We start from the raw sequence: 114741 nt of genomic DNA on the forward strand, positions 1-114741 counted from the left end.
GCGCTGGAGCTCGGCCTGATCAGCCTGCGCCGCCTCTCCGGCGTGCGCATCGCGCGTCCCAAGATCGCGGGCCTCGCGAGCCAGATCGGCCACGCCGTCTCGCTCGCGGTCTGGGGCACGCACGGTCCAACCGTGGTGCAGCTCGAAGAGCCGGCCCAGCCGGTGCACATCGTGATGCGCGTCGGCTCGGTGATGGCGCTGCTGGAGACCGCGACCGGCCGCGCGTTTGCGGCGTTCCTGCCGGAGAAGACGATCTGCGCCGCGCTCGATAGCGGCCTCGACCGCCATGGCGTCGGCTACAACCCGAAGCGCGCCGTGAAGGGGGCGAAGGTCGCCGACATGCTCGCCGAGGTGCGCAAGCACGGCCTTGCCCGTGCGCTCGGCGATCCCCTGCCCGGCGTCAACGCGTTCGCAGCGCCCGTGTTCGATCATTCCGGCCACGTCGCGCTGGTCGTCACCGCGATGGGCCCAGAAGGCACTTTTGATGCCCGCTGGGACAGCCCGATCGCGCACGCGCTGCGCGACTGCGCGGGGGGCATTTCGAAGCGGCTGGGTTACGGGTTGACGGTCGCGGCGGAGTGATAAGGAATACTCCTCGCCTCACGACGACTGTCATTCCCCGCGAAAGCGGGGAATCCAGTACGCCGCGGCGGATGCGGCGGGAGCGAGATCTTCAACGCCGGCCTCTGGAATACTGGATCGCCCGCCTTCGCGGGCGATGACAGCCAGTGTGGGGCGACTTTCCCAGCCCTACTTCTCCTTCACCGGCACCGTGTAGTTCAGGACGAGCCTTCCGCCATCCGGATAGATCGTCTGTCCGGTGATGTAGGAGGCATCGTCGCTGGCGAGGAACGCCACGACCGAGGCCACCTCGCTCGGCTCGCCGCCGCGGCCCGCCGGCGTGCGCGACAGCACGGTCTTGCGCGCGTCCTCGGACGTGTAGATCGCGGAGGCCACCATGTCGGTTAAGATCGTGCCCGGTCCGACCGCGACGACGCGGATGTTGTGCGGAGCGAGCGCGACGGCGGCAACCGAGGTCAGCTGCTTCATGCCGCCCTTCGACATCGCGTAGGTCGCAAGCGAAGGGATCGCCAGCAGCGCGTTCACCGAGGACATGTTGATGACGACCCCGCCGCCGCCTTGGGCGATCATTTGCCTCGCCGCCGCCTGCACGCCGAAGAAGGCGCCCTTCAGATTGATGCCGATGATTTCGTCGAATTCCTCTTCGGTGATGTCGAGGATGTCGCGGTTGCGGGCGACGCCGGCATTGTTGACCATGATGTCGAGCCGGCCGAACTCCTTCACCGCGGTCGCGACCAGCTGATCGACATCAGCACGCTTGGCGACATTGCCGACGACAGTGCGCAGCGCATCCGGCCGGCCGAGCTCGGCGGCCGTGGCGGCGAGCCCATCGGCATCGACGTCGGAGATGACGACCTTGACGCCGTCGTCCAAAAACCTCTTCGCGCAGGCCTTGCCGATGCCGCGCGCCGCGCCGGTGATGGCGGCGACCTTGCCGGATAGTTTCATGGGTTCACTCCTGGACTAAAGCGCGATGAGATGAGGACGAATCGTCATCGCGCTTTGGGTTATTGTTTGAGCATGATCTTGTCGGAAAACCGCTGCGCACTTTTCCGGATCATGCTTAGTGACGATCTCACGGACGCATTCACGCAAAGACGCGCGGGCGCAGCCCGGCATGAAACCAGGTGATCATGGAATAGATGTCGTAGACGGGCAATCCGACCTCAGCCTGAAGCGCGGCGGCATAAGGCGGCATGTTGGTGCATTCGAGCACGATGGCGCCGACATCCGGATGCTTGGCGACGAGCTCCTTGCCGGCCTCGACCACGTCGCGCTCGGCTTGTGCGATGTCCATGTCGTCCTTCTCGGCCTTGATCAGGACACGGAAGAACTCCTTGCCGTTCTCGGTGCCGACCAGCGGCGTGTCGAGCGGCACGCCGGCCCCTTCGAGATGGGCCGGCGTCAGGGTCGAGCCCGACACCGTGACGAGGCCGACACGCTTGCCCGGTGGTAGGGTCGCCTGCACCCACGGCACCTGCATCAGCGAGGAGGTCGCGACGGGAACGCCGACGGAAGCCGCGATCTCCTTCTGGAACAGCGAGAGGAAGCCGCAATTGGTGGTGATGGCCTCCGCCCCGAGCCGCACCAGATCCTTGGCAGCATCGATGAAGTCGGGCAAGAGGCCGGCCGCGCCCTTCAGCACCACCTTTTCCGGCGAGGCGCCGCTCACCACGCGATAGAGCACCGGGAATGGCCAGGTCGTGCCGTTGCCCATGTCGCCGGGAATGCGGGGAAAGCGCGCCTCCAGCATCAGAATGCCGAGCGGCGCGCCGTAGATGGCCTTGCCGCCACGGGCGATGCGGGAGGACGAGCTGGCTGAGGTGGTCATGGTGCGCTCTCAGAGGAAACGATCGGGCGCGAACGGCGCGAGTGGAATCTCCGGCGCCTTGCCGCTCACGAGCTGGGCGACCAGACGGCCGGTGCGGGCCGAGCCGACCAGGCCGACATGGCCGTGGCCGAAAGCATAGACGATGTCGCGAGAGGCGCGCGCATAGCCGATACAGGGACGTCCGTCCGGCATGCTCGGCCGATGGCCGAACCAGGTCTTGACGCGCGAGGCCGGAATGTCCTTCGGCAGTTTCGGGAACATGCTGACGAGGTGGTTGCGCAGAATCTCGGCGCGCTTCCAGTTCGGCGCGGCCTCGAGGCCGGCGATCTCGACCGTCCCCGCTGCACGCAGGCCCTTGTTGGTCCAGTTCACCACCAGCTTGGCGTCGGAGGCCATCATCGAGCTGCGCGGACCTGCTTCCGGATTCTCGATCATGACATGATAGCCGCGCTCGGTCTCGAGCGGGAGGGGATCGCCGACCGATGCGGTGAGCTGCTTCGAGCGGGCGCCGGCCGCGACCACCGCGGCATCACAAGCAATCTCGCCGGTCTCGGTAACGACAGCCACGAGCCTGCCGCCGCTGAGCTTCAGCCCGGTCGCCTTGGCGCGCACGTGCTTCGCGCCGCTCGCAATCGCATGATTGGCGAGGGCTGCAACGTAAGCGCCGGGATCGCGGCAGCGCCCGGCCTCCTCCACCACGACGCCAAAGGTGTAGCGCGGATGCAGATCCGGCTCGCGCTGGCGCATCTCGTCGGCATTGAGCTCCAGCCATTCGACGCCGACCTTCTTGCGCAGGCGCCAGCCGAGATCATTGTCGAAATTGCCGCGCGAGGTGAACACGTGCATCACGCCGTTGCGCTCGATCAGCTCGGGGACGCCGGCTTCTTCCGCGAGCTTCCTGTGCAGCAGAGGCGCGTCCTTCAGGAGGTCGCGCAGCGCGAACGCCGTGGTCTCGACCCGCGCCGCGGTCCAGCCCGAGAGCAGATACTTGATCAGCCAGGGCAACGCCTTCGGCAAGTAAGACCAGCGGATCGCGAGCGGGCCGAGCGGGTCCAGGAGATAGCCCGGCACCTTCTTCCAGACGCCCGGCTCCGCCGGCGGGATCACCGAATGCGACGACAGCCAGCCGGCATTGCCGTAGCTCGCCGCCTGTTCGCCGCCGGGCTCGCCGGGATCGATCAGCGTCACGCGATGGCCCTCGCGCAGCGCCTCGATCGCGCTGATCACGCCGACCGCGCCGGCTCCGATGATGGCGACGTGGCGGCCGTCCGGCATCGCCCTAAGCCTTCACTGCGGGCGTAAAATCCTTGCCGACCGAGATCGCCCTGGGATCGATGATGCAATGGAGAATCGACGGCTTGCCCGAAGCGAGCGCGCGCTCGAACGCGGGTGCGAACTCCTCGGTCCGCTCGACGCGCTCGCCATGGCCGCCGAACGCCTTGGCATACATCGCAAAGTCCGGGTTCTTGAGCTGGGTGCCGACGACGCGGCCGGGATAATCGCGCTCCTGGTGCATGCGGATGGTGCCGTATTGCGAATTGTCGATGATGATGACGATCAGCGGCGCGTCGTACTGCACGGCGGTTGCGAATTCCTGGCCGTTCATCAGGAAGCAGCCGTCGCCCGCAAACGCGACCACGACGCGATCCGGATATTGCCGCTTGGCCAGCACGCCCGCCGGCACGCCGTAACCCATCGAGCCTGAGGTCGGCGCGAGCTGCGCGGCAAAGCTGTGGAAGCGGTGATGGCGATGGATCCAGCCGGCATAATTGCCGGCGCCGTTGCAGACGATCGCGTCCTTTGGCAGGCGGTCGCGCAGCCAAGTCATCACCTCGCCGTACTGGAACCTGCCCGGCAGCTCGCGCGCCTTCCCGGTCCAGGCCAGATAATCGGCATGCGCCTTCGCGGCCTCGCCCTTCCAGGCCACCGCGCCTGAAGGTTTTAGCGTCTCGACGGCGGCGGCGAAGGCGGCCGGCGTCGCCTGGATCGCCAGTTCAGGCTGATAGATGCGGCCGAGCTCTTCGGAGCCCGGATGCACATGGATCAGCTTCTGCTTCGGATTGGGAATGTCGAGCAGCGTATAGGACGACGATGGCATCTCCGACATGCGGCCGCCGATCAGCAGGACGACGTCGGCATTGTCGATGCGCGCCTTCAGGCCCGGGCTCGGCCCGATGCCGAGGTCGCCGGCATAATGCGAATGATCGGCATCGATCAGCGAGGCCCGGCGGAACGAGGTCGCGACCGGCAGGTCGAACCGTTCGGCGAACCGCGCGATGCTCTTGGCCGCCTCATCGGTCCAGCGCGAGCCGCCGAGAATGACGAGTGGCGCCCTGGCGCCGGCCAGCATGGCGCCGAGCTTTTCGATATCGGCAGGCGCCGGCCAGCTCACGGCGGGCTCGATGCGCATGGCATCGGCAACGGCCGCGGTCTCGGTCAGCATGTTCTCCGGCAGCGCGATCACCACGGGACCGGGGCGGCCCTGCATGGCGATTCGGAAGGCGCGCGCGACCAGCTCCGGAATGCGGTCGGGGCGATCGATCTCGACCGCCCATTTCGCCATCGAGCCGAACACCGCCTTGTAGTCGAGCTCCTGGAACGCCTCGCGCTCGCGCATGCCGGTGTCGACCTGGCCGACGAACAGGATCATCGGCGTCGAATCCTGCATCGCGATGTGAACGCCGTGGCTGGCATTGGTGGCACCGGGGCCGCGGGTGACGAAGCAGACGCCCGGCCGCCCCGTGAGCTTGCCATAGGCCTCCGCCATCATCGCCGCACCGCCTTCGGCGCGGCAGATCACGACGTCGATCGGGCTGTCATGCAGCGCATCGAGCGCCGCCAGATAGCTCTCGCCCGGCACGCAGGTGACGCGCTCGACGCCTTGGGCGACGAGCTGATCGATCAGGATCTGGCCCCCGGTGCGGGTGTTGCGAATGGTCATGTCGGCTCCCTCAAGACTTCGGCGATACGCACGTGTTCGGGAACTGGCCTAAGACAGGCCGAGAGCGTGCGCAAGGTCGAAAGGCTTCTCGCAGCCTGCGCGGGCGTCATGCCCGTCCCTGCCGTTTGCACTACAGGCCCTACCGCGGCCATGATGGCGAGGTTCGGCATCTTCGTCTACGATCCCTCTGAATCACTGTTCGGGAGCACCGGAATGCAAACCATTGGCCTGATCGGCGGCATGAGCTGGGAGAGCACCGCGCTTTACTACAAGCTCATCAACGAGCGGGTCCGCGACCGCATCGGCAAGCTGCATTCGGCCCCGCTTCTGATGTACTCCTACGATTTCGAGGAGATCAAGCAGATGCAATACGCCGGCCGCTGGCAGGAGGCGGCGGCGAGCCTGGCGGAGGTCGCGCGGCTGCTCGAAAGTGCCGGCGCGCGGGCGATCGTGTTGTGCACGAACACGATGCATAAATTGGCGCCCGAGATCATATCCAGCGTGAGCGTTCCGTTCATCCACATCGGCGATGCGACGGCCGAGCGGATCCGGGGCAAGGGATATCGGCGCGTCGGGTTGCTCGGCACCAGGTTCACGATGGAGGAAGACTTCTACATCGACCGGTTGCGCGCGCACGGTCTCGACGTCTTGGTTCCTCCCGCGGACGAGCGCGCTGAGGTGAACCGCATCATCTACGACGAGCTGTGCCTCGGGCACGTCGCCGCGCCCTCGCGCCAGCGCTACCAGGAGGTGATGGCGGCGCTCGTCGCCGGCGGCGCCGAGTGCATCATCCTCGGCTGCACCGAGATCACCATGCTGGTCGGCCCGGACGACACCTCGGTCGAGACGTTCGACACCACCGCCATTCACGCGGAAACGGCCGCCGATTTCGCCATCGGGTGAATCGATCTCGTCAATTTCAGCCCCGCTATCCTCACCCGCTTCGCTTCTGCCGCGCGCTCGCCAGCAGCACCAGCATGAATGAGGCCGCCGTCATCAAGGTCGAGATCGCGGCGATGGTCGGATCGATCTCGTCGCGCAGCGCGGTGAACATGCGCTTGGTCAACGGCTGATACTGGCCACCGGAAATGAACAGCGCGACGATGGTCTCGTCCATCGCCGAGATGAAGGCGAAGATTCCGCCCGCAACCACGCTGGACTTGATCTGCGGCAGCGTCACCGCGAAGAAGCTGCGCAGGCGGTTCATGCCGAGGCTGCGCGCCACCATCTCCTGCGCGGGATCGAAACTCTGCAGGCCCGCGAGCACCGAGATGACGACATAGGGCAGGCCCAGCATCACGTTGGCCAGCACGAGGCCGGGCATGGTCGCGACCAGACCGACCTTGGCATAGACGAAGAAGATGCCGACGGCGGTGATGATGATCGGCACCACCAGCGGCAACAGCAGCGCCAAGTGGATCAGCCTCATGATGCGCAGCTTCGACTGGCTGATGGCATAGGCGGCGGCCACCCCGAACGGGGTCGCGATCACGACGGTGAGGAGGGCGACCGTCAACGTCACCTGCGTCGCCTGCATCCAGGCGGGATTTGAGAAATATTGCTGGTACCAGCGCAGCGAAAAGGACGGCGGCGGAAAGGTCAGAAAGCGCGCGCTGGAGAACGAGATCGGCGCGATGATCAGAACGGGGAGGATCAGATAGATCAGCACCAGCGCGCTGATCACGTAGAGGGCAATCCGTGCAGGCGAAGCGCGCATCATTTCTGCCCCAACACGCGGTCGAGCGAGATGAAGCGACTTACAATGAAGAAGATCACGAGCACACTGATGAGCAGCACGACGGCGACCGCGCTGGCCGCGCCGAACTGGTTGTAGAGCTCGACATTGCGGCTCACCAGCATCGACACCATCACGGTGCGGCCGCCGCCGAGCAGCTCCGGCGTAATGTAGAAGCCGAGGCAGAGCACGAACACCATGGTGCAGCCCGCGAGCACACCCGGCAGCGACAGCGGCAGGAACACGCGGAAAAACGTCAGCGACGGGCTCGCACCCAGGCTGGCGCCGGCCTGCATGAGATCGTTCGGTATCTTCTGCATGGTGGCGTAGAGCGGCAGCACCATGAAGGGCAGCAGGATGTGCACGGTCGCAACCACCGTGCCAAAGGTGTTGTGGACCAGCGCGAGCGGCTCGGAGATCACATCGAGATAGCGCAGGAACTGGTTGATCACGCCGGTGCGCTGCAGCAGCGCCAGCCAGGCATAGGCGCGGACCAGCACGCTGGTCCAGAACGGCAGCACGACCAGCGACAGGATGAGGATGCTCCACCCTTTCGGCACCGAATTGGCGAGGTAGGCCACGGGATAGCCGAGCAGCAGCGCGATCACCGTGACCGCGAGGCTGATCTCGAAGGTCAGCGCAAAGCTGCGCCAGTAGACGTCTTCGGTGAAGACGCGGCGATAATTCTCCAGTGTGAAGCCGTCATGGTAGATCGACTGCCAGGCCAGCCAGCCGACCGGCAGCACGATCAGAGCCAGGATCACCAGCAGCGCCGGCGACACCAGTGCCAGCATCAGGCCGTGCTCACGGCGCTGATGTTTTTGGGAGGGATCTGGCACTGAAGTCGTCAACGCTGCCTCGCTCACTTCTGCATGAAGGACGCCCAGCGCTTCTCGGCGGCTTCGCCGGCCGGCGAGGACCACCAGGCGTAGGACATCAGCGCCTGCTTGGCGGCGTTGGCCGGCTCGCTCGGCAATTGCGCGGCGCGCTCGGGTTTGATCACGCCCGTCTCGAAGGCCTTGGGGTTACCCGGGCCATAGTCGATGTGCAGCGGCAGATTGGCCTGGTGCACGGGATCAACGGCCTCGTTGAGGAATTTCACCGCGGTGGCGAGATTCGGCGCGCCCTTGAGGATGCAGAGCGAGGTACTCTGCAGGATGCCCTGGTTGTAAGTGAAGGTGACCTTCGCGCCTTCCTTGGCGACCGCGCTGACGCGACCGTTCCAGGCCATCTCCATGTCGACCTCGCCGTCATTGAGCAACTGCGCCGACTGCGCGCCCGAGGTCCACCACACCGTGATGTGCGGCTTGATCTCTTCCAGCTTCTTGAAGGCGCGGTCGACGTCGAGCGGATAGAGCTTGTCGGGCGCGACGCCATCGGCCATCAGCGCCGCCTCTAACGTTGCAAACGGATGGTTGCGCAGCGCGCGGCGGCCGGGGAATTTCTTCACGTCCCAGAAATCGGCCCAGCTGTTCGGCGCGTCCTTCGGGAATTTCTTCTGGCTGTAGGCAAGTACGCTCGAATAGAACTCGTAGGACACTGAATAGGGGCTGCGATAGGCCTCCGGCATCGCCGCGCCGTTTGGAATCTTCGAGAAGTCGAGCTTCTCCATCAGCCCCTGCTCGCCGCCGCGCAGGCAGTTGCCGGTCGGGGTGTCGACGACGTCCCAGATCGGCTTGCCGCTGCCGACCTGCGTCTTGATCGCGGGCCAGGCGTCCGGAATGGAGTCCTGGTTGATGGTGATGCCGAGCTTCTTGGCGGAGGGATCGAGGATCGCCACCGTCTGCGCCTGCTGATAGGCGCCGCCCTGCGAGACGAAGGTGATCTGCTCGGCGGCATCAGCCGCGCTGGTCAATCCGATTGCGCCCAGCAGCGCGCAGCCCAGTCCAAACTTCTGCTTCATCGTCATCCTCGCCTCCTCCAAATAGATCTCACCGACCGATCGCATCGAGAAACTGGTACCATCCGGCGACCATGCGCACGGCGGGCTCCCGCAGCGGATAGAATGGAATCGCCTTCATGCGTCGTGCGTCGAGCAGGCCGACGTCGGGCGTCTCGCCGCGCGCGAAGGCGGCGAGATAGCGGCCCATCAGGCTCGACATCGCAACTCCGGCGCCGTTGTAGCCGACCGAGAAGAGCGTGCGGTCGTCGAGCCGTCCGATATGCGGGACCGAGTCCAGCGTCATCGCAACCAGCCCTGACCATTTGTATGCGAGCGGGACATCGGCGAGATCGGGGAAGATGCCGACCATCGCCTTGCGCAAGGCGTCGAACGCGGCTTGCGAATCCTGCTTGCCGAAGGCGCCGCGGCCGCCGAAGATGACGCGGTTGTCGACCATGCGGAACCAGCGCATCATGCGCTTGGTCTCGGTGTAGGTGCGCCCGGTCGGCATCAGTTTTCCCGCGAGATTGCCGGGGAGCCGCTCGGTTGCGACCATGGCGCTGCGGAACGGAATCAGCGTGCGCTGCAGATGCACTGTGGCGCCGGTCAGATCCGAATAGCTGTTGGTGGCGATGATCGCCTGTTTTGCACGCACCGCGCCTTGCGGCGTCTCGGCGACGATGCCGCCGTTCTCGTGCCGGAGCTTGACGACCGGCGACTGCGCAAAAATCGGAACGCCGCGGCTTGCAACGCCGTTTGCGAGGCCGCGCAGATAGTTCAACGGATGTATCCCGCCCGAACCGGGATTGAGCACGCCGCCGACAAAGATGTCGGAGCCGGTCTCCTCGCGCACGCCGTTCCTGTCGAGGATGCGGACCGCGCCGGAGCCCATTTCGCGCGTCATCCAGTTGGCTTCGTCGATCGCAGCCTTCAGCGTCGTCTCGTTATGCGCGGCCTTGACCTGGCCGGTGCGCGTCAAATTCGCACTGGTGATGCCGAATTCCGACACCAGTTCCTCGACCATGTCGGTCGATTCATGCGCGATCTCGTACATGCGCCGTGCCATGGCGCGCCCGTGCGCGGCATCGATCTCGCGAAACGACAGGCGGAACTTTGCCGTGATCACCCCGCCATTGCGCCCACTCGCGCCCCAGCCGGGGCGGTTCGCTTCGAGCACGACGGGGCTGAGCCCGCTCTTGGCGATGTGGTGCGCGGCGGAGAGGCCGGTGTAGCCGGCGCCGATGATCACCACATCCGCCTTTTGCTCGCCCGACAGCACGGGAAACGCGCGCGCCGGCTCCGCCGTGGCTTCCCACAGTGAATTGACCGATGGCAGCGCGCGCCAGTCCCGTGTCATGCCACAGCTCTCCGTTACGCCGCCGGCCCGATGGCCGCGTCGGCAAGCGCCTTCAATGTCGGATAATGGAAGTCCGGCTTGGTCAGCGTCTCCACCGCCGGCGTGCCGCCGAAGCCGGCGATGCCCTGGCGACGCTCGATCCAGCACACCTTGTAGCCGAGCTTCCGCGCGATCCCGATGTCATGATACTGGCTCTGCGCGACGTGCAGGATGTCGGACTGCTTGTAGCCGAAGGCCGACTGGCGGCCCTTGTTGTAGGCGAAGAATTCCGGGTTCGGTTTTGCAACGCCGGTGTCGTCGGCGCAGACGGTGTCATCGAAGGGATTACCGAGCGCATGCGCGTAGCACGACAGCGCCACGCGGTCGGCATTGGTCATCGCCACCAGGCGGAACTTCGTGCGCAGGCGCTTCAGCGCCTCGACCGAGTCCGAGAACGGCCCCCAGCGCAGCACCGAGAGCTGGAACACGTCGCAGGACGCATCATCAACCGGCAGTCCGAGCTCGGTCGCGAGATGGCGATAGACGTGGAACATCACTTCGCTCGAGCGCTCGTAATGCTTGTCGCGGCCTCGCTTATAGGGCTCGAAGATCTGGTCATCACTGAGCTCGGCCGCCTTCTTGCCTCCGATCTTGCGGACCGCTTCAAGCACGCCGGTCTCGAAATCGATCAGGGTGCCGACGACGTCGAAGGTGAGCACCTTGAAATTGCTGAACGCGGCTTGTGTCGACATATCAGTTTCTTCTCTCGGGTTGGATGAGGCTTCAGTTTCAGTCCCGCACCCTGGGCACGACAATGGTGTCCTCGGGGTGGAGCGTGACGGTAAGGCTGCCGCCGAGCGGCGGAATGCGGTGATAGGCCTGGTGATAGCTCGGCTGGCGCAGGCTGAGCGCGATGCCGCCTTCGAGCGCGAGGAAAATGCGAAGGCTCTCGCCCTGATAGACGATGTCGGTGACGGTCCCGGTCAGCCGGTTACAGGCGGCATCCTGCGCGCCATCATCGATCAGCAGCTTCTCGCTGTGCACGGCCAGCATCAGGGCATCGCCATCGGGAATGGCGCGTGCGCTGCGCAGCAAGGCATTGCCGAGCGCAACGCTGGAGCCATCGACGCGGCGGACCGGCAGCATCGTGGCTTCGCCAATGAAGCTGGCGACGAAGGAATCGACGGGATGGTCATGCAGCCGCGCCGGCTCGTCGATCTGGACCAACCGACCGTCCTTCATGACGGCGACGCGGTCGCTCATGGTCAGCGCCTCGCGCTGGTCATGGGTGACATAGATGATGGTCGCGCCGATGCGCTTGTGCAACGCGCGCAGCTCGATCTGCATGGATTCGCGGAGCTGCTTGTCGAGCGCCGAGAGCGGCTCGTCCATCAGGATCAGGCGCGGCTCGAAGATCATGGCGCGCGCCAACGCCACGCGCTGGCGCTGACCGCCGGAGAGCTGCGCGATGCCGCGCTCTTCATAGCCGGCAAGCCCGACCATGCTGAGCGCTGCGCGCACCTTGTCCGGCCAGATGGATTTCGGCAGGCGTCGCGCGCGCAAGGGAAAGGCGACGTTCTCGCCGACGCTCATGTGCGGAAACAGCGCGTAGTTCTGGAACACCACGCCGATGTCGCGCTTGTGCGGCGGCATGTAGGTGACGTCACGGCCTCCGAATAGAATCGTGCCTGAGGTCGGCAGGATGAAGCCGCCCAAAATGCCGAGCAGCGTGGTCTTGCCGGAGCCGGACGGGCCAAGCAGTGAGACGAATTCACCGGCGCTGACATTGAGCGAAACGTCATCGAGGGCGCGAACGGCGCCATAGGCCTTGCTGGCGGACCTGATCTCGACGCTTTCCGCTCGCTTGTCCAACGATCGACCTCGCGATGTCCCTCAGCCGGCGTGCCTCACTGCGCGCCATAAGCCTGCTTTATAGACAGGGATTTGGAGCACTCACGGCCGAAGCGTGCGCTGCACCAAATCCTCGCTCTAAGGGCCTGTCTTTAGGCTGTCATGCTCATGACACCAGACTTGGCAAAATCCGGCAATTGCCAAATTCTCACCGCGCCCATAACATGACGTTATGCCAGAGCTCCGTCGCATGCTGCCGTCCGGCAACGCCCTGTTCGTCTTCGACGCGGCGGCGCGCAATGGCAGCTTCACGGCTGCGGCCGCCGAGCTGAACGTCACGCAGCCGGCGGTGAGCCGCATGCTCGGCCAGTTCGAGGAGCATCTCGGCGTCCGCCTGTTCGATCGCAAGGCGGGCCGCGCGGTGCTCACCGAGGAAGGCGAGCTGCTCTATCGCCGCGTGCTCGAAGGCTTCCGCAGCATCGAGAGCGGGCTCGTCGAGATCGAGCGGCGCCGCAAGGGCACCGAGACGGTGACGCTGTCGGTCTCCTCCGCCTTCACCACGCACTGGCTAATGCCGCGCATCGACAAGCTGCAGAAGCAGTTTCCGCAAGTCGATCTGCGTTTCCAGTTGATTTCCGGCGCGCTGCGCGGACCGGTGGAGAATGTCGATCTCGGCATGCGCTTCCGTGACCGCGACGAGCCGCCCTCCGGCGGCACGCTGGTGATGAAGGAAGTGATGCTGCCGATGTGCAGCCCCGGCTATCTCGGCGAGACCGATCCCGCCGAGGGCAACACCATCATCCGCCTCGCCGAGACACCGGGCGACTGGGCTGCGGATTACGCTTCCCTCCTCACCGGCCGCCGCGGCGCGGCCAAGGCGCTGAGCTTTACCGACTATGCCGTCGTGGTGCAGGCCGCGCTGCTCGGCCAGGGCATCGCGCTCGGCTGGCTGACGGTCGCCTCGCACTGGCTGCTCACCGGCGCGCTGGTGCCGGCCTCCGACCGGCTCAGCACCACGCGCCGCATCTGCGAATTCCTGCCGCCGCGCAACCGCCCGATGCGCCCGATCGCCGCCGAGATCCGCGACTGGATCATCGCGCAGATGAAAAGCGAGATCGCCGCGATCGACCGGCTCTATCCGAAGCTCGGCGCCATGGCGGCGTGCTATTGAGCCTGGAGCGAGCTTCACAAGAAGCCGTCATGCCCGGGCTTGTCCCGGGCATCCACGTTCGCCGTGCCACGTGGTAAGGCGTGGATGGCCGGGACAAGCCCGGCCATGACGCTGTGGAGGCGTCGCCCCCCTCCCTCCACGTCATTGCGAGCGTAGCGAAGCAATCCAGAGTCTTTCCGCGGAGGGATTCTGGGTTGCTTCGCTGCGCTCGCAATGACGACGTGGATAGAGTTGTGGCTCTACCGATGCTCGATCGCCCTGATGGCACCGCGCAACTCTGCGAGGCCGCGCAGGCGGCCGATCGCGGTGTAGCCGGGATTGGTGCGCTTGGTGGCGGCGAGATCGTCGAGCATGCGGTGGCCGTGGTCGGGACGGAACACGATTCGCTTGTCCGGAGCGCGCCGTGCGTTCTCCTTTAGCAGCGCCTTGAGCACCGCGATCATGTCGACGTCGCCGTCGAGATGGTCGGACTCGTAGAACGACAGCCCGTCCGCCTCGCGCTTGGTCGCGCGCAGATGGGCGAACGCGATGCGCGGGCCGAAACGCTCGGCCATTTCAGGCAGATTGTTCTCCGCGCGCACTCCGAGCGAGCCGGTGCAGAAGCAGATGCCGTTCGCCTTGGACGGCACCGCATCGAACAGCGCCTGATAATCGTCGGCCGACGAGGCGATGCGCGGCAGGCCGAACAGCGGCCGCGGCGGATCGTCCGGGTGCAGCGTCAAGGAGACACCGAGCTGCTCGGCGACCGGCGTCACGCGCGCGAGGAATTCCGCGAGATGCCGCCTCAGGATCTCAGGCGTGATGTCGCGATAGGTCTCCAGCCGGTCGCGGAATTGCGGGATGGTCATCGGCTCGGTGGTCGAACCCGGCAGCGCGCTGGCGATCACCATGACGAGATAGTCGATATCCGCCTGGCTCATCTGCTCGAACAGCTTTTTCGCGCGCGCCTGCTGCTCGGGGCTATACTCCTGCGCGGCCGCCGGGCGCTTCAGGATGTGCAGTTCAAATGCCGCAAAGCGGTCCTGGTCGAAGCGCATGGCACGGGCACCGTTCGGCAGCTCCCATTCCAGATCGGTGCGGCACCAGTCCACCACGGGCATGAAGTTGTAGCATATGATCTTGATGCCGCTGGCCGCCACCGCCTCCAGGCTCGCAATCCACGCCTCGATCGACTTGGTCGCTTTTCCGCCGAGGCGCTTGACGTCGTCGGGGATCGGAATCGATTCCACCACCGACCAGGTCAGCTGCGAGCGGCCGGGCTGGCCATTCTCGATGAAATTCTTGCGCTCCTCGACCGCCTTGCGCGTCCAGGCCTCCCCGATCGGCACCTGATGCAGCGCCGAGACGATCTGGCTCGCCCCGGCCTGCCTGACATCATCGAGCGAGACCGGATCATCCGGCCCGTACCAGCGCCATCCCTCCAGCATCATGTGCTGCCTCCCAAAGCGTTTTCGAGCGAAGTCGGTACGCGGTTCGCGTGAAGAAAACGCGTCAAAACAAAAGTCAGTTCGCGGTCAGCACGACCTTGACGCTCTGCGAGCGGTCCAGCGCCAGCCGCAGCGCATCAGGCGCGGTCGAGAGCGGCCGCTCGGCGGTGACCAGCGACAACACGTCGACGCTGCCGTTGCCGATCAGTTCCACCGCATTCATGAACTCGAAGCCGAAGCGGAACGAGCCGCGCAGGTCGATCTCCTTGGCCATCACCGCATTCGACGGCGTCGGGATCTGGCCGCCCGGCAGATTGCCGATCTGCACCACGACGCCGCCGCGCCTGACGATGCCGATCGCGCTGGCTAGGCCCGCAGCCGTGCCCGAGACCTCGAAGGCGACGTCATAGGGGCGCAACGCGGCCTGCGCCTTCAGCCCTTCCTCGCCGGCCGAGACATTCTCGACATGGGAGGCGCCGAGCTTGGTCGCAAAAGCCAGCGGCGCCGGCGCGATGTCGGCCACGGTGATGTCGGCCATGCCGGCGCGGTGCGCCGCGAGCATGGTCAGAAGCCCGATCGGGCCGGCGCCGAAGATGATGCCGCGCTTGCCCTCGATCTTGCCGGCGCGCGCGACCGCGTGCAGGCACACCGCGAGCGGCTCGGCCAGCGCCGCGGCCTGGTACGAGACGTGGTCCGGGATCTTCACGCACTGCGCCGGGATCGCATCGAAATAATTGGCGAAGCCGCCTTGCATGTGCGGCGTCTTCGAGGCCGATCCCATGAAATAGATGTTCTCGCACAAGTTCGGCCGGCCTTCGCGGCAGGCGACGCAATGGCCGCACCAGCGCGACGGGTTGACGGCGACGCGGTCGCCGACCTTCAGGTTCGCAGCGGCACCGGAGATCTCCACGACCTCGCCCGAGATCTCGTGTCCCAGCACCAGCGGCGACTTCACCACGAAGTCTCCGGTGCGGGCATGACGGAAATAGTGCATGTCCGAGCCGCAGATGCCGCCGGCACCGAAGCGGATGCGGACCATGCCCTGGCTAAGCTTGTCGAGCGGATGCTCGATCATGCGCAAATCTTCGGGGCCGAACAGGGTCGCGGCGAGAGCAGTCGAGGTCATTTGGAGAGTCCCATGTATTTTGGCAGCCAGAGGGTCAGTTCGGGAATGAAGGTGATCGCGATCAGCGCCAGCATCAGCGGCACCAGCCAGGGCAGGATTGCCACCGTCGTGCGCTCGACGGAGAGCTTTGCCACGCGGGCGAGCACGAACAGCACCATGCCGAGCGGCGGATGCAGCAGGCCGATCATCAGGTTCAGCGTCATGATCAGGCCGAAATGAATGGGGTCGATGCCGAGCTTGAGCACGATCGGCAGCAGGATCGGCACCAGGATGGTGATCGCCGCCGTGGTGTCGATGAAGCATCCCACGAACAGGATCAGGACATTGGCAAGCGCCAGGAACACCCATTTGTTCTGGGTGATGCTGAGCATCCAGTCCGACAGCATCTGCGCCGCCTGCGACACCGTGAGCAGCCAGGCGAAGATCGAGGCCGCCGTGACGATGAACAGCACTGAGGCCGTGGTCTCGATGGTGTCGAAAGTCGCCTTGGCGACGGTCTGGAACGTCATGGTGCGGTAGCGCACGAGGCCGAGGAACAGCGACCAGATCACCGCGGCAACCGCAGCTTCCGTCGGCGTGAACCAGCCGAGCGTCATGCCGCCGATCAGGATCACCGGCGCCATCAGCGCCATCACCGCCGAGAAATCGAAATACCAGTCGATCAGGAGCAGCGTGCCGAGGCCGATGACGACGGCGGTGTTGACCGAGAGACCGGCGAGGACCATCAGCCAGATCGCCATCGGGAATGACAGCACGATCAGGATCTCGAGGCCGGCCGAGCCGAGCTGCGGCCAGGAGAACGGGGTGTCGCTGCCCCATTTGTTCTTGTGCGCGAAATAGGTGACGGTCACCATCATGAACAGCGTCAGCACGACGCCGGGAATGACGCCGCCCAGGAACAGCGCGCCGATCGAGACGTTCGCCATCATGCCGTAGATCACGAAGGGCAGCGACGGCGGGATGATCGGCCCGAGCGTTGCCGAAGCCGCGGTGACGCCGACCGAGAACTCGGTGGAGTAGCCGTGGTCCTTCATCGCCTTGATCTCGATGGTGCCGAGACCGGCGGCATCCGCAATCGCGGTGCCGGACATGCCGGAGAAGATCACCGAGCCGATGATGTTGACGTGGCCGAGGCCGCCGCGCATCCACCCCACCAGCGCAACCGCGAATTTGTAGATGCGGCCGGTAACGCCGGCGATGTTCATGAGATTGCCGGCCAGGATGAAGAACGGCACGGCGAGCAGCGGGAAGCTCTCGACGCCGGCGATCATGCGCTGCGCCAGCGTGACATCTGGCGTCACGCCGCTGACCAGGATGTAGAGCAGCGACGACACCGCCATGGCGATCGCCACGGGAACGCCGAGCAGCATGAGAACGAGAAAGCCTCCGAGCAACAGCAGCATGGTTTTATCCTTCCGATCCGTCGTAGGCACCGGGACGTTCGAGGACCGAGTAACCCTGCCGCCAGTTCTGGATTGCCACCTGCACGGAGCGTGCGAGCATCAGCACGAACCCGAGCAACACGGCGTAATAGACATAGTCCTTGGGAAGATTGATGGTGGTCATCTGCTCGTCGCCGATGATCCTGATGTAGACCCAGACCAGCTTGATGGCGTAGCCAAAGAAGGCGATCCGGATCAGGTCGATCGCGGTCGACAGCACGCGCCCTACGGCATGCGGCAGGTAGCGATAGACGAGGTCGACCTGGATATGCCGCGACAGCCGTACGCACATCGACGAGCCGATGAAGACCACGCCGATCAGGCAATAGGTCGCGATCTCCTCGGTCCAGGCGTAGCTGTCGTTGAGCACGTAACGGGTGAAGAACTGCAGGAAGACGGCGAGCGCCATCACCCAGAAGATCGCGAGCGCCACCCAGTCCTCGAAGGCGTAGACGCCGAGATCGACCTTCGGCGTCGCCTCCTCCTCGAAGGTGTGCGCGATCTCGTTCGCGGTGATCTGCCGGTGGATTTCGGCGGTGGACATGTTACCTCTCTCCAAATCGTCGTTCCGGGGCGACGCGTCAGCGTCGAACCCGGAATGACGTCTTTGTTCTACTGTCTCACGCTTGCTCCGCTCATCATCCTGAGGAGCTTGCGAAGCAAGCGTCTCGAAGGATGCCCCCGGGCGACGCCTGGGCTTTCATGGTTCGAGACGCGCTTCGCGCTCCTCACCATGAGGGTCTTATGGCGGGGCAAGCGGCGGTCACTTCACCGCCTGGATCTTCTCCCAGTCGGCCTTGCGGTATCCGAACGTCTCGAACGCGACGTTCTTCAGCACGGTGTCGCGGAACTCGTTCTTGTCGACCTCGGTCACGGTCAGCCCCTTGTCCTTGAAGAAGGCGACCAGCTTGGCCTCGTTCTGCTTGATCTCGCCCGTTGCCTTGGCAGCGGCCTCCTGCGCCACATCGGTGAAGATCTTCTTGTCCTCGTCGCTGAGCTTCTTCCACAGCGCGCCGGCGATCACCGTGTTGAGATGGTCGACGATGTGGCCGGTCAGCACGATGTGCTTCTGCACCTCGTAGAACTTCTTAGCCTCGATCGTCGTCAGCGGATTTTCCTGCGCCTCGACGGTGCCGTTCTGGAGCGCGAGATAGACCTCGGCGAAGGCGATCGGCGCGGTGTTGGCGCCGCAGGCGCGCGGCATCGCTAGATAGGCCGGAACGTCGGGCACGCGGATCTTCAGGCCCTTCATGTCCGCGCAGGTCTTGATCGGCTTGTTGGACGAGGTCTGGCGCACGCCGTAATAGGTCACCGCGACGATGTGGTGGCCGCTCTTGTCCTCATAGCCCTTGGCGAGCTCCTTGAAGATATCGCTCTTGGTGTAGGCGAGCAGATGATCGGCATCGCGGAAGGTGTAGGGATAGTAGGTCACGCCGATCGGCGCGAAGCTCTTGGCCGCGAAGCTCGATCCGGAGATGATGATGTCGACCGAACCGAGCGAGAGGCCCTGGTTGATGTCGGTCTCCTTGCCGAGCTGCGAGGCCGGATAGACCTCAATCGCATAGCGGCCGTTGGTGCGCTTGCCGATCTCCTGCGCGGCCCAGACCGAGGCGGTGTGGAACGGCTCCGAGGGCTCGTAGACATGGGCCCATTTGAGCTTGGTCTGCGCCATGCTGGCGCTGGTCGCCGCCAACAGCGTGGCGGCGGACATCACTGCTGCAATCGTCATCTTCTTCAACATCGACTTTTCCTCCATCGTTCAAGTCTGCTTCTTGTTTGCCCGCCCCGAACCGGAACGGACCGCCCAATTTCATGGCCTCCGCGCGCCACCGCTCTTGGCCCGTTTCTTCGATGGTCGTTTTGATTTCGCCGGCTGAACCCCGGACGGCGCCGCCCGCTTCTGTGCAGCCGGCGCCCCTGCTGATGTCTCGGCACCAAAATTCTGTGCAAAGCGCTCCTGCGAATGCGCGAGGTGATCGCGCATGGCGTCATGGGCCGTCAGCGGCCGGCGCGCAGCGATGGCGTCGCGCACGGCCCGATGCTCGTCGAGCGCGGTTCGCCACGTGGTGGGGTTCTCGAAATAATGCGCTAGCTGCGCGAAATAGGGATTGAGGCGCTGGTCGAACAACTCGCCGACCACCCGCACCAGCACGGCATTGCCGAGACATCCTGCCACGGCGATATGGAAGGCGCGGTCATGAACCATCGAGGCTTCGCCAGGATGGTCGACATTCTCCATCGCGACGAGCGCGGCGTCGATGCGGTCGATGTCATCTTTGGTCGCCACGCGCGCGGCTTGCTCTGCGATGGCGCTTTCGAGGAATTCGCGGGCACGCAGCAGCTCGAACGGGCCTTCTATGACCGCTGATGGCGCCGGCGCGGCGATTGCGGCGGGCTCGATCACATAGATGCCGGATCCGACGCGGATGCGCAGGCGGCCCTCGACCTCGAGCGCAATCAAGGCTTCGCGCACGGTGGGCCTCGACACCTTGAGCTGCTCGGCGAGCTCGCGTTCGGTCGGCAAGCGGCTGCCGACCGCGTACTCGCCGCTGTCGATCAGGCTTCGCAATTGATCGGCGACCTGGCGATAGAGCCGTCTCGCCTCCACAGCTTCCAGCGGCACGCTGGTCCTCCCGAAAAGGTCTCGCGCGGCGCCTTCGGCGCCCGCGGCCCGCCAATTTTGGAAAATTGGTCTTACCAATTGACCGGAGCATTGACCTGATACGGACGCCATGTCAAGCAGCGGCAAAGCAAAGGGAAGACGTCCATGCGCCAGAGCTCGATGCGCCTTGATTCCACTTGCCTTGGTCGCGCCAATCTCGACCGGCTGGCACCTGCCATCCGCCGTCCGGCCTATGACTGTTCGCGCGTCACGCCCGGCATCGTGCATCTCGGCCTCGGGGCGTTTCATCGTGCCCATCAGGCCGTCGTCATCGACGATTGCCTTGCTAGTGGCAGCATGTCCTGGGGCATCATCGGCGCGAGCCTGCGCAGCCCGGAGACGCGCGACGCCCTCGCCCCGCAGGACCATCTCTACACCGTCGCCGTGCGTTCCGCCGAAGGTACCGAGCACCGCGTGATCGGCGCCCTGCTCGACAGCGTCGTCGCGCGCGAGAAGCCGGCAGCCCTGATCGAGCGGATGGCCGGTCCCGCCATCCGCATCGTCTCGCTCACGGTGACCGAGAAGGGCTATTGCCACACGCCGCAGACCGGCGATCTCGACGAGCGGCATCCTGATGTCGTGCACGACCTCAATAATTTCGACGCGCCGCGCTCGGCGCCGGGCTTCATCGTCGCCGCGCTGGCACGGCGGCGGGCGCAGGGTCTTTCGCCCTTCACCGTGCTGTGCTGCGACAACCTCGCCGCCAACGGCCACACCGTGCAGCGGATCGTCACGCAGTTCGCCGCGCTGCGTTCTAGGGAACTCGGCAAGTGGATCGCCGACACGGTTGCTTTCCCCTCGACCATGGTCGACCGCATCGTGCCGGAGACGACGGATGCCGACCGCGATGCGGTCGCATCTGCGCTCGGCATGCGCGACGCCTGGCCTGTCATGACCGAGCCGTTCACGCAATGGGTGGTCGAGGACCGCTTCACCGCGGGCCGGCCGGACCTTGCCGCAGCGGGCGTCGAACTCGTCGGCAACGTCAAGCCGTTCGAGCTGATGAAGCTGCGGCTCCTCAACGCCAGCCATTCCGCGCTGGCCTATCTCGGCTATCTCTCCGGCTACGAGACCATCGCCGACACGATGCAGGATCCGCATTTTGCGCGCCTTGCCGCGCAGGTGATGGAAGAGGCCGCGGTGACGCTGACCATGCCATCAGGCACGGATCTCGCCGCCTATCGCGCCTCGCTGCTCAAACGCTTCGCCAATCCGGCGCTGCACCACCGCACCTGGCAGATCGCCATGGACGGCTCGCAAAAGCTGCCGCAGCGGCTGCTCGGCGCGATGCAGGATCGCCTTGCGAGAGGCCTGCCGATCGCAACGCATGCGCTCGCGGTCGCCGCCTGGATGCGCTACGTCAGCGGCGTCGACGAGCAGGGACGGCCGATCGACGTGCGCGATCCATTCGCCGCCGAGTTCGCCGCGCTGGCGCGCGAGGCAGGACCCGTTGCCGAGCGCCTCGCGCCGGCACTGCTAGGGGTGGCGAAGGTGTTCGGGCCGCTCGGCGCCGAGCCGCGCCTGCGCGAGGCTGTTACCGCGGCGCTCGGCCGCCTCTATGCCGACGGCGCGCGGCGGGCCGTGGCAACGCACGTTTCAGCGTGACCACGACGCGGGCAGCATCCTGAATGCTGCACTGCGGCCAAAGTCGACGGAAAGTCGCGCTTGATTTTTGCCTGTCCTTGCCCCACCCGAGAGCGATGGGAAACGACACCAAGGTCATCGCCGCCAACGCGGCCTTTTACGCGGCGTTCTCGACCGGCGACTTCGCCGGCATGGAACGGATGTGGGCGGACGACGACGGCATCTCCTGCATCCATCCCGGCTGGCCGGCCATCATCGGCCGCGCCACAGTGATCGGAAGCTGGCGCGACATCCTGCAAAACCCGCAGCGGCCGCAGATCGTCTGCGCCGAGCCGCAGGCCATCGTCGACGGCGACAGCGCCCGCGTGCTCTGCATCGAGATCGTCGACGGCACCGCGTTGGCTGCGGCGAACCATTTTCGCCGCGTCGGCGACGACTGGCGCCTGGTGCACCATCAGTCCAGCCCGATCGCGCAGATTGTCGAGCAGGCTGAGGACGATAGAACAAGTCACCGCGTCCACTGAGCACGGCGATCACGGCGCCGTGATCTACTGTGCATGGGGTTGTTTTTCAGCTTTTGTTTGGCGGTCGAAAGTTCCGACAGATCGTCGAGCACGATATGCGCGCCGGTGAAGTCGTCGCCTCCGAAGAACGTGCTGCGGGTGATCAGAACCGGGATGCCCGCGCGCGAGGCCGCGATCAGACCGTTGGCGGAATCCTCAATCGCAACGCAATCGGGTGCCTCGAGCTTCAGCCGCGCCAGGATCTCGAGATAGACGTCCGGTGCCGGCTTCTTGTGCCTGACGTCGTCGCCGGCGACGATCGCATCGAAATCCGCGGCCCAGCGTTTGCCCAGCGCCTGCGACAGCAGCGCATCGATATTGCCGTGCGATGTGGTGGTCGCAATCGCAAGCCGCTGGCCCCTCGCCTTCGCGGCCCTGAGCAAATCCGTCACGCCCGGCCGCAAGGGACAGCGGCCGGTCTCGACCAATTCGGCATAATGCGCGGTCTTGATGCGGTGAAGTTCTGCGATGTCCCCGTCCGACAAGGGCGGAGCGGTCACTAGCCTTTCGTGGTAGGCGCGCATGCGCTCCTTGCCGCCCGTCACCCGCAACAGGACCTTGTAGACGGCGCGGTCCCACTGCCAGTCGAGACCGAGGCGGGCGAAGGCGAGATTGAAGGCCTGCCGATGCAGCTCCTCGGTTTCGGCCAGGGTGCCGTCGACGTCGAAGAGCAGCGCGGCCGCGCCCCGGATCAGTTCGGCGGCGTCCGCTGGCGACTGAACCAACCCTTCGGTCTGCATGATCGATGCCTCCCTTCCGGCGCTGCGTAAAGCGAGCATCGGCCGAGCCGGAGGGCGAGACAAATCGCAATATCTTTTGCCGGACCCAAAAATCTCTTATGAGCGAACGGGGCGCGACGCGCGAACGGGAACTTTCGACCTGCACGGGAGACGCATGCGGCTCTTCATCCTCGGCCTCGGCTACAGCGCGCGGCATTTCGTCCGCAAGCACGGCGACAGCTTCTCGCATGTCGCCGGCACCGTGCGCGATCCCGCGCAGCGGAATGATCTCGCCGGCCTCGAGGTGCATCCGTTTTCCGGCAGCCTTCCGTCGCCCGAGACGGTTGAACGGGTTCGCGACGCCGACGTCCTCCTAGTGTCGATCCCGCCCGGCAGCGGCGGCGATCCCGCGATCGCGGCGTTTGGCGGCGTTCTGCAGGGAAGCCGCCGCAAGGTCGTCTATCTCTCCACCATCGGGGTGTACGGTGATCACGGTGGAGCGTGGGTCGACGAGAGCACGCCGCCGCAGGCCATCCTCGACCGCACGCGGATGCGGATCGCGGCGGAGCAGGCCTGGACGGATGCGACGGGCGGCGATGCCGCGATCCTGCGGCTTGCCGGCATCTACGGTCCCGGCCGCAACGCGCTGTCGACGCTGCGCGCGGGAACGGCGAGGCGCATCATCAAGCCGGGACAGGTGTTCAACCGCATCCACGTCGATGACATCGCGAGCGCGATCATGGCCGCTATTCATCACCAAGGCGGCGGCGTTTGGAACGTCTGCGACGACGAGCCGGCGCCGCCGCAGGACGTGATCGGCTATGCCGCGCAGCTGATGGGCGTGGCGCCGCCGCCGGAAGAAGCATTCGCCACCGCCGAGATGTCGGCGATGGCGCGCAGCTTCTATGCCAGCAGCGCCCGCGTCTCCAACGAGAAACTGAAGCGCGAACTCGACGTCACGCTGGCCTGCCCCACCTATCGGCACGGCCTCGACGCTCTCTGGCGCGCAGGCGAAGGACGTTAGGGTTCCTGCGCTCCGATGCGTCCCAGACATGCCGCCCCCGCGCTTGACTTCGTCCCTGTGCGGTCATGATCTAGGCATCGAGCGAGCCACTGCACAACGAGCTCGCCTCTTGGGAGAATGCAATGAATAAGACGATCGCCATGATCGCGGCAACGATTGCTGTCGTCACGCTCGGCGCCGCGCGCGCTGCGCCGCTGCCCGAAGCCAGTCCCGACGATGTCGGATTTTCGAAGCAAGGCCTTGCACGCCTCGATAATTTCTTCGCGCGCGAGATCGCGGCCAAGCGCGTTCCCGGCGCAGTGGTCGCCATCGCGCGCGACGGCAAGCTCGTCCACTACAAGGCCTATGGCCTGCTCGATCCGGCCAAGGGCACGCCGATGCCGCTCGATGCGATCTTCGCGCTGGCCTCGATGACCAAGCCGATGGCAGCGGTCGCCGGCCTGACGCTGATGGAGCAGGGACGGCTGCCGCTCCAGGCCAAGCTGTCCGAATACTACCCGGGCTTCGCCGACATGAAGGTCGGCGTGCCTCAGGCGGACGGATCACTCAAGCTCGAACCGCAGACCTCGCCGATCTTCATCCACGATCTCTACCGGCATACGTCGGGGCTGATGTATGGCGGCCGCCCCGACTCATCGAGCCCGGTGGCGCGGCAATATCCCGATGGCATTGCGCCGGCGATCGAAGGCGACACCCAGGCTTTCATCGATCGCATCACCAAGCTGCCGCTGGCGCAGCAGCCCTCGACCGCGTTCGAATACGGCTTTTCGATCGATGTGCTCGGCGCTGTCGTCGAGAAGGTGAGCGAGCAGAAGCTTGGCGACTATCTCGCTGCCAATGTCTGGCAGCCGCTCGGCATGAAGGATGCGACCTTCCATCCGACCGAGGCGCAGCGCCCGCGCCTCGCCCGCCCCTTCCCGAACGATCCGCTGACGGGCAAGCCGCAGGCCATCAAGCTCCTGGACACCCCAACCAAGTTCGATTGTGGCGGCGCCTGCTCCTTCGCGACGGTCGGCGACTACATCCGCTTCGGACAGATGCTGCTCAACGGCGGCGAGCTCGACGGCCAGCGCATCCTCGGTCCGAAGACCGTCCGTCACATGACGGCGAACCATCTCGGCCCCGAGATCAAGAACAACGTCGCTAATGTCGAGCCGCATCGCGGCGGCTTCGGCTTCGGCCTTTCGGTGGCGGTCCGGACGGCCGAAGGATTGTCGTCGGTCCCCGGCAATCCGGGCGAGTTCACCTGGAACGGAGCCTACGGGACGCAGTTCTTCTGCGATCCCAAGGAGCGTCTCGTCGTCGTGGTAGGGACGGCGGCACCGGGTGAGCTCAGGAAGTATTATCGCGAGCAGGTCCAGGACATCGTCTACGGCGCGATGACGAAGTGAGATCGTCATGCCCTGAAAGAGAAAGGGCGGCCGCTCCGGCCGCCCTTATTAATCAGCGTCAGCTCAACACGCCGTATTTCTTGAACCAGGCCTCTGCCTGCTTCCAGGCATCTTCCGCGGCGTCCTTGCGGTAGCTGCCGCGATAGTCGGCATGGAAGCCGTGCGGCGCTTCGGGGTAGATCTTGAAGTCGGCCGTCTTCTTGCTCTGCTCGAGCGTGGCCTTCATCTGCTCGACCTGGGCGACGGGAATGCCGGTATCGGCGCCACCATAGAGGCCGAGCACCGGCGCCTTCATCTCGGGCGCGAGCTGCAGCGGGCTCTTCGGCCACAACGGGTTGGCTGGATCGACCAAGGTCCCGTAGAAGGCAACGCCCGCCTTGAGCGCACCGCTGTGGGCGGCATATTCCCAGACCGTGCGGCCACCCCGGCAGAAGCCGATGATGCCGAGCTTCGTTGTGTCGCCGCCTTGCGATCCTGCCCAGGCCACCGTCGCGTCCAGATCCGACAACAGCTCCGCGTCCGGCTTAGCATTCACCACCGGCAGCAGCTCCTTGATATCCGTGACCTTGGTCAGGTCGATGCCCTTGCGGAAATAATAGTCGGGCGCCACTGCGAACGCGCCGAGCTTGGCGAGGCGCCGCGTCACATCCCGGATGTATTCGTGCAGTCCGAAGATCTCCATCGCCACGATGATCACCGGCGCCTTGGCGTTGCCGGCCGGGCGGGCGAAATAGGCGGGCATTTCCTCGGAGCCGACCTTGATCCTGGCATCGCCGGCCTGGAGGCCGCTGGTATCCGTCGTGATGATGTCGGCCCGGACCGGACCGGCCGCGAGGGTGTAGCCAGCGGCGACGGCCGCGGTGGCGCTCATGAATCCGCGCCGCGAGAGCGGAGCCACTTTCGTCAGTCCAACGACGTCGGATGTCACGGTCGTTTCAAAGCTCATCGATCTTCCCATTCCTGATTCCCATGCTGATGCCCCCTCGGGCGCCGCATTCGCCGATAATTGCCGGATAAACGCAAGTCACCAGCCTGCGAGGACGCGGCTCGCCCTTCATCCTTGCGTTAGTCCGCCGTCCGCCGGAGCGTGGGGCGTGGTGCCGGACTTAACCGTCTGGCTGCACTGCATCGCAACATCCATTAACCGAAACGAATGGTTCTTTCCCTGCCCGCCAAGCCTCTTGGCGCTGTAGAGAATGCACCTGTGCGCGCACCCGACGTGCCCTGCCGCAACAAATGGCAGCCGGGGTGACGACAGTGACACATCATGTTGCTTGCGCATCGCTCATCATCACCAAATCACGTGCGAACCGCGGTCATTTGATTGAAATTTTCAGAGGATCTTGGCCGCGCGATTTACCCGGTCTTTCTTTGTGACACCCTAGTTCCACGGCCGGAAGTTCCATCTTCGGAAACGCAGAGGCTTCTTCCCGCGACGCGCGATGCTCGCCCGCAACGGACGACGGAGCGCGAGCGAGTCTCATTTCTCGTCCGCCCCGATTGCGCTACCTGAGGCCCAATTGAATAAACGTTATCCGACCTGGAACTGAAATGAATTTGGCTCGTGAATCGATTGAACTGTTGGAGCAGGCCGCACGCATCCTTTGGTTCGAAGGCACCAAGCACGGTTTGCGCGACCGCGAATGGATGGCGTTGCGCTTCCTCTCCCGCGCCAACCGATTTTCCCGAACCCCCTCGGCGCTGGCGAGCTACGTCGGCACCACGCGCGGCACCGCCTCGTTCATCATCGGCGAGCTCGAGCGGCTCGGTTATCTCGAGCGGAAGCGCTCGGCCACGGACAAGCGGTCGGTGACGTTGAGCGTGACCCAGCAGGGCAAGAAGTTCCTGATGCGCGATCCCGTCAGCGTCCTCGTCGAAGCGATTGCCGTTCTGGACGACGAGGTCAAGATCCGCTTCCGCGACACGTTCCGGCACGTGCTGGACCACTCCGATGCTGCCGAGCAGCGGCACCACACCGACGTCTGCAAGCGGTGCATCTTCCTGCGGGAGGATCGCGCCAATACCGACAGCAAGACGACGGCCGAGTTCAGCTGCCGCCTGTTTCGCGCACCGATCGCCGAGGCGGAGGTCGATCTGCTGTGCACCAGCTTCGAGCATCACCGCCAGTAGAAGGCGGCTCGATCAGGGCGTCGCCTTGCGCGACGAATAGATAACACCGCCGCTGGCTTCCACCACCAGGCGCCCGTTCTCGTTCCTGATCTCTTCGATGCGGCCAAGGCCGGGCACCTGCTGTCCCAGCACGGCTTCGATGACGCCGTTCGGGCCTTGTAGGATCGCGATCCCCTCATAGGCCTGGCGGACCGCCCAGCCCTTGATCGCCTTGCGCGGCGCCGACGCACGCTCGGGTGCGGGCACCGATCCCGTGAACTCGGGCGCGGCGACCGCGGCCATCATCGGCCCTTGCGCTGACACCGGCTGCGTCTGCACCGTCGCCGGCGCGGGAGCTTGGGCGGCTTGGGCTTGGGCCTGCACCTGAGCGAGCTTGTCGAGCTTCACCGTGGAGGACGAGCTCACCCGCTCGATCCGGTCGAGATTCTCGGCAAACCTGCCGAAGCGATCGTTCGTGACCTTGCTGGATTGATCGACCGCGGTCCGCAAGCCGTCGAGGTTTTCAGACACGCCCGACACCTGCTTGCGCAGTTGCGCGACGGTCTCGCGCAGAATCCTGATTTCCGCATTGGCCGCAGCGTTGTTCGGCGCGGGTTGCGTGGTGAGATAGGCGATCACGCCGGTGCAGGCGCAGACCACGAGCATGGCAGCGACCGCCAGAGTTGCGAGCGGCGCGACCCATGTCGGACGGGGTGGCGGCGGCTTCGCCACGATCACGGCCGGCTTGATCACGGCCGGCGCGGGCTTCGGGATCGCCATCTTGTCGAGGCGGGCCTTGGCACGGATGCGCTTCAAGCCATCGAGTGCCTCCTTTGCGAGAGCCTCGTCGCTGGCCGCGGCCGATACGCGCTTTTCGCTCGCGGCAGGCTTGGTCGTTCGCGCCGCGTTGTCCATTGCATCGCTCGCGTCCGGCGCCGGCTTCGCCGCCGCGGAAGCATCCGCGGTCGCGTTGGGACGAGCTTGTCCATCGGACAACATATGAAAATGCTCCGTTCGGTTTCGGTCTGTCGAACGACGATATTTGCCGAAGCTTGCCTGAAACGTGCGGGTCGAAAGCCGTTCATCGCGCGCGATGCGACATCGCATGAGTCGATCGCGTCATACACGTGGCGATAGTGCGACTCGAAAGACACACATACGCCAAGATTTCACCAAGTTGGAGTCTTGGCGCAGACGTGAGTCGAACTGCCGCATGCGGAAAAGCGAGTTCCAGAGTCAATCCGGGGTTGAAAACCCATCAATGTGCGTGCCCCGGAGCACCACCCGAAATAGCTGTAATTGTACGGGGATGCGGAACTATACAACCATCACGATGCAAAACTAGTTTGGCATCAAAATCAACTGATGCGATCTGATACATCAAGAAACAACCTGAAACAAATCAACAGCATCAAGCGCGTGTAGCAATCGCTTTCTTACGCACGCTTGATCGGGAATCGGCAATCGCTACGGTTCTACTCAAGTGATTCTCGCCAGTTGGCGAGGAGATCGACACGGTTCAGCAGTGTTCGGACGCGATGAGCAACTTGGCGCAACTGTTCTAGGTCGTTTCTCAACCTGCTCCGCGAGGTGATCAGTAAGACACCCGCCGAGCCTCACGCAGTAAGCGTTTCAGTATCGAGTTGAAGTAACAGGCCTGCGAGACGCAGGCGCTGAACGCGTAGGGCTGCCCGCGAATATCGAAACCACAACAACGGTTCGCGGGATGGAATGTCGTCAAACAGCATCGTTGCCGAGCCGGGGCATCACAACAACCAACCGGCCGCAACAAGTGCGAAACAGGGGCGAAAGACTGATGTATATTATCGTTGATGATCGTGAGAGCGTCGCGAACAGCTATGTCGGAGGGCTCGTTCGCGAAGGCGTATCGTCGATCGGCTTCTCCTCCGGAGAATTCTGGGACTGGCTGCAATCTGCGAGCGAATCCGATCTGGCGGCGGTGGACGCTTTTCTCCTCGGGGATTGCGATGCCCGCGGAAGCCTGCCGCGGGCGATGCGCAAGCGCTCATCGGCTCCTATCATCGCCATGAGCGGCCAGAAGATGCTCAAGAACACGCTGGAGCTGTTCGAATCGGGCGTGGACGACGTCGTGCACGTGCCGATCCATCTGCGCGAGATCCTCGCACGAACGGCCGCGATCGCGCGCCGCCGGGTGGGCGAGCTGCCGAGGCCCTGCGAGAGCAGGATCCAGGTCTTCTTCAACGGCCGTGATCCCGAAATCGCGGGCCACGCCCTCACCCTGCCCCGCCGCGAACTGCGCATTCTCGAATATATGGTGGCCAACCACGGCAAGTGGATCACCAAGACGCAGATCTTCAACGCGGTCTACGGCATCTTCGAGTCCACCTTCGACGAGAGCGTGATCGAGAGCCACGTCAGCAAGCTGCGCAAGAAGCTCCGCGACCGCCTCGGCTTCGACGCGATCGTGGCAAGGCGTTACGTCGGCTACCGCCTCAACATCCCGGCGGGCGAAACTCTCGACGAGCCGGTGCAGGAGCTCGAGGACGTCGGCATCCTCTTGAAGCGGGCGCAGGCCGCCCCCGCGGCATACCCGGCCGGAAACTGACAAGGGCGCAAGCCTGGCACGAACCGACAACGGCCTCCGCACTTCGCGGAGGCCGTTGCACGTTCAGCGGCGGAGACGATCGGATGAGCAGCGCTTATACAGCCATCCCGCGCTACGGCTTCTGCTGGAATTCTTCCTTGGACACGTAATTGAAGTCCTCGACCAGGACGTCCTGGACGATGTCACCCTGCATCCGTTCGTTGACGCGCTGCTTGATGGCCGTCGTCAGGATGGCGAGGTCGTAACGGGCGAGCTTCCTGAAGTCGAGACGATCGTCGGCATAGATCCTGCGGAAGGCCTCGTCGACGACGAACGGCTCCGGCGGGACGTTCAGCTGGTGCATGGTCCGCGCCTCCATGGTGTAGACGAAGCGCGCGACGATGTAGCCCTGGACATTGCCGTTTTCGACCATCGGCACGCTCAGCGCCCGCGTCTTGTGATATTGCAGCCCTTCGAGATACTCGTCCTTCGCCGGCAGCAGGCTGCCCTTCTCCTTCCAATAGGCGACGGCATAGCTCGTGCCCGCCGTGAGGATGCATACCCAGAGCCCGGCCAGCACCAGCCTGATCATTTTCCGTCCTGCGCTGTGCGACCGGTATAGGTGCCGTCGGACTCGGCGTCCTTGACCGCCTTGACGATGATGCTCGCGACTTCGCGGACCGCGTCGTAGTGCATTTCCAGAATGGAGCGATTCCGCTCGAGCTTCTCGCGCAGCCGCTGAATCTCCTCGGTGATCTCGACCTCGCCGCCAAGGTGCATCCGCGCCCGCATCAGGCGGACGAACTCGAGCATGCTCCGGCTCTTCCGCGCGCTGAAGTCGTCGAAATCGATCTTCTGGCCGGTCGCGAGCGCGGTCGTCTCCTCCTCGACGATACCTGTGAGCCGGCGGATTGCGGCCAGCAGGCCACGCATTTCGTCCGATCTCACCGTGTCGGCGGCGTCGACCCTTGCCTCGCCACCCCCGATCGGCAGCAACACGGGCAGCAGCGCATCCCTCGCTGCGGCTTCCGTCGTCACCATCTCGGTGTCCGCGACCGCCTGGTCCATCGCCACGGCCACCGCGCCTTCTTGTGCCTGCATTGGAAATTCACCTCTCAACTTCTGTCACCCGTTCGCGGATCATGATTTGGCCTTCGCAGCGTCCGGTCCAGCCGGATGCGCGGCGGCGAGCTGCCGGGCGATGCCGACACCGTTGCCCTTTGCCAGCTGGCTGCCGAGCTGCTCTGCAAGCATCGACTTCCAGACGCCGCCAGCCGTGCCCTTGCCGAAGACCTCCTCCGACTCCTTCGGCAACATCGTCTCGACGAAGGTCTGGAGGATGAAGGCTTCGAACTTTCGGTAAACCTCACCGGATGCCGGCGCCTTGATCACCTGCACCGGCGCCCCGTTCACGGCACCCGACTGCGCTTCCGCGACTTTCGCCGCGGATTGATCGGCGGTCGCCGCTTTGGCCTTGCCGACTTCCGCCTCCATCGTGGCGGCGAAATCGGCGTCCGACGATTTCAGCGCGTCGAGCTTCGCGGTCGCGGCGCGCTGCGTCGCGGGGTCCGCGGCTTCGAGGACGTCGAGGACGAGGTCGGGCGTCGCTGTCACGATCATGTCTTGTTCCGGTTGGCTGGCTGTGGCGTCCAGGCGTGCACGGTAAGGCTCGTTCCCGTCATGTCCTCGAGCGAGCGCTTCTCGGCATCGCGGAGCTTGTCTGCGAGTGCGGCCTTGGCGACCTCCTCGATCTGTTTCACGCGGCGGGTCTCCCTGCGAACCTGGTCGAGCTGCTGCACGGCCTGCGCCTGCACCGCACGGGCGCCGACGCTCGCCCTGTTGAGACGCCGCGCGATCGATTCGTTCGACGATCCCGCCGGCGGCTTTCCATCGTTCAAGGCTCCGACCAGCCATTCTTGCTCGTCCTGCAGGCTGCGCTCCTGCTGCCGCAATTGAGCGAGCTGCCATTCGGAGAGCCGGAGCTGCAGCTTCATCAGCGAGACCATCCGGCCGAGCTTGTCCGCGCGCGATGTCATGACCCGGTCACTCCGCCAGCCACGACGACGCGCCCAGCATGAACTGCGTCAGCAGCTCGTCGCTGGTGAGGTAGAGCAGCAGGAAGCCGCCGAACAGCACGAAGGGCACCGAGATGAAATAGACCGGAATGGCCGGCGTCAGCTTGTTGATCAGGCCGACCGCCAGGTTGACGATGACCGAATAGACGATGAAAGGGCTCGAGATCCGCAGCGTCAGCACGAACGCTTCCGAAAGGCGGCCGACGAGCAGCTCGAGCGCGACGCTGCCGCCCAGCCTGCTGCCGGGCTTCCAGACGTCGTAGGAGTTCATCAGCCCCCGCAGCACCTGCCAGTGCTGGTCGGTCATGAAGAACAGCGTGGTGACGGCCGCCATGATCAGCGGCACCAGGGCCGGCGCCGGATCGGTGTCGGCGATCGGTGTGCCCGGGATGTTGCTCAGCCCGATCGCGCTCGCCATCATGGTCGCCATAGTCTGGAGGGCGAGGAAGAACACGCGCCCGCCGAGCCCGATGACGCTGCCGACCACGAGCTCGGAACAGATCAGGAGCGCGAGCGTCAGGGGAGCCGCGTTGTCCGTGAGCGGCTTCAGGACGGCAATCAGGATCGGCGTCAGTGCAAACGTCGTGACCAGCGCGACGAACAGGCGCACCTGGGGCGGAACGTTGACGCTGGAATAGCCGGGCACCAGCATCAGGCAGGCGCCGATGCGGCAAAACACGATGAACGTCACCAGCACGCTGTCGGCGAGCCCTGAGATCACGATATGGCTCCCAGCGCCCTGATCTCGGCGCTGCGCGCGACTTCGACATGCGACAGGATCGGCAAAGTCGGGAACACCCGCTCCAGGATCATCCGGACATAGGGGCGCGCTTCCGGCGTCACTGCCAGCACCGCGCTGGTGCCGCTCTCGGTGAATTTCCGGATCGCGGCGCTGGCTTCGGTCGCGAACTGCTCGATCAGGCGCGGGTCTGCGTCGAACTCGACGACGTCCCCCTTGGCATCGCGCTTCAGGCTCTGGTGGAAAGCGAGATCCCAGCGGTTGCCGAGACGGACCACGTTGAGCACGCCATTGTCGGAGAGATCACCGCAAATCTGCTGGGCGAGTCGGGTCCGAACGTGCTCCGCCACCTGCTCGGAGCGCCGCACATGGGGCGCGATCTCGGCGATCGCCTCGAGGATCAGGTGAAGATTGCGAATGGAGACGCGCTCGGCAAGCAGGATCTTCAGGATCGCCAGCAGGCCCGAATAGGAGATCTGCGACGGGCAGAGATCCTCGACCAGGCGCTTGTATTCGGGATCGAGCCGGTCGAGCAGGGCGCGCATGTCCTTGTAGGACAGCAGCTGGGCAAGGTTCGCCCTGATCACTTCGCTCAAATGCGTGAGCAGCACCGACAAATTGTCGACCGGCTTGCAGCCCTGCCGCTTGACTTCGTCGGTGAAGGCTTCCGTCACCCACAGCGCCTTCATGCCGAACGCGGGCTCGATCACCTCGTCGCCCGGCACGTCGGGCTTGCCGTCCTTGTCGACCAGCACCAGCACCTCGCCGAGCCTGAGCTCGCCATGGGCAACGCGCGTGTCGTGAATCCGGATCTGGTAGCTCTTGGGATCGATCGACAGATTGTCCGTGAGCTTGATCTCGGGAATGACGAAGCCGTACTGCTTGGCGAATTTCTTGCGGATCTTGGCCACGCGGTGGGCAAGCTCGGTGCGCGAGCCCAACAGATGGACCGAAAGGTGGCCGCCGAGCGCCAGCTCGATCTCGGCGGTCTTGAGCTGCTCCTTGACGGACTCCTTGGCCTCAGCCTGGGCGCGCTCGTCGGCCTTGCGGGCCTCCTCCTTCTGCTTCAGCGCGGCCTGCCGCTTCGGCAACGAATAGCCGACGAAGGCCATGACACCCCCAAGCAGCACGAACGGCGCCATCGGCAGTCCCGGCATCAAAGCGAGCACGAACATCATCAGCGCGGCGGCCGACACCGCGCGCGGATAGCCGCCGAGCTGCCGCAGCACCGCCTGCTCCGCCGAGCCCGTGGTGCCGCCCTTGGAGACCAGGAGGCCCGCCGACAGCGACACGATCAAAGCCGGCATCTGCGACACCAGACCATCGCCGACGGAGAGCTTGGTGTAGACGTCGGCCGCGCGGGACAGAGTCAATCCGTGATGGGTGACGCCGATGACGATGCCGCCGAAGATGTTAATCGCGGTGATGATGAGACCGGCGATGGCGTCGCCACGGACGAATTTCGAGGCGCCGTCCATGGCGCCGAAGAACGCGCTCTCCTCTTCGAGCTCGCGGCGCCGGCGCTGCGCTTCCTTGTCGTCGATCAAGCCGGCGGACAGGTCGGCGTCGATCGCCATCTGCTTGCCCGGGATGGCGTCCAGGGTGAAACGGGCGCCGACTTCGGCGATACGCGTCGCGCCCTTGGTGATCACGACGAAATTCACCGTTACCAGGATCGCGAAGATGATGAGGCCGATGACGAAGTCGCCGCCCATGACGAACTGCGAGAAGCCGGCAACGACATGGCCTGCCGCATGTTCACCCTCCCCGCCGCGCGACAGGATCAGGCGCGTCGTCGCGATGTTCAGCGCGAGGCGCAGGATCGTCGCGATCAGCAGCACGGTCGGGAAAGCCGAGAAGTCGAGCGGACGCTGAATCCACAGCGCCACCATCAGGATCAGGGCCGACAGCGCGATCGAGAACGCGAGGCCGAGGTCGATCAGGATCGGAGGAATCGGCAGGAACAGAATCGTGAGCATGGTCACGATGCCGGCGGCGAAAAAGGCATCCGTTCCGAGACGGCGCGGATTGGGCGGGCTAGCAGCTAACGTATCGGCCATGGGTCACCGGCAGGGGGTCCGCCCGTAATCTGCCGCGCAAAGCTTACGCGGGGATGGTGCCGGGGCCGCCGGATCAGAAGCCGCGCTCGATCCTGGAATAGACCATCTCGGTGAAGGTCGACAGATGCGCGCCGATGAAGGAGCCGGAGACGGCAACGACCAGGAGAATGACGATGATCTTCGGCACGAAGGTCAGCGTCACCTCCTGGATCTGGGTCAGGGCCTGGATCAGCGCGATGACGGTGCCGACCAGCATGGCTGCGCCGACCGCAGGCCCGGAGGCGACGATGATGGTCCAGATCGCCGCCTGGACGATATCGAGGGCGTCCCGCTCGTTCATGACTGGCTGATCGTGAGGCCCGGTCCGACCGCGACCTTGGTGCCGTCCTGAAGCGTCGCGATGGAGCCGTCGCTGTTGATGGAGACCGAGACGACCTTGCCGCTGAAGGTCGCGCCGGTCGAGTCGGTGAAGCTGACCGTCTTCCCGATCAGCCCGTTGGCCTGCGACAAGGACTGCGAGGATAGCAGCGCGTCTAGCTTCGCATTCGTCTGCATCGCCTGCTCGACCGTCGAGAGCTGGGCGAACTGGCTCATATACTGCGCGGTGTCCATGGGATTGGTCGGATCCTGGTTCTTCATCTGGGCGATGAGGAGCTGGAGAAACGTGTTGTAGTCTACGCTGTTGCTCGACGTCGTCGAGTTGGTGTCGGTCGAGCTGGATCTGCTGGTGCTGTCGGTCGCGCTGGTGACGTTCATCTTGTCCCTCCGCTGTCAGGCAGCTTCGACTGGGGAAACGGCGGCGGCGCCGGCCAGGATGGCCTGCTCCACCGGAAACAACGCGCGAATCCGCTTGAGCGCCTCGAAATAGCGGGTCGCCCCGACCAGTTCGTCGATCGCGCCGAGCCCATCGAGCATCTCGCGGTTCTCGCAAACGGCACACAAGGCCGCGTGATGCTGGGCGTAGAGCGCCGCAGCATCGCGAACGTCGGTCGGGTTCATCAACATGAGCTGGACGATGAAATAGAGCTGCCGCAGCGCCGTGGTGGCGTCGGACGCCTGCATGACCTGCCCTTCGAGCAGGAACATCACGTCGTTGACGAGCTCGACGGAGACCTTGCGGTCGACGCGGAGCACCGCGCCGTTGATGTAGATCCGTTCGCCCGCGCGCAAGGAGATCTTCATTAAAGCGCGTCTCGGATCAGGCGGTTGATTTCGATGAGCTGCACCACGTCGCTGGACCGCTGCTCGCGGAGACGGTCGGCCTCCTTGACCACCCACAGGCCGATCGAGATGATGTCGGCACGCAGCTTGTCCGGCAGGCCGTTGTCCGGGTGCGCGAGATCCTCGATGAAGATCGTCCACAGCCGCCGCACATAGAGCAGGCTCTCGACCTGATCCTCGAGGCTGAAACGCCCCTTCTGGATCCGCTCGAGCCGGTCGATGCCGAGGCTGAGCGCCTGCCGCTCGCGGCTGCGCGCCTCATAGCCACTTTCGTCAACGACCGCTTCATAGGCTTCAAACGTCATCAGGACCACTCTTCGCAGAAAACCGAACAACTGGACAAAGGTTACGAGCCTGACAGCGCAGCCTTGGCTCAGAGATAATTGATGAGGCTGATCTTCTGGAGCTGCGAGGTGAGCGCCAGCGCGGTCTGGATCTGTGTCTGCAGCGTATTGACCCGGACCGAGGCTTCGGTCGGATCGACCTTCTCCATGCCGACGATCTGATTGTTCAGGATGTCCTGCTGCGTCTTGAGCTTGGCGGTTGCGGTGGTGACCCGCTGCTGGACCGTGCCGACGCTGCCGCCGAGCGCCGCGAGATCGTTGATGGCGTTGCCGACGAGGCCGATGGCCTTGTCCACGACGACCTGGAACGTCTCCTGGCTCAGACTGACGTTCCCGAGGTCGGCCATCATGGTGTAGGCCTCGGCGAGCCTGCGGAAGCCGATCTGGTTGGCGCTCACCGACGTTTCCGCGATCTCCGTCGTGGAGATGCGGCTTTGCATGGTCTGGTCTGTCGCCGACGACCAATTGGTGTTCCAGGCCGGGCTGGCAAACTCGGCATCAAAGGTGGTGTCGAGGAAGGTCTGCATCTGGGCCGGGGTGATCGTGGCCACGCCGGGCGCGGATTGCGAGAAGCCGAAGGCCGCGAGAAAATCCGCATCGACCTGGTTTTTGCTGGCCGAGCCCGCGGCGTAAGGCGTGATGGGCGCGTTCTGCGTGTTGATGCCCGAGAACAGATAGGAGCCGTTATAGGAGACGTTCAGTGCGCCGATCAGGTCCTGGAGATTGGAGGCTGCAGGCGGCAAGATGACCCGCCCGCCGCCGTCGGTGCTGCGGGCCGCGATCAAGTCTTTGAGGAAGTCCGTCGCGGTCTTGCTGAGCTGGGTGATCCGATTCTGCGTCACGTCGAGGCGTCCCGAGACGAGACCGTTGGTGTCGACGAGCTGGTCGGCAAAGCTCCAGTCCGCCCGCAGCGTGAGGTCGCTTCCCGTCGAGGCACCGAGTTCCAGACCAACGTCGTAGAAGCGGCCGGTGGTCGCTTCGGTCGACGCCCTGCTCAGCGCCGCCTGATTGTTCGTGATCGAATACCTCAACGACGAGGACAGCATCAGGGTGGAAACGTAATTTGCGCTCATCATGGCTTAGTTCCCCACGGCGGCCAGCAGGCTCTGCAGCATTTCATCGACGGTCGAGATGATCTTCGACGAGGCCGAATAAGTGCGCTCGACCTGAAGCATTAAGGCCATCTCGTCGTCCATGTTGACGCCGTTGACGTTTGACAACGCCGTGATGCTGCGGTTGAGCAAGGTGCTCTGGTACTCGGAGTTGTCGTTGGCGACCTTGCGCTGATTCTCGATCCAGCTCGCCGACGACGATGCGAAGTCGATCAGGCTGCCGCTCGGCTTGCCTTGCGTCGTTGCGTCGAACGGCTGCGCGGCATCCATGCCGCCGATGAGCTGCTGCAGTCGGGCCGAATAGCCGCCGTTGCCGGCGGTGTTGTATCGGTAGGCGGGGTTGCCGCTGATCGCGCCGTCGCGCAGCAGATTCGGGTTGCCGCCCAGGGTCGGATCGACCGAGGCCGCGACCGAGATCGTGCCGGCGAGACCCACCGAGACGGTCGCGCTCGCCGGCATCGCCGGTGCGCCCGGATAGGTGAAGAGGCCGGGAACGTCGGGCAGCGCCGCGGCGGTCTGATCGCTTTCCCTGAACGTATTGATCAGGCCGCGTGCGATTTCATCGAGCTGACTCTGATAGGTGACGGTGTCCTGGTCGCGCAGCTGGGCGAGGCCTGCGAGCTTGCCCAGGGACTTCAGCGGCATCACCGAATTGGCGCCGGTCACCGGGACCCCGTCGATGTAGACGGCGTTGCCCGTGGTGCCGGCGGTGTAGGCATTCGTCGGCGCAAAGCTCACCGTCCGCGCCGTCTTGTCGAACAGCACGACGCCGCTGTCGGCGTAGAGCGCCGCGTCACCATTGGGGCGGATCGACATGTTGACGCCGACCTCCTGCGACAGCTGCGAGACGATGCTGTCGCGCTGATCGAGATAGTCGGTGATGTCGTCGCCGGAGATCGTGCCTTTCACGATCGCGGTGTTCACGGTCTCGAACCGGGAGAGCAACTGGTTGATGTTCTGAACCGACGTCTGCATGTCGGCATCGGCGCTTTCGCGGACCGACTGCACGGTCCGGGTCGCCTGGTTGAGCGCGGTCGCCATGTCCTTGGCGGACGCGACGGCCGCCTGCGCCAGCGTGGCGTTGTCCGGGGCGTTGGCATATTTCTGCAACGCCTGCTTCAGCGCGTTGAGCTGCGCCGTCGGCGACTGGTCGAGCTCCGGATCGTCCACCGTCGCGGTGGCGATCTTCTGCAGGCCGTCATAGATCGCGGTCTGCTTGGCGGACGACGAGGTCGCGATCAGGACGTTGTTGTAGAGGCCCGAGCTGGCGGCGCGCTGGATCGCCGCGACATAGACGCCGGCGCCAGGCAGATTGTCCAGCACGGTGAGCTTGCGCGAATAGCCGGTGGCGCTGGCCCCGGCGATGTTGCGCGAGATGACCGACGACTGGACGCTCGACGCCATGAGCGAGGAGCGAGCCGAGTTGAGAGCGGCGGTAAGCGACATGGCGTGCTCTTGCCCGAAAACGAGCGCCGAAGAACTCAGCGCTTCAGGTTGACGACGACGTCCAGCAGATCCGAGCCGGTCTGGAACGATTTCGAGTTCGCCGTGAAGCCGCGCTGGGCCTCGATCATGCCGGTGAGTTCGTCCGCAAGGTCGACGTTGGAGTCCTCCAGGGCACTAGACTGGATCGTGCCGAGCCCACCCGTGCCGGCATTTCCGACCTGCGCGTTGCCGGAATTCATATTGGTCGAATAGACGTTGCCCGGTTCGGGCGTCAGATTGTCGGGGCTCGCGACGTCGGCGAGCATGATGGTGTAGAGCGTCATCTGCTGCCCGTTCTTGAGGATCGCCGTCACGTGGCCGGCATCGTCGATATCGACCTTCTCGATGGCCGAAGGAACGCTGCCATTGACGGTGGCCTTGAAGCTGAAGTCGGTGCCGACCTGGGTCAGGTTCGAGAGGTCCAGGGTCATCGCCGCACCGCCGGGAACGGTGAAGGCAAGACCGGTCGGGCTCGCCGCGGCGAGCGCGCCCCGCCCGGCCGCCGTGGTGTCGAAGGTGAAGGTCGTGGCCGCGCCGAGGGAGGTGCCCGTCGCGGAATCGTAAACTTCGATCTGCCAGGTATCCGAGCCGGCAGCCGTCGCCGTGTGGGACATATAGACGTCGAGCGTAACGGCCTGGCCGATATTGTTGTAGGCCACGATCGAGCTCTTCGATGAATATGACGCCGGACCAGGCGGGCCAGCAATGACGGCCGCTTTCGGATCCAGGTTGCCGGTCGTCAGCGTCCCCGCCGTTGACGGCACCGGCACCTGCGAGACCTGGGCGATGTTGACGATCTGCATGCCGGACAGGCTGTTCTGCGAGAAGTTGGTCACGTTGCCGGGCTGGCCCAGAAGATAAAAGCCGGCCCCGTTGACCAGGTTGCCCTGGCTGTCGGGCACGAACGAGCCGGCCCGCGTCAGATATTGCTGCGTGTTGTTGGCGTTCGACACCACGAAGAAGCCATTGCCCTGGACGCGGAGGTCCGTGGTCGACGTGGTATATTGCGTATTGCCCCCGTCGCTGATGGCATAGCGGACCTTGGTTTCGACAGCGCCGGAATCGTAATTGCCGGAGCCGCTCTTCAGGATCAGCGAGGAGAACTCCGTCGAAGCCCGCTTGTAGCCCGTCGTGTTGACGTTGGCGATGTTGTCCGAGACCGTCGACAGCTTGTTGGACTGCGCGTTCATCCCGGAAACGCCGGTGCGCATAACACCATACAGGCTCATGAATTGGGCTCCTTTGGTAGGTTGCAGCTACAATGGGGGTTCTTGCTTGCGCGGGGCTGATGATTGGGCGCGATGCACAGCTTGTCGTGATCCGGTCAGCTCTGCTTCAGCTCGTCCTGGGCTGGCAGAACGAGCGCGCCTTGTCCGTCCACGCGCCGAAACCGCTCGAGACGAGATGCGCAACGATGTGACAGACATAGCGCTTCTGCGCCGGCTGATTGTTGGGACCCGCGTTGTAGCGGGCGACCGCCATGGTCCAGCTGCCCTCGCGCTGCTTCAACTCCTTCAGGAAGCGCGCGGCGTACTCGACGTTTCCCGCGGGATCGAACATCGCCCGGACCGAAGCGAACTTTTCGCCGTGATAGTAATGGTTGATCTGCATGCAGCCGAGATCGATCAACTTGATGCCTTTGCTGCGCATCGCCTCGAAATTCGCGATTGCATCGTTGATGTCCTTGGCGAACACGGTCTGGCCGTCGGCACCGAGGGCATAGGGATGGAGCGCCCCGCGCCGGCCGGTCTCGGTGAGTCCGACCGCATAGAGAATGCCGAGCGGAATCCCGTGCTGCCGGGCCGCGCGCGCCATCTCGCGCTCGCAGGGGCGCGCAGTTTCGGCGGCCACCTGGGCAGCGCCCGCACTAGAGATAAACAGGGCCGCGACGATGATGCGGCGCCACGTCCTGCTCATGACGCGTCTCCTGGTTGAACTGGCGCTCCTCGCGGGCCTGCTTCGCGCCGCCGTCGGATTGCCCCGACGACGTGCCGGCACCGCCGAATGCGCCTTGCGACTGCGGCGAGGATTGTTGCTGGCCTGGGGCCTGCGGCTGCGACTGGCCGGAGCTGCCCTGGAATCCGTCCAGCGATCCGTGCTGGACCGGCGCGACGTCAGCGACGTAGCCCGCCGACTGCATGAGATCGCGGATCTGGTCGCGCTGCTGGTCGAGCATCTGGCTCGTGTCCTTGCGCTCGGCCGCGAGCTGGACGGACACTTCGGTGCCGACGAGACGCAAGCGCACCGTGACGTTGCCGAGCGCGGGCGGTTCGAGATTGACCGTCAGGATCCTGAGCGGCTGATCCGGTGCGTTGGTCTGGGATGCGGCGAGATCGGGTGCCGCGGACGCAGCCGGTGCCGAGGACTCCTTCAGCTCGGCGACGACGGCATTGGCAACCTGCTGCGGGGCGTTGAACTGCGCCGGTGGCAGATGGGTTTCCTGCTGGACCACGGTGACCTTGGTTGCCTCGGGCAGCGCGGCGTGCGCCGAAGCCTTGGCAGCGCGCTCGACATCGGCCGTAACAGCCTCGAAGCCGGGTGATGCCGGCCTTGCGCTCGAAGCCTCCATACCTTGCGTCAGCGCCGGCTGCGGCGCGGCCATCGCTTGCGAAGCCGCAGCCTGCGAGCGTGCGGCGGTCGGGGCAAGTCCGGATGGGACGGTATTGACTGTTGTCGCCTTCATCACGCCCGGAGCCTCGTGCTTCGCCGAGGTTGACCGCTCGTCGCGCGCAGGCGCGTCCTTGTCTGCGGAGGGCACTTGCATCTGCGGCTTCACGGCAGCCGCGGCAGCGATCTCCTGGCCGACCATCACAGCGATGCCGGATTGATCCTGGCGATCTGTCCCGGTGACATGATCGACCGGACGTTGTTTCTCCGCCAGCCCGTCGGACTTGGCGTCGGAGTTCTCGTCCATGGACTTTGGATCTGCAGTGGTCGCGACGCGTTCGCGCAGCGCCGCCTCCTTCGGCTGCTCCTGCTCGATCGGTTGGATCGGACGCGTGCGCAGCGTTCCCGTCTTCGCGGCTGTCTCGCTGCCGTCTTCGCTCAGGGCTTGCTTGGCGAGATTAGAGACGGTGTGGAGCAATTCGTTGAAGGACGAATTCGCCTGCGGTTTGGTCGCTGCGCCCTTTGCCGCGCGCGACCCGCGCATGTTGAGACTCTCGGCGAGACCGTTGAAGAGCTGTCCGGAGGTTCCACTGAGCTTGGTCATGGACGGCGGTCCTTGGTCAGAAGTTCGAGCTCGCCGAGCTGCTTCTGCGCGCGTGCGAGCGTCGCGGTCGACGACGCCAGATCGAGGCGCGCCGGCGTTGCTGGGGGCTTGTCCGCCGCCGCGGCGGATCCGCCCGCGAACGGCTTGCGGACATCGAGCGCGAGCTGCACCGTGGCATTGAGAAGGGGGACGTCGCGTTCGGGCAGTTTCGACCGGTCGAGCGCCTTCAGTTCGGCGAGACCGCCGTCATATTCGTCGGTGAGCACGCGCGAGGCGCCGCGGAAGAAATGGGCGCGCTCGCGTTCCGCCGATGCATCCGCGCTGAGGGTCAAGGCCCGCTCGCCCGCAAGTCGGGTCACGGTCAGCCGTCCGCGCACCATCGCGGCGCGCGCGATCACGAGATAGAGCTTGAGACGGCTGGCGCGATCGACCTGCTCGAGCAAGGCTGAGATCCGCGCAAAGCGGCGCTCGTCGAGTGCCAGGCTAGATTGCGTCAGCCCCGCGGAGAAGCGCTGCCAGAAATCGCCCGCATAGATCGAGTTGCGGTAATGGCGGATATAGGCCAGCGTCAGGAACTCGAACTTCTCGAAATCCTCCGCCTGCCCCACCAACAGGATCTCGCGCCGCAGCGCCGCCTCCTCGACCAGCGTGCCGGGCAACAGCAGGCGCGCATCGTCCAGACGCTCAATCGCGAGCGAGGCCTCGGCGCGCGCGAACAGCGCGCCCTGAACCAGCGCGACCTGTCCGCCCAGTCCCGAGGGAATCGTCCGCGGCTTGATCTCCTTGAGCAGCTCCCGCGCTTCCTCCTGGCGACCCTCGACATAGGCGAGCGCACCGTTGAACAGCCGCTCGTCGACGTTCATCTTGTCGCGCGGCAGTTTGCGGACGACTTGCGGCGCACCGCCACTGAGCAGGTAGATAACGGCCGCCTGGCCATTCCGCGGATTGCTCCACACCGCGGGATCGGCCGCGAGAAACTTCTCGCCGATTTGCCGGATCAGCGCGATATGACTGCCATGTGCGGCGGTGTCGCCATTGGCGATGCCGTCCTGCACCGCTTGCAGCGCGCGGACGAGCTCATAGGGTTCGCTGCCCTGGGGTGGTGCAGGCTGGGCAAGCGCATTTGCCGCGATGAACGGCAGCAGCAAGATGGCGCGGCGCAGCAGCCTGATCAAGGGCGCTTCTCCCGGATCAGGATCTCGATCCGGCGGTTCTGGGCGGCCGCCGGATCGTTCGGGAGCTTCGGCCGCCGATCGGCGTAACCTTCGATATGCTCGATCCGCCGCGCATCGACGCCGGAACGGACCAGCATGTAATAGGCCATCTGCGCACGCGCGGTCGACAGCCGCCAATTGTCGTAAGTTTCCGACCGATACGGCCGATTGTCGGTATGCCCGCGGAGGATGATCATGCCCTGGCGCTTCATCAGCAGCGGCCCGATCTTGTCGATCACGCGGATCAGCTCGGGCCGCGGCTCCGCCGAGCCGACCGCGAACATGCCGAAGCTCGCATCGTCGGTGAGGCTGACCAGGAGCCCTTCCTCGACCTGACGCACCTCGGCCGCCGGCCCCGCCCCTGCTTTGATGTCCGACAGCGCCTCCGCGACCGCGGACTGAAGCTGCTTGAGGGTGGGCTGCTGCGTTTGCGCCGCGTCGCGCGCTTCGGTTTCCTTGGCCGTATCGTTGAGACGAGCCTGCGGGGCGGTGCTCACCTGAACGCCAGCTTGGGCGCTGCCCTCGCGCGGCGACTGCGTCGGTGCGGCGCCCGGCGGCACCAGCGGCGACAGATTTGCGGACGAGCTCTCCGGGCCCGGAGCCACGTTGCCGCCGGCATCATCCGTCCTGCTCCGGCGCGCCTGCACCTCGCCCGGATTTGCTCCGGCTGCGCCGTCTCGTGCGGAGGCATTCGGCTTCGGCTCGCTCTCGATGAAGCGATCGGCGTCCTTGGACGCCTGTGGCGCCAGCTTCCAATAGCCGGGATCGAATGGATCGCGATAGGCATCGCCCCCCTTGAGGCCGTCCTCTTCGGCGGAGGTCAGTGCGCCGGCGCGCCGCTGGCCAGTGGACTGGTTCGCGCTGTTGGCGATCTCGGCGAGCGTCGCATAGGGGTCACGGAACAGGACCTTCTCCTCGAAAGAGGCCGGCTTCTCAGCCGTCGGAGAATCGCCGCGCCTTTCCTCGTTCGTGCCGGCCGGCTGACGCTTGCCGTCCTGGCCTTCGAACGACGACGGCTCCTTTTTTGAGAGATCCTTGAGGCCCTTTGGGGCAGGTGAGTTCTCAGCGAGCTTGATCGGGTTGAAATAGCTCGCGACGACCTGCTTCTGGTCCTGGTTGAGCGCGTTGAGCAGCCACATGACCAGGAAGAACGCCATCATCGCGGTCATGAAGTCCGCATAGGCGATCTTCCAGACGCCACCGTGATGCGCCTCCTCGGCGAAGGCGCTGCGGCGGCGGACGATCACGATCTCATGCTTGACCTCCTCCATGGCGGACTACCGGCGCGCTTCCTTGAGGCGTTCACTCCAGGCGGAGATCTGCGTCTCGATCACGGTCTGGTCGGCCACGACGCGCACCTCGAGCGTCTCGGCGGCCTCGTATGCGATGCCGGTTCGCTTGGACGCCTCGAGCTGCGTCTTCACGAGGTCCAGCAGCTCGCTCGGGCCGGTGACCTTGAAGGCCGGCGCCGACGAGCTGCCGGTCAGTGCCGCGATCTGCTCGACCAGGGATCCGATCGCCTTGTCGCGCACCGCATCGGCGAGGAACGGCAGCAGGATCCGCGCCACGGAGCTTGCGATGTTGGTCTCGATCTCGCGGCAGGCCGCCTCGAAGCCGCTGACGATCGCGACCGCCTGCTGATCGGACCATTTCGCCCGCTCTTCGCCGAGCCGGATCGCGCTGCGGACGCGCTCCTCGGCCAATTTGGCGTCGCCTTCCGCGACGCCAGCGGCATGGCCGCGCCGATAGGCATCGTCCAGGAGATTGACCGGCGGCGCTTCCGTCGCGGGGGCCGGGTGCTGAGCCTGAAGCTGCGTGTGGGCCTGCGGCTGCGATTGAGGCTGCGGATCGCGCCTCGCCTCCTTTGGCCTGGTCAGCACGTCCTGGATTTTTGGAGGCGGGGGCGGCGGCGACGACTTGACCCGGCCATTCGCATCGAACTGCGTCAGGAGTTTTCCGATTGCCGCGTTCATGCCGCCTCCTCGCGTCGCATCCAGTCTTTAAGGATCGCCGCCGCCTGCATCTGATCGAGCCGGACGATCTGCTCGAGCCGCTTCTGCGGCGTTCGCTGCATCTTGCCTTCGAGGTCTTCGACGAGGTTGAGCTCGGCCTCCTCGCCGTCGGGCAGCGCAAGGGCCGCCGAGGCCTCGAGCTGAGCGGCCTCGGCCGCCTCCGCCTGCTCCTGCTCCGCGCGATGGGTCAGAATGCCGTTGACCGCCGGCCGCAGCCCGAACCAGACCAGCATCGAAGCCACGGCCAGGATCGTGATCGCGTTGATGACGCTGCCGAGCTGCTTGTTGATCATCTCGACGAAGCTGATCGGCGGCACCGGCGCCAGCTCACGCGAGCCCTCGATGAAATCGACGGCCGTCACCTGGATCTGATCGCCGCGCGCCTTGTCCAGTCCGCCCGCCGTCGCCGCGAGCTGACTGATCTCGGCGAGCTTGCTGTCGATGATGGCCTGGTTGCTCTTGTCGCCGAGATCGGCGACCAGCCGAGCGCGATTGACCAGGACGGCGATGAACAGCTTCTTGACGGAATAGCCGTCGCTGACCGTCGTCGTGGTCTTGGAGGAGACCTCGAAATTGGTGACGTCCTCGCGGCGGGTCTTGTCCTCGCTGGAGTTCTTGCCGCCGCCCGCATTCACCTGCTGGTCGGGGAGATTCTGCTGCACCGTGGTCGGCGACGAGCGGTCGGCGTTCTGCGAGGATTCCTTCTCGCGTATGGCCCGCACCGAGCGCTCGGCGCGGTTCTCGGGATCGTAGACCGTCTCGTTGATCTGCCGCTTGTCGGTGGACAACTGCGGAGCGACGCTCACCTCGAAATTGTCGAGGCCGAGATACGGCGTCAGCGCCTTGCGGATGCTCTCCTGCACCATGCCGCTGACCGTCTTCTGCAGGCTCGCCATCTTGGTCGGCGCGGCGCTGGCCTCGTCCTCTTCGGCGAGCAGCATCGAGCCGTCGGCGTCGAGCACCGTCACCTTGTCGCGGCTCATGCCGGGAATGGCGGCGGCGACGAGATGCCGGATCGACTGCGCCGTGCGCGCCTCGATCGCGCCGTCGGTGCGCAGCACGACCGATGCCGAAGGCGGCTGCTGCGTGGCGCGGAACGAGCCGCGCACCGGCAGCACGATATGCACGCGCGCCGCCTTCACGCCCTTCATCAGCTGGACGGTGCGGGCGATCTCGCCTTCGAGCGCGCGCAGCTTGGTGACCTCCTGCATGAACGAGGTCAGCCCGAGCGAGCCGATCTTGTCGAACAGCTCGTAACCGGAATTGGCGCTGGTCGGCAGCCCCTTCTCGGCGAGCAGCATCCGCGCCTGCATGGTCTGGCTCGGACGCACCGAGACCGCGTCGCCGGCGGAATTGACGTCGAAGGTGATGTTCTGCTCGCGCAGCGCCGCGCCGATGCGCGTCACGTCCTCGCGGGTGAGGCCGGTGTAGAGCGTTTCGAACTCGGGGCGGCTGAGATAATAGGCGCCGCCGACGACGGTGACGAGAACCGCAAAACCGATCAGTCCCAAGGCCATCAGGCGTCGCGGCCCAAGCTCCAGCAGATTGTTGAGCAGTTGCTGTACCTGCGCACGACTGAGCATATGACCTCGTACCAATGCGAATGGTGACGACACTCAGCTGCCAACCTTGTCTGAAGGTTGCGCGAGGCGCGAATGTTTCGGGTTCGCTGGCGAGGCGTTGCAATTATGCAAGACGAGGCGGCGCAATCGGTTTGGCAGCTGCGAGCGAGCGCTCGGGCGCACGGCAGCCCGAGCGGCTGCGGCATGTTGCAAGACGTATGACGAAGGTTCGATTGCCGGCCTATCGCGTGTCGGCGCCCACCATCACGGCGGGGACCGTGCTCCCTGAGGGAGCACGGTCGTTTTCGAAAGCGCCGCTTAGCCGCGGAACAGCGACAGGATGCTCTGGCTGTTCTGGTTGGCGATCGAGAGCGCCTGAACGCCGAGCTGCTGCTGGGTCTGCAGAGCCTGCAGGCGGGTCGATTCCGCGTTCATGTCGGCGTCGACGAGCTGGCCGACACCGCGGTCAACCGAGTCCATCAGGGTCTTGACGAACTCCGAGTTGGTCGAGATGCGGTTCTTGACCGCACCGAGATCGGCAGCTGCCGAGGCCACCGAGTTGATGGCGGCGGTGACCTGCGCGATGTAGGCATCGAGCGTGGTCTGGTCGGCCGCCGAATCGGTCAGCGCGGAGATGTTGATCGTGTCGACCGAGGCGCTGCCGGCCACGGTATCCAGAATGCCGGTCTGCGTGGTCGAGTAGAGCGTGTAATTGGCGGTCGTCACCGTGATCGAGCCGATGGTGGGCGTACCGCCGACGCGAGAGTAGGACGACACGAGGTTGAAGCTCGTCGGGGTGGTACCCGTCGTCGTGCTCAGCCAGTTAATGCCGTTGAAGGTCGCCGAGTTGGCCTTCAGCTTCATGTCCTGCTGGATCTGGGTGATGTCCGCCTGGATCTTGGTGCGGTCGATACCGGCAGTCTTGGCTTCGACCAGCAGCGCCTGGAGCTTGGTCAGGCCGGATTCCTTGTCGCCGATCACCGAGGTCAGGGCGGTATATTCGGTGTCGACGGTCGCAGCCGACAGGCCGAGCGAGTCGGAGACCGCGGACAGCGCGGCGTTGTCGGAGCGCATCGAGGTCGCAATCGACCAATAGGCAGCGTTGTCCGAGGCGGTGGACACGCGCTGACCGGTGGAGATCCGGTTCTGCGTGGTGGCGAGTTGCGTGCTGACAGACCGCAAGGTCTGGAGCGCGGTCATGGCGGAGGAGTTGGTGAGAAGACTAGAACCCATTTTGATGTCCCTTTGAAGATTGACTTGAGTTGGGGACATACCGGGCTTGCACCGGTACGACAGGGCGGCGTCATGCCTTTGGGCGTGCCGCAAACGCGGGTTCAAGGCCCAATCTGTCGTAGCGGCGAGGTTAGCGAGCGAAGCTTGTGCGGGGCTTGTGGCCCTGTGTTCTTGCCGCAACAGGCGGCCGGACTTGGGCGCGCGTGGCCTTGCCCAAACGAAAGGGCCGCGCTTCGCGAGAAGCGCGGCCCTCCTCCGATGACTTCCGTCTTAGCGGAACAGCGACAGGATGCTCTGGCTGCTGTTGTTGGCGATCGAGAGCGCCTGCACGCCGAGCTGCTGCTGAACCTGAAGGGCGGCCAGGCGGGTGGATTCCGCGTTCATGTCGGCGTCGACGAGCTGACCGACACCGCGGTCAACCGAGTCCATCAGCGACTTCACGAAGTTCGTGTTGGTCGAGATACGGTTCTTGACCGCACCGAGGTTGGCGGCGGCCGAGGCCACCGAGTTGATCGCAGTCGTCACCTGCGCGATGTAGCCATCGAGCGTGGTCTGGTCGGCGGCCGAGTCGGTAAGCGCAGAGATGTTGATCGTGTCGACCGACGCACTGCCGGCCACGGTGTCCAGAATGCCGGTCTGGGTGGTCGAGTAGAGCGTGTAGTTGGCCGTCGTCACCGTGATCGAGCCGATGGTGGGTGTGCCGCCGACGCGCGAGTAGGACGACACGAGGCTGAAGCTCGTCGGAGTGGTACCCGTCGTCGTGCTCAGCCAGTTGATGCCGTTGAAGGTCGCCGAGTTGGCCTTCAGCTTCATGTCCTGCTGGATCTGGGTGATGTCGGCCTGGATCTTGGTGCGGTCGATACCTGCGGTCTTGGACTGGACCAGCAGCGCCTGGAGCTTGGTCAGACCGGAGTCCTTGTCGCCGATCACCGAGGTCAGAGCGGTATATTCGGTGTCGACGGTCGCAGCCGACAGGCCGAGCGAGTCGGACACCGCCGAGAGCGCAGCGTTGTCGGAGCGCATCGACGTTGCGATCGACCAATAGGCGGCGTTGTCCGACGCGGTGGACACGCGCTGGCCGGTCGAGATCCGGTTCTGCGTGGTGGAAAGTTGCGAACCCACAGACCGCAGGGTCTGGAGTGCGGTCATGGCAGTCGAGTTCGTAAGCAGGCTTGACATTGCGAATGTCCCTTTATGTACGCGTTTACATTTTCACGAGGGGACATACCGGGCTTGCACCGGTACGGAAGGGCGGCATCATGCCTTTGGACCGATCTGTGTGGGTCCAACCCGCCGTGCCGCATTGCTAGCACGCCGAATCTTGCTTCCGGATTAAGACGAGCTTGAATTCCACAGTAATATCATATGGTTAAAATTACGCGCCGATAACCATATCCAGCGCGTTTCGCTTAACCATAATCGGCCGGCGGGCGCTCGCGGTGCTCACGAGAACGAGCGGACCAGCCCGGAAGCCAGCAGATTCCAGCCGTCGATCAGCACGAAGAACAGCATCTTGAACGGCAGCGCGAGGATCGTCGGCGGCATCATCATCATGCCCATCGACATGGTCAGCGTCGCCACGATCATGTCGATCACCAGGAACGGCAGGATGATGAGGAATCCGATCTCGAACGAGCGCCTGAGCTCGGAGATCATGAAGGCCGGAATGATGACGCGCAGATCGACCCGCTTGTCGTCGAACTTCCTGCGGAAGCTTTCGGCAGCGAGCGCTTCGAAGGTTTGGAGATCCTTGTCGCGGACATGGGCCAGCATGAACTCGCGGAACGGATCGGTGATCTTCAGATAGGCTTCCTCCTCCGATATCTCGTTCTTCATCAGCGGCTGGACGCCGGTCTCCCAGGCGCGGTCGAAGGTCGGCGCCATCACGTAGAAGGTCATGAAGAGCGCGAGACTGATCAGCACCAGGTTGGCTGGCGTGGTCTGGAGGCCGAGACCGGCGCGCAGGAACGACAACGCCACCGCAAATCGCGTGAAGCTCGTCACCATGATCAGCAGCCCCGGCGCCACCGACAGCACCGTGATGAGCGCCATCAGCTGGATGATCCGGCCGCTGGTCGAGCCGTTTCCGGGCGGCAGCTGGGAATTCAGGTCCGGAATCTGGGCCAGCGCCGCTTCGGGCAGCACGACCAGAACCATTGCGAGCAGCAGGACTATCACCCTCACTGGATCACCAGCGTCTCGATGATCAATTCGCGGACCTTGCCCGATGAGCGGATATTGGCACGCTCGGTCAGGTCGTCACGCAGATGCTGGAGCCCGCGCGATCCCTCGAACTGCGCCACCGTCGCCGACCGCAAATAGGTCACGATGTCCTCGCTGATATGGGCGGCCAGAATGCCCGCATCCTCGTCGCTCATGCTGTCGGTCACCATCGAGGCTTCGATGCGCGCCCAATTGTTGGCCGGCGCGGCGAGGTTGGTCACGATCGGAGACAATTTCCTGAGCCGCGCGCTGCCGGCGTAGCTCGACGCGATCGGCGGCAATGTGGCGTTCTTTTTGGCGTCGGCAACGCGTTCGGCGGTCGCGATCAGATGCAGACCGGCAATCGCGCCCGCGCCGATCGCGATCAGGGTCAGCACGACGATGGCGGCGATCAGGCGCATGGCGTCCCCTGGCATCGCAACGCGCCCCGGCCGACGCCGGTCTCAGAATGGTGCCACGGCGTCATAGATCCGGTGTCCCCACCCAGGCTGCTGCACGTCCGACAGATTTCCGCGCCCGCCGTAGGACACGCGCGCCTCGGCGATCTTGTCGTAGGAGATGGTGTTGGCCCGCGAGATGTCACGCGGACGCACGATGCCGCCGACCTTGAGCACGCGCATCTCCGTGTTGACGCGAAATTCCTGCGAGCCGCTGATCATCATGTTGCCGTTCGGCAGCACGTCGGTGACGATGGCCGCGATCGAGAGCCTGATGTCCTCGGTGCGGTCGATCTGGCCGTTGCCCTTGATCTGGGTATTGGTGCTGAGATTGGCGTTGGCCGAACCCGTGTCGTTCCATCCAGCGATGTCCATCAGCCAGTCGAGCCCGAACTTGACCTGCGAATCGCGCGAGCGGCCGGTCTTGTTGTCGAGCTTGGCCTTGTCCTGCATCGAGATGATCACGGTCACGACGTCGCCGGTGCGGCGGGCGCGGGGATCGCGGTAGAGATCGGTGCCGTCGTCCCAGGTCGAGCGGTAGCTGACCGGCGTGCGCATGCGCGGCGTCACCGGGATCGGATCGGCCTGCATCCGCAGGCCGCTGCCGACGGGCGACATCTGCGGACCGGTCAGGACTTCGGCCGGATCATGGAAGCAGCCGGCCAGAAATACGGACGCCGCGAGCAGCGAGAGGATGAGGATCGGCCTGTTCATCTATTTGCTCTTTCCGTCGTCCACGCGACGCATGCCGCCGAGCAGGTTTGCGAGGTGCGCCGCGCGTGCCGTGTCCATCTCGTTGAAGATCGCGCTCGAGCTGCGCGGGCTGAGCTTGGCGAGCACGGCGGCGGCGGTCTCGTCGGCCATGCCGGCGATCTGCGTCGCCGCAGCTTCGGGCTTCATGCGCGAATAGATCTCGACGACGCTTGCTTCGGCCTTCTTCAAGAAGTCGTCGCGCAGCGCCATCCACTTCTCGTATTCGGCGCGCTTGGCCTCGACCTCGGCGATGCGCTCGCGCAGCAGGCTCTCGGCCTTCTCGAGCTCCTTGAGCTGCCAGGCCAGCCTGGCGTCGACGGCGGGATCGGCGACGTTGCTGCAGAACAGCGCGATTTCGTTGTCGGGAGCCGGCGCAGCCTGTGGCGGTGCAGGCTTCGGCGGCGCCGTGACGCTGCCAGGCTTGGCCGGACGGGCAGGCGCCGGTGTCTCCGGCACCGCGCCGGTGATAACGGCGCCCGACTCCTCGGCCGCCCATGCCGTGGCCCGGACCGACGCATTGTCGCCAGGTGTCGCGGTGGCCGGCGGCTGCGGCTTCTGCGGTCCGCCCGCGCGGGCGCGGGCGAAGGAGAGCAGGTTGAGCGGTTTCGACGGCTTGGCCTCGTCCAAGGCGAGCGCGGGCGAGGCGCTCGCGAGCATTGCTACCGCGGCCAGCAGGAGGAGTTTGCCTTTGTGATCCAGCTTCAGCATCGGGCCGCGTGCGATTCTCGCTTCAGACCTGAGCATTGAGCGACCAAGCTTGCACGACGCTTGCGCATCATTGCACGATGACGTCGGCCTGGAGCGCGCCTGCCGTCTTGATCGCCTGCAGGATCGCGATGATCCCCGATGGCTTCAGGCCAATCTGGTTCAGCCCGCGCACCAAGCGCTGGAGATCGACCCCGCTCAGGATCGCCACCTGCGATCCGGCCTCGTTGGCTTCGACCACCGTCTGCGGGACGACCACCGTCTGTCCTCGCGAGAACGGCGCCGGCTGCGACACCACCGGCATCTCCGTGACGCGAACCGTCAGATTGCCGTGGGTCACGGCGGCGGTCGATATCCGCACGTCGCGCCCGATCACGACCGTGCCGGTGCGTTCGTTGATCACGACCCGCGCCGGCGTATCCGGCTCGACCACCAATTCGCCGATCTCGGCGAGGAAGCGGACAGGGCCGACATGACGCGGCTTCGACAGCACGATGGTGCGGTAGTCGCGCTCGAAGGCGATCTGCGCGCGGTAGCGACCGCCGGCGTAGCGGTTGACAGCGTCGAGGATGCGCGTTGCGGTGACGAAGTCCGGGTTCTTCAGCTGTAGCACCAGGAACTCCATCTCGTGGAGGCTTCCCTGCACCTCGCGTTCGACCAGCGCACCGTTCGGGATGCGCCCGGCCGTCGGCGTGCCCTGGCTGACGTTCTGCGCCTGGCCTCCGACGCTGTAGCCGGCAACCGTGATCGCGCCCTGTGCCACCCCATAGACGGCGCCGTCCGCCGCGCGCAGCGACGTCATCACCAATGTGCCGCCGAGCAGCGACGTCGCATCGCCGAGCGAGGACACGGTGACGTCCATGCGCTCGCCGGGCCCGATCGAAGGCGGAAGGTCCGCCGTCACCATCACGGCTGCGACGTTGCGCGTGCGCAGCGTGGTTGGACGCGGGGGATTGTTGGTGCTCGTGGTCTCGTTCCTGACGTTGATGCCCATGTTCTCGAGCATCGACTGCAGGGACTGTTCGGTGAACGGCGCGTTGCGCAGCGTGTCGCCGGTGCCGTTGAGGCCGATGACGAGGCCGTAACCGACGATCTGATTCTCGCGCAGACCCTTGATGTCCGCGATGTCCTTGATGCGGACGGCGGCCTGGGCGCTGGCGGCCGACACCAGCAGTATGAGCGCAAGCAGGAGCCTGGTCATGACCCGTCCATGACCTTGACGCTGCCGTCCGGCTGGACGACGCCCCTGATGATCACGCCGGTATCCGTATTGCGCACGGGGATCAGCGCGCCGGCCGCCCCCGACTGCATGGCCGAGCCGTAAGTGACGATGGAGAGGCCACTGTCCTCGACCACGACCTTGACCATGGCGCCGCGCGCGACGGTCCAGGGGTCCTCCACCGCATTGGTTGGAATGGGCTGGCCCGGCAACAGCGCGCGCCGCGCCATGCGGCCGACCAGGATCTGACGCGCCTCGATGAACATGGCGACGCCGAGCAGGCTCGGCGCGAAGGCGCGCTCGGTGATCATCTCCTCGCGGATCAGCTCGCCGGCGCGGATCGAGACGGCCGGCACGGGAAGCCGCTTCTCCTCGGCTGCGGCGGCCCGCGCCGCGGCGAGAACCAGCAGCACGGCGGCCAACCCGCGCACGATCAGGCCCACCCTGTTCAACATCGAGACACCGGAACTAGCGCATGCCCTTCGAGACCGTCTGGGCCATTTCATCCGAGGCCTGGATGACCTTGGCATTCATTTCGTAGGCACGCTGTGCCGAGATCAACTCGGTGATTTCCTTGACCGGGTCGACGTTCGAGGCTTCGAGCCATTTCTGGTTGATCTTGCCATAACCGGCATCGCCCGGCAGACCGACGACCGGCGTGCCGGACGCCGTGGTCTCCTTGTAGAGATTGCTGCCCAGCGGCTCGAGACCCGCTTCGTTGGCGAAGTTGGCGAGGTTGAGCTGGCCAATCTGCCGCGGATTCACTTCCGTGTCGAGCTTGGCAAACACCTGGCCGGTCTGGTTGACCGTGACCTCGACCGTCCCCTGCGGGATGGTGATCGCGGGATCCAGCAGGTAACCGTCGATCGTGACCAGCTGAGCGTTGGCGTTGACGTTGAACGAGCCCGCACGGGTGTATTGCACCTCGTTGTTGGGGCCGAGCACCTGAAACCAGCCACGTCCGTTGATCGCGAGATCATAGGGATTGCCGGTCTGCGTCAGCGCGCCCTGGATGTGCAGCTTGCGGATCGCCGCGGACTTGACGCCGAGGCCGAGATTGGCACCTTCCGGAATCGGCGAGGAGCCGTTGGTATTCGCGACGCCCTGCATGCGGTCCATCTGGTAGAACAGATCGGTGAACTCCGCGCGCGCCCGTTTGTAGGAGGTCGAGTTGATATTGGCGATGTTGTTCGCGATGACTTCGATGTTGGTCTGCTGGGCGTTCATGCCCGTGGCCGCAATGGCGAGCGATTTCACTGGTCCCACTCCTTCAGATCAAATCGACATCCGAACGACTTCCTGGTAGGCCTGGACGACCTTGTCGCGCACCGCGACCGCCGTCTGCAGGGCCTGCTCGGCCGACATCAGGGCCTCCACGACGCGGCGCGTCGATTCCTTGCCCTGCATTGCCGAGATCGATGCCGCCTCGCCCGCCTTCAGCGTCCCGATCGCATCCGACGTCACCTGCTTCATCACCGATTCGAAGCCGACGTCGTCACTGGTCTGGATCGCGGTGGTCGCCGCCGGCGAGACGGCCTGCGTCTCGGTCGCACGGCCCGCGGCTTGCCCTGCGGAAATCGCGGTGGATGAAATCGCCTCAAGCATGGTCAGCTCCTCAAGAGATCGATGGTCATGCCGAGCATGGACCTCACCTGCTTCACAACCTGGAGATTGGCCTCATAGGAGCGGTTGACCTCCCGCATGTCGGCCATCTCGATCATCATGTTCACGTTCGGCAGCTTGACGTAGCCGGCCTTGTCGGCGGCGGGATGCCCCGGATCGTACTCCACCCGGTAAGGCGTGGTGTCGACCCCGATCTCCTTGACCTTCGCGAGCTGTGCGCCGGAGGCGCGATCCATCGCCGCATCGAAGGTGATGGTCTTGCGCTGATACGGATCGGCGCCGGCGGCGCGCCCCGTCGAGGTGGCGTTCGCGAGGTTTTCCGAGACGATGCGCATGCGCGTCGACTGCGCTTCGAGCCCGGAGCTTGCGACCGTCAGCGAGGCACTCAATGAGTCCAGCATGTCAATTCACCTCAGGCCTTTGCACTCGACAGCACCATGCGGTGAAACGACCGCACGATCGCCGCGTTCATCGAATAGTCGCGATTGACGTCGTTGCCCTTGATCATTTCCTGTTCGAGGCTGACGGAGTTGCCGGAGTGAACCACTTCCCAGCTGTCCTTCTTCGCGGTCGCCCGCGTGTCGGTCTCGGCTGCGGCCAATTGCATGTGGGACGGCGACGTCGTCGCAAGCCTCACCGGCATGCCGTCGAGCACCTTGTTGAACGGCTCGACGTCGCGCGCCCGAAAGCCCGGCGTGTTGGCGTTGGCGACGTTGGTGGCGATGGTCGACTGACGCAGCTCGAGATAGCGCGCCTGCGACGATGCGAATTCGAAGAGATAAAGCGGTCCCACGACGGCCCCATTCTGATCCATTCGGGACGAGCCTAGGGCGTTAAGCTTTCGTCAAGCTGTTGCGCGAAGCATCATCCTCGGAAATCTATCGGACGTTCTCGGGCCGCGGCGCCTGCTTGGATTGGAGGAAGTAGATGATCTCGGCAACGGGCCGGAAGAATTCCGCCGGAATCACCTGATCGACCTGGACTGCCTCGTAGAGCGCGCGCGCCAGCGCCTTGTTTTCGATGACGGGGATTCGGTTCTGCTCGGCAATCTCGCGGATCTTCAGCGCGATCACGTCCATGCCCTTGGCCACGACCAGCGGCGCGGCGTTTTCCTCACGCTTGTAGCGCAGCGCGATCGCGAAGTGCGTCGGGTTGGCAATCACCAGCGTCGCGCGCGAGGCCGCGGCGATCATGCGTTGGCGCGACCGGTCGCGCGCCAGCGAGCGCAGACGCGCCTTGATCAGGGGATCGCCTTCCGCCTGCTTGTGCTCGTCCTTGATCTCCTGCTTGGTCATGCGCAGCTCGCGCCGCCAGTGGAAGCGCGCCCAAGCGAGATCGATCGCCACCAGGACGATGGTGGCGATGCAGATCGCCGAGACGATTCGCATCGCGATGTTGAGGATCATCTCCGGCAGCGCGACCGGGTCGGTGTACATGGCCTCGAACGCCCTCGCTTCGGACGCGCGCAGCACGAAGGCGACCACCGCGGTCACCGCGGCGAGCTTGAACAGCGACTTGGCGAACTCGATCAGGCCCTGCGTCCCGAACAACCGCTTCCAACCGCTGACTGGAGAGATTCGCGACAAGTCAGGCTTGATCCGCTCGAGCACCAGGCGCGGCGCGTTCTGCAGCAGCGAGGCGGCGAGCCCGAACACCACCAGGATGACCACCAACGGCACCAGGAACCGCAGTGCCTGCAGGCCGACCACGGTGAGCAGGTTCTGCGCGTCCGCACCGGTCGAGAGCGGAAAGCCCTCGGGATCGTCGAGCAGGCTCTTCAGCGTCGGCGTCAATTGCTGCACGCCCTGGCCGATCAGGAACGCCTGGATCACCATCAGCGCGGCCATCGAGGCGAAAATGGAGGCCTCCCGAGAGACCGGAATCTTGCCCTGTTCGAGCGCATCGCGGACTTTCTTCTCGGTCGGCTCTTCTGTCTTGCTCTCCTGATCGGATGTTTCTGCCATGCCCGTTCAGCGGTCAGCGGAAGACCAGCTCATCCTCCTGCTCGGGGTTGAGCTCGATTTCGCCCTTCTCCGCCAGCTCGAGCGCAAGGTCGGTGATCACGCGTCGCGCCTCCAGCACGTCGCGCTGGTTGGACGGCTCGCCGATGGCGAGCTCGTGCTCGACGACGCGCCGGACGCGCGAGGCGACCGAGGACAGGATCAGCTCGCGGAAATGCTTGTCGGTGCCCTTCAGCGCCACGACGATGCGATCGGTCGGCACCTGGTCGAAGATCATGGTGCGCGCCTTCGGTGTCAGGTTGACGACGTCGTCGAAGGTGAACAGCAGCTCCTTCAGCACTTCGGCCGATTTCGGCCGCTTCTCCGACAGGCTCTTCAGCATGTCCTCGATGTGGCCGCGTTCCATCTTGTTGATGATGTCGGCGACGCGGGCGTAGGTGTCGGCGCCGAGGTTGCGGGCGAAATTCAATGTCAGGTCCTCGTGCAGCGTCTTCTCGATGATGCGCATGGCGTCGTCGACGATCGGCTTGAGGCTCAGAACGCGCCGCATCAGCTCGTTGCGCAGGCTCGAAGGCAGCTGGCTCATGACCTTGGCGGCGCAGGCCGGCTTGACCTTGGACAGGATCAGCGCCGCGGTCTGCGGATGCTCCTTGGAAAGGTAGCTCGCCAGCGAGTTTTCCGAGACCGAGGAGACGCGGTCCCACACCGACCGGCTCGAATTGCCGAGCAGATCGGACATGATCTGCGAGACCTGGTCGGCCGGCAGCACGTCGCCGAGCACGGCCTCCAGACCGCCGAGCGTGCCGAGGATGTTCGCGCCCATCGAGAACTGCTGGGCGAACTCCTCGACGATCCCCTCGAGTTCCTGCGCGGTGATCGGCCGCAGCTCCGCCGCCGCCTTGGTGACGATGCGGATCTCCTGCGGCTCGAACTGCTGCAGCACGCTCGCCGCCGCCTGCCGGCCCATGGCCAGCAGGAGCGCGGCGACCTTTTCCGTGCCGCCCAGCGTGGTAACGCCTCGCTGCTTGACGGGAGCGATGCCGACCGGTGCCGCCATGGTCAGGTATCACCCTGCCCCAGCGGCCCCACGATCTCCGTCAGCGAGACGCCGAAGCGGGAATTGTCCTCTTCGACGACGACCACCTCGCCACGGGCGACGATGCGGCCGTTGACGACGACGTCGACGGGTTCGCCGACCCGGTGATCGAGCGGAACCACCGCGCCGCGTCCGAGCTTCATCAGGTTCGCCACCGGAATGGTCGCCGATCCCAGCACCACCTGCATGGTGACGGGAATGCGCAAGATAGCGTCGACGTTGGCGAACTTGCCAGTCTCCTCGGCGGTGCGCTGGGCGATCTCGGCCAGGCGTTCCAGCGGAGAGGTCTCGGCCTCGGTCGATGCAGATGCAGGCTCATAGTCGAAGGATTGCGCCATTTGGTATCGCCTCTTGGTACTTCCGCTGCCGGAGCGCCGCGGCGTTCCGGCCGTATTGTTCTGCCGGTGCCGGCTTTCAGTGCTTGTTCAGCTCGGCGGTCGCCGCGGGTGCGAGCCCGCTGCGCGCATCGAGCGCCGCGATCGCCTCGTGAGCCTGGTCGATCTTCGTGCTCAGCACGTTGGCGAGGCGTCCGAGATTCGCGGTCGAATCGTGCGCCGCGGTGATGACCGTGTCGAAGGCGCCCGCGGTCTCGTGCATGATGGTGGAGAACTCGCCCTGATAGCTGCGCAGCCGCGCCAGCTCGCGGTGCATCCTCGTCACCCGCATGCTGGTGAAGGCGAGCGCAGCCAGCAGCACGATATCAACGAGATAGGATATCATCGACGAACTCCCGCTTCTGATCGACGGGATCTGCCACCTGCATGGCGTAATAGCCGTCGAGCTGGCCGATCTGACACCAGAACAACACCTGATTGTTGCTTTCGAGACGGGCCAGCGTGCGCGGCGTGGCCTCGAGCTCGAGCACCTGCCCGACCTCGAACTTCACGACGTCGCCGAGCGTCACCATCTTCTCGTCGAGCACGGCGCTGAGCGTCACCTCGGTCCGCTGCACCTCGCTTTCCATCTGCTCGCGCCAGCGTGGGTCGGCGGCGCGACCGTCGCTGACGACCACGTGAGCGAGCTTCTGGCGCAGCGGATTGAGCGCGGAGTGCGGAATAATGAGGAACATCTGGCCGCCGCGATAGAGCGCCTGCAGCATGATGTTCGCGCAGATCGACATGTTGCCGCTCCGCCCGATCGCGAGCGAGGCCATCGCAGTCTCGACCCGCTCGACGCGGAAGGTCACGTTCGACGTGCCGGCGAAGGCGGATTGCAGCGCCTTGGCGAACCGTTCGAACAGCGCCTGGACCAGGCGGAGCTCGATGTTGGAGAACGCGCGCTCGACGTCGAGCGGCGGCTCGGCGCCGTCGGATCCGAACATCGCTTCGACCATCGTGAACACGAAGTCACGGTCCAGCATGATGATGACGCGGGAGTCCCATTGCTCGGCATAGAGCACCGCCGCGACCGCGTTGGCCTCGTAGTCCTTGATGATATCGCCGACACGGTCGTTGGTGATGCCGTTGACAGAGAAATAGCAGGGCGTTCCGGCCATCGGCTGCAGGCTGTCGGTGCACGATGCCGCCATGCGATCGAAGATCACATTGAGCATCGGCATACGCTCGATCGATATGCCGGCAGCGTCCAGCAGGTAGTTCGGCAGCTGCTTGCGCTGGTCGACCTCGGTGTCTTCCATCATCATGCGCGCGCCGCCTTGGGTTCAGCGTCGGCAACGACGGCCTTGGGACCTGCGATCGTCTCGTTCTCGACGACGTCGATCGAGGGACGCTCGCTGCTGGAGATCATCTTGCGACCGTGCTCGACGGCGATCTGCGGCATGGCACCGTTCATGAATGCCAGCAGCGTCTGCTTGACGATGATGTAGGGCCGACACTTCTTCTCGCGCGTCATCTTGATCTTGATCGCGAAGGGCGAAAGCACGCCATAGGACAGGAAGATGCCTGCGAAGGTGCCTACCAGGGCTGCACCGATAAAGCCGCCCAATAGCTTCGGAGACTGGTCGAGCGCGCCCATCGCCTTGATGACGCCAAGCACGGCGGCGACGATGCCGAGCGCCGGCAGCGCCTCGGACACCGTCACCAGTGCATGATAGGGCGCCAGCTTGCCTTTCACGATGGTATGAATCTCCTCGTCCATCAGCGCCTCGATCTCGTGCGTGCGCGCATTGCCCATGATGATGAGGCGGACGTAGTCGCAGATGAACTGGAGCAGCGAGGGATCTCCGAGCACGCTGGGAAACGCCTTGAAGATCTCCGAGGACGAGGGATCGTCGATATGCGCCTCCACTTCGTTGCGGCCCTTGCCCCGCAGCTCACGCATCAAGGCGTGCAGCGCGCCGAGCAGGTCGAGGTAATAGCGCTGTCCAGGCACCGCGTTGGTGATGGCCTGCATGCAGGCGACGCCCGTGTCCACCACCGTCTTCCATGGATTCGCCACGATGAAGGTGCCGACCGCGGTTCCCATGATGATCACGAACTCCCACGGCTGCATGAGCACGGCCAGATGCCCGCCCATGGCGGCAAAGCCGCCGAGCAGCGCCGCTACCGTGATGAAAATCCCCACGAAACTGCCCAACGCGCCGCTCCATCGCCGATCCCACCTGGAATACCTAGTCGGCGACGCTTGCGCGAAGCTGGCTTCGAGGTCGCCAGCCCCGCGCAAGCAATTGGCGGCAGCTTGAAGCGGGTCGCACCGGCGGCCAGAGGGGCGCGTTTCATGCTATCCACCATCGCGGACTACACCAGGCTGACCAAGGACATGGGCAAGTCGCTGACGCAAGTCGCGAAGCAGCCGGATGTCAGCCGCGAGACCGACTACTTCCTGAGCCATATCGGCAAAGTGAAGACTATCGACGATTTCCTGAAGGACTATCGTCTCTATTCCTACGCGATGAAGGCCTATGGCCTCAGCGACATGACGTACGCCAAGGCGTTCATGCGCAAGGTGCTGACCGAGGGTGTCGCGAGCAAGGACGCCTTCGCCAACAAGCTGACCGACACCCGCTACCGGCAATTCGCGACCGCCTTCAATTTCGCCGCACTCGGCGACAAGGCGACCCAGAGCGCCGCGGCCACGACCGGCACCGCGACCCAATACGTCACGCAGACGATGGAGGAGAAGGCCGGCGATCAGAACGAAGGCCTGCGTTTGGCGCTGTATTTCACCCGCAAGGCTTCCACGATCACGACCGCCTACCAGATCCTGGCCGACAAGGCGCTGACGCAGGTGGTGCAAACCGCGCTCGGCCTTCCGTCGACGATCAGCGCGGCCAATATCGATGCCCAGGCCAAGATGATCGCCGACAAGATCAAGCTCACCGACTTCCAGGATCCGGCCAAGGTCACCAAGTTCGTGCAGCGCTTTGCGGCGATGTGGGATGCGACCCAGGCCCGGAACGACAGCTCGACCAATCCCGCGCTGGTCCTGATCGCCGGCGCCGCGACGTCGGTCAGCATGGATACCAACGTGCTCACGACGCTTCAGAACATCAAGTTCAACAGGTAAGTCATGCAATCGGCTCTCTATGTGGGATTGTCGGCGCAGGTCGCCCTCGAAAAGCGCCTCCAGACGATCGCCAACAACGTCGCCAACGTCAACACGGCGGCGTTCCGCACCGACGTGGTGAAGTTCGAGACCGTGCTGTCCAAGGCGGGTCCGACGCCGGTGGCGTTCTCCTCGCCCGGCGACAACATCATCTCGCGAGAGATGGGCAACATCACCGAGAGCGGCAACCCGCTCGACGTCGCCGTGGTCGGCCAGGGCTGGATCGCCTTCGCCGGTCCGAACGGCACGGTCTACACGCGCGACGGCCGGCTCCAGATCGCCCCCAACGGCGATCTTCAGACCGTGAGCGGCTTTCCGATCGTCGATTCCGGCGGCGCGCAGATCACGCTCGACCCGAACGGCGGACCGATCTCGATCGCGCGCAGCGGCGCGATCATCCAGGACAACAACGAGATCGGCACCATCGGCCTGTTCAGCATTCCGGCCGACGCCAATCTCGAACGCTACGGCAATTCAGGCGTGACGCCCGACCGGCCAGCGACTGCCATCGCGGACTTCTCCCGGGACGGCTTCAAGCAGGGATATGTCGAAGGCTCCGGCGCCAATCCGATGCTCGAACTGACGCGGCTGATCTCGGCCTCGCGCGCCTTCGAGGGTACCAACTCGATGATCGAGGGCACCGAGAGCTCGCTGCAGAACGCGATCCGGACCCTCGGCGAACCCGGCAAGTAGATTGCGCGCCAAGCGCGCAGGATGAGGTTGGACGGTTTCCTTGAACGCTCTTCGGCAACTCGAGTGGGCGCTGCTGGAGCTTCAGCAGAGCACTCCCCTGGCAAGCGTCAGTGGCGCGATCTCCGAGATCGCGCCGACGCATTTCCGCGTCTCCGGCCTGTCCCGCTTCGTCAGGCTCGGCGAGCTTATCGGCGTCAATTGCGGCGGTAAGCGCCAGATCGGCGAGGTGGTGCGGATCGACAGCGACGGCATCATCGCCAAGCCGTTCGACCGGCAGTTCGCGGGCGGGCTCGGCTCGGTCGCCTCCCGCATGCCGCCGCTGTCCTTTGCGCCCGATCCGAGCTGGAAGGGCCGCGTCATCAACGCTCTCGGCGCGCCGCTGGACGGACAGGGGCCGCTCACGCAAGGGTCGCAGGCGGTCTCGGCGGAGGCGGAGGCGCCGTCGGCCATGAAGCGTGCGCGCGTGCACAAGCCGCTGCGCACCGGCGTGCGCGTCATCGACCTGTTCGCGCCGGTCTGCGCCGGCCAGCGCGTCGGCATCTTTGCCGGATCGGGCGTCGGCAAATCGACGCTGCTCGCGATGCTCGCCCGCAGCCAGGGCTTCGACACCGTCGTGCTGGCCCTGGTCGGTGAGCGCGGCCGCGAGGTGCGCGAGTTCATCGAGGACGTGCTGGGCAACGACCGTCATCGCGCTGTCACAATCGTCTCGACGGGCGACGAAAGCCCGATGATGCGGCGACTGGCGCCGAAGACGGCGATGGCGGTGGCCGAATATTTCCGCGACCGCGGCGAATCGGTCCTGCTGATGGTGGATTCGATCACCCGTTTTGCCCACGCCGCCCGCGAGGTCGCGCTCGCCGCCGGCGAGCCCGCGGTGGCGCGCGGCTACGCGCCGACGGTCTTCACCGATCTGCCGCGCCTGCTCGAGCGCGCCGGTCCGGGCGAGGAGGGATCCGGCACCATCACCGGGATCTTCTCCGTGCTGGTCGATGGCGACGATCACAACGAGCCGATCGCCGACACCATCCGCGGCACGCTCGATGGGCACATCGTGCTCTCAAGGCACATCGCCGACCAGGCGCGCTATCCGGCCGTCGACGTTCTGGCCTCGGTCTCCCGCCTCGCCCACAACGTCTGGGACCCCGAGGAGCGCGAACTGGTGAGCAAGCTGCGCGCCATGATCGCAAAATACGAGGACACGCGCGACCTTCGCCTGATGGGCGGCTATCAGCCGGGACGTGATTCGGGCCTCGACCAGGCGGTCGAGATGGTTCCGCGAATCTACAACGCGATGCGACAGGGCGCGTCGGCTCCGCCGAGCGCCGATCCGTTCCGCGAGCTTCGGGACATGCTCAAGGGCGACTGACGGGTGGAGAGGGTGAGGCGCCGTCCGCCCTGCCCGTGGTTTTCGACAAGAGATTGCGCATGTCGCTACGCTTCCAGCGCATGCGCGGCACACAGGCAGACCGATCTTCGTCGCGAGCGAATTCGCCGTTCGGGTGTGCACGAGCTGGCAAGCGCTGTGCAAGCGATCGAAGAGTCTATTCTGCAAGCACGACGGGAACAACCGCCGCGTGCAATTCCAATGAGTTCCCTCGACGATTCCGCGGCAGAACGCACAAGTTGTGGATGACGTGCCGCCAAACGTCATCGTGATGCACAAGCTTCGATCAGTTTGCATCAACGCAAGACAACAACGCGCGTGCAATCAAACTCTCACAATATCGAGTGCATATTACTCGCCGCGCCATGTATTGCGTTCACCATCATGTGTCCCGAACAACGAGATTGCCCTTGAACGTTACATTCGCCTGCGACGACATCCAGCCTGTGAGAGGGTCTCTACTTGATTTTGTTGAGAAGCTCATCCATCGTTTTGGTTGAGTATAAGAAACGTCTGCTTGTGACTTGAACTTTGGGGGCTTCGGTTGAGCTACTCCGTTCCACGGTTTGCCGGCGACGGCAACCCGAGCTCCCGCGCGACGACCACGCTGTTGGCATGTCATCAGCGATACGGCTTCTCGCTGCGGACGATGCGACGCTCATCGGCCGAGGTCGGGCGCGGTGCGATCCGCGCCATTGTGCGAGAGTTCGACAGGGCATGCTCGTCTGACACTCAGGGCGCAAAGCGGCTTCGGGACGCCGCAGACGAAGTTCCGGGGACGAGGTAGATTCATGCCATTGGCGCGGGAAGCCGTCGAGCTGCTGGTTCAGGCGGCGCGGGCTTGGTATTTCGAGGGCAATCAGCATGGATTGCGCGATCGGGAATGGATGGCGCTGCGCTTTCTCGGGCGCGCCAACAGGTTTTCGCGCACGCCGTCCGCACTGGCCGGCTTCATCGGCGCCACACGCGCGACGGCGTCGCAGATCGTGAAGACTCTGGAGAGCAAGTCGTTCCTGGTGCGAAAGCCGTCGCATGAGGACAAGCGTTCCGTCGTCCTCCACGTCACGTCCCAGGGTGAGAAGTGCCTGAACCAGCACGACCCGATCAATCACGTGGTCAACGCGGTGACGTCGCTCGGGACCGAGGAGTGCATCAGGCTGCGCGACTCTCTCCGCGAGATCCTCAATCACCTCGATGCAGCCCATCAGCGGCTCGAAGCGAGCATCTGCCGGGACTGCATGTTTCTCGCAGAGCGCGGCCCGGCTACCTCCAAGGGACGCGGAAACGCCGAATTCATGTGCCGGCTCTATCGTGCTCCGATCTCGCTCGAGGAGACCGAGCTGCTCTGCACCAGCTTCGAGCGCACCCGTGACCGCCCCAAGATCGAGCAGCATCTCGACCGCGACCGCATGGCGAGCCAGGGCTGAGGCTGCCAAGAAGCGGCGCTCCATCAATATCGTATGAGGTCGCATGGTCATTCACCAACTCTCGTGTCAGCCTGCAGACATGCCTTCGCATCCCCGCGGCTGATTTCGCCCGAGCTTTGCTTCGTCTCGCCGCCCTCATCGGCAAGAGGGCGCAGGGAAGACCGGGTGCTGACCTCGCACCCGCGGTCTGCTGCGCAAAACGCACACGCAGAAAACCGCACAGCAGCATACAGGTGGTGCCAATCACTCGGCCTTCCCTGCGCGATGGTCGGACGGCTTATGCCGTGCTCTCCCGGGAGCCGAGTTCCTTCGGGCCTCCCTCGCGCTCGCGGAATTCACCGGCGCCCGCGCCGGTTGACGCGACTACCGCCTCCGCAAGAGCTTGACCGTAGCAACGACGGCCAGGACCACACGGTTTTGCCGTACGCACGGCCCGCCATTTCGCCGCAGTATTCCCTGGCACCGTCGACAGCGCCGGAAACTTGCAAGACGAGACGAGACCTAGCAGCGCCGTTCGTCCGCGCGCGGTTTCGAGCTCACCGGGGACTACCCTCCCTGCCCGCTACCCTTCGCGCCCGACGCTGCCGCGTCCACCGCAAGCCCGGCTCGCGACAATGACGACCTCATGATCGCCCCTCGAGATTGAGCCGGGATAGACGACACATACGCCATTTCCGAATTTCGGTAAAGCGGAATATTTTTGCCTGACCGGGTTGACGGCGGGCGAAACAGGCACGGTCGCGCAGCCGCCCTGGAGCGCAAGTCGCAAAGCGCGAGACGTCGGGCAGGCCGCGCTAAGCCTGGCAGCCTTGTATGCATTATCCCAGTTGCCATCCCCCCGCAGTTCGCTTTACATGCCGCCAAGTCGCCCCGCGGATGACGGCCGGGGCCGCAAAAATCACACAGATTTCCAGGGGACGGAGCATGGCGCGCAACATATTGATTCTTGGGGCTTCTTACGGCTCCCTGCTGGGCACGAAGCTGCTGATGGCCGGGCACAACGTGACCCTGGTCTGCCGCGCCAAGACCGCGGAGCTGATCAACCGCGACGGTACCGAGGTGCGCATCAAGCTGCGCGACGAGGCGGTGCACCGGGCGATCTTCTCCCGCAACCTCCCTGGCAAGCTCGACGCGGTGACGCCGGCCAATGTCGACCTCTCCCGCTACGATCTGGTCGGCCTCGCGATGCAGGAGCCGCAATACACCAACCACACGGTGCGCGTCCTCATGGTCAAGATTGCCGCGGCGAAGCTGCCGTGCCTGTCGATCATGAACATGCCGCCCCTGCCCTATCTGAAGCGGATTCCGGCACTCGCCGACATGGATCTCGAGGAGGCCTACACCAATGCGCAGGTGTGGGAGCGGTTTGAGCCCGGGCTGGTGACGCTGTGCTCGCCCGACCCGCAGGCCTTCCGGCCGCCGGAAGAGGCCGCCAACGTGCTGCATGTCGGCCTGCCCACTAACTTCAAGGCGTCGGTCTTCGCCGACGAGAAGCACAACAAGCTGCTGCGCGAGCTGGAGGCCGACATCGACGCGGTGACGCTCGACGGCCACGACGTGCCGGTGAAGCTGAAAGTGTTCGATTCCCTGTTCGTGCCGCTGGCGAAATGGTCGATGCTGCTGACCGGCAATTACCGCTGCATCACGCCGAACGAGCCGCAGTCGATCCGCGACGCCGTGCACGGCGATCTCAATCGTTCGCAGACGATCTACGACCATGTCGATGCGATCGCGCGCCGCCTCGGCGCCGATCCGCAGGACCAGGTGCCGTTCGCGAAATACGCCAAGGCCGCGGAGAGCCTGCTCAAGCCGTCATCGGCCGCGCGCGCGGTCGCGAGCGGCGCCCCCTTCATCGAGCGTGTCGACCTGCTCGTGAAGCTGATCTCGCATCAGCTCGGCGTACCCAACGCCGAGATCGACCGCACCGTCGACACCGTGGACCAGAAGCTGAACGAGAAGATCGTGCAGGGCGGCTCCGGCGCGCAGTAGCGCGGCGCGCCCCGGCAACGCCGGCGCTCAGGCAACCAGGAAGGATTGCAGCCAGATCAGCCCGGTCACCGCGACCAGCGTGACCGCGCCGGTGCGCGTGACGAGGTCAGGGCGCCCGAGGCGACGGGCGCCACGTCCGAGCGTTGCGCCGAGAATGATCCACGCCGCGCCGGCGGTGAGAATCTGAAGCGCGATCACGCCGAGCCACGGCAGCAGTTCGAGCGGTCCGGCCCCGAGCGGCAGCAGCAGGAACGCGAAGACCAGTGCTTTCGGGTTGAGCAGCGTCGTCAGCAGCACCTGACCGAACGTCACCGCAGCGCCGCCGCGCAGCTCGCGCGTGTTGACGCGCCAGAGCATGACCGCAAGGCACAGGATGTAGATGGTCACGGCGACGCGGAGCAGCAGCGCCGCAATCGGGATGTCGCTGATGATTGGACCGAGCGCCAGCCGCAGCACCGCGATCGCCAGCAGATAGCCGCACAGTTCCGCCGCGAGCAGATGAAGGGAGCGCGAGATGCCCGCTCCCGCCCCCGATGTCGCCAGCAGGGTGTTGGTCGGCCCCGGCACCGCCAGCAGGAAATAGGTCGCCGTGAAGAAGGTCAGAAAGGTCATACGGCCGGATAGCAGGTCTCGGGCCGGTCGATCTTGATCTGCGTCATTTCGGGCCGAGCGATGGCGGTCTGCACCATCTTCCCCAAGCCGGCGCCGTTCGGCACCGGGTTCCTGCCGCGCACGGCGGAGCTTTCCGGTTTTGGCGTGGGCAACACCGCCTGATTCGCGCCGGAGCGCTCGACGCGCCGCGGCTGGATTGATAAGCCGCTGTCCGCGAATGACGGACTTTGAGTCGGGGACATGACGGTTGCGATCGAGATGGGGCAGACCACGGCAGGCGCCGCGGCCGCCATGGACCTCGAGGAACTGCTGGCGACCCGTCTCCTGGTGCAGGGCAATTCGGGCTCCGGCAAGTCGCATCTCTTGCGGCGGCTGCTGGAGCAGAGCGCGCCCTGGGTGCAGCAGGCCATCATCGATCCCGAGGGCGACTTCGTCACGCTGGCCGAGCGCTTCGGCCATCTGGTGATCGAGGCCGAGGATCACACCGAGCGCGGCCTCCAGGTCGCGGGCGAGCGCGCACGGCTGCATCGCGTCTCCACCGTGCTCAATCTCGAAGGTCTCGATGCCGAGAACCAGATGCGGCGCGCGGCTGCGTTCCTTGGCGGGATGTTCGACGTCGACCGCGATCATTGGTACCCGATGCTCGTCGTCGTCGACGAAGCGCAGCTGTTTGCGCCGGCGGTGGCGGGCGAAGTCTCGGACGAAGCACGCAAGCTCTCGCTCGGCGCCATGACCAATCTGATGTGCCGCGGCCGCAAGCGCGGGCTTGCCGGCATCATCGCGACCCAGCGCCTGGCCAAGCTCGCCAAGAACGTCGCGGCGGAAGCCTCGAACTTCCTGATGGGGCGGACCTTCCTCGACATCGACATGGCGCGCGCCGCCGACCTGCTCGGCATGGAGCGGCGGCAGGCGGAAGCCTTCCGCGATCTCGAGCGCGGCCAGTTCATGGCGCTGGGGCCTGCGCTGTCGCGCCGGCCGCTGCGCCTCAACATCGGCCCGACCGAGACCAGCCCGCGCAATTCGACGCCGCGGCTGATGCCGCTGCCGGAGGCTACGCTTGAAGATGCCCGCGCGGTTATCCTCGCCGCACCGCCGCCCGATGCCAGCCGGCCGCAGCGACGGCCGGCACCGGATCTGCTCGAGCAGCTTCGCGCGGCGAAGGCCGCCGCGCTGCCGGAGATTCGGCTAGAGGCGGTCGAGGCTCCCGTCAGTGCCGAAGAGCTCGCCGAGCGGCGCGAGCGCGTGGATCGCACGCTGCGTGCCGTGATGGCCGAGCCCGATGCCGGCTTCCGCGCCATCGGCGTGCTCTATCAGGAGTTCGTGGTCCGCTGCCGCATCGAGGGCTTAGGGGCGGCGGTGCCCGATCTCAACGAATTCCGGCGCATGCTGACGCATGCGCGCGCCGGGCTCGGGACAGATCTGACTGACGACGACGCCTGGCAGGACGTGGCGCTGCGCGCCTCGATCCTGCCCGATGACATGCAGGGCGTGTTCATGATGATCGCGCGCGCGGCGAAGGAAGGCTGGCCCTGCCCCGGCGATGCCGCAATCGCCCGCGCCTACGGCTCGCACTCGCTGCGCCGCGCACAGCGCCTGCTCGGCTACATGGAGGAGCAGGGCCTGATCGTCGTCCAGCTCGACGGCGGCGGCCGCCGGATCGTGACGCTGGTGGAGCTCGCCTGGGCGACCGCGCCGGGCGATCCCAACGGAGATGATCAGCCAGCGGAGCAGGTCGCGAGCGCGGCGTCGGCTTGATTGGTACTACGAATGAGATGCGCTCCCTCTCCCGCTTGCGGGCAGGGTTATCGCATATGAGAATTCTTCCCCGCGACCATCCTTCGAGACGCCCGCTTTGGGCGGGCTCCTCAGGATGAGGGCGGAGTGCGCGGCGACAGTTTCAACGAGCACTGACGCCGATGAGCCTCATCCTGAGGAGGCGCGTCAGCGCCGTCTCGAAGGACAAGGCGTGCGCGCAGGCCGCCGCGTCATATGCGATAGCCTTGCCTGCGTGCGGGAGAGGTCGAGGCGCCTATGCCGCCTCGGAGCCGCCGAGATAGGCGTCGCGGATGCGGGGGTCGTCCTTCAGTGCGCGCGCGGGGCCAGACAGCACGATCTTGCCGGTCTGCAGCACATAGGCCTCGTGCGCGATCTCGAGCGCGAGGCTGGCGTTCTGCTCGACCATGAACACCGAGACGCCCGCCTGGTTGATGCTGCGGATCAGCTCCAGCACGCGATCGACATAAAGCGGCGACAGGCCCATGGTCGGCTCGTCCATCACGATCATGCGCGGGCGGCTCATCAGCGCACGCGCCATCGCCACCATCTGCTGCTCGCCGCCGGACAGCGAGCCGGCGCGCTGCGACAGCCGCTGGCCGAGCTTCGGGAACAGCGTCAGCATCCTGTCGAGATCCTGCGCTATGGCGTCGCGGTCGTTGCGCACGAAGGCGCCCATCAGGATGTTCTCGCGCACGCTCATGTCGGCGAACAGCCGCCGCGCCTCCGGCACCGAGGCGATGCCGCGGCGGACGATCTGCGGCGTGGTGAGCCCGATCAGCGAAGCGCCGTCGAACGTCACCTCGCCCGATCGGGGCTTCACCAGGCCTAAGATGATCTTCATCGTCGTCGACTTGCCGCTCGCATTGCCGCCGAGCAGGCAGACGATGTGGCCGCGCGCGACCGTGATCGACAGGTCGAAATGCACCTGGGCCTGGCCGTAGAAGGTGTTGACATCAGACAAAGCCAGCAGCGGTTCGGGAGTAGAGTTCGTCATGCCGCGCTCTCCTGCTCCGCCGCCCCTGATAGCCCGTGACCGAGATAGGCCTCGATCACCTTGGGATCGGTTCGCACCTGCTCGCCCGGCCCTTCCGCGATCTTCTTGCCCTCGTCCATGACGATGACGCGGTCGGACAGGCGCATCACCATCTCCAGCTTGTGCTCGATCAGCAGGATGGTCAGCCCTTCGGCTTTCAATTCGGCGACGAGCCCCTGCATCTCCGCGGTCTCGGTCGGGTTCATGCCGGCGGTGGGCTCGTCGAGCAGAAGCAGCCGCGGCTTCAGCGCGAGCGCACGCGCGATCTCGACGCGGCGGCGGTTGGCATAGGAGAGGCTATAGGCGGGCTGGTCGATGCGCGGCAGCAGCCGCTCGCCGAAACGGGCGAGGATCGCTTTGACCTCCTCACGCAGCCGCTCTTCCTCGGCCCTGACGCGCGAGGGACGCAGCAGGGCCAGACCCAATTCCAGCAGCGGACCGATCACCGGCACGGCCGGCTTCACGGCGCGCAGCCGCGTGTGCGCGCCGATCAGGACATTGTCCATGACGCTGAGATTGCCGAACACGCGGCCGAGCTGAAAGGTGCGCGCGATGCCTTCGGCCGCGAGCCGCTCCGGGGACAGGCCGGTGATGTCCTGCCCTTCGAAGCTGACGGTGCCGGCATCGGGCCGGTCAAGCCCGGTGACGAGATTGAACAGCGTCGTCTTGCCGGCGCCGTTCGGGCCGATGATGCTGATCAGTTCGCCCTTGGCGAGATCGAGGTCGATCGTATCGACCGCGGTGAGGCCGCCGAAACGGCGCGTCAGGCCGCGCAGGGACAGCATGGCGTGAAGCTGCTTCTCCATCAGACCGTTCCCAACAGGCCCTGCGGCCTGAACCGCACCAGCAGCAAGAGAACGATGCCGTAGATCAGGATGCGATACTCCGCCGCGATCCGGAACACCTCCGGCAGGCCGACCAGCGCGACCGACCCGACAATCGCGCCGACGACGTTGCCGAGGCCGCCGAGGATCACGACGGTCAGCGCCAGGATGGATTGCTGCGTGTTGAAGGTCTCGTGGTTGATGTAGGAATAAAGATGCGCGGCGATGCCGCCGCTGACGCCGGCGGCGAAGCCGCCGAAGATGAAGGCGATCGACTTGTAGCGATTCAGGCTGAGGCCATAGGCGCGCGCGGCGATGTCGTCGTCACGGATGGCACGAAAGCTGCGGCCGAGATGCGAGGTGAGCAGCCGCCCCTGCAGCAGCGCCAGCACGACCATCACCGCAAGGCTGAACCAATAGACCGAGGTCGGGCTGATCAGGTCATAGCCGAATAGAGCCAGCGGCGGAATGCCGGAGATGCCGATCGGGCCGCGCGTCACGCTCTCCCAGTTCAGGATCACCAGCGCCACGATCTCGCCGATCGCGAGCGTCGCGATCGACACGTAATGCCCGCGCAGGCGGAAGGACGGCGAGATCAGGAGCGTGCCGAGCGCGGCGCTCATCAGGCCACCACCGATGACGGCAAGTCCGGCCGGAACGGCCAGCGTCAGCGACAGCAATGCGGAGGTGTAGGCGCCGATCGCAAGCAGCGCAGCATGCCCGAGCGAGACCTGCCCCATCGTGCCCGCAACCAGCGTCAGGCTGAGCGCGAGCATGCCGAGCAGCCAGGCGTTGATCAGGGTCTGGAGCACGTAGAAGGACACCGGAAACAGCGGCAGGATCGCAAAGCCGGCAACGGCGGCCAACAGCGCCCAGCGCGGAATATTCACCGGGCGGCTCGGCGCGATGAACGTGCCGGTGAGCGGCTCGGGCGGCGCCTGCCGTGCGCTGACGAACAGGCCGTTCGGCCGCAGCACGAGCACGACGACGAGCAGCAGGAACGCGAACAAATTGCGGTAGCTGGTGCCGAGCACGGCGACGCCGTAGCTCTCGACGAGGCCCAGCAGCAGGCTGCCGATCACCGCGCCCGGCACGTTGCCGGCGCCGCCGACGACTTCCGCGACGACGCCCTTGAGCGTCGCCTGAAGGCTCATCGCCGTATCGATCTGGTTGTAGTACATGCCGACCAGCATGCCGGAGACGCCGCCCAGCGCCGCCGCGATACCGAACACGGCTTGATTGACCCGGTTGACGTCGACGCCCATCTGCATGGCGGCGTCGCGGTCCTGCGCGGTGGCACGCACGGCCCAGCCGAGCTTGGTGTAGCGCAGGAACACGAACAGCAGCAGCGCACTGGTGAGGCCGACGCCGGCAATGAGCAGATCAAGCGGCCCGATCGTCCCGCCACCGACCTGGAAGCGGACATCGGGCAACTGGCTCGGCAACGCGCGCGGATTGGGCGAGAAGATCAGCATCACCAATTGATCAAGCACGAAGCTGATGCCGATGGTCGCGAGCAGCGGCGCGATCCGCACCGAGTTCTGCAGCGGCCGCAGACCGAACCGCTCGATGATCAGACCGACGATCGCCGCGGCCACGGCGACCACGATGATGGTGAGAGGCAGCGGCGTGTGCAGCTGCACCACCGCGATCCAGCCGATATAGGCGCCGACCAGATAGATCGAGCCTTGCGCGAAGTTGATCAGCCGGCTGACGCCGAAGATCAGCGCGAGCCCGACTGCAACGAGCGCGTAGACATTGCCGACGATCAGCCCGTTGATGGTGTGGTCGAGCCAGGAGGACACGCAGCATTCCTAATCAGGGAGAAAGCGGCCGGAGCGATCGCTTCGGCCATCACATCAGGTCGGCTTGCCGTCCCACAGCGCGAACTGGCCCTTGCGCACGACGAGTTCGGCGTTCATGGCGCCCTTGACGCGGCGGCTCTCGACGTCGAACGTCGCCTTTCCGAAGATGACGCTGGAGACGTCCTTCACCTTGGCGAAGGCATCGCGAATGGCGCGGCGGTCGGTGCCGCCGATCTTCACCACGGCAGCGGCCATGTTCATCGCGTCATAGGAATAGGCGTTGAAGGCGTCGGGCTCCTGCCCGTTGTACTTGGCCTTGAAGCCCTCGATGAACTTCCTCACCTCGGGCCGCGGATCTTGCGGGAAATAGCGCGTGCCGAGATGGACGTCCTCGACCGCCTCGCCGCCGAGCTCGATGAATTTCGGCGAGTACACCGAGCTGGCCGCGCAGATCGTCTGCTTCAGGCCGACTTGGCGCGCCTGGCGCGCGATCAGCGCGCCGTCGGAATAATAGGAGATCAGGATCAGCCCGTCCGGGCTGGCGTCGCGCACGCGCACCAGGGTGGAGCGGAAGTCGCGTTCCTCGGCGATGTAGCCCTCGGTGATCGCGACCTCGGCGCCGTATTCTTTGGCCGCCTTGACGAAATGATCGCGGCTGGTGCGGCCCCAATCGGTGTTGAGGTGCAGCACCGCAAGCTTCTTCAGGCCGAGCCGTCTGACGGCGTAGGACGCCAGCAGCGGCTGCTCGTCGGCCTGGCTCACGGACGTGCTCCACATGAAGTCACCGCCCTTGGTGAAGTCGGGGTGCGAATTGGTGAAGCCGAACTGCACCAGGCCGCCGCGCTGATAGATCGGGGAGGCCGCCATCGAGGCGGGACTGGAGAAATCGCCGAGCTCCATGACGATGCGAGGGTCGGAGACGAATTTCTGGGCGATCGCGACCGACTGGCGCGGATCGCTCTGGCTGTCCTCGAACTGGTAGGCGAGCTTGCGGCCGTTGATGCCGCCGGCGGCGTGAATCTCGTCGAGCGCGAGATCAAAGCCCTGCTTCCACTGCGCGCCATATTGCGCGTTCGGTCCCGTGAGGGGGCCGCTGACCCCGAGCAGGATCGGCTCGGCGGATTGCGCCAGTGCGGCGCGCGAGAAGGCTGTGCCCGCCATCATGGCGGCGAGCGAGCCTTTGACCAGGGTACGGCGATCGATGTTGCTCATTCACGGCTCCATCCATTCAATGTTGATACAGCAGCAATTCTCGTGCCGGTGAGATTGCCTATTTCGAGGGCTCGCCGAGCGACAGCATCAGCCGGTTCGCCCAGTTGAAGAACGCGGCGCCGTTGATGACGTCGACGATCTCGGCGTCGTCGAGATCGGCGCGGCGCAGCTCGGCGATATTGTCAGGCCCGAATGCGATCGGCGTTGCGGCCAACGCCACCGAGGCCTTGACCACCGCATTCCAGCGCTCGCCGAGATCGGCCCCAACGCCCTCGTCGAGCAGGCGCTGCACGTCGTCGCGGCGCTTGGAATAGGTGCTGGCGAAGCGCGCATGCACGGAGGCGCAATAGATGCAGCCGTTGAAGCGCGAGGTCGCGGCAGCGGCGAGCTCGCGCTCGGCGCGCGGCAGGCCGTCGGCGACGTTGTAGAAGATGTCCTTGTCGGTCTTGGTGCGGGCTTCCAGCACTTCGGGATCGCGCACCAAGAGACGAAAATATTCCGACTTGGCGCGGGCGCGGTCGACGAGGCCGGCGTAGTGCCGCTCGGTCAGCTCGGCCTCGGGCAGCGGGTCGATCCACGAGACCCAGCCGAGCTCGTCCTGGGTGAAGACGACTGGCGGATTGACGGTGCTCATGATTGGGCCTGCTACGCGCTTGCGGCGGCGAGCGTGCGCAAGCCGCTGACCACACGGACCTGGAACGACAGGAATGCAACGAGCTGGGACAACGTGACGATGCCGGTGGCCGACCAGCCCGCGGCCAGCAGCGCCTTCATGTCGGCGGATGCGGCGTCGCGCGGGTGGAAGACAAGGAGATGCGCGTGCTCCAATGCTGCGACTAGCCTGGCGCCGAGGACAGGCTTGCGCTCCGCGCTGACGCGATAGATCAAGCCGGCCTTGTTCTCGATCGACAACGGACCGGCCGGATAGGCGCCATATGGACCCGAAGTCTTGCCGCGCTCGATCTCGGCGTTGATCGCATCGAGCAGAGGCGCGCCATCCGCGTTTGCGGCGAGCTTGTCGCGATAGAAGGCGGAAACGGGGGACTCGCCGTGGAGCCCGGTCACGAAGGCCGCGACCGCGGCGCGTTCGGTAAGCGAAATATCGCCGGCGTCGACCGGCTCGAACAAAGCGAGATAGCTCTTCTGCGCATTCTCGCGCGCCTGCAGGCGGCGCGCGCGGATGGCGTCGAGCGTGGAGCCGGGCTCGATGCCGGCGAGCGTGTCGATGATATCTTTCGGTGCCATCATTCAGCCTCGTGCAACGCGACTCTATTCATTTCCGGCTAGCCTGCGAGGGCAACGTCTTTGGCGGCCGTCCGGGCCCAGCCCAGCACTGGGGCGACCTTGTCGGCGACGAGCTCGATCGAGCGCAGGACGTAAGGATGCGGCGCATCCACTGAATGTACCTGAAAGACGAGATCGGTCACCCGTTCCAGCGTGGACTCGGCACGAAGCGAGGCGATGACGTGGTCGGCATCGCCGACATGGGTGTCGAACGCGGTGATCATCTCTTCCAGTGTCTCGCCCGGCGGAAGGTGTCCGCCCTTCATGAATTGCGGCAGCGCGCGGCGCAGTCCGATATCGGCGAGGCGCAGCGCCTCGCGATGGTCGTCGGCAACGAAGATGCTGCGCGAGGCCATGATGCGCGGCTCGCAGCCCGGCGGCAGCGCTGAGAGATAGGCGTCGATGATCGGGTTCTGGATTTCGGCGAGCGTCGCGTTCGGCGCATCCTTGGCCCGCGGCTGCGTGCGCGAGAGCAGGAGGCCGTCGCCGGCCTTGCCTGCGCGGGCGCCGCCGGCAACGGAGAACGTCGCCTGCCAGATGCGCTTATCCAGTTGCGGCCGCTGCGGATAGAGCGTGTCGCCGCCATCGAGCGGCTTGCCGGTCAGGGCCTTGCGCACGATGTCCAGATTGCGGGCAAAGATCTCGTTGCGCTGGGCGCTGTCGAGGCCGAAGGCGGCGAAGGCCGACGGGTTGCCGCCGGTGCCGACGCCGAGCTCGAAGCGGCCGTTGCAGAGGAGATCCAGCACCGCGGCGTCCTCCGCCACCCGCACCGCGTTCTCCAGCGGCAGGGTGACGATGCCGGTGCCGAGGCGGATGCGCGAGGTCTGCGCGGCGACATAACCCAGGAACGTGAAGGGCGATGGCAGGCCGCCCTCGCGCTCATGGAAATGATGCTGCGCGATCCACGCGGAATCGAGCCCGGCCTTTTCGGCGCGCACGATCTGCTCGGCGGCGAAGCGATAGCGGTCCGCCGCCGGCGCCTCGTCGAGCAGCCGCGTGAAGAAGCCCAGGCGTTTCAGGTTGGCAAAGCGTTTCATACGATCCCTGTCGGGCGAGGATGGGTCCCGATGATGTCGGTTGCCGCAGCTCCCGACAAGCGGGCATTACGCAGGGCACATACGCAAGATTCCTGCGCAAGGCTGATCGCAAGGCTGCCCGCCGGATCGCCTTGATGTGGACTCTGGGCAGGCAGATTGCCTACCAGCTCGGCAGCACCGCGCCCTTGAACTTGGTCAGGACGAACTCCTTGACTTCAGGCGTGTGATAGCTGTCCACGAGGATCTTGACCCAAGGCTTGTCCTTGTCGGCGCTGCGCACCGCGATCAGGTTGACATAGGGCCCCTTCGGATCCTCGCGCAGGATCGGATCCTTGACCGGATCGAGGCCCGCCTGGGTTGCATAGTTGGTGTTGATCGCGGCGGCATCGACGTCGTCGAGCGCGCGCGGTGCCTGCGCCGCGTCGACCTCGATGAACTTCAGCTTCTTGGGATTGTCGGTGATGTCGAGCACGGTCGGCTTGAAGCCGGTGCCGTCCTTCAGCTTGATCACGCCCTTGTCGCGCAGCAGCAGCAGCACGCGGCCGCCATTGGTTGGATCGTTCGGGATCGAGACCTTGCCGCCCGCGGGGATGTCGCCGAAGGCCTTGTGCTTCTTCGAATAGACGCCGATCGGGAAGTTCACGGTCAGGCCGACGGATTCGATCTTGTAGCCGCGGTCGGCCTTCTGGTTGTCCAGGTAAGGCTGGTTCTGGAACGAATTAGCCTGGATCTCGCCGGCATCGAGCGCCGCGTTCGGCACCACGTAATCGGAGAACTCCAGGAGCTGGATGTCGAGGCCCTGCTTGGCGGCGATCGGCTTCACGGCTTCGAGGATCTGCGCATGCGGCCCGGGCGTCACGCCGATCTTGATGGTCTCGGCCGCGGCTGCGGCGGACCATGCGGCCAGCACGGCAGAGAGAATCAGGGGAAAGCGAAACGACATCTTGGTCTCCTTAGGTCTTGCGGCAACGGAACCGTATTCCCTTTTCTGCGATGCGAAATCAATGAAATGGAAATCCATATTGGGCGCGGCTCGGGGCCAGCCTTTCTCCAATCGGCCGCAAACGGAAAACGAATGCAGAGTGCGACAAAGTGCGCGCGTAACCCGGACGAAGCGCCGCGCAAGCAGGGCTGCTGCCGCTCGTGGCAAGAAGCCCGGATTGCACTTTCGTTCCATCCGCAGCCGGGCCGGCGTCCTTCTCTTTGACTCCACCACGCCCGACGTGCTGAGTTAGCGCGCACTGAGCCGGTGGCGACGAAGTGGGGATCATCCAATGAACGAGAACGAAATCCGCAATCTGGTCGCAGAGGTGAAGCAAGGCACGCTGTCGCGGCGCTCGTTCATCAGGACAATGGCCGCGGTCGGAATCGCAGCGCCGATCGCGAGCCAAATCCTGGTCTGGCACGACGTCGCAATGGCTGACGCCACGCTGCCGTACAAGCCGGCCAAGGCCGGCGGCGGCGGCACGCTCAAGATGCTGCTCTGGCAGGCGCCCACGCTGCTCAATCCGCATTTCGCGCTCGGCACCAAGGACCAGATCGCCTCGCGCATCTTCTTCGAGCCGCTCGCCGGCTGGGACAAGGAGGGCAACCTCATCCCCTGCCTCGCCGCCGAGGCTCCGACCAAGGCGAACGGCGGCCTTGCGGCCGACGGCATGAGCGTGATCTGGAAGCTGAAGCGAGGCGTGACCTGGCATGACGGCAAGCCCTTCAGCGCCGACGACGTCGTCTTCACCTGGCAATACGCCGCAGATCTCGCCACCGCGGCCTACACCACGGGCTCCTACAAGGACATCAAGGTCGAGAAGATCGACGACCACACCGTCAAGGTGATCTTCCGGGCGCCGACGCCGTTCTGGGCCGATCCGTTCGTCGGCTCGGTCGGGATGATCCTGCCGAAGCATCATTTCGGCGAGTATGTCGGGGCCAAGTCGCGTGAAGCGCCGGGCAATCTGAAGCCGGTCGGCACCGGCCCGTACAAATTCGTCGAGTTCAAGCCGGGCGACATGATCCGCGCCGAGCGCAATCCCGACTATCACATCAAGAACCAGCCGCATTTCGATATGCTCGAGATCAAGGGCGGCGGCGATGCGGTGTCTGCGGCGCGCGCCGTGCTGCAGACCGGCGAATACGACTTTGCCTGGAACATGCAGGTGGAGGAGGAGGTCCTCAAGCGCATGGAGGCCGGCGGCAAGGGCAAGCTCGACATCACGCCTTCCGGCAATGTCGAGTTCATCATCCTCAACACGACCGACCCCTGGACCGAGGTCGACGGCGAGCGCTCGAGCGTCAAGACCAAGCATCCGACGCTGTCCGATCCCGCCGTTCGACGCGCCATCAATGTTCTGATCGACCGCGATTCGATCCAGAAGTTCATCTACGGACGCGCCGCCATCGCCACCGCGAGCTTCGTCAACGCGCCCAAGCAGTTCAAGTCGCCGAAGCTGAAATACGAGTTCGACATCGACAAGGCCAACAAGATCCTCGACGAGGCCGGCTGGACCAAGGGCGCGGACGGCATCCGGGAGAAGGACGGCAAGAAGCTCAAATACGTATTCCAGACCTCGACCAACGCGCCGCGCCAGAAGACGCAGGCCATCATCAAGCAGGCGTGCCAGAAGGCCGGCATCGACATCGAGATCAAGGCGGTCACCGCCTCCGTGTTCTTCTCATCCGACGTCGGCAATCCCGACACCTACTCGAAATTCTATGCCGATATGGAGATGTACAACACCACGCAGCCGCAGCCCGATCCGGAGCGCCTCTTGAACCAGTGCGTGTCCTGGGAGATCGCCACCAAGGACAACAAATGGCTCGGCCGCAACAATTCGCGCTATTCCGATCCCGAAGCCGACAAGGCCTACAAGGCCGCGCAGAACGAACTCGATCCGGTCAAGCGCGCCGCGCTGCTGATGAAGGTCGACGAGATCTTCTGCGAGGCCAACGTGTTCCTGCCCCTGCTCTCGCGCCACGTCGTCAACGCCGGCGCCAACAATTTGATGATCGACATCTCCGGCTGGGACACCATCACGTGGAACCTGGCGGCGTGGTATCGGACCTGAGGGGCTCGTGAGCGCGCCTATGGTTGCAGCGCAGCGCGGGATTCAGATCGCGATGCCGAATCCCGTCCACTGTGTGCTCCAGATCACAGCGGAATCGCGCACCATCGCCTACAAAGATCGGGCATGGCCGCAAACAAGGTAACGGCGGTACGCACGAGGCTGGGAAGACGATCAACAGCTACGGACTTTGCGAAGCCGTCAGGATGAAGAATCCGGCGGCTTTTTCCTTGCTTTGCGCGAGCGGCACCCGCGAGACCGCGTGCAGCGGGCACGGATCCCGCCTGGCGCTATGAAGCGCCCGAGCCCTTCTTCTCCTCACGCTCTTCCTCGATCTGGCGTTCGGCTTCGAGCCAGAACTCCAACTCGCGATTGATCGGCCGTCCCGCCTGCTCCCAGAGCTCATAGGCGCGTGTGCGCACCTTGCCACGGCGCATCATGCGAAGCAGCTTTCGTTTCAGTTCCTCGGCGAAGCTCCTGAAGCGTTGCCCGGTGGTTTCGTCCCTGACGAGCGAAGCCGCTCGCGTTGCGAGTTCGATCTGGTGCTCTAGCTTCTTCTGTTCGTCCACCGCCGAAACTGCCGTGGGAAAGGGTTCTTGTCGGAGCCGTGCGGAGACTAAATTCCCTTCCCCGACGGTCCGTTCCCTGAGGTGCGGCGTTTCGGAAAGGACGAAGGTCGCACCATCAGTCCAGCCGAAGCCGCCGGCGCCGCTAGTGCCACGTCGTGTCGGCTTCGACGACCACCACCCTGATTTCAGGATCCTCAGTCGTGTTGCAGGTGCAGGGCATGCCCTCGCCGCAGCGGCAGCCGCCGAGCTTCTCGCTCCAGACCCGGAGCGGATGGTTTTCGCAGACCCATCCAAGACCTTGGCAGAATGGGCAGGCCTTGTCGGTCACAGCGTATCCGGCGTCCGCAGCGTGTTCGACCCGTCCTCGTTGCGCAGCTCCTGCTCCGCCGCGTGCCAAAATTCCTCCTCGCGGCCTTCGGGCTTGCCCGCCTGCTCCCACAATTGGTGCGCGCGTTCTCTGATCTCTTGCTCGGTCGGCTCGGACAATTGCACCTCCTGCTTGGAAGCACGGCCCCACCCTGGGGGGTATGGGGGGCTTGGAGGCGGGGCCGTGCAGGCCAGCGATCGGCGGCGATGCTGACCCGCGGAGTCAAGTTTCAACCATGTGCAAGAGTTCCTACACGTCTGCCCGTGCCGGATGGCCGGCTTGTCCCGGGGCGTGCATGCCTTTCCACCCGGCATTGCGCCGATGTCGGATGCACGTGGGCCGTTACGTCATCCGAACCCAGACGCCATTACCCGCGGACGACTTCACCGCAGCATCGATCAACTTCACGCCGGCAAGGCCATCCTCGACCGTCGGGAAGACGACATCGGGATGCGGCTTTTCACCGGCCGCTGCCGCGCGGATGGCGCGCGCCGCCTCGGCATAGATCGTTGCGAAGCCTTCAAGGTAGCCCTCGGGGTGCCCCGATGGAATGCGGCTAACGCGGGCGGCCTCGCCCGATGCGCCGGCCCCGCCGCGGGTCAGGAGCTGCCTGGGCTTGCCGTAGGGTGTGAACCACAGGTGGTTCGGATTCTCCTGCGCCCATTCGAGGCCGCCTTTGCTGCCGTAGACGCGCAGCGTGAGCCCATTCTCATTACCGACGGCAACCTGGCTCGCCCACAGCATGCCCTTGGCGCCGCCCTTCCACTTGAGGAGAATTTGCACATCATCGTCGAGCCGCCGCCCCTCGACGAAGGTCGACAATTGGGCAAGCAATTCGTCGAGCTCGAGCCCGGTGACGAAGCAGGCAAGATTGTAAGCATGGGTGCCGATGTCGCCGATGCACCCGCCGGCGCCGGACCGGGACGGGTCGGTGCGCCACGCCGCCTGCTTCTGGCCGCTGGTTTCCAATGGCTCGGTCAGCCAATCCTGCAGATACTCGACCTTGACGAGACGGATCTCGCCGAGATCGCCATTCGCGACTATGGCGCGCGCCTGCCGGACCATGGGATAGCCAGTGTAATTGTGCGTGACGACGAAGACCCTGCCGGTCTTCCTGACCAGCGCCACCAGTTCCTCGGCCTCTGCAACGGTCGTCGTCAGCGGCTTGTCGCAGATGACGTGGATGCCGGCTTCGAGGAAAGCTTTCGCGACCGGGCTGTGCAGGTGATTGGGTGTCACGATCGAGACCGCCTCGATGCCATCCGCTCTCGCCGCTTCAGCCCGCGCCATCTCCTCGAAAAAGCCATAGGCCCGGCCGTCAGCGATACCGAGCTCCTTTGCGGAAGTCTTGGCGCGAGCCGGATCCGACGCGAGCGCGCCGGCGACCAGCTCGAACTGGTCGTCGATGCGCGCGGCAATGCGGTGGACTGCACCGATGAAGGCGCCCTGGCCCCCGCCGACCATGCCGAGGCGGATACGGCGATGGCCGCCGGTTTCATTGCTTGCTTCGATCGCCATGTTGCACCCTCTCTTTTAGGAGATGCCGAGCATCTTGCGGTTGGCAGCCGCGTCAGCGCCGCTGCCTGCGAAATCGTCGAAAGCTTTCTCCGTCACCCGGATGATATGGTTTCGGATGAACTCGGCGCCCTCGGCCGCGCCTTGCTCGGGATGTTTCAGGGCACACTCCCACTCGAGCACCGCCCAGCTGTCGTAATCGTATTGCGTGAGCTTGGAGAAGATGGCGCCGAAATCGACTTGACCATCGCCGAGTGAGCGGAAGCGGCCGGCACGGTCGACCCAGCTCTGGAACCCGCCATAGACGCCCTGGCGACCGGTCGGATTGAATTCGGCGTCCTTGACGTGAAACGCCTTGATGCGCTGGTGGTAGATGTCGATGTAGTCGAGATAGTCGAGCTGTTGCAGCACGAAGTGCGAGGGATCGTAGAGCAGGGTCGCGCGCGGATGATTGTTCACCCGCTCGAGGAACATTTCGTAGGAGACACCGTCGTGGAGGTCCTCGCCAGGATGGATCTCATAGGCGAGATCGACACCGTGCTCGTCGGCATAGTCGAGGATAGGCCGCCAGCGCCTGGCGAGCTCATCGAAGGCAGTCTCGATCAGGCCGGCGGGACGCTGCGGCCAGGGATAGACATAGGGCCAGGCAAGCGCGCCGGAGAACGTCGCCTGCGTACTGAGCCCGAGCCGCCGGGACGCCAGGATGGCGCGCTTGACCTGATCGACGGCCCATTCCGTGCGGGCCTTGGAATTGCCACGCACGTCCGGCGCTGCGAAGCCGTCGAACGCCGCATCATAGGCCGGGTGAACGGCGACGAGTTGGCCTTGCAGATGGGTCGAAAGCTCGGTGATGGAAAGGCCGTGACGAGCCGCAATGCCCTTCACCTCGTCGGCATAGGCCTGAGACTCCGAGGCCTTGTTCAAGTCGAAGAGCCGCCCATCCCAACTCGGAATCTGAATCCCCTTGTAGCCAAAAGAGGCGGCCCATCCGCATATCGCATCGAGCGAATTGAACGGCGCCGCATCGCCAGCGAACTGAGCGAGGAATATCGCAGGCCCTTTGATCATCTTCATCGAGTGCTTCCTTCCTTGGACGTTTCCGGGGCGCGCTTTTCCGCGCACTTGGTTCGAGGATGCCGGCCATCAAGGGAGAGAGCAATACCGGACTATGCAACGAGAAAAGCTTCAAACGGCCGCAGGACAGATCCAGGCCGCAGCTTCATCGCTTCTGCAACACTGTGGAGAGCGCCGAACCATCGTTCAAAATCGAGAAGATTTCTCGCGAGGATAGATGCTCTGCGGCCTCCTCGAAAGTCTCGCTCGCATCGACCTTGGCACGGCCGACCGCCAGATTGGCGTCGACCGTGTCGGGTCTGATGGGACAAGGCGGCGGCAGCTGCGCGAGGTGGAAGGCCAGGAGCGCGGGGTCTTGGCGCAGCTCCACCAAGGCGGGGCTGCCCCCTAGGTCCGCGGACGCGCTGAGTTCGTTCGCTCGCCGCAGGACGGGAGGCGGCTCTCGTTCTTCCGGAGTGACAAACAATCTTCCGGAGACGGGCCTGGCGGTCAGCGCGCCTATGGGAACGGCGAACAGCAGCCCAACGATGACCGGCGACATCCAGAGCAGAAGCGGCAGCGAAACGGCGTAGGCGCTTGCAGCCATCGCAACGCCGCACAGGGTCGGAACGCCGTATTTGCGATAGAGCTCGCGCCGCTCCACCGTGCCGTCGTCGCGCCTTTGCGTCTGCCAGCCGGCATCGCGGCCGGCCAGAATCTCGATCACAGCGATCGACTGAAAGATCATCATCACCGGCGCCATCAGCGCGGACACGATGATCTCTGCGAGAACTCCGGCCGAAGCACGCAACGCGCCGCCGAACTGGCGTCTCATCGGGCCTCGCATCCAAACGAGCACGAGGCTGAGCAGCTTCGGCAACAGCAGCAACCCCATCGTGGCGACGAACACCCAGATCGCAAGCACGGGATCCTGGGCCGGCCAGGTCGGAAACAACGAGAACCCCTTCGGAAAATACTCCGGCCGCACGAAGCGAGCCTGCAGCGAGATCAGCATTCCCAGCAGCAGGAACAGCAGCCACAGCGGCGCCGTCAGATACGCTCCTATGCCCACCATGAAATGCACGCGCGATACCCAGTGGAGACCCCGCGCTGGCACGACAGCCAGATGCTGAAGATTGCCCTGACACCAGCGTCGGTCGCGCGCCGCGAAATCGAGCAGCGAAGGCGGCACCTCTTCGTAGCTTCCGCCGAGCGTCGGCAGCATGTAGATGCCCCACCCGGCGCGCCGCATCAGCGCAGCCTCGACGAAATCGTGGCTGAGGATGTGCCCGCCGAACGGCTTCCGTCCCCGAAGCTGCGGTAGCGCCGCCTCTTCAGCAAACGCCTTCACCCGGATGATCGCATTGTGGCCCCAGTAATTGCCTTCGGAGCCGTGCCACCAGGCGACGCCGGCGGCGATCATCGGTCCGTACAGGCGGCCCGCGAATTGCTGGACTCGGCTGAACAGGCTTCGTGCGTTGACGACCATGGGGAGCGTCTGAACGAGGCCGGCGCTCGGATTGCTCTCCATGGCATGGGCCAGTCGGACGATGGTCTGCCCGCTCATGAGACTGTCGGCGTCGAGCACGATCATGAAGTCGTAGGCGGCGCCGAACCGAGTGATCCACTCGGAGATGTTGCCGGCTTTCCGAGCCGTGTTGTCGGCTCGATGGCGATAGTACAGCCTTGGCGTTCCGACGGCTTGTCGCAGCGCGAGGAGCGCTTTTTCCTCGGCGACCCAGATGTCGGGATCGGTGGTGTCGCTCAGAACGTACCAGTCGAACAGCCTTCCTTGGGAGGTCGTCTCCAGGGATTCGATGATCGCGCGAAGCCGCGCCGTCAATCGGTGCGGATCTTCATTGTAGGTGGGAAGCAGCATGGCGGTGCGGCTTGCGATCGCAGGCAGCTCCTCGTCCGGCGCAAAGGCGCCCGGACGATGGGCCAGCAGCACGAAGAAGCCGGCCAGCGCGGAGGCGAACGAGAAGGCGACCCAGGCGAGCAAGACCAGGAAGAGCGCCAGCACCATGGCTTCAAGGATGGTGACGCCGCCGACCTGCAGCACGCGATACATCTCATATCCGCCGGCCCCGGTGAGCGCCGCCGTCGAGAGCAGGATGAGGCCGCGCCGCCAGGCCATGGCGGGGGCAACCGGCGCAGGAATACGGTCGGGCACCAGGCTTTTTCCGAGGTCGCCAGGAGCCATCGGAAGGGGGGCCTCCGTCGGCAGCAGGCGCTGGGTCGCGATATCGCCGACAATCGGCCGCGGTGCAGTGCTCAGGGTGCCCATCGGTAGACCCAGATTTCCGACAAAGGCTTGTCGCCTTCTGCCAGGAATGCCCGCAGCTCGATCGGCTCGCCTTTGACCCGGCACTGGAAGCTGAGCCGCCAGCCACCGGTGTAGGGATTGGGCTGCGTGACGATGTTCTTCACCTCGGACTTCTCCGCCGTCACCACGCCTTTGACAGCGGCAGGATCGACGCCCTTGAGGTTGTCGCCATGCAGATCGAGCACGAACAGGCGCGCATCTCCGCCCCTCGCCCCGATCCCGCTTCGCGTGAACCTGGCCAGCGAATGCGGCTTCGGGCTATCTGGCCCCCAATGCAGCCGATAGGTGTAGTTGTGTTCGCCCTTGGCCTGGAGCGGGCTTTTCGGCCGCCAGAATGCGGCGATGTTGTCGTGGATCTCCTCCTTGGTCGGAATCTCGAACAGCACGACGCCGCCCTCGCCCCAATCGCCGATCGGCTCCATCCAGAGACTTGGACGTTTTTCGAAACTGGATTCGATATCCTGGTAGGCGAAGAAGTTTCTTTCCCGCTGCATCAGCCCGAAGCCACGCGGATTGAGATCCTGGAAGGTGCTGATCTGGAGATCGTGGGGATTGCTGAGCGGCCGCCAGAGGCTTTCGCCCTTCCCGTTGAAGATCGCAAGGCCATCGGAATCGTGGACGGAGGGGCGGAAATCGTCGATGTCGTTGCGGTCGTTCGGACCATAAAAGAACATGCTGGTCATGGGCGCGAGACCGGCGCGCGGCATCTCGACGCGCGGGTAGACCGACATTTCGACGTCGAAGACTGTCGTCTCCCCGGGGCGCACCGTGAACCGGTAGCTCGCGGCGCAGCTCTTGCTGTCGAGCAGAGCATGGATCACCAACGATGTCGCACCCGGCGCCGGCCGCTCGAGCCAGAAGGCCTTGAAGAGCGGAAATTCCTCGCCCTTGGCTTCGCCCGTATCGATCGAAAGTCCCCGGGCGGAGAGCCCGTACGTCTGCCCCTTGGCCACGGCGCGGAAATAGCTCGCGCCCAGGAAGACGCAGACCTCGTCGTAATAGTCGGGACGGTTCATCGGCGCATGGATGCGGAAGCCCGCGAATCCGAGATCGCTGTCCTCGAACGCCGGGACCTTCTCGCCGAAGGAGAAGTCCGCCTTGCGGTACTTGAGCTCGGATGCCTTTCCGTCCGCCACCTCGAAGATGTTCACCCTGTTCTTGTAGAAGAAGCCGCGGTGGAAGAACTGCGCCTCGAACGGAAGATTCTTGCCGCGCCAGAGCGCCCGCTCGGGCAAAAAGCGGATCGAACGATACTGATCGTAATCCAGGTCCTTCAATCCGCTCGGGAGCTTCTCGTCCGGCGCCTCGTAGGGCTTGCTCGCCAGCTTCCGTGCCAGGTCCCGCACGGTGGACGGACCGAACATGTCGTCCGAAGGCGCGGCCAGACTGCATCGGGGAGCGAGCAGCAACGCCGGCAGCACTGCCGACCCTTGAACAAGCTGGCGTCGGTTCACGTGCTCTCCCTACTCGCTACTGCTGCCCCGGCCAAGCAAACGACCATCACGCACGCGAGTTCCAACCGGCCCAGTTCCACCCTCGCGCGCCGCCCGCGTGAGATCGCCGGCTGATTGCGACACGGCTTCGCATCCTCGCGACGACTTTCGCCCGAGCTTTGCTTCGTCACTCCACCCTCTGAAGAGGGCACAGGGAAGGCCCTCGGGATGAGCCGGGATGGGCAGGTTTTATGCGGTATTTCCGAATTTCGGCTCAATACCATGAATTTTGGCCGGCGCGACAGCCAAAGCCTTGCATGTCATTTCCCGGCAACGAAGTAAAAATCCTGCCGTCCCGAGACCGATCCGTAGCTGAACGGCTTTTGTGCACGATTGGTCGCCTCCATGACGTCGTCACGCACGACGTCGAACAGCCGGCGCACCTCGAGGCCGGGCTTGCGCATATTATTGACGAACGCCGTGGCGAACGGGCTGTTCCTGCCCTCTCCGTCGAGCGCCATCTCTCCGTCCTTGGCGGCATACACCACCAGCGTGCCCGCCTCGGGCTCGATCGCCGCAAGGCCGCGCGACACCGAACGGGACGCCAGCGTCATGGTGCGCTTCATCTGGTTGGCGAAGGGATTGTCGCGGCAAGCATCGAGGACGATGAGGCGCAGCCGCTTGGCGCGTTCCGCCGCGTTCAACACCTGGTCCAGCGCCACGGCTTCGAAGCTGACGTCGCGGTCGGAGGCTATCTTCGCGTCGATCGGGATCAGATAGTTGACGCCGCCGACCTCCATGCCGTGACCGGCGTAATATACCATCGCCCAGTCGGCGATTTCCGCCTGCCTTGCAAAGTCGCGCAGCGCCGCGGTCAACGCATCCTTGCGCAGATCGGTCAGCAGCGTGACGGAATCGAATCCGGTGATCTTGAGCGCTTCGGCGACGAGCGCCGCATCGCGCGCCGGATTGGCGAGCGCCGCGACATTCTCATAAGCGGAGTTTCCGACCACGAGCGCGATGCGCCTGTCATTTCTACTCGACGGTCCCGGCAGCGCGATGACCGGCGTGGTGGTGGCGGGAACGGTCTTGATGGACGTATCGTCCAGCGCTGCGAGGCGTTCGCGCGCCTTATCCATCGCCCATTTCGCGCTATCGTACTTTTGCGGGGCAGCCAGAGCTGCGTTGAAGTCGGCACGGGCCTTTGCGACCTCACCCAGCTTCTCGAACACCATTCCGCGGTTTACCAGCGCGCTCTGGTGTTGCGGATCATTGCGCAGCGACTGATTGAAATCGGCGAGGGCTTGATCGTACCTGCCCTGAAGGAGATAGATGTCGCCGCGGTTGTTGTAGGCCAGCGTCGTCCTCGGCAAAAGCCGGATCGCCTCGCTGAAATCGGCCACGGCACGCTCGGACTGGCCGGTGTCCCGATAGGACAGTCCGCGATTGTTGAACGCATAACCGTAGGTCGGGTCAATGCGAATGACCTCGGAGTATTCGGCGATCGCCCGGGCGTGGTCGCCCTTGCCGGCATAGAGCCGCCCTCGATTGAAGTAGGCGAACTTGAACCTCGGATTGATGCGGATCGCTGCGTTGTAATCCGAAAGCGCGCGCTCGGAATCACCTGCAGCGGCATAGGCCATGCCGCGGTCGTTCAAGGCGTTCAGATTGTTTGCATCGAGCCGGATCGACTGGGTCAGGTCGGCGATAGCCCGATCCACCTCGTTCCGGCGAAGCAGGGCGGCGCCGCGATGCTGCCAGGCAAGCGCGTATTTCGGATCGATGCGGATGGCCTCGCTGAAATCGGAGATGGCGCGATCGTAGTCGCCCTTGTCGCCATATTCGGCGCCGCGATTGTCGAACGCCACGGCGTCGCGCCCGCCGCTCTTTGCGATCAGCCGCGAGCACGCGGCGATGCGGTCTTCATGGCCGCGCTGCGCGCAGATTGTCCGATCGTCTGCGGCCGCACGATCAGCGGCTGCCAGAGAAGCGAAAAAAAAGAAACTGAAAACCAGTGCAATCCGATTCCGCATGGTCGCCACCCTGCTGCCGAGCCCACAATATAGATAGTGGAAGGCGGCCACACCTGTGATGGTGATCACAGAACCGTCGGTTGCCAAAGCTCGGAGCGGGGCATCAACATCACGCAGATGCGGCGGCGCGCCGCGGTCACCCCAGCCACACTTGCCATTCGCCAATCAGCCTCGATTCCAAATGCCGGGACACAGTTCCGCGTTCTCGCGGCTGAATTCGCCCGAGCTTTGCCTGGTCACTCCACCCTCTTGAGCCAAGAGGGCGCAGGGAAGGCCGGGTGCTGACATCGCACCCGCGGTCCGCTGCGCGAAATGCACACGCAGGAAGAACCGCACAGCAGCATACAGGTGGTGCCGATCACTCGGCCTTCCCTGCGCGATGGTCGGACGGCTTATGCCGCGCTCTCCCGGGAGCCGAGTTCCTTCGGGCCTCCCTCGCGCTCGCGGAATTCACCGGCGCCCGCGCCGGTTGACGCGACTACCGCCTCCGCAAGAGCTTGACCGTAGCAACGACGGCCAGGACCACACGGTTTTGCCGTACGCACGGCCCGCCATTTCGCCGCAGTATTCCCTGGCACCGTCGACAGCGCCGGAAACTTGCAAGACGAGACGAGACCTAGCAGCGCCGTTCGTCCGCGCGCGGCCGCGAGCTCACCGGGGACTACCCTCCCTGCCCGCTACCCTTCGCGCCCGACGCTGCCGCGTCCACCGCAAGCCCGGCTCGCGATCAAGACGACGACGCGATCGCCCCTCAGGATGAAGCCGGGATGGGCGGAGGTGTACGATATTTCCGAATTTCGGTAAAGGGGAATATTTTTGTGGGAAAGAGTTGACGGGTGGCGAAACAGGGTAGGATGGGTAGAGCGAAAGCGAAACCCATCGATACCGCCCGCCGTGGAACACGATGGTTTCGCAAGTGCTCTACCCATCCTACAGACCCGTCAGCCAGCGCAAGCTCATTCGATTTCAGTTACGTAGGACGTCCATTCGAACGCAAAGGGGCCGATCTTCGACAGCTTGGTTTCGCTGTCATCTCCGTTTTCGTACGCAAAGTCGGACCAACGCACGACGTCGTCGCTTCGCGACACACGTGCCGTGATAGCTCCGCAGCCAAGGTCTCCGCATTCCGGACAAACATACAGAGCTACGCGGTTACTCTCACCGACCGAAACGGCCGACGTCAGAAGTCGCGCAAGTCTGTCGTTGAGGCGAACGGCAAGCTCGGGCTCTCGTTGAGGGACTGAAAGACAACCGGACAAATCAAAGCTGGAGGCACCGGTGACGGCAAAGAGAGATTGGCCATTGACGACAAAATCGAACGTGTACCGCTCCTTCTTCGCGGGGCTTCCGCAACCGCTCCGATGAAGCACTACGAGTTCAAGCTGGTCGGACATTTCCTATCGCTCTGCGCCCAATTGCCGATCAATGCAGCGCGCGCGACGCCGCGCGCCAGCTATAGGACCAGCATAACGCAATCCGCTAGCATCGAGCCGAGTGCACGCGATACTCTGAAAAAACATCAGCTGTTTAGCTGGATTGGTAGCGGGGGAGCGCTACCGCTTTTCCCCACACCAACAAAGCCCAGGATATCTCATCCGGCGGCTCATCTCCGAAAGAACCTGGCAGAACGGCATTCTCCCTCGCCGAGCCCGGCAGACCGGCAGACCGGCAGATCTTCAGTCCGCTTTCGCCTTGACGTATCGGCCCGGGGCTGGTTCGCCTGGGGGATAGAGGTTGTTCCCGAGTTGGGTGCGGGCCGGCAGTTGCTCTCCCGACCGCGGTTCGAGCCAAGCGATCCAATCGTTCCACCAGCTGCCCGGCTTCTCGTCCGCACCCGCCAGCCATGCAGCAGGATCATCGCAGCGCTCGTCTGAAACCCAGTAGCTCCGCTTGTTCTTCGATGCCGGATTGATCACGCCGGCAATGTGCCCGCTCGCACCGAGGACGAAACGTGTGTCGCCCTTGAAGAGGCCCGTCGTCCGGTAGGCCGATCGCCATGGCACGATATGGTCCTCGACGGTCGCCAGGACGTAGGCAGGCAAATCGACCCTTCCCAAATCGACTGGCGTGCCGCACATCGTCAACTTGCCGGGCACACGGAGATTGTTCTCCAAATACATGTTGCGGATGTACCAGCAGTACATCGGCCCGGGCAGGTCGGTGACGTCCGCGTTCCAGAACAGGAGATCGAAGCGCTCGGCCGGCTTTCCCTTCAGGTAGTGATTGATCACATTCGGCCATATCAGTTCTTTCGAGCGTAATGTCTGGAAGACGAATCCTAGCTCCGCGCCGCGGTAGATGCCACCATTGCCGATCGTCAGTTCGCGCTGTCGCACGCTCTCTTCATCCACGAAGACACCGAGATCGCCGGGCTCGCGGAAATCGAGCATGGTGGTCAACAACGTCACGCTGGCGGCCGACTCATCGCCCTGCGTCCGCATGACCGCGAGTGCCGAGGACAGGATGGTTCCTCCGACGCACCAGCCGACGACATTGATTTTGTCGCTCCCCGAGATCGACTGGGTGATCTCGATGGCGCGCATGGCGCCATGCTCAACGTAATCGTCCCAGCCGAAATGCCCGCAAGAAGCGTCTGGATTGCGCCATGACACCATGAAGACCGTCAGACCGTGTTCGACCGCAAACCGGACGAAGGAATTGGCTGGCTGGAGGTCCAGAATATAGAACTTGTTGATGCAAGGCGGCACGATCAAAAGGGGACGTGCGGCCACCTGCTCGGTTGCCGGCTCGTATTGAATGAGCTGAAACAGCTCGTTCTCGAACACGACCGCGCCTTTGGACGTCGCCACGTCCTTTCCGACCTCGAACGCGGTCTCGTCCGTGATCGTCAAATTGCCCTTACCAAGATCCGCCACCAGATTGTCCAGGCCAGTCATGAGGCTCTGACCATCGGTATCGGCTGCACGCTTGATCACCTCGGGATTGGTGGCGATGCAATTGGTCGGGCTCATCGCTTCGATCAGCTGGCGCGTGAAGAAGCGCAGCCGGTGCTTTTCCTTTTCTTCCATATCGAGGGCTTCGACCAAGTCGGTGCAGTAGCGCGAATTCAGCAGGTAGGATTGCTTCAGCAGGCTGTAGAGCGAATTCTCCCGCCAATCCGTGCCGCTGAACCTGCGGTCGCCGCGCGCTGGTTGGATGCCTCCATTTCCCTTTCCGTCCGCCGCCGACGCGACGAGGTGCTCCGAGAGTTGGTACAGGCCCTTGAGATATTCAACCTGCAGCTCGGCGATGCGTCCCGAAGAAGCCAGGGACGGGTTGATCATCGCGCCGTCGTGTTCATCAATCGTCGGCCACCCCAGCGATCGCCAAAGGCTCGCACCCGCCTTCGCGAACGCGTCCACGAACTCATCAGGCATATTGAACGGCCGATCCATTGATTTCCTCACTCTGCAACCAGATTGATGTATTCGACATTGGGTCGCTTCTATCCGGCGCCGTTTTCCGCTTCCCGCCCCTAGGCACCGCCGCTCCGAAACCTCAAGTCCTGGAGCGAACGACCGAACCTTCACGGATGCCGTCGACGTTCACGGCGAGGCGCTTGATCTTGTCGTACAAGGTCTGCTTGGGGATGCCCAAGAGCGTTGCCGTTGCCTGCACGTCGCCCTGTTTGCGCCGCAGCGCGTCCTCGATGATCGATCGCTCGATGTTTTCGAGCTGTCGTGGCAGCGACAGATCCGAGGTGCCAAACCCTGATTTGTTGATCGCCTTGCCGTCGAGCACGCCCAGTACGAAACGATCGGCGACATTGCGAAGCTCGCGTACGTTGCCGGGCCAGGAATAAGCCAGCAGGGCGGACATCGTCTGCTCATCCAGAATCGGCGCATCACGCTCGAACCGCCTGGCGGCGTCCAGCGTGAAATGCTCGAACAACAGTGGAATGTCTTCACGCCGCTCTCGAAGCGGCGGCAGTTCGATGAATGCGACGCCGAGCCGATAGTAGAGATCGGCTCGGAACAGCTTCTTTTCGCTCAGATCGAGCAAATTCGTCTTGCTCGCTGCGACGACCCGGCAGTCCACGGAGATCGGCTTGTTGGTTCCGACGCGCTCGATCGACCGGTCCTGCAATGAGCGGAGCAACTTCACCTGGACGCTCAGCGGCATGCTCTCGATCTCGTCGAGGAACAGCGTTCCGCCGTTGGCGTACTCGATCTTGCCGATGCGCTGGCGGGTGGCTCCGGTGAAGGCTCCCACTTCGTGGCCGAACAGTTCGCTCTCGACGAGCGACTCGGGCAGGCCGCCGCAGTTGACGGCGACGTAGTTGCCGTTGCGCCGCGCGCTGTGATTATGCAGGCAGCGCGCGACCACGTCCTTGCCGGTGCCGGTCTCGCCATAGATCGTGACGTCGACATTGGTCGAGGCCAGGGTGGACACTAGCCTTCGCACTTCCTGGATCTGCGGAGACCGGCCGAGCAGGCTCGCCTCGATCCCCCGGCGGTCGGATAGCGCTGACCGCAGCGAGCGAACCTCCAGGGTCAGGCGTCTCTTTTCAGCCGCCCTGCGCACCACGGCAACGAGTTGCTCCGACGAACACGGCTTCTCGATGAAGTCGTAGGCACCGTTCCGCATCGCCTGCACAGCCATCGAGATATCACCGTGCCCGGTGACCAGGATTACAGGCAGATCCGGATCAAGCCTGCGCAGATCGGCTTGCCAATCAAGGCCGCTTTTGCCGCGCAGCCGCACGTCGCAGACCACGACAAAGGGCATGTCGGCGCGCACGCTTGCGTTGGCGGTCTCGACCGAGGCGAAACCCGAGACCGAGAACCCCGCAAGCTCGAGCGCCTGAACGCCCCCGATGCGGACATCCTCGTCGTCCTCGACGTAGATCACACCAATGGGTTGGTCATCGGCCATGCGAAGCCGCCTCCGTCACCTCGGCCAATGGAAGGATCACGACAAATTCGGCGCCATCAGGAAGATTTCGCCCGTGCAATTCGCCGCCGAACGAGCGCGCGATGTGGTTCGACAGCATCAAGCCAAGGCCGAGGCCCTTGCCCGCAGGCTTGGTCGTCACGAACGGCTCGAACATGCGCCTGAGAACGTCGGGGGCGATCGGGCGGCCGGTGTTGCTGATGGCGATCCGACAGCGCGCCGGGTGCCCCTCTTCCCTCGTTGCCCGGATGACGATCGACTTTCGTTCGACGCCCTCGACGGCATCGAGCGCATTCGCCACGATGTTACAAAACAATTGCTCGAGCCGCGTCTGGTCGGCAAGGACGCTGAGGTCGGCCTCGATATCCGTAACGACGCTGACACCCCCCTCCTTGACGCGAGCCGCGACTATCTTGAGCGTCTCGCTCACGGCCTGTTCGACCGAGACCGCACCAAGGGGGCTGCTCGACCTGTAGGCGAAAACCCGGAGCTGGCCAGTCAGGCGCCCGAGCCTGCTTACCAATTCGCCGATCCGGGTGAGATTGCCGCGCGCATCAGCGACCGACCCGCGATCGACCAGCAGGATGGCATTGTCGGCCGCGGTCTGCAGCGCAGCCAAGGGCTGGTTCAGCTCATGCACGATGCCGGCGGACATCTGCCCGAGAGCAGCGAGCTTGCCGGCATGCACCAATTCGTCCTGCGCCGCACGCAACTCGGCGGTTCGTTCCTGCACCCTGACCTCGAGCATGTCGTGCGCCGCCTGCAATGCAGCCTGATTAGCCAGCCTTTGCCTGATCTCCCTGCGGCGTTGCAGCACGAGACCAAGCGCCAGCAAGGCAGCGACCGAGGCAACACCCGAGAGCGCGCCAAAGATCAGCGCGGTCTGCCGGACCGGCGCCTCGTCATCGAGGAGGACGAGCTTCCAGAGTCCCCGATTGATCGGAAGCTCGCTGGCCGTGTAGGCCGCTCCATTCCCGGTAGCGATGCGTGCGGCACCGCTTTCGGACCGAGCGATGACGGTCCATCCGAGCGGCGTCAGATTGTGGTCTGCGTAAGGCTTGGAGCGCGCAATATCGTCGAGCATTTCGCGCGACAGCGGCGCGATCGGGCGATAGCGCCACGCCTCGCGCGAGGCGAGGATCGTCACACCCCGCTCGTCGAGGAGAAGTGCGTCGCCGGGAAGGTCGCGCCACCCGCGCTCGAACGAATCCAGATTGATCTTGACGACGGCGATCCCCTTGGTGGCCCCGCCCTCCTTGAGGGCGTAGGAGAGGTAATAGCCGGCCCGTGCACTGGTGATGCCGACACCGAAAAACGCGCCCCGGCCACGTTCGAGGGCTTCGCTCACATAAGGGCGATATGACAGGTTCCGGCCGACGGGTGTGCCGGGATCATCGAAGTCGCCGGCAGCCAAGGCTTCGCCCGAGACGCTCAGGACGTAGAGATTGTCGGCCCCAGCAAGCAGATTGATAGACTTCAGGTACAGGCTGACCGATTGCTGCAGCGCGGGATCGGCGGGAGCAACGAGCAGCTTGAATACGCTCGGCGATGTCTCCAGCAGCGACGGCAGATAATCAAATCTGGAGAGATAACCATCGAGCCTGGCCGCCTCGACCGCAAGCCGCTGCTGAGCGGCAACGTGCAGACGGTCGAGTCCCCGTTGGAACGCCAGGGCATAGCCGAGCCCCAACGTCGCTGCGACCAAGGCAAGAGCAGCTATTCCGCGAACAAGCCAGCGCATCGAGCTGGATGCGGTCGAACCGGCTTCATACCCGCTCTTGACCTTCACCGGGAATGAAAGCTCCGTCATCTTGTGAACCAGAACAAACCGAGGAGCGCCGGCCATGGCAATGGATGGCTCACGCATAGTCCAACTCTATGGTCTTGCCCCGGAATACGCGATAGGAAAATCCGGTATAAGCGACGATGACGGGCAGCGTGAGGCACACGCCGATCAGGATGATCTTGAGCGAATCCGGGCTGCTGGCAGCCTCCCATACCGTGAGCCTGTCGATCACCACGAAGGGGTAGATGCTGTAGCTGAGGCCGAGAAAGCTCAGGAGGAAGACCAGCACGAGCAAAGCAAACGGTAGCCAGCAGAGGGAGCCGCGCACGGCGGGGGAGCCAAGCAGCGCACGCACGGTCACCAGCGCGATTCCTGCCGTCATCGGAATCGACACGACGGCGATGATTGCCGGCAAGGTAAACCACCGTATGCGGACCGTTTCGCTGATCCAGGGCGTTGCCATCGAAATCAGAATCAGGCCGATGACCATCGGCGGCCAAGCAATCTTGCTCCACTCGATCGCCTTGTCCTGCAGCGGGCCATCCGTCTTCATCACGAGCCAAGTGGCGCCGAGCAACGCGTAGGCCATTGGCAGCGCGACGGCGATGGCGCCCGCGAAGATCGGATAGTTCCACCCCTCTCCAAAGCCGCTGACATAGCGGCCGAGCATCCAGCCCTGACAGACCGACGCAAGCATCGAGCCGGCAATGAACAGACGGTCCCACATTCCCTTGCGGCTCGCCTTCGCCTTGACCCTGAAATCGAAGGCTGCGCCGCGCAAGATCAGGCCGACCAGCATGAGCGTGGTCGGCAGGTACAGTTCCGACAGCACCAGCCCGTGCGCCTTGGGGAAGGCAATCAGGAGAAGACCAACGCCAAGCACGAGCCAAGTCTCGTTGGCGTCCCAGAACGGACCGATCGACGCGACCATCGTATCCCGCTCCTCGGGCGTCGCCCGGTGCATCAGCATGCCGACGCCGAGATCGTATCCGTCGCTCACGACGTAGACGAGCAGCGACACGCCCATGAGCCCGATGAAGATCAGCGGCAGCAGTTCGTCGAATGACATCGAGGTCACGCGAATTCTCCCTCGCGCTGATACGGCTTTGGTTCCCCCGGCGCGGCGGTCGACGCACTTGCGTACGGCTTCTTATCGGCGGTCTCGGCCAGGTATTTGAGCACGCCGATATAGGCCGCGAGCAGCGCCAGGTAGAGCGCGACATAAACGGAGAAGGTCACCGCGATGCTCGACGCAGGCACCCGCGATGCGACCTCAGCGGTTCGAACCAGACCGGACACGATGAAGGGCTGGCGGCCGATTTCCGTGACGTACCATCCGGCAATGGTCGCCACCCAGCCCGCAAAGGTCATGACCGCGAATATCCCGAGCATCGGTCGCGGCATTTTGGCAAAATCCCAGCCGTCGCGCCAATGCCACCACAGCCCGACCCAGCTGACGAGAAGCATCAGGATGCCGGTGCCCACCATGATCCGAAACGACCAGAACACCGGCAGGACCGGCGGATGAGCCGAGGGAAACTCGTTCAGCCCCTTGAGCTCCCCGTCTGGATCGTGCCGCAGAATCAGGCTGGCGAGCTTCGGCACCGCCAGCTCGAAATGGTTCATTCTCGCCGCGTCATCCGGGATGGCGAACAGCAGGAGCGGCGCGCCGCGCGTGGTTTCCCAAATGCCCTCGACCGCAGCGATCTTTTGCGGTTGATGCTTCAGTGTATTGAGCCCGTGGAAGTCCCCCGCCACCATCTGTGCGGGCGCGGCCAGCGCGGCCAGGATGAGCCCGGTCCGCAACACGCGCGGCGCAGTGTCCATGGCAACGCCTTTCAGGAGCTGCCAGGCGCTGACTCCCATCAGCAGGAACGCACAGGTCAGCGCGGACGCGAGGATCATATGGACCAAGCGATACGGGAAGGATGGATTGAAGACGATCTCCAACCAATTGCGCGCGTGAAACTGACCTCCCACGATCTCGTATCCGGCAGGCGTCTGCATCCATGAATTGAGCGCGAGAATCCAGAAGGCGCTCATCAACGTGCCGAAGGCGACGAGGACCGTCGCTCCCAGGTGAACCATCTCGCCGACACGGCGATGGCCGAACAGCATGACGCCCAGAAAGCCCGCTTCCAGGAAAAAGGCGGTCAGCACCTCATAACCGAGCAGCGGGCCGGCGATGTTGCCGACGCGCTCCATGTAACCAGGCCAGTTGGTACCGAACTGGAAGCTCATCGTGACGCCGCTGACGACGCCAAGCGCGAACGTCAGGGCGAACACCTTCGTCCATTGACGGTAAGCGCGAAGCCACTCGAGCTTATGCTGCGGATCGGCCGCGCGCAGGTGCTTGAACCTGAAGAACAGCAGCACCCAGCCCAGCGCGATCGAAATCGATGGGAACAGAATATGGAACGTGATGTTGGCGGCGAACTGCATCCGCGCAAGGAACACGGCGTCCATCAACATTCCTCCAGCTCCACGCAACCCTGCGTGGCCATCGTCAATGCAGCTTCACATGCGGCTCGGTGCGCCGGGTGATCAGCCGGGCCAGCGTGTCGAGCGCTACCTTGACCCAACCGTGCAGCGCGTGTTCGTGCATCTTGTAGAGCGACAGGTACATCATCCGCGCGAACATGCCTTCGAACACGAGGCTGCCGCCGACGAGTGCGCCCATCATCGATCCTACCGTGCTGAACTCACCGAGCGATACCAGTGAGCCGAAATCGCGATAGCGATAATCCTTCAGCGGCTCGCCCCGAAGATGACGCGGGATCTGCGAGTAGAGGTGGGACGCCTGCTGATGCGCCGCCTGCGCGCGCGGCGGGACGTTGCCGCGCTCGCCCCATGAGCAGGCAGAGCAATCGCCGATGGCAAAAATGCCGTCGTCGCGCGTCGTCTGCAATGTCGGCCGGACCACCAGCTGATTGATGCGATTGGTCTCGAGGCCGGCGATATCCTTCAGGAAGTCGGGCGCCTTGACCCCGGCCGCCCAGACGATCAGTTCGGCGGGGATCGTCCGGCCGTCTGTCAGGCTCACGCGGTCGGAACCAACCTCGGAGACTTTGGCAGCGGTCAGCACATTGACCCCGAGCCTGGCGAGCAGCTTCTCCGTCTCCTTCGAGACCCGTTCGGGCAGCGCGGGAAGCACCCGATCGGCGGCTTCGATCAAGGTGATCCTGATGTCTTTTTGCGGGTCGACCTGGTCGAGGCCATATGCCACCACCTCGCGCGTCGTCCTGTGGAGTTCCGCCGCCAGCTCGACACCGGTGGCCCCCGCACCGATGATCGCGACCTTCAACTGGTGCGCTCCCAACGGCGCTGATTGAGCATGGGCGCGGATGCAGGCGTTGACCATGCGCTCGTGGAACCGCTTCGCATCGAACTGCGATTCCAGCTTGATCGCATGATCGGCGACACCGGGCGTGCCAAAATCGTTGTTCTGGCTTCCAACCGCGACGACAAGGACGTCATAGTCGAACAGCCGTTTCGGAGTGACCTCCCGGCCTTCGGAATCGAGATAGGGCGCGACCAGCACCTGGCGCTTGTCCCGGTCGATCCCGATCATCTCTCCGATGCGATAGCGGAAGCCGTGCCAATAGGACTGCGCGAGATAGTCGACCTCGTGGGTCGAGATATCCATGCTGCCGGCGGCGATCTCATGCAGCTTCGGCTTCCACACATGGGTACGGTTTCGTTCGATCAACGTGACGTCAAGCTTGCCCTTGCGTCCGAATCTGTCGCCAAGGCGGGTCGCAAGCTCCAATCCGCCGGCTCCACCTCCGACAATCACAATCCGGGGAATTCCCCATTGCGGCTTACCCATGATGGCCTCGACCAGTCGCGCCTCACACTCCGCCCCAGCACGTCCTCCTGGTCACGCCCGGTCCGACACCGCATCCGCCACCGCGACCGCCGCCATATTCACGATCCGCCGAACGGTGGACGATGGAGTGAGAATGTGCGCCGGCTTCGCCGCGCCGAGCAGGATGCCGCCCACCGTCAGTCCCTGCCCCGCCGCCATCCTGAGCAAATTGTAGGAGATGTTGGCGGCGTCGAGATTCGGCATCACCAGCACGTTCGCCGGACCCTCGAAACCGGAATCCGGAAACTCGTGGCGCAGCACCGATGGCGACAGCGCAGCGTCGCCGCGCATCTCGCCTTCGACCGCGAGATCAGGCGACCGCTGCAGAATGATCGCCCGCGCCTCGCGCATCTTGTGCGCGTCAGGGACTGCGGAACTTCCGAAGCTGGAATGCGACAGCAACGCCACCCGGGGGGTAATGCCAAATCGGCTCACCTCCGCCGCGGCCATCAGCGCGATGTCGGCAACCTGTTCGGCGGTCGGGTTGAGATTGCAGTGGGTATCGCAGATGAACAGCTGATGCTGCTGCAGGATGAGCATCTGCATCACGGCGAGCGTGCGCAGGCCGTCGCGCGTGCCGATCACGGTGCGGATCGCGGCCAGATGGTCGGACGTCCTGCCGATGACCCCGCACAGCATCGCATCGCCGAGCCCCCTTTCGAGCAGGATCGAGGCGAGCACGGTGGCGTTGCTGCGGGTCTCCGAAAGCGCCAACGCAGCTGACACACCGTCACGCTTCCTGCGCCCGTGGTAGACATCCGCACATTGAGAATAGACTTCGGAATCGTGCGGATCGATGATGTCGCAGTCGCTGCCTGGCCTGAGACGAAGACCGAATGACTTGATCCGCTCCTCGATGATCGATGGCCGACCGACCAGCAACGGCTTTGCGATCCGCTCGTCGACGACCACCTGTGCGGCGCGCAACACGCGCTCGTCTTCGCCCTCGGCCAGAAGCAGCGACTTGCCGCTTCCTTTCGCCACCGAGAACACCGGCTGCATCGCGTTGCCGGAATGATAGACGAACCGGCTCAGCTGCTGGCGATAGGCCTCCATGTCCGCGATCGGACGCCGGGCGACGCCACTGTCCGCCGCAGCCTTGGCAACTGCGGGCGCTACGACCTCGATCAGCCGCGGGTCGAGCGGCTTTGGAATGAGATAGTTGCGGCCAAAGCGAAGTTCCTCTCCCTTGTAGGCCACAGCGACCACCTCGGGCACTTCGGCCATGGCCAGATCCGCCAGCGCGCGCACCGTCGCGAGCTTCATCTCCTCGTTGATCGTCGTCGCTCCGCAGTCGAGCGCGCCCCTGAAGATGAACGGAAAACAGAGAACGTTGTTGATTTGGTTGGGATAGTCCGACCGTCCCGTGCCGATGATCGCATCCGGACGAACCGCCAGTGCATCTTCCGGCATGATTTCCGGAATCGGGTTGGCCATAGCAAAGATCAGCGGATCCCGCGCCATCCGCTTCACCATGTCCTGCGTCAGCACCTTGCCTGCCGACAGGCCGAGAAAGACATCGGCGTCCTGGATGATGTTGTCGAGCTTTCGCGCCTCGGTTCTCACCGCGTAGCGCGCCTTGTTGTCGTCCATGCCCTCCGTGCGACCGGCATAGACGACGCCCTTCGCGTCCGTGACGATGATCCGGTTCTGCGGCAGGCCGAGGCTGACGATGAGATCGAGACACGCCAGCGCGGCGGCCCCGGCGCCGGAGCACACCAGCTTGACGTCGGCGATATCCTTCTTGACCAGCTTCAGTCCGTTGAGGATGGCCGCCGCGGCGATGATCGCGGTGCCGTGCTGGTCATCGTGAAAGACCGGAATCTTCATGCGTTTGCGGAGCTGCTGCTCGATATAGAAGCATTCCGGCGCCTTGATGTCCTCCAGGTTGATGCCGCCGAAGGTCGGCTCCATCCTGGCGATGGTGTCGATCAAAGCGTCCGGATTCTCCTCGGCGAGCTCGATGTCGAAGACATCGATGCCGGCGAACTTCTTGAATAGGCACGCCTTGCCTTCCATGACGGGCTTGCCTGCCAGAGCGCCGATATTGCCGAGTCCAAGCACAGCGGTGCCGTTGGTGACAACGGCCACCAGGTTGCTGCGGGCGGTCAGCTGATCCGCCTGCAAAGGGTCTTTGGCGATGACAAGACAGGGCTCCGCCACGCCAGGTGAATAGGCCAGCGACAGATCGCGTTGCGTCGCCATCGCCGTGGTCGGCACGACGGAGATCTTCCCCGGCCTCGGCAAGCGATGATACTCGAGCGCAGCTTCCCTCAGATCCTGGTCCATCCTATTCCCCGTTCTTACGCTTGTTCGATGGGCGATACGCCCCTGTTGCCTTTTCGACTGTCGAGCTCAGGTGCTTCCGCCACGCGCCCGCATTGCAGCTATTCCCTCTTCGAAACGCCGCCGCAATATCTCGACCGTCTGCTTCTGTTGCTCGGTCGCGGTCTCGGCGAGTTGACGCATGTTGGCGAGCGCCGTCTCGAATCCCTGTCGGGCGAGCTCGGCGCGCCTTCCCGCCACCGCCTCGTTGCCCGCCTCGGCGGCGATCGCCGTCATCGTTTCCCGGAAAACCTCTGCCTGTCGCGCCATCAGGTTTCGCCAGCTCTCATAGGCCGAGCGGTTGACCTCGATCAGGGCATCGACGTTCTTCTTCTCCGTCTCGAGCAGCGCCTTCATATCGACGCCACTGATCTGGCAGGATTCGATGAGCTTGGTGAGATCGAGCTCCGGGAGGGTCCAGTCGGTGGAGCCATCCTTCGGTTTGCTGTCGGACATTTCCCTCTCCTTCATTGGTCGTTACTGCTCAGCTCGAGCGGGCGGGATCGGCGCAGGTCGTCCCTCGGCATCCAGCGCTACGAAGGTGAAGATTCCCTCCGTCACCTTCACACGCTCACCCAGGCGCTTGCGCAGCGCCCAGGCTTCCAAGCGGACCGCCAGCGACGTGCGCCCGATACGCTCGGGCGATGCGTAGACGCACAGGACATCCCCGACATGGACCGGCTTTATGAAATGCATCGCCTCGATCGCCACCGTGGCGACGCGGCCCTGCGCGCGCTGTCCGGCATGGATGCCGCCCGCGATATCCATCTGCGAGAGCACCCAGCCGCCGAAGATATCGCCGCTCGGATTTGCATCCGCCGGCATGGCGAGCGTTCGCGTCGTGAGGTCCCCTCGTGGATGCATCGGCATCGCGGTCGCTCACGCCATGTGCTGGCCGCCATTCGCCGAAATCGTCGAGCCGGTGATGAAACCGGCGTCATCGGACGCCAGAAACACGACCGCGCGCGCGATCTCATGCGGCTCGCCCAGGCGCCCGACCGGGATTTGCGGCAGGATGTTCTTGGCCACCACCTCCGGGTTGATGGCCTTGACCATCTCGGTGGCGATATAGCCGGGGCAGATCGTATTGACGGTGATGCCGGCGCGCGCGCCTTCCTGCGCCAATGCCTTGACGAAGCCGATGTCCCCCGCCTTGGCGGCGGAGTAGTTGACCTGCCCCATCTGCCCCTTCTGGCCGTTGATCGAAGAGATGCAGATTACGCGGCCGAACTTGCGCTCGCGCATGCCCTCCCAGACCGGCCGCGTCATGTTGAACAGCGAGTTTAGGTTGGTGTTGATGACGGCGTACCATTGCTCCGGCGTCATCTTGTGGAACATGCCATCCTTGGTGATCCCGGCGTTGTTGACCAGCACCTCCACCGGTCCGAGATCCGCTTCAACCTGTTTCAGGCCGGCGGCGCAGGCCTCATAACTCGACACGTCCCATTTGTAGACGTTGATGCCGGTTTCGCTCTTGAATTTGGCGGCGGCCTCGTCATTGCCTGCATAGCTTGCCGCCACCTTGTAGCCGGCCGCCTTGAGTGCAACCGAGATTGCTTCACCTATGCCGCGCGTTCCGCCGCTCACCACTGCAACCCTGGACATGTTCCTCTCCTGATTGGTTCGTCTTCGTCTTTTGGTCCCTCGACTCTCGCGAGCCCTCGTCCCTTGCGGACGGCGACTGCCGTCCGCGCCACATTTGCCCCTCAAGCCCGGCCTAACGTTCGACGGTCAGGGCGACGCCCATGCCGCCGCCGATGCACAGCGTGGCAAGGCCCTTCCTGGCGTTGCGCTTCTGCATCTCGAACAGCAGCGTCGTCAGCACACGCGCACCGGAGGCGCCGATCGGATGACCGATGGCGATCGCGCCGCCGTTGACGTTCACGATCGACGGATCCCAACCCATGTCCTTGTTGACGGCGATCGCCTGCGCCGCAAAAGCTTCATTGGCCTCGACCAGGTCGAGATCCCTGACTTTCCAACCGGCCTTCTCGAGCGCTTTCCGGGAAGCAGGAATCGGCCCCGATCCCATCAGGGCGGGATCGACGCCTGCGGTGGCCCACGACACGATCTTTGCGAGCGGGGCGAGACCGCGGTTCCTGGCGTCATCCGCGGTCATCAACACCAGGGCGGCCGCGCCGTCGTTGATGCCGGAGGCGTTGCCGGCGGTCACGCTGCCTTCCTTGTTGAAGGCGGGCTTCAGCTTGGCAAGTGCTTCCAGCGTGGTGCCGGCACGGATGTATTCGTCCTCGTCGACGACGACGTCACCCTTTCTCGTCTTGACGGTGAGAGGAACGATCTCGTCCCTGAACCGACCGGCCTTCTGCGCATCCTCGGCCTTGTTCTGCGAGGCGGTCGCGAACGCGTCCTGTTCTTCCCGGGTGATCTGCCACTTGGCGGCGATGTTCTCGGCAGTGACGCCCATGTGATAGCCGTGGAAAGCATCCATCAGACCATCCTTCAGCATGGAGTCGACGAACTTCACGTCGCCCATCTTGGTGCCGTTGCGCAGGTGCGACAGGTGCGGCGCCATCGACATGGACTCCATGCCGCCGGCAACGATGACCTTGGCGTCGCCGTTGGCGATCTGCTGCAGGCCGATCGCGACCGAGCGCAGGCCTGAGCCGCAGAGCTGGTTCATGCCCCAGGCCGTCTTCTCCTGCGGAATGCCGGCTGCCATCGCAGCCTGCCGCGCCGGATTCTGCCCCTCGCCCCCGGCGAGCACCTGCCCGAGAATGACCTCGTCGACCTCTTCAGGTGCGATTTTGGCGCGCTCGAGAGCGCCCTTGATCGCGACCGCCCCGAGCTCATGGGCGGTCAGCGAGCCGAACGCTCCGTTGAAGGAACCAACCGGCGTTCGCGCGGCGGAAACAATCACTACTTCAGTCATGATCAACTCCTCGTTTGACCTTCGCATCACCCTCTGCCGTCTTCACGGTCAAGCGACGACCGGCCGGGGAACGCCTGCTTCGATCTCATCATCCGCAATCTTCACGGACTCCGGGTCATCAGCTTCGCGATCGCTCTCCTCGTTCAGGCGTCGATGGAGCATTTTTTCATCCAACGCCCCTTCCCATTTGGCGACGACGACTGTCGCAACGCCGTTTCCAATGAGGTTGGTAAGCGCCCGCGCTTCGGACATGAAGCGGTCGATGCCAAGGATCAAGGCGATGCTCGCGACCGGGATCGTCCCCACGGAGGCAAGTGTCGCGGCCAGAACGATGAAGCCGGATCCCGTGACGCCAGCGGCGCCTTTGGACGTAAGGAGCAGAACGCCAATGATGCCGAGCTCTTGCCAGATCGTCAGGGGTGTATTGGTCGCTTGCGCCAGGAAGATCGCGGCCATCGTCAGGTAAATACAAGTGCCGTCGAGATTGAACGAGTAACCGGTCGGAATGACCAAGCCGACGACCGACTTTTCGCAGCCAAGGTTTTCGGTCTTGGCGATCATGCGCGGCAGCACCGATTCCGACGACGACGTGCCGAGCACGATCAGAAGCTCTTCCTTGATATATCGGATGAACTTGAAGATTGAGAAACCGCTAAGGGCCGCAACAGCACCGAGCACGACAAAGATGAACAGCAAGCATGTTACGTAGAACGCCAGCATGAAGTTTGCCAACGAGACCAGCGTCGCCACGCCGTACTTGCCGATCGTGAACGCCATTGCGCCGAACGCTCCGATCGGCGCGACTTTCATGATGTAACCCACGATCTTGAAGAACACGTGGCTTACGACATCGATCAGCCGCAGCACGCCCTCACCGTGCTGACCGAGCGCTTGCAAGCCGAAAGCAAACAGGATCGCAAAGAACAACACTTGCAGAATTTCCCCATTGGCAAAGGCACCGACGACCGTCGAGGGGATAATGTCCATCAGAAACTGGACCGTGCCCTGCTCCTTCGCTTTCGCCGTGAAGGCCGCGATCGATTTGGTATCGACGGTCGACAGGTCGACGTTCATGCCTGTGCCGGGCTTCCACAGATTGATGACGATAAGCCCGATGATCAGCGCCGCCGTCGTCAGAACTTCGAAATAGATCAGTGCTTTCAAGCCCACACGTCCGACCTTCTTCATATCGCGCATGCTGGCAATACCATGCACGACCGTGAAGAAGATGATCGGCGCAATGATCATCTTGATGCACTTGATGAACGCATCGCCGAGCGGCTTCATCTGCTCGCCGAGATGAGGATAAAAATGGCCCAGTAGTATGCCGCATGTGATTGCGGCCAGAACCTGCACGTAGAGGTGCTGGTACCACTTTGCGGAATGGTGACCATCCGTCATTGCTGCCGTCGTTGCCATGTTCCATTGCTCCCTAAGCTTTTTTCTCAGTCCGAATGCGCAACGCCAGGCGTAACCTTGCTGCGGTACCAACTGACCGCACCGCCATGCAGCGGAATGAAATTATTGCGCGTGATGTTCGAGGGAATGGTTTCCGCCGCCGCCGGATGAAACTCGATCATCCGCTCGTTATTGGCGAACACGGTGTCGACGATGGCCGTAACCAGATCGTCCGGAAGAGCCCTGTGAGCCACGGCAAAATTGAACAGACCGACCGTATCGTAACGGCGCCGCAAGGTAGGATACGAGCCCGCGGCGACAACGGATGCGGAGAGCTCCGGCATCGTCAGGCGCAGCATTGCGATCTCCTGCCGCGTGAGAGGCAGGTAGCGCACCTTCGCCTTTCGCTCGATATCGATAAACATCGGTACCGGTACGCCGGCGGCAACCACGAGCGCATCGATGCCTCGCGCCAACGACTTCTCCGCAAGCTCCGACCAATCGCCGTGGACGAGGGTGGCCTCGATCTTAAGCGCCTTCAGGAACTCGGGAAGGTAGGCAGCGGTGGTGCCGCCTTCGGGCCCGACGCCGATGCGTTTGCCGGCGAACTCGGCAAACGATTGAATCGGCGAGTCACCGAGAACTTGAAACTGGAACGGCGTATCGTACATTGCGAACATCGCGCGCATGTTTCGGTACTGCCGCCCATCGGTCCAGGCAGCACTGGCGTTCCAGGCTTGCAACGCCAATCCATGTGTGACGAAGGCCAATTGAATTTCACCGGTCTCAAGCAGCTTGATATTCTCAACCGGGCCGCCAGTTGATCGCGCAACCACCGCGATGCCGAGCTCTCGCGAGAGCAATCGCGCCAGCCCTTCGCCATAGGCGTAATAAGTGCCGCCTTCCGACGCGGTGCCGAGCGTGAGCACCTGGGGCCAATGCGCCTCCGCCGCCGACGCCAACCTGGGCGGAAGCAGAACAAAGGCTAGAAGGACAAGAACTCGCCACGCTCTTGAAACCATGACAGTCTCCTTCACCTCAGCCCTCGCATTGCCCGTACGACGCTTGCATCACTACTACTTCTTCTGTGGCGGCAGATCGGTGCAGTGGCCTTCGAAAACCTCTGCAGCCATGCCGATTGACTCGCCGAGCGTGGGATGCGGATGAATGGTCTTGCCGATATCGACCGGCTCGCACCCCATCTCGACGGCAAGGCAGATTTCGCTGATGAGATCGCCTGCGTGCGTTCCGACGATTCCGCCGCCGATGACACGGTGAGTCGCTGTATCGAACAGAAGCTTCGTAAACCCCTCGTCGCGGCCGTTGGCGATAGCGCGACCGGATGCCGCCCAGGGAAACACCGACTTGCCGAACTTGATGCCCTCGGCCTTGCACTGCTCTTCCGTCTTGCCGGCCCAGGCGACTTCGGGATCGGTGTAGGCGACGGACGGAATCTGCCGCGCGTCGAAATACGACTTCTCGCCGTGCGCGACCTCCGCGGCGACATGGCCTTCATGCACCGCCTTGTGGGCGAGCATCGGCTGTCCCACGATGTCTCCGATCGCATGGATGTGCGCCACGTTGGTCCGCATCTGGCGGTCGACATCGATGAAGCCACGATCGGTCACTGCGATACCAGCCTTCTCGGCGCCGATATTCTTGCCGTTCGGGCTCCGGCCGACCGCCACCAGAACGAGGTCATAGAGTTGCGGCCCAGCAGGCGCCTGCTCGCCCTCGAAGCGCACTTCGATGCCGGCTTCGGTTGCTTTTGCGCCCACGGTCTTGGTCTTCAGCATCACCTTGTCGAAGCGGCGGGCGTTCATCTTCTCCCAAACCTTGACCAGGTCACGGTCGGCGCCCTGCATCAGCCCGTCGAGCATTTCGACGACGTCGATGCGCGCGCCCAGCGTCGAATAGACCGTCGCCATCTCGAGCCCGATGATGCCGCCGCCGATCACCAGCATGCGCTTGGGGATCGATTTGAGAAGCAATGCGCCGGTTGAATCGACGATTCGCGGATCTTCGGGGAGGAAGGGCAGCTTCACGGCCTGGCTGCCCGCGGCGATGATGGCCTTGGCGAATTTGACTGTCTTCTTGCCGGTCGCCGAGACGACTTCGAGATGATGCGGATCGAGGAAGGCGCCGACGCCGGTCACCACCTCGACCTTGCGGGCCTTTGCCATGCCGGCCAAGCCGCCGGTCAGCTTCTTGATGACGTCGTCCTTGAATGCGCGCAGCTTGTCGAGATCGACCTGCGGCGCGCCAAAGCTGACGCCATGGTCCGGGAGATGCTTGACCTCGTCGATCACGGACGCCGTGTGCAGCAGCGCCTTGCTCGGGATGCAGCCGACGTTGAGACAGACGCCGCCGAGCGTGTCGTAACGCTCGACCAGCACGGTCTTCATGCCGAGATCGGCGGCGCGGAAAGCGGCCGAATAGCCGCCAGGACCGGCACCCAGCACCAGCATGTCGCATTCGAGGTCCGGCTTGCTGGAATGGGACGCGGCGACGGGCGCAACGGGTGGCGTCGCGGCGGCCGACGGCAATGCCGGTGCGGGCGCGGCTGCTGCCGCGGCTCCCGTCGTCTCCAGCATGAGGATGACAGATCCCTCGCTAACCTTGTCGCCAACCTTGACCTTCACTTCCTTGACGATGCCGGCGTGCGAGGACGGGATCTCCATCGATGCCTTGTCGGACTCGACCATGATGAGGCTGGTGTCGACCGCGACTGTTTCGCAGGCCTTCACCATCACCTCGATGACGGCGACGTCCTTGAAGTCGCCGATGTCAGGAACCTTGACTTCGATCTGAGCCATACTGCGCTCCCCAAGCTCAGAACAACACGCGCCGAAGATCGGCGAGCACATTGGCGAAGTAGACATTGAAACGCGCGGCCGCCGCACCGTCGATGACGCGGTGGTCCCAGGACAGCGACAGCGGCAAGGTCAGGCGAGACGTCCAGGTCTTGCCGTCCGCCGAATGCTGCTTCCAGTAGCCCTTGCAAACGCCCATGATCGCGACCTCGGGCGCGTTGATGATCGGCGTGAAATAGATGCCGCCGATGCCGCCGAGCGAGGAGATCGAGAAGGTACCGCCCTGCATCTGGTCCGGCTTGATCTTGCCCTCGCGCGCCAGCTTGGCGAGCGCGTTCATCTCGTTGGCAATGTCCGGTATCGACTTCTTGTCGGCATCGCGGATGACAGGGACCATCAGGCCGTTCGGCGTGTCCGCGGCAAACCCGATGTGCCAGTAGTTCTTGTAGACGAGCGTGTCGCCGTCGAGGCTGGCATTGAATTCCGGAAACTTCTTCAGCGCCGCGACGGCCGCCTTCACCATGAACGGCAGCAGCGAAAGCTTGACGCCGCTCTTCTCCAGCTCCTTGTTCATCTTCACCCGGAACTGTTCGAGCTCGGTGATGTCGGCCTCGTCATGGGTGGTGACGTGCGGGATGACGACCCAGTTGCGATGCAGATTGGCCGCTGAAATCTTCTTGATGCGGCCGAGCTCCTTCCGTTCGACCGGGCCGAACTTCGCAAAATCGATCTTGGGCCAAGGCAACAGATCGATGCCGCCCACGCCGCTTCCGCCTGCGGCCGCGGCCTGCGGCTTGGCGGGCGCAGCGCCGCCTCTGGCGAAGGCCTCGACGTCTTCGCGCTGAACGCGGCCGTGATTGCCTGTTCCCTTGACCTTGCCGAGATCGACGCCGAGTTCTCGCGACAGCTTGCGCACTGCGGGGCCTGCATAGGCGAGCGCAAAGGCCTTCTCGTCCGCCGCACCGGACTGCGCCGCGGCGGCCGCGGCAGGTGCCGCCGACGCAGGTGTCGGCGCAGCAGCTGCCGGCGCGGCCGGCGCCCCCTCGCCGGTCGCGAGCACGAGGATGACCGCGCCCTCGCTGACCTTGTCGCCGATCTTCAGCTTGATCTCGCGCACGGTACCCGAGAGCGGGGCCGGCACTTCCATCGTCGCCTTGTCGGACTCGAGCGCAATTAGCGGATCCTCTGCCTTCACGCTGTCGCCGGGCTTTACGAAGATCTCGATGACCGGAACGTCCTTGAAGTCGCCGATATCGGGGACGCGCACCTCTGCGACGCCAGCCGGCGCACTGACCGGCGACGGCGGAGCGCTGACGACCGGCCGCGCCTCGGCCTGCTCGGCGCCCGCGCCTACGAATTGCACGATCACCGTGCCTTCGCTCACCTTGTCGCCGACCTTGACGACAACCGACTTCACGACGCCTTCACGCGGCGACGGCACCTCCATGGTCGCTTTGTCGGATTCCAGCGCAACCAACGGATCTTCGGCCTTTACCTTGTCTCCTGGCTTGACGAAGATCTCGATCACCGGCACGTCCTTGAAGTCGCCGATGTCGGGAACCTTGATGTCGATCAGACCACTCATCGCTCTGCCCTCGGCTCGCTGTCTCACACGGTCCACGGCGCAGCGCGCCCGACATCGATTTGGTACCTGGCGATGGCTTCCGCGACGACGGATGGCTTGATCGTGCCTTCGTCGGTCAGCGCCTTGAGCGCGGCGACGGCGACGTAGTGCCGGTCGACCTCGAAGAACTTGCGCAGCTTGACGCGATAGTCGCTGCGGCCAAAACCATCGGTGCCGAGCACGACGTAGCGGCGCCCGGCCGCCTGTACATATTCGCGGATCTGGTCGGGGTAGTTGCGCATGTAATCCGTCGACGCCACGACGGGGCCGGGATGCGTTTCCAGCTGCGCTTCGACCCAGCTCTTGCGGCGCGGCTCGGTCGGGTGCAGTAAATTCCACCGCTCCGCGGCCATGCCGTCGCGGCGCAGCTCGTTGAAGCTCGTCGCGCTCCAGACATCCGCCGTGACGCCGAAGTCCGCCTTGAGCAGATCGGCGGCCGCGATCACCTCCCGCAGGATCGTGCCCGAGCCGACGAGCTGGACACGAAGTCCATTCTTCGCCGTCTCGCCGCCGTTCTTGAGGTGATAGAGCCCCTTGAGAATTCCCTCTTCTGCTCCCTTGCCGGCTTCGGCGAGCGAGGGATGCGGATAGTTCTCGTTCATCAGCGTGATGTAGTAGTACACGTCCTCCTGCGCTTCGTACATGCGGCGCATGCCCTCGCGCACGATGGTCACGACCTCATAGGCGAAGGTCGGATCGTAGGAGATGCAGTTCGGAATGGTGCCGGCAAGCACGTGGCTATGGCCGTCCTCGTGCTGCAAGCCTTCGCCATTGAGGGTGGTGCGTCCGGCGGTGCCCCCGAGCAAAAATCCCCGCGCGCGCATGTCGCCGGCGAGCCAGGCGAGGTCGCCGACGCGCTGGAGGCCGAACATTGAATAGTAGATGTAGAACGGAATCATCGGCACGTTGTTCGTCGAGTAGGACGTCGCCGCGACGATCCAGCTCGACATCGCGCCGCCTTCGTTGATGCCCTCCTGCAGAACCTGCCCGGTCTTGTCCTCGCGGTAGTACATCAGCTGGTCGGCGTCCTGGGGACGGTAGAGCTGACCGACCGACGAATAGATGCCGAGCTGGCGGAACATGCCCTCCATGCCGAAGGTCCGGGATTCATCGGGCACGATCGGCACGATGTGTTTGCCGATCGCCTTGTCGCGCACCAGCGTGCCCAGCATCTGCACGAAAGCCATTGTGGTGGAGATCTCGCGCTCGCCGGTGGCGTCGAGCAGCCGCTGGAACGTCGACAAGGGCGGGATCGGCAAGGGCACGGATTTGCGCCGGCGCTGCGGCAGGCTGCCGCCGAGCCTTTCTCGCTGAGCGAGCAGATACTTCATCTCCGGACTGTCTTCCGCGGGGCGGATGAACGGTACCTTGGCCAGGTCATCGTCGCTAACCGGCACCTGGAAGCGGTCACGGAAGCCACGCAACGCATCCTGCGTCATCTTCTTGGCCTGATGCGCGATCATCTGGCCTTCGCCGGACTCGCCCATGCCGTAGCCCTTGACCGTCTTGGGCAGAATGACCGTCGGCTGTCCCTTGTGGTTCACGGCCGCGGTATAGGCGGCGAACACCTTTTCCGGATCGTGACCGCCGCGCGCGAGTTTCCAGATGTCGTCGTCGCTCATGTCGGCGACGAGTTGCTTCAGCTCCTCGTACTTGCCGAAGAAGTGTTCGCGGATATAGGCGCCGCTCTTGCTCTTGAAATCCTGGTACTCGCCGTCGACGCATTCCTCCATGCGCTTCAGCAGCAACCCGCTCTTGTCGTTCGCGAGCAGCCGATCCCAGCCCGATCCCCACAGCACCTTGATGACGTTCCAGCCGGCGCCGCGAAAAACGCTTTCGAGCTCCTGGACGATCTTGCCGTTGCCGCGCACGGGCCCATCGAGCCGCTGCAGGTTGCAGTTGATGACGAAGATGAGATTGTCGAGGTTCTCGCGACCGGCGAGGGAGATCGCGCCGAGCGACTCCGGCTCGTCAGTCTCGCCGTCGCCCATGAAGGCCCAGACCTTGCGGTTGGAAGTCTCGGCCAGTTTGTGGTTCTCGAGGTATTTCAGGAACCGGGCTTGATAGATCGCCATCAGCGGCCCCAGCCCCATCGACACGGTCGGAAACTGCCAGAAATCCGGCATCAACCATGGATGCGGATAGCTCGACAGGCCCTTGCCGCCGGTCTCCTGCCTGAAGCCGAGCAGCTGTTCCTCGCTCAATCGGCCCTCGAGAAAGGCGCGAGCATAGATGCCGGGCGAACAATGGCCTTGCACGAAGATCAGATCGCCTCCGTGCTTCTCCGTCGGCGCGTGCCAGAAATGGCCGAAGCCGATATCGTAGAGCGTGGCGGCGGACTGGAAGCTCGCGATGTGACCGCCGAGCTCCGAGCTCTCCTTGTTGGCGCGCAGCACAATGGCGAGAGCGTTCCATCGAATAAGCGAACGAAGCTTGTGCTCGATGGCGCGGTCGCCCGGCAGCGCTGGCTGTTGATCCAGCGGAATCGTGTTGCAATAGGGCGTCGTCAACGTCTGTTGGATGGCGAGACCGCTGCCACGCGCGGCAGCAATGACTGCGTTGACGACGAATTCGGCGCGTCCACTGCCGCGGTGACCACGGATCGCCGACAGCGCATCCAGCCACTCCCAGGTTTCCTGCGGATCCAGATCGTGCGCGTCCGCGACCGTCATTACTCTCTCCCTTGCATGCCAAGCAGAAGTCAGGCGTCATCGTTCATTGCGCCGCCGCTTCGAGGCGGCAGCGTGCAATGCCACGCAGGCGATATCGCCCGTCGGCCTAGGTTGAAGATGGAGTGCTGGCTGGCATTCGAACGTTTCCCTCGCCTTGCTTGTTCAGAGCTGCTTATTCTTTTGGAGCCACTTTAAGCAGCATTCGTGCCAGACCTCGAACAGGCCGACCGCTCGTGCAGCATGCCCTTCATTTTGCTCAGGATTGTCCGTCACCGGCGCGACCGCGCCCATATGATCCGCCGTCACTTGTCTGAAGCTCCGGAAAACGTGCTCCTGGCTCCGCCCGAAAGATCGGACCGTTGAACTGTCCGGCACAATGCCGATCCTCGCAGTACGAGCGAAAGCCGAACGCAAGCGATGCGCCCGTACGGGTGACGATCGATTTGACTAACGCGGTTCCAACAACGAATGTCCGTGGCCGGACAGCTTTGCCAATTTCTCCGCACGTCACTTCGCCGGCCTTGGATATCACGCGTCCTTGGCTTCGCTTCTCGCGCAACACGAGGTTGCCCAGATGACCGTCGTACTCGATCTCCTCAGCAAGGATCCACGTGCGAGGCTGCGGCCCGACGCGCCGCGCCATCCCGAAAAGGTGAACCGCCCGGAGACGCCCCTGCAGAGCAAGCCGGCCTGGATTCGCGTGAAGGCCCCGGGCTCAGATGCCTGGGCCGAGACGAGACGCATCGTGCGAGAGCACAAGCTCGTCACCGTGTGCGAGGAAGCATCCTGCCCGAACATCGGCGAGTGCTGGGCCAAGAAGCACGCGACCTTCATGATCATGGGAGACACCTGCACGCGCGCCTGCGCATTCTGCAACGTGCGGACCGGCCTCCCGGGCCCGCTCGACGGCGATGAACCCGCCAAGGTCGCCGAAGCAGTTGCCAAGCTTGGTCTCGAGCACGTGGTCGTGACCTCGGTCGACCGCGACGACCTCGCCGATGGCGGCGCGGCGCACTTCGCCAGGACCATCGCAGCGATCCGGGCTGCGAGCCCGGGAACGACAATCGAAATCCTCACGCCGGATTTTCTGCGCAAGGCCGGCGCACTCGAAACCGTCGTTGCCGCACGCCCGACGTGTTCAACCACACGGAAACGGTGCCGTCAAATTATCTGACGGTGCGCCCCGGTGCGCGCTATTTCCATTCGGTCCGACTGCTGCAACGCGTGAAGGAGTTTGATCCGCGCATCTTCACTAGATCGGGGATCATGGTCGGCCTCGGCGAGGACCGCAGCGAAGTGCTGCAATTGAT

107 protein-coding genes and 1 pseudogene (2 of these 108 only partly in view) are annotated in these 114741 nt (G+C 64.4%); 17 read left to right on the plus strand and 91 right to left on the minus strand.

From position 1 onward, the window contains the following. Positions 1-582: the 3' portion of an IclR family transcriptional regulator gene (locus ABIA40_RS21870; RefSeq protein ID WP_404543211.1), read on the plus strand. Its footprint begins 213 nt before the window's first position; the window shows 582 of its 795 coding nt (coding positions 214-795); its start codon lies beyond the left edge, outside the window; its stop codon occupies positions 580-582. Between the two features lie 168 nt (positions 583-750). On the opposite strand, the gene ABIA40_RS21875 is transcribed toward ABIA40_RS21870, so the two are convergent. The 4 genes from ABIA40_RS21875 to ABIA40_RS21890 form a co-directional block, all read right to left on the minus strand. Continuing rightward, positions 751-1530, minus strand: a complete 780-nt coding sequence (locus ABIA40_RS21875) for an SDR family NAD(P)-dependent oxidoreductase (protein WP_404543213.1) — start codon at positions 1528-1530, stop codon at positions 751-753. A 139-nt stretch (positions 1531-1669) separates the two neighbouring features. Beyond that, a complete protein-coding gene (locus ABIA40_RS21880) occupies positions 1670-2413 on the minus strand; it encodes an aspartate/glutamate racemase family protein (protein WP_275508584.1) in 744 nt (247 codons plus the stop codon). A 9-nt stretch (positions 2414-2422) separates the two neighbouring features. Beyond that, the gene (locus ABIA40_RS21885) at positions 2423-3688 is read right to left on the minus strand and encodes an NAD(P)/FAD-dependent oxidoreductase (RefSeq protein WP_404543215.1); all 1266 of its coding nucleotides are present in this window, start codon (positions 3686-3688) and stop codon (positions 2423-2425) included. Between the two features lie 4 nt (positions 3689-3692). Beyond that, a complete protein-coding gene (locus ABIA40_RS21890) occupies positions 3693-5354 on the minus strand; it encodes a thiamine pyrophosphate-binding protein (RefSeq protein ID WP_404543217.1) in 1662 nt (553 codons plus the stop codon). Between the two features lie 213 nt (positions 5355-5567). On the opposite strand from ABIA40_RS21890, the gene ABIA40_RS21895 reads away from it, so the two are divergent. Then, on the plus strand, positions 5568-6257 hold the full coding sequence (locus tag ABIA40_RS21895; RefSeq protein WP_404546301.1) for an aspartate/glutamate racemase family protein: 690 nt from the start codon (positions 5568-5570) through the stop codon (positions 6255-6257). A gap of 31 nt (positions 6258-6288) precedes the next feature. On the opposite strand, the gene ABIA40_RS21900 is transcribed toward ABIA40_RS21895, so the two are convergent. From ABIA40_RS21900 to ABIA40_RS21925, 6 genes are all read right to left on the minus strand, one after another. Then, positions 6289-7074 carry an ABC transporter permease gene (locus tag ABIA40_RS21900; RefSeq protein ID WP_036042384.1) on the minus strand — a complete coding sequence of 262 codons (786 nt, stop codon included), beginning with the start codon at positions 7072-7074 and terminating at the stop codon, positions 6289-6291. Next, entirely contained in the window at positions 7071-7883 is an 813-nt protein-coding gene (locus tag ABIA40_RS21905) for an ABC transporter permease (RefSeq protein ID WP_198399642.1), read from the minus strand. The genes ABIA40_RS21900 and ABIA40_RS21905 overlap by 4 nt, the downstream gene beginning before the upstream one ends. A 68-nt stretch (positions 7884-7951) precedes the next feature. Next, on the minus strand, positions 7952-8998 hold the full coding sequence (locus ABIA40_RS21910; RefSeq protein ID WP_275497092.1) for an ABC transporter substrate-binding protein: 1047 nt from the start codon (positions 8996-8998) through the stop codon (positions 7952-7954). A 22-nt stretch (positions 8999-9020) separates the two neighbouring features. Then, the gene (locus ABIA40_RS21915) at positions 9021-10328 is read right to left on the minus strand and encodes an FAD-binding oxidoreductase (RefSeq protein ID WP_275497093.1); all 1308 of its coding nucleotides are present in this window, start codon (positions 10326-10328) and stop codon (positions 9021-9023) included. Positions 10329-10342: 14 nt separating this feature from the next. Beyond that, positions 10343-11059 carry an HAD family hydrolase gene (locus ABIA40_RS21920; RefSeq protein WP_404543220.1) on the minus strand — a complete coding sequence of 239 codons (717 nt, stop codon included), beginning with the start codon at positions 11057-11059 and terminating at the stop codon, positions 10343-10345. Between the two features lie 37 nt (positions 11060-11096). Continuing rightward, positions 11097-12179 (minus strand): ABC transporter ATP-binding protein, encoded by a 1083-nt coding sequence (locus ABIA40_RS21925; protein ID WP_404543221.1) that lies wholly within the window; start codon positions 12177-12179, stop codon positions 11097-11099. Between the two features lie 211 nt (positions 12180-12390). Here ABIA40_RS21925 and ABIA40_RS21930 point away from each other — a divergent pair, with 211 nt between their 5' ends. Continuing rightward, positions 12391-13329 (plus strand): LysR family transcriptional regulator, encoded by a 939-nt coding sequence (locus tag ABIA40_RS21930; RefSeq protein WP_404543222.1) that lies wholly within the window; start codon positions 12391-12393, stop codon positions 13327-13329. Between the two features lie 239 nt (positions 13330-13568). Here the strand turns inward: ABIA40_RS21930 and uxuA are convergent, their stop codons facing one another. The 6 genes from uxuA to ABIA40_RS21960 form a co-directional block, all read right to left on the minus strand. Next, complete coding sequence (gene uxuA / locus ABIA40_RS21935) at positions 13569-14756, minus strand: mannonate dehydratase (RefSeq protein WP_404546303.1); 1188 nt, start codon at positions 14754-14756, stop codon at positions 13569-13571. Positions 14757-14832: 76 nt separating this feature from the next. Then, a complete protein-coding gene (locus ABIA40_RS21940) occupies positions 14833-15882 on the minus strand; it encodes an L-idonate 5-dehydrogenase (RefSeq protein ID WP_271542073.1) in 1050 nt (349 codons plus the stop codon). Further along, the gene (locus tag ABIA40_RS21945; protein WP_036042393.1) at positions 15879-17285 is read right to left on the minus strand and encodes a TRAP transporter large permease; all 1407 of its coding nucleotides are present in this window, start codon (positions 17283-17285) and stop codon (positions 15879-15881) included. Before ABIA40_RS21945 ends, ABIA40_RS21940 begins: the two co-directional genes overlap by 4 nt. A gap of 4 nt (positions 17286-17289) precedes the next feature. Then, entirely contained in the window at positions 17290-17868 is a 579-nt protein-coding gene (locus tag ABIA40_RS21950; RefSeq protein ID WP_404543224.1) for a TRAP transporter small permease, read from the minus strand. Between the two features lie 219 nt (positions 17869-18087). Then, positions 18088-19053, minus strand: coding sequence for a sialic acid TRAP transporter substrate-binding protein SiaP (locus ABIA40_RS21955; RefSeq protein ID WP_404546305.1), 966 nt, complete (start codon positions 19051-19053; stop codon positions 18088-18090). An 81-nt stretch (positions 19054-19134) separates the two neighbouring features. Then, complete coding sequence (locus ABIA40_RS21960; protein WP_404543225.1) at positions 19135-19947, minus strand: FadR/GntR family transcriptional regulator; 813 nt, start codon at positions 19945-19947, stop codon at positions 19135-19137. Positions 19948-20106: 159 nt separating this feature from the next. On the opposite strand from ABIA40_RS21960, the gene ABIA40_RS21965 reads away from it, so the two are divergent. Both ABIA40_RS21965 and ABIA40_RS21970 read left to right on the plus strand, forming a co-directional pair. Further along, on the plus strand, positions 20107-21591 hold the full coding sequence (locus ABIA40_RS21965) for a mannitol dehydrogenase family protein (protein WP_404546307.1): 1485 nt from the start codon (positions 20107-20109) through the stop codon (positions 21589-21591). Positions 21592-21686: 95 nt separating this feature from the next. Beyond that, the gene (locus tag ABIA40_RS21970) at positions 21687-22094 is read left to right on the plus strand and encodes a nuclear transport factor 2 family protein (RefSeq protein WP_157281862.1); all 408 of its coding nucleotides are present in this window, start codon (positions 21687-21689) and stop codon (positions 22092-22094) included. On the opposite strand, the gene ABIA40_RS21975 is transcribed toward ABIA40_RS21970, so the two are convergent. Beyond that, complete coding sequence (locus ABIA40_RS21975) at positions 22079-22873, minus strand: HAD family hydrolase (RefSeq protein WP_404543227.1); 795 nt, start codon at positions 22871-22873, stop codon at positions 22079-22081. The genes ABIA40_RS21970 and ABIA40_RS21975 overlap by 16 nt on opposite strands. 154 nt (positions 22874-23027) lie before the next feature. On the opposite strand from ABIA40_RS21975, the gene ABIA40_RS21980 reads away from it, so the two are divergent. After that, the gene (locus ABIA40_RS21980; RefSeq protein ID WP_404543229.1) at positions 23028-23876 is read left to right on the plus strand and encodes an SDR family oxidoreductase; all 849 of its coding nucleotides are present in this window, start codon (positions 23028-23030) and stop codon (positions 23874-23876) included. A 122-nt stretch (positions 23877-23998) separates the two neighbouring features. Then, the gene (locus tag ABIA40_RS21985) at positions 23999-25267 is read left to right on the plus strand and encodes a serine hydrolase (protein WP_157281867.1); all 1269 of its coding nucleotides are present in this window, start codon (positions 23999-24001) and stop codon (positions 25265-25267) included. Between the two features lie 58 nt (positions 25268-25325). Here the strand turns inward: ABIA40_RS21985 and ABIA40_RS21990 are convergent, their stop codons facing one another. Then, complete coding sequence (locus tag ABIA40_RS21990; protein WP_271542078.1) at positions 25326-26213, minus strand: dienelactone hydrolase family protein; 888 nt, start codon at positions 26211-26213, stop codon at positions 25326-25328. A 605-nt stretch (positions 26214-26818) separates the two neighbouring features. Here ABIA40_RS21990 and ABIA40_RS21995 point away from each other — a divergent pair. Beyond that, positions 26819-27397, plus strand: a complete 579-nt coding sequence (locus ABIA40_RS21995) for a MarR family winged helix-turn-helix transcriptional regulator (RefSeq protein ID WP_271542079.1) — start codon at positions 26819-26821, stop codon at positions 27395-27397. Between the two features lie 12 nt (positions 27398-27409). On the opposite strand, the gene ABIA40_RS22000 is transcribed toward ABIA40_RS21995, so the two are convergent. Next, positions 27410-28375, minus strand: coding sequence for a hypothetical protein (locus ABIA40_RS22000; RefSeq protein ID WP_404543230.1), 966 nt, complete (start codon positions 28373-28375; stop codon positions 27410-27412). A gap of 817 nt (positions 28376-29192) precedes the next feature. Between ABIA40_RS22000 and ABIA40_RS22005 the strand changes: the two genes are divergently transcribed. Further along, positions 29193-29963: a response regulator transcription factor gene (locus tag ABIA40_RS22005; protein ID WP_157281875.1), complete on the plus strand. Its 771-nt coding sequence runs from the start codon at positions 29193-29195 to the stop codon at positions 29961-29963. A gap of 112 nt (positions 29964-30075) precedes the next feature. On the opposite strand, the gene ABIA40_RS22010 is transcribed toward ABIA40_RS22005, so the two are convergent. The 37 genes from ABIA40_RS22010 to motA form a co-directional block, all read right to left on the minus strand. After that, positions 30076-30534, minus strand: coding sequence for a hypothetical protein (locus ABIA40_RS22010; protein WP_036007081.1), 459 nt, complete (start codon positions 30532-30534; stop codon positions 30076-30078). Next, positions 30531-31043, minus strand: a complete 513-nt coding sequence (locus tag ABIA40_RS22015) for a flagellar biosynthesis protein FlgN (protein ID WP_404543232.1) — start codon at positions 31041-31043, stop codon at positions 30531-30533. Before ABIA40_RS22015 ends, ABIA40_RS22010 begins: the two co-directional genes overlap by 4 nt. Positions 31044-31082: 39 nt before the next feature. Further along, positions 31083-31562, minus strand: a complete 480-nt coding sequence (locus tag ABIA40_RS22020) for a rod-binding protein (RefSeq protein ID WP_198399646.1) — start codon at positions 31560-31562, stop codon at positions 31083-31085. Continuing rightward, positions 31559-31978: a hypothetical protein gene (locus tag ABIA40_RS22025; protein ID WP_404543233.1), complete on the minus strand. Its 420-nt coding sequence runs from the start codon at positions 31976-31978 to the stop codon at positions 31559-31561. Before ABIA40_RS22025 ends, ABIA40_RS22020 begins: the two co-directional genes overlap by 4 nt. A gap of 7 nt (positions 31979-31985) precedes the next feature. Continuing rightward, the gene (fliR, locus tag ABIA40_RS22030; protein ID WP_271542082.1) at positions 31986-32738 is read right to left on the minus strand and encodes a flagellar biosynthesis protein FliR; all 753 of its coding nucleotides are present in this window, start codon (positions 32736-32738) and stop codon (positions 31986-31988) included. Further along, entirely contained in the window at positions 32735-34816 is a 2082-nt protein-coding gene (gene flhA / locus ABIA40_RS22035; RefSeq protein WP_271542083.1) for a flagellar biosynthesis protein FlhA, read from the minus strand. Before flhA ends, fliR begins: the two co-directional genes overlap by 4 nt. A gap of 73 nt (positions 34817-34889) precedes the next feature. Further along, positions 34890-35156: a flagellar biosynthesis protein FliQ gene (gene fliQ, locus ABIA40_RS22040; RefSeq protein WP_025034323.1), complete on the minus strand. Its 267-nt coding sequence runs from the start codon at positions 35154-35156 to the stop codon at positions 34890-34892. Beyond that, the gene (gene flgD, locus ABIA40_RS22045) at positions 35153-35572 is read right to left on the minus strand and encodes a flagellar hook assembly protein FlgD (protein WP_036007048.1); all 420 of its coding nucleotides are present in this window, start codon (positions 35570-35572) and stop codon (positions 35153-35155) included. The genes fliQ and flgD overlap by 4 nt, the downstream gene beginning before the upstream one ends. 15 nt (positions 35573-35587) lie before the next feature. Further along, positions 35588-35998 (minus strand): flagellar biosynthesis repressor FlbT, encoded by a 411-nt coding sequence (gene flbT / locus ABIA40_RS22050; protein ID WP_157281885.1) that lies wholly within the window; start codon positions 35996-35998, stop codon positions 35588-35590. Continuing rightward, positions 35998-36342 carry a flagellar biosynthesis regulator FlaF gene (gene flaF, locus ABIA40_RS22055; protein WP_157281887.1) on the minus strand — a complete coding sequence of 115 codons (345 nt, stop codon included), beginning with the start codon at positions 36340-36342 and terminating at the stop codon, positions 35998-36000. The genes flbT and flaF overlap by 1 nt, the downstream gene beginning before the upstream one ends. A gap of 68 nt (positions 36343-36410) precedes the next feature. Next, a complete protein-coding gene (locus ABIA40_RS22060; protein ID WP_275497110.1) occupies positions 36411-37457 on the minus strand; it encodes a flagellar hook-associated family protein in 1047 nt (348 codons plus the stop codon). Between the two features lie 3 nt (positions 37458-37460). Continuing rightward, positions 37461-38939 (minus strand): flagellar hook-associated protein FlgK, encoded by a 1479-nt coding sequence (gene flgK, locus ABIA40_RS22065; RefSeq protein ID WP_404543235.1) that lies wholly within the window; start codon positions 38937-38939, stop codon positions 37461-37463. A gap of 35 nt (positions 38940-38974) precedes the next feature. Then, positions 38975-40207 carry a flagellar hook protein FlgE gene (locus ABIA40_RS22070; RefSeq protein WP_275497112.1) on the minus strand — a complete coding sequence of 411 codons (1233 nt, stop codon included), beginning with the start codon at positions 40205-40207 and terminating at the stop codon, positions 38975-38977. 106 nt (positions 40208-40313) lie between these two features. Beyond that, positions 40314-40895 (minus strand): transglycosylase SLT domain-containing protein, encoded by a 582-nt coding sequence (locus ABIA40_RS22075; protein ID WP_404543236.1) that lies wholly within the window; start codon positions 40893-40895, stop codon positions 40314-40316. Then, on the minus strand, positions 40846-42189 hold the full coding sequence (locus ABIA40_RS22080; protein ID WP_404543238.1) for a flagellar hook-length control protein FliK: 1344 nt from the start codon (positions 42187-42189) through the stop codon (positions 40846-40848). Before ABIA40_RS22080 ends, ABIA40_RS22075 begins: the two co-directional genes overlap by 50 nt. Beyond that, positions 42186-43364 carry a chemotaxis protein gene (locus ABIA40_RS22085; RefSeq protein WP_404543240.1) on the minus strand — a complete coding sequence of 393 codons (1179 nt, stop codon included), beginning with the start codon at positions 43362-43364 and terminating at the stop codon, positions 42186-42188. The genes ABIA40_RS22080 and ABIA40_RS22085 overlap by 4 nt, the downstream gene beginning before the upstream one ends. After that, entirely contained in the window at positions 43361-44674 is a 1314-nt protein-coding gene (locus tag ABIA40_RS22090) for a MotB family protein (protein WP_404543241.1), read from the minus strand. The genes ABIA40_RS22085 and ABIA40_RS22090 overlap by 4 nt, the downstream gene beginning before the upstream one ends. 6 nt (positions 44675-44680) lie before the next feature. Further along, positions 44681-45376, minus strand: a complete 696-nt coding sequence (locus ABIA40_RS22095) for a hypothetical protein (RefSeq protein ID WP_404543242.1) — start codon at positions 45374-45376, stop codon at positions 44681-44683. Then, positions 45373-46998: a flagellar basal-body MS-ring/collar protein FliF gene (gene fliF, locus ABIA40_RS22100; protein ID WP_404543243.1), complete on the minus strand. Its 1626-nt coding sequence runs from the start codon at positions 46996-46998 to the stop codon at positions 45373-45375. The genes ABIA40_RS22095 and fliF overlap by 4 nt, the downstream gene beginning before the upstream one ends. 297 nt (positions 46999-47295) lie before the next feature. Next, complete coding sequence (locus ABIA40_RS22105) at positions 47296-48210, minus strand: flagellin (protein WP_157281905.1); 915 nt, start codon at positions 48208-48210, stop codon at positions 47296-47298. A gap of 270 nt (positions 48211-48480) precedes the next feature. Further along, the gene (locus tag ABIA40_RS22110) at positions 48481-49389 is read right to left on the minus strand and encodes a flagellin (RefSeq protein WP_157281907.1); all 909 of its coding nucleotides are present in this window, start codon (positions 49387-49389) and stop codon (positions 48481-48483) included. A 264-nt stretch (positions 49390-49653) separates the two neighbouring features. Next, positions 49654-50394, minus strand: a complete 741-nt coding sequence (gene fliP, locus ABIA40_RS22115) for a flagellar type III secretion system pore protein FliP (RefSeq protein ID WP_404543245.1) — start codon at positions 50392-50394, stop codon at positions 49654-49656. Continuing rightward, positions 50391-50834 (minus strand): flagellar basal body-associated FliL family protein, encoded by a 444-nt coding sequence (locus ABIA40_RS22120; protein WP_404546309.1) that lies wholly within the window; start codon positions 50832-50834, stop codon positions 50391-50393. The genes fliP and ABIA40_RS22120 overlap by 4 nt, the downstream gene beginning before the upstream one ends. 42 nt (positions 50835-50876) lie before the next feature. Next, positions 50877-51584, minus strand: a complete 708-nt coding sequence (gene flgH / locus ABIA40_RS22125) for a flagellar basal body L-ring protein FlgH (protein WP_404543246.1) — start codon at positions 51582-51584, stop codon at positions 50877-50879. Then, complete coding sequence (locus tag ABIA40_RS22130) at positions 51585-52331, minus strand: MotE family protein (protein ID WP_404543247.1); 747 nt, start codon at positions 52329-52331, stop codon at positions 51585-51587. It abuts the gene before it with no gap. Between the two features lie 67 nt (positions 52332-52398). Next, positions 52399-53529, minus strand: coding sequence for a flagellar basal body P-ring protein FlgI (gene flgI / locus ABIA40_RS22135; protein WP_404543248.1), 1131 nt, complete (start codon positions 53527-53529; stop codon positions 52399-52401). After that, a complete protein-coding gene (gene flgA, locus ABIA40_RS22140; protein ID WP_198399648.1) occupies positions 53526-54002 on the minus strand; it encodes a flagellar basal body P-ring formation chaperone FlgA in 477 nt (158 codons plus the stop codon). The genes flgI and flgA overlap by 4 nt, the downstream gene beginning before the upstream one ends. A gap of 13 nt (positions 54003-54015) precedes the next feature. Further along, the gene (gene flgG, locus ABIA40_RS22145) at positions 54016-54804 is read right to left on the minus strand and encodes a flagellar basal-body rod protein FlgG (protein ID WP_036006992.1); all 789 of its coding nucleotides are present in this window, start codon (positions 54802-54804) and stop codon (positions 54016-54018) included. 18 nt (positions 54805-54822) lie between these two features. After that, positions 54823-55152 (minus strand): flagellar hook-basal body complex protein FliE, encoded by a 330-nt coding sequence (locus tag ABIA40_RS22150; RefSeq protein ID WP_036037689.1) that lies wholly within the window; start codon positions 55150-55152, stop codon positions 54823-54825. A 2-nt stretch (positions 55153-55154) separates the two neighbouring features. Further along, complete coding sequence (gene flgC / locus ABIA40_RS22155) at positions 55155-55571, minus strand: flagellar basal body rod protein FlgC (protein WP_036006988.1); 417 nt, start codon at positions 55569-55571, stop codon at positions 55155-55157. Positions 55572-55582: 11 nt separating this feature from the next. Then, the gene (gene flgB, locus ABIA40_RS22160; protein WP_404543251.1) at positions 55583-55984 is read right to left on the minus strand and encodes a flagellar basal body rod protein FlgB; all 402 of its coding nucleotides are present in this window, start codon (positions 55982-55984) and stop codon (positions 55583-55585) included. Positions 55985-56048: 64 nt separating this feature from the next. Continuing rightward, the gene (gene flhB / locus ABIA40_RS22165; RefSeq protein WP_404543252.1) at positions 56049-57134 is read right to left on the minus strand and encodes a flagellar biosynthesis protein FlhB; all 1086 of its coding nucleotides are present in this window, start codon (positions 57132-57134) and stop codon (positions 56049-56051) included. A gap of 13 nt (positions 57135-57147) precedes the next feature. Beyond that, positions 57148-58188, minus strand: a complete 1041-nt coding sequence (locus ABIA40_RS22170) for a flagellar motor switch protein FliG (protein ID WP_157281925.1) — start codon at positions 58186-58188, stop codon at positions 57148-57150. Between the two features lie 2 nt (positions 58189-58190). Then, positions 58191-58565 (minus strand): flagellar motor switch protein FliN, encoded by a 375-nt coding sequence (gene fliN / locus ABIA40_RS22175; protein ID WP_057030117.1) that lies wholly within the window; start codon positions 58563-58565, stop codon positions 58191-58193. 76 nt (positions 58566-58641) lie between these two features. Then, a complete protein-coding gene (locus tag ABIA40_RS22180; RefSeq protein WP_036037681.1) occupies positions 58642-58947 on the minus strand; it encodes a hypothetical protein in 306 nt (101 codons plus the stop codon). Then, complete coding sequence (locus tag ABIA40_RS22185; protein WP_275497123.1) at positions 58928-59869, minus strand: flagellar motor switch protein FliM; 942 nt, start codon at positions 59867-59869, stop codon at positions 58928-58930. Before ABIA40_RS22185 ends, ABIA40_RS22180 begins: the two co-directional genes overlap by 20 nt. After that, complete coding sequence (gene motA, locus ABIA40_RS22190) at positions 59866-60762, minus strand: flagellar motor stator protein MotA (protein ID WP_404543254.1); 897 nt, start codon at positions 60760-60762, stop codon at positions 59866-59868. The genes ABIA40_RS22185 and motA overlap by 4 nt, the downstream gene beginning before the upstream one ends. A gap of 141 nt (positions 60763-60903) precedes the next feature. Here motA and ABIA40_RS22195 point away from each other — a divergent pair, with 141 nt between their 5' ends. From ABIA40_RS22195 to ABIA40_RS22215, 5 genes are all read left to right on the plus strand, one after another. Then, positions 60904-61692, plus strand: coding sequence for a DUF1217 domain-containing protein (locus tag ABIA40_RS22195; RefSeq protein WP_275497125.1), 789 nt, complete (start codon positions 60904-60906; stop codon positions 61690-61692). A 3-nt stretch (positions 61693-61695) separates the two neighbouring features. Then, a complete protein-coding gene (gene flgF, locus ABIA40_RS22200) occupies positions 61696-62424 on the plus strand; it encodes a flagellar basal-body rod protein FlgF (protein WP_404543255.1) in 729 nt (242 codons plus the stop codon). Positions 62425-62464: 40 nt separating this feature from the next. Continuing rightward, positions 62465-63790, plus strand: a complete 1326-nt coding sequence (fliI, locus tag ABIA40_RS22205) for a flagellar protein export ATPase FliI (protein WP_404543256.1) — start codon at positions 62465-62467, stop codon at positions 63788-63790. Between the two features lie 809 nt (positions 63791-64599). Beyond that, positions 64600-65235, plus strand: coding sequence for a MarR family winged helix-turn-helix transcriptional regulator (locus ABIA40_RS22210; protein ID WP_157281942.1), 636 nt, complete (start codon positions 64600-64602; stop codon positions 65233-65235). 924 nt (positions 65236-66159) lie between these two features. Then, positions 66160-67224: a ketopantoate reductase family protein gene (locus ABIA40_RS22215; protein ID WP_036006955.1), complete on the plus strand. Its 1065-nt coding sequence runs from the start codon at positions 66160-66162 to the stop codon at positions 67222-67224. Between the two features lie 27 nt (positions 67225-67251). On the opposite strand, the gene ABIA40_RS22220 is transcribed toward ABIA40_RS22215, so the two are convergent. Both ABIA40_RS22220 and ABIA40_RS22225 read right to left on the minus strand, forming a co-directional pair. Continuing rightward, positions 67252-67836, minus strand: a complete 585-nt coding sequence (locus ABIA40_RS22220) for a LysE family translocator (RefSeq protein ID WP_404543257.1) — start codon at positions 67834-67836, stop codon at positions 67252-67254. Further along, positions 67833-67958 carry a hypothetical protein gene (locus tag ABIA40_RS22225; RefSeq protein ID WP_404543258.1) on the minus strand — a complete coding sequence of 42 codons (126 nt, stop codon included), beginning with the start codon at positions 67956-67958 and terminating at the stop codon, positions 67833-67835. Before ABIA40_RS22225 ends, ABIA40_RS22220 begins: the two co-directional genes overlap by 4 nt. A 118-nt stretch (positions 67959-68076) precedes the next feature. On the opposite strand from ABIA40_RS22225, the gene ABIA40_RS22230 reads away from it, so the two are divergent. Next, positions 68077-69591 (plus strand): helicase HerA domain-containing protein, encoded by a 1515-nt coding sequence (locus ABIA40_RS22230; protein WP_404543259.1) that lies wholly within the window; start codon positions 68077-68079, stop codon positions 69589-69591. 274 nt (positions 69592-69865) lie between these two features. Here the strand turns inward: ABIA40_RS22230 and ABIA40_RS22235 are convergent, their stop codons facing one another. The 8 genes from ABIA40_RS22235 to ABIA40_RS22270 form a co-directional block, all read right to left on the minus strand. After that, positions 69866-70606 carry an ABC transporter ATP-binding protein gene (locus ABIA40_RS22235; protein ID WP_404543260.1) on the minus strand — a complete coding sequence of 247 codons (741 nt, stop codon included), beginning with the start codon at positions 70604-70606 and terminating at the stop codon, positions 69866-69868. Continuing rightward, on the minus strand, positions 70603-71451 hold the full coding sequence (locus tag ABIA40_RS22240; RefSeq protein WP_198399649.1) for an ABC transporter ATP-binding protein: 849 nt from the start codon (positions 71449-71451) through the stop codon (positions 70603-70605). Before ABIA40_RS22240 ends, ABIA40_RS22235 begins: the two co-directional genes overlap by 4 nt. Further along, complete coding sequence (locus ABIA40_RS22245; protein ID WP_271542104.1) at positions 71451-73274, minus strand: ABC transporter permease; 1824 nt, start codon at positions 73272-73274, stop codon at positions 71451-71453. The genes ABIA40_RS22240 and ABIA40_RS22245 overlap by 1 nt, the downstream gene beginning before the upstream one ends. 54 nt (positions 73275-73328) lie before the next feature. Then, positions 73329-74486: an ABC transporter substrate-binding protein gene (locus ABIA40_RS22250; RefSeq protein WP_275497129.1), complete on the minus strand. Its 1158-nt coding sequence runs from the start codon at positions 74484-74486 to the stop codon at positions 73329-73331. Between the two features lie 58 nt (positions 74487-74544). Beyond that, a complete protein-coding gene (locus ABIA40_RS22255; protein ID WP_404543262.1) occupies positions 74545-75120 on the minus strand; it encodes an alkylhydroperoxidase domain protein in 576 nt (191 codons plus the stop codon). A gap of 11 nt (positions 75121-75131) precedes the next feature. After that, on the minus strand, positions 75132-75731 hold the full coding sequence (locus ABIA40_RS22260) for a CMD domain protein (protein ID WP_404546311.1): 600 nt from the start codon (positions 75729-75731) through the stop codon (positions 75132-75134). 38 nt (positions 75732-75769) lie between these two features. After that, positions 75770-76807, minus strand: a complete 1038-nt coding sequence (locus ABIA40_RS22265) for a putative FMN-dependent luciferase-like monooxygenase (protein WP_271542108.1) — start codon at positions 76805-76807, stop codon at positions 75770-75772. 160 nt (positions 76808-76967) lie between these two features. Beyond that, entirely contained in the window at positions 76968-77750 is a 783-nt protein-coding gene (locus ABIA40_RS22270; protein WP_271542109.1) for a MetQ/NlpA family ABC transporter substrate-binding protein, read from the minus strand. Positions 77751-78081: 331 nt separating this feature from the next. On the opposite strand from ABIA40_RS22270, the gene ABIA40_RS22275 reads away from it, so the two are divergent. Then, a complete protein-coding gene (locus ABIA40_RS22275; protein WP_157281966.1) occupies positions 78082-79869 on the plus strand; it encodes a peptide ABC transporter substrate-binding protein in 1788 nt (595 codons plus the stop codon). A gap of 287 nt (positions 79870-80156) precedes the next feature. Here ABIA40_RS22275 and ABIA40_RS22280 read toward each other — a convergent pair whose 3' ends face one another. The 25 genes from ABIA40_RS22280 to aceE form a co-directional block, all read right to left on the minus strand. Beyond that, positions 80157-80435, minus strand: a complete 279-nt coding sequence (locus ABIA40_RS22280; protein WP_404543264.1) for a DUF2934 domain-containing protein — start codon at positions 80433-80435, stop codon at positions 80157-80159. A gap of 142 nt (positions 80436-80577) precedes the next feature. Further along, positions 80578-80763: a hypothetical protein gene (locus tag ABIA40_RS22285; protein ID WP_246732151.1), complete on the minus strand. Its 186-nt coding sequence runs from the start codon at positions 80761-80763 to the stop codon at positions 80578-80580. Then, the gene (locus ABIA40_RS22290) at positions 80760-80921 is read right to left on the minus strand and encodes a DUF2934 domain-containing protein (RefSeq protein ID WP_157281972.1); all 162 of its coding nucleotides are present in this window, start codon (positions 80919-80921) and stop codon (positions 80760-80762) included. Before ABIA40_RS22290 ends, ABIA40_RS22285 begins: the two co-directional genes overlap by 4 nt. Before the next feature lie 223 nt (positions 80922-81144). Continuing rightward, positions 81145-82320 (minus strand): Gfo/Idh/MocA family protein, encoded by a 1176-nt coding sequence (locus ABIA40_RS22295; protein ID WP_271542111.1) that lies wholly within the window; start codon positions 82318-82320, stop codon positions 81145-81147. A gap of 15 nt (positions 82321-82335) precedes the next feature. Then, positions 82336-83391, minus strand: a complete 1056-nt coding sequence (locus ABIA40_RS22300) for a sugar phosphate isomerase/epimerase (protein WP_271542112.1) — start codon at positions 83389-83391, stop codon at positions 82336-82338. A 145-nt stretch (positions 83392-83536) separates the two neighbouring features. Further along, entirely contained in the window at positions 83537-85657 is a 2121-nt protein-coding gene (mdoH, locus tag ABIA40_RS22305; RefSeq protein WP_271542113.1) for a glucans biosynthesis glucosyltransferase MdoH, read from the minus strand. Next, positions 85645-87150, minus strand: coding sequence for a glucan biosynthesis protein G (locus ABIA40_RS22310; RefSeq protein ID WP_271542114.1), 1506 nt, complete (start codon positions 87148-87150; stop codon positions 85645-85647). Before ABIA40_RS22310 ends, mdoH begins: the two co-directional genes overlap by 13 nt. A 299-nt stretch (positions 87151-87449) precedes the next feature. Beyond that, a complete protein-coding gene (locus ABIA40_RS22315; protein ID WP_271542115.1) occupies positions 87450-88997 on the minus strand; it encodes a tetratricopeptide repeat protein in 1548 nt (515 codons plus the stop codon). Between the two features lie 1121 nt (positions 88998-90118). Beyond that, on the minus strand, positions 90119-90556 hold the full coding sequence (locus ABIA40_RS22320; RefSeq protein WP_271542116.1) for a hypothetical protein: 438 nt from the start codon (positions 90554-90556) through the stop codon (positions 90119-90121). Positions 90557-90838: 282 nt separating this feature from the next. Continuing rightward, a complete protein-coding gene (locus tag ABIA40_RS22325; RefSeq protein ID WP_404543266.1) occupies positions 90839-92557 on the minus strand; it encodes a PHA/PHB synthase family protein in 1719 nt (572 codons plus the stop codon). A gap of 103 nt (positions 92558-92660) precedes the next feature. Beyond that, positions 92661-94037 carry a sigma-54-dependent transcriptional regulator gene (locus tag ABIA40_RS22330; protein WP_404543268.1) on the minus strand — a complete coding sequence of 459 codons (1377 nt, stop codon included), beginning with the start codon at positions 94035-94037 and terminating at the stop codon, positions 92661-92663. Beyond that, a complete protein-coding gene (locus ABIA40_RS22335; RefSeq protein WP_404543270.1) occupies positions 94027-95865 on the minus strand; it encodes an ATP-binding protein in 1839 nt (612 codons plus the stop codon). Before ABIA40_RS22335 ends, ABIA40_RS22330 begins: the two co-directional genes overlap by 11 nt. Before the next feature lie 49 nt (positions 95866-95914). Next, positions 95915-96910: a cytochrome d ubiquinol oxidase subunit II gene (locus ABIA40_RS22340; protein ID WP_404546313.1), complete on the minus strand. Its 996-nt coding sequence runs from the start codon at positions 96908-96910 to the stop codon at positions 95915-95917. A 5-nt stretch (positions 96911-96915) separates the two neighbouring features. Continuing rightward, on the minus strand, positions 96916-98307 hold the full coding sequence (locus ABIA40_RS22345; RefSeq protein ID WP_404546314.1) for a cytochrome ubiquinol oxidase subunit I: 1392 nt from the start codon (positions 98305-98307) through the stop codon (positions 96916-96918). A gap of 40 nt (positions 98308-98347) precedes the next feature. Then, complete coding sequence (locus ABIA40_RS22350) at positions 98348-99670, minus strand: NAD(P)/FAD-dependent oxidoreductase (protein ID WP_404543271.1); 1323 nt, start codon at positions 99668-99670, stop codon at positions 98348-98350. Positions 99671-99721: 51 nt separating this feature from the next. Then, positions 99722-101998, minus strand: coding sequence for an NADP-dependent malic enzyme (locus ABIA40_RS22355; RefSeq protein ID WP_404543272.1), 2277 nt, complete (start codon positions 101996-101998; stop codon positions 99722-99724). Positions 101999-102064: 66 nt separating this feature from the next. Continuing rightward, complete coding sequence (gene phaP / locus ABIA40_RS22360) at positions 102065-102490, minus strand: TIGR01841 family phasin (RefSeq protein WP_404543273.1); 426 nt, start codon at positions 102488-102490, stop codon at positions 102065-102067. Positions 102491-102511: 21 nt separating this feature from the next. Beyond that, a complete protein-coding gene (locus ABIA40_RS22365) occupies positions 102512-102859 on the minus strand; it encodes an acyl-CoA thioesterase (protein WP_404543274.1) in 348 nt (115 codons plus the stop codon). Positions 102860-102913: 54 nt separating this feature from the next. Further along, positions 102914-103639: an acetoacetyl-CoA reductase gene (gene phbB / locus ABIA40_RS22370; RefSeq protein ID WP_404543276.1), complete on the minus strand. Its 726-nt coding sequence runs from the start codon at positions 103637-103639 to the stop codon at positions 102914-102916. Between the two features lie 112 nt (positions 103640-103751). Next, a complete protein-coding gene (locus ABIA40_RS22375) occupies positions 103752-104924 on the minus strand; it encodes an acetyl-CoA C-acetyltransferase (RefSeq protein WP_404543277.1) in 1173 nt (390 codons plus the stop codon). Positions 104925-104972: 48 nt separating this feature from the next. Continuing rightward, positions 104973-106343: a dicarboxylate/amino acid:cation symporter gene (locus ABIA40_RS22380; protein ID WP_276476822.1), complete on the minus strand. Its 1371-nt coding sequence runs from the start codon at positions 106341-106343 to the stop codon at positions 104973-104975. 26 nt (positions 106344-106369) lie between these two features. Then, positions 106370-107344 (minus strand): TAXI family TRAP transporter solute-binding subunit, encoded by a 975-nt coding sequence (locus ABIA40_RS22385; RefSeq protein ID WP_128262163.1) that lies wholly within the window; start codon positions 107342-107344, stop codon positions 106370-106372. Positions 107345-107398: 54 nt separating this feature from the next. Further along, complete coding sequence (lpdA, locus tag ABIA40_RS22390; RefSeq protein WP_404546316.1) at positions 107399-109138, minus strand: dihydrolipoyl dehydrogenase; 1740 nt, start codon at positions 109136-109138, stop codon at positions 107399-107401. A gap of 16 nt (positions 109139-109154) precedes the next feature. After that, positions 109155-110720: a dihydrolipoyllysine-residue acetyltransferase gene (locus ABIA40_RS22395; RefSeq protein ID WP_404543278.1), complete on the minus strand. Its 1566-nt coding sequence runs from the start codon at positions 110718-110720 to the stop codon at positions 109155-109157. Positions 110721-110743: 23 nt separating this feature from the next. After that, positions 110744-113431: a pyruvate dehydrogenase (acetyl-transferring), homodimeric type gene (aceE, locus tag ABIA40_RS22400; RefSeq protein ID WP_404543279.1), complete on the minus strand. Its 2688-nt coding sequence runs from the start codon at positions 113429-113431 to the stop codon at positions 110744-110746. Positions 113432-114005: 574 nt separating this feature from the next. Here aceE and lipA point away from each other — a divergent pair. Next, positions 114006-114741: pseudogene (lipA, locus tag ABIA40_RS22405) on the plus strand (lipoyl synthase); it runs 235 nt beyond the window's last position.

It is taken from the genome of Bradyrhizobium sp. USDA 223 (assembly GCF_044909005.1).
In the GTDB taxonomy this organism is placed as follows: domain Bacteria; phylum Pseudomonadota; class Alphaproteobacteria; order Rhizobiales; family Xanthobacteraceae; genus Bradyrhizobium; species Bradyrhizobium yuanmingense.

Bases quoted from the DNA above. Each gene is read 5' to 3' on its own strand.
- ABIA40_RS21875 (WP_404543213.1), bottom strand. From the start codon at position 1,530: ATGAAACTATCCGGCAAGGTCGCCGCCATCACCGGCGCGGCGCGCGGC.
- ABIA40_RS21880 (WP_275508584.1), bottom strand. From the start codon at position 2,413: ATGACCACCTCAGCCAGCTCGTCCTCCCGCATCGCCCGTGGCGGCAAG.
- ABIA40_RS21885 (WP_404543215.1), bottom strand. From the start codon at position 3,688: ATGCCGGACGGCCGCCACGTCGCCATCATCGGAGCCGGCGCGGTCGGC.
- ABIA40_RS21890 (WP_404543217.1), bottom strand. From the start codon at position 5,354: ATGACCATTCGCAACACCCGCACCGGGGGCCAGATCCTGATCGATCAG.
- ABIA40_RS21895 (WP_404546301.1), top strand. From the start codon at position 5,568: ATGCAAACCATTGGCCTGATCGGCGGCATGAGCTGGGAGAGCACCGCG.
- ABIA40_RS21900 (WP_036042384.1), bottom strand. From the start codon at position 7,074: ATGATGCGCGCTTCGCCTGCACGGATTGCCCTCTACGTGATCAGCGCG.
- ABIA40_RS21905 (WP_198399642.1), bottom strand. From the start codon at position 7,883: ATGCTGGCACTGGTGTCGCCGGCGCTGCTGGTGATCCTGGCTCTGATC.
- ABIA40_RS21910 (WP_275497092.1), bottom strand. From the start codon at position 8,998: ATGACGATGAAGCAGAAGTTTGGACTGGGCTGCGCGCTGCTGGGCGCA.
- ABIA40_RS21915 (WP_275497093.1), bottom strand. From the start codon at position 10,328: ATGACACGGGACTGGCGCGCGCTGCCATCGGTCAATTCACTGTGGGAA.
- ABIA40_RS21920 (WP_404543220.1), bottom strand. From the start codon at position 11,059: ATGTCGACACAAGCCGCGTTCAGCAATTTCAAGGTGCTCACCTTCGAC.
- ABIA40_RS21930 (WP_404543222.1), top strand. From the start codon at position 12,391: ATGCCAGAGCTCCGTCGCATGCTGCCGTCCGGCAACGCCCTGTTCGTC.
- uxuA (WP_404546303.1), bottom strand. From the start codon at position 14,756: ATGCTGGAGGGATGGCGCTGGTACGGGCCGGATGATCCGGTCTCGCTC.
- ABIA40_RS21940 (WP_271542073.1), bottom strand. From the start codon at position 15,882: ATGACCTCGACTGCTCTCGCCGCGACCCTGTTCGGCCCCGAAGATTTG.
- ABIA40_RS21945 (WP_036042393.1), bottom strand. From the start codon at position 17,285: ATGCTGCTGTTGCTCGGAGGCTTTCTCGTTCTCATGCTGCTCGGCGTT.
- ABIA40_RS21950 (WP_404543224.1), bottom strand. From the start codon at position 17,868: ATGTCCACCGCCGAAATCCACCGGCAGATCACCGCGAACGAGATCGCG.
- ABIA40_RS21955 (WP_404546305.1), bottom strand. From the start codon at position 19,053: ATGACGATTGCAGCAGTGATGTCCGCCGCCACGCTGTTGGCGGCGACC.
- ABIA40_RS21965 (WP_404546307.1), top strand. From the start codon at position 20,107: ATGCGCCTTGATTCCACTTGCCTTGGTCGCGCCAATCTCGACCGGCTG.
- ABIA40_RS21970 (WP_157281862.1), top strand. From the start codon at position 21,687: ATGGGAAACGACACCAAGGTCATCGCCGCCAACGCGGCCTTTTACGCG.
- ABIA40_RS21975 (WP_404543227.1), bottom strand. From the start codon at position 22,873: ATGCAGACCGAAGGGTTGGTTCAGTCGCCAGCGGACGCCGCCGAACTG.
- ABIA40_RS21980 (WP_404543229.1), top strand. From the start codon at position 23,028: ATGCGGCTCTTCATCCTCGGCCTCGGCTACAGCGCGCGGCATTTCGTC.
- ABIA40_RS21985 (WP_157281867.1), top strand. From the start codon at position 23,999: ATGAATAAGACGATCGCCATGATCGCGGCAACGATTGCTGTCGTCACG.
- ABIA40_RS21990 (WP_271542078.1), bottom strand. From the start codon at position 26,213: ATGAGCTTTGAAACGACCGTGACATCCGACGTCGTTGGACTGACGAAA.
- ABIA40_RS21995 (WP_271542079.1), top strand. From the start codon at position 26,819: ATGAATTTGGCTCGTGAATCGATTGAACTGTTGGAGCAGGCCGCACGC.
- ABIA40_RS22000 (WP_404543230.1), bottom strand. From the start codon at position 28,375: ATGTTGTCCGATGGACAAGCTCGTCCCAACGCGACCGCGGATGCTTCC.
- ABIA40_RS22005 (WP_157281875.1), top strand. From the start codon at position 29,193: ATGTATATTATCGTTGATGATCGTGAGAGCGTCGCGAACAGCTATGTC.
- ABIA40_RS22010 (WP_036007081.1), bottom strand. From the start codon at position 30,534: ATGATCAGGCTGGTGCTGGCCGGGCTCTGGGTATGCATCCTCACGGCG.
- ABIA40_RS22015 (WP_404543232.1), bottom strand. From the start codon at position 31,043: ATGCAGGCACAAGAAGGCGCGGTGGCCGTGGCGATGGACCAGGCGGTC.
- ABIA40_RS22020 (WP_198399646.1), bottom strand. From the start codon at position 31,562: ATGATCGTGACAGCGACGCCCGACCTCGTCCTCGACGTCCTCGAAGCC.
- ABIA40_RS22025 (WP_404543233.1), bottom strand. From the start codon at position 31,978: ATGACATCGCGCGCGGACAAGCTCGGCCGGATGGTCTCGCTGATGAAG.
- flhA (WP_271542083.1), bottom strand. From the start codon at position 34,816: ATGGCCGATACGTTAGCTGCTAGCCCGCCCAATCCGCGCCGTCTCGGA.
- fliQ (WP_025034323.1), bottom strand. From the start codon at position 35,156: ATGAACGAGCGGGACGCCCTCGATATCGTCCAGGCGGCGATCTGGACC.
- flgD (WP_036007048.1), bottom strand. From the start codon at position 35,572: ATGAACGTCACCAGCGCGACCGACAGCACCAGCAGATCCAGCTCGACC.
- flbT (WP_157281885.1), bottom strand. From the start codon at position 35,998: ATGAAGATCTCCTTGCGCGCGGGCGAACGGATCTACATCAACGGCGCG.
- flaF (WP_157281887.1), bottom strand. From the start codon at position 36,342: ATGACGTTTGAAGCCTATGAAGCGGTCGTTGACGAAAGTGGCTATGAG.
- ABIA40_RS22060 (WP_275497110.1), bottom strand. From the start codon at position 37,457: ATGATGAGCGCAAATTACGTTTCCACCCTGATGCTGTCCTCGTCGTTG.
- flgK (WP_404543235.1), bottom strand. From the start codon at position 38,939: ATGTCGCTTACCGCCGCTCTCAACTCGGCTCGCTCCTCGCTCATGGCG.
- ABIA40_RS22070 (WP_275497112.1), bottom strand. From the start codon at position 40,207: ATGAGCCTGTATGGTGTTATGCGCACCGGCGTTTCCGGGATGAACGCG.
- ABIA40_RS22075 (WP_404543236.1), bottom strand. From the start codon at position 40,895: ATGAGCAGGACGTGGCGCCGCATCATCGTCGCGGCCCTGTTTATCTCT.
- ABIA40_RS22080 (WP_404543238.1), bottom strand. From the start codon at position 42,189: ATGACCAAGCTCAGTGGAACCTCCGGACAGCTCTTCAACGGTCTCGCC.
- ABIA40_RS22090 (WP_404543241.1), bottom strand. From the start codon at position 44,674: ATGGAGGAGGTCAAGCATGAGATCGTGATCGTCCGCCGCCGCAGCGCC.
- ABIA40_RS22095 (WP_404543242.1), bottom strand. From the start codon at position 45,376: ATGAACGCGGCAATCGGAAAACTCCTGACGCAGTTCGATGCGAATGGC.
- fliF (WP_404543243.1), bottom strand. From the start codon at position 46,998: ATGCTCAGTCGTGCGCAGGTACAGCAACTGCTCAACAATCTGCTGGAG.
- ABIA40_RS22105 (WP_157281905.1), bottom strand. From the start codon at position 48,210: ATGGGTTCTAGTCTTCTCACCAACTCCTCCGCCATGACCGCGCTCCAG.
- ABIA40_RS22110 (WP_157281907.1), bottom strand. From the start codon at position 49,389: ATGTCAAGCCTGCTTACGAACTCGACTGCCATGACCGCACTCCAGACC.
- ABIA40_RS22120 (WP_404546309.1), bottom strand. From the start codon at position 50,834: ATGCGCCTGATCGCCGCCATCGTCGTGCTGACCCTGATCGCGATCGGC.
- flgH (WP_404543246.1), bottom strand. From the start codon at position 51,584: ATGAACAGGCCGATCCTCATCCTCTCGCTGCTCGCGGCGTCCGTATTT.
- ABIA40_RS22130 (WP_404543247.1), bottom strand. From the start codon at position 52,331: ATGCTGAAGCTGGATCACAAAGGCAAACTCCTCCTGCTGGCCGCGGTA.
- flgI (WP_404543248.1), bottom strand. From the start codon at position 53,529: ATGACCAGGCTCCTGCTTGCGCTCATACTGCTGGTGTCGGCCGCCAGC.
- flgA (WP_198399648.1), bottom strand. From the start codon at position 54,002: ATGTTGAACAGGGTGGGCCTGATCGTGCGCGGGTTGGCCGCCGTGCTG.
- ABIA40_RS22150 (WP_036037689.1), bottom strand. From the start codon at position 55,152: ATGCTTGAGGCGATTTCATCCACCGCGATTTCCGCAGGGCAAGCCGCG.
- flgC (WP_036006988.1), bottom strand. From the start codon at position 55,571: ATGCTGGACTCATTGAGTGCCTCGCTGACGGTCGCAAGCTCCGGGCTC.
- flgB (WP_404543251.1), bottom strand. From the start codon at position 55,984: ATGGATCAGAATGGGGCCGTCGTGGGACCGCTTTATCTCTTCGAATTC.
- flhB (WP_404543252.1), bottom strand. From the start codon at position 57,134: ATGGCAGAAACATCCGATCAGGAGAGCAAGACAGAAGAGCCGACCGAG.
- ABIA40_RS22170 (WP_157281925.1), bottom strand. From the start codon at position 58,188: ATGGCGGCACCGGTCGGCATCGCTCCCGTCAAGCAGCGAGGCGTTACC.
- fliN (WP_057030117.1), bottom strand. From the start codon at position 58,565: ATGGCGCAATCCTTCGACTATGAGCCTGCATCTGCATCGACCGAGGCC.
- ABIA40_RS22180 (WP_036037681.1), bottom strand. From the start codon at position 58,947: ATGATATCCTATCTCGTTGATATCGTGCTGCTGGCTGCGCTCGCCTTC.
- ABIA40_RS22185 (WP_275497123.1), bottom strand. From the start codon at position 59,869: ATGATGATGGAAGACACCGAGGTCGACCAGCGCAAGCAGCTGCCGAAC.
- ABIA40_RS22195 (WP_275497125.1), top strand. From the start codon at position 60,904: ATGCTATCCACCATCGCGGACTACACCAGGCTGACCAAGGACATGGGC.
- flgF (WP_404543255.1), top strand. From the start codon at position 61,696: ATGCAATCGGCTCTCTATGTGGGATTGTCGGCGCAGGTCGCCCTCGAA.
- ABIA40_RS22210 (WP_157281942.1), top strand. From the start codon at position 64,600: ATGCCATTGGCGCGGGAAGCCGTCGAGCTGCTGGTTCAGGCGGCGCGG.
- ABIA40_RS22215 (WP_036006955.1), top strand. From the start codon at position 66,160: ATGGCGCGCAACATATTGATTCTTGGGGCTTCTTACGGCTCCCTGCTG.
- ABIA40_RS22220 (WP_404543257.1), bottom strand. From the start codon at position 67,836: ATGACCTTTCTGACCTTCTTCACGGCGACCTATTTCCTGCTGGCGGTG.
- ABIA40_RS22230 (WP_404543259.1), top strand. From the start codon at position 68,077: ATGACGGTTGCGATCGAGATGGGGCAGACCACGGCAGGCGCCGCGGCC.
- ABIA40_RS22235 (WP_404543260.1), bottom strand. From the start codon at position 70,606: ATGACGAACTCTACTCCCGAACCGCTGCTGGCTTTGTCTGATGTCAAC.
- ABIA40_RS22240 (WP_198399649.1), bottom strand. From the start codon at position 71,451: ATGGAGAAGCAGCTTCACGCCATGCTGTCCCTGCGCGGCCTGACGCGC.
- ABIA40_RS22250 (WP_275497129.1), bottom strand. From the start codon at position 74,486: ATGAGCAACATCGATCGCCGTACCCTGGTCAAAGGCTCGCTCGCCGCC.
- ABIA40_RS22255 (WP_404543262.1), bottom strand. From the start codon at position 75,120: ATGAGCACCGTCAATCCGCCAGTCGTCTTCACCCAGGACGAGCTCGGC.
- ABIA40_RS22260 (WP_404546311.1), bottom strand. From the start codon at position 75,731: ATGGCACCGAAAGATATCATCGACACGCTCGCCGGCATCGAGCCCGGC.
- ABIA40_RS22265 (WP_271542108.1), bottom strand. From the start codon at position 76,807: ATGAAACGCTTTGCCAACCTGAAACGCCTGGGCTTCTTCACGCGGCTG.
- ABIA40_RS22270 (WP_271542109.1), bottom strand. From the start codon at position 77,750: ATGTCGTTTCGCTTTCCCCTGATTCTCTCTGCCGTGCTGGCCGCATGG.
- ABIA40_RS22275 (WP_157281966.1), top strand. From the start codon at position 78,082: ATGAACGAGAACGAAATCCGCAATCTGGTCGCAGAGGTGAAGCAAGGC.
- ABIA40_RS22295 (WP_271542111.1), bottom strand. From the start codon at position 82,320: ATGGCGATCGAAGCAAGCAATGAAACCGGCGGCCATCGCCGTATCCGC.
- ABIA40_RS22300 (WP_271542112.1), bottom strand. From the start codon at position 83,391: ATGAAGATGATCAAAGGGCCTGCGATATTCCTCGCTCAGTTCGCTGGC.
- mdoH (WP_271542113.1), bottom strand. From the start codon at position 85,657: ATGGGCACCCTGAGCACTGCACCGCGGCCGATTGTCGGCGATATCGCG.
- ABIA40_RS22320 (WP_271542116.1), bottom strand. From the start codon at position 90,556: ATGTCCGACCAGCTTGAACTCGTAGTGCTTCATCGGAGCGGTTGCGGA.
- ABIA40_RS22325 (WP_404543266.1), bottom strand. From the start codon at position 92,557: ATGGATCGGCCGTTCAATATGCCTGATGAGTTCGTGGACGCGTTCGCG.
- ABIA40_RS22330 (WP_404543268.1), bottom strand. From the start codon at position 94,037: ATGGCCGATGACCAACCCATTGGTGTGATCTACGTCGAGGACGACGAG.
- ABIA40_RS22335 (WP_404543270.1), bottom strand. From the start codon at position 95,865: ATGACGGAGCTTTCATTCCCGGTGAAGGTCAAGAGCGGGTATGAAGCC.
- ABIA40_RS22340 (WP_404546313.1), bottom strand. From the start codon at position 96,910: ATGTCATTCGACGAACTGCTGCCGCTGATCTTCATCGGGCTCATGGGC.
- ABIA40_RS22345 (WP_404546314.1), bottom strand. From the start codon at position 98,307: ATGGACGCCGTGTTCCTTGCGCGGATGCAGTTCGCCGCCAACATCACG.
- ABIA40_RS22350 (WP_404543271.1), bottom strand. From the start codon at position 99,670: ATGGGTAAGCCGCAATGGGGAATTCCCCGGATTGTGATTGTCGGAGGT.
- ABIA40_RS22355 (WP_404543272.1), bottom strand. From the start codon at position 101,998: ATGGACCAGGATCTGAGGGAAGCTGCGCTCGAGTATCATCGCTTGCCG.
- phaP (WP_404543273.1), bottom strand. From the start codon at position 102,490: ATGTCCGACAGCAAACCGAAGGATGGCTCCACCGACTGGACCCTCCCG.
- ABIA40_RS22365 (WP_404543274.1), bottom strand. From the start codon at position 102,859: ATGCCGGCGGATGCAAATCCGAGCGGCGATATCTTCGGCGGCTGGGTG.
- phbB (WP_404543276.1), bottom strand. From the start codon at position 103,639: ATGTCCAGGGTTGCAGTGGTGAGCGGCGGAACGCGCGGCATAGGTGAA.
- ABIA40_RS22375 (WP_404543277.1), bottom strand. From the start codon at position 104,924: ATGACTGAAGTAGTGATTGTTTCCGCCGCGCGAACGCCGGTTGGTTCC.
- ABIA40_RS22380 (WP_276476822.1), bottom strand. From the start codon at position 106,343: ATGGCAACGACGGCAGCAATGACGGATGGTCACCATTCCGCAAAGTGG.
- ABIA40_RS22385 (WP_128262163.1), bottom strand. From the start codon at position 107,344: ATGGTTTCAAGAGCGTGGCGAGTTCTTGTCCTTCTAGCCTTTGTTCTG.
- lpdA (WP_404546316.1), bottom strand. From the start codon at position 109,138: ATGGCTCAGATCGAAGTCAAGGTTCCTGACATCGGCGACTTCAAGGAC.
- ABIA40_RS22395 (WP_404543278.1), bottom strand. From the start codon at position 110,720: ATGAGTGGTCTGATCGACATCAAGGTTCCCGACATCGGCGACTTCAAG.
- aceE (WP_404543279.1), bottom strand. From the start codon at position 113,431: ATGACGGTCGCGGACGCGCACGATCTGGATCCGCAGGAAACCTGGGAG.